Source organism: Pseudoxanthomonas sp. LARHCG66 (assembly GCF_052871755.1).
Map to the genome: position 1 here is coordinate 1 of NZ_JBIXJW010000004.1, position 112414 is coordinate 112414.

102 protein-coding genes are annotated in these 112414 nt (G+C 67.4%); 54 read left to right on the forward strand and 48 right to left on the reverse strand.

Features of this window, described 5'->3' with window-relative positions:
* Nucleotides 1–322 precede the first annotated feature (322 nt).
* The gene (gene tyrS, locus ACIPRS_RS12770) at nt 323–1531 is read right to left on the reverse strand and encodes a tyrosine--tRNA ligase (protein WP_446538802.1); all 1209 of its coding nucleotides are present in this window, start codon (nt 1529–1531) and stop codon (nt 323–325) included.
* 184 nt (nt 1532–1715) lie between these two features.
* Here tyrS and ACIPRS_RS12775 point away from each other — a divergent pair, with 184 nt between their 5' ends.
* A complete protein-coding gene (locus ACIPRS_RS12775) occupies nt 1716–3170 on the forward strand; it encodes a peptidoglycan DD-metalloendopeptidase family protein (protein ID WP_446539096.1) in 1455 nt (484 codons plus the stop codon).
* Between the two features lie 76 nt (nt 3171–3246).
* The gene (locus tag ACIPRS_RS12780; protein WP_446538803.1) at nt 3247–4377 is read left to right on the forward strand and encodes an anhydro-N-acetylmuramic acid kinase; all 1131 of its coding nucleotides are present in this window, start codon (nt 3247–3249) and stop codon (nt 4375–4377) included.
* Here ACIPRS_RS12780 and ACIPRS_RS12785 read toward each other — a convergent pair.
* Genes ACIPRS_RS12785 through ACIPRS_RS12795 form a run of 3 tightly spaced genes read right to left on the reverse strand, consistent with a single transcriptional unit; the run spans nt 4374 to nt 6752 of the window.
* On the reverse strand, nt 4374–4601 hold the full coding sequence (locus ACIPRS_RS12785) for a hypothetical protein (protein ID WP_142123160.1): 228 nt from the start codon (nt 4599–4601) through the stop codon (nt 4374–4376). The genes ACIPRS_RS12780 and ACIPRS_RS12785 overlap by 4 nt on opposite strands.
* A gap of 46 nt (nt 4602–4647) precedes the next feature.
* Nucleotides 4648–5982: an AmpG family muropeptide MFS transporter gene (locus tag ACIPRS_RS12790; protein ID WP_446538804.1), complete on the reverse strand. Its 1335-nt coding sequence runs from the start codon at nt 5980–5982 to the stop codon at nt 4648–4650.
* Nucleotides 5982–6752, reverse strand: coding sequence for an exodeoxyribonuclease III (locus tag ACIPRS_RS12795; protein WP_446538805.1), 771 nt, complete (start codon nt 6750–6752; stop codon nt 5982–5984). Before ACIPRS_RS12795 ends, ACIPRS_RS12790 begins: the two co-directional genes overlap by 1 nt.
* A gap of 115 nt (nt 6753–6867) precedes the next feature.
* Here ACIPRS_RS12795 and pyrE point away from each other — a divergent pair, with 115 nt between their 5' ends.
* Both pyrE and ACIPRS_RS12805 read left to right on the forward strand, forming a co-directional pair.
* On the forward strand, nt 6868–7539 hold the full coding sequence (pyrE, locus tag ACIPRS_RS12800) for an orotate phosphoribosyltransferase (protein ID WP_446539097.1): 672 nt from the start codon (nt 6868–6870) through the stop codon (nt 7537–7539).
* A 17-nt stretch (nt 7540–7556) separates the two neighbouring features.
* A complete protein-coding gene (locus ACIPRS_RS12805) occupies nt 7557–8258 on the forward strand; it encodes a hypothetical protein (RefSeq protein ID WP_337732321.1) in 702 nt (233 codons plus the stop codon).
* 88 nt (nt 8259–8346) lie between these two features.
* Here the strand turns inward: ACIPRS_RS12805 and ACIPRS_RS12810 are convergent, their stop codons facing one another.
* From ACIPRS_RS12810 to coaBC, 3 genes are read right to left on the reverse strand one after another with little or no spacing between them, the layout of a single operon-like run.
* A complete protein-coding gene (locus ACIPRS_RS12810; RefSeq protein ID WP_446538806.1) occupies nt 8347–10674 on the reverse strand; it encodes a phosphomannomutase/phosphoglucomutase in 2328 nt (775 codons plus the stop codon).
* Nucleotides 10675–10688: 14 nt separating this feature from the next.
* Nucleotides 10689–11153: a dUTP diphosphatase gene (gene dut, locus ACIPRS_RS12815; protein WP_277728466.1), complete on the reverse strand. Its 465-nt coding sequence runs from the start codon at nt 11151–11153 to the stop codon at nt 10689–10691.
* Nucleotides 11150–12361 carry a bifunctional phosphopantothenoylcysteine decarboxylase/phosphopantothenate--cysteine ligase CoaBC gene (gene coaBC / locus ACIPRS_RS12820; protein WP_446539098.1) on the reverse strand — a complete coding sequence of 404 codons (1212 nt, stop codon included), beginning with the start codon at nt 12359–12361 and terminating at the stop codon, nt 11150–11152. The genes dut and coaBC overlap by 4 nt, the downstream gene beginning before the upstream one ends.
* Nucleotides 12362–12475: 114 nt before the next feature.
* On the opposite strand from coaBC, the gene radC reads away from it, so the two are divergent.
* The 5 genes from radC (at nt 12476) to ACIPRS_RS12845 (ending at nt 16923) form a co-directional block, all read left to right on the forward strand.
* Nucleotides 12476–13150: a RadC family protein gene (radC, locus tag ACIPRS_RS12825; RefSeq protein ID WP_192199877.1), complete on the forward strand. Its 675-nt coding sequence runs from the start codon at nt 12476–12478 to the stop codon at nt 13148–13150.
* 87 nt (nt 13151–13237) lie between these two features.
* The gene (argS, locus tag ACIPRS_RS12830) at nt 13238–14926 is read left to right on the forward strand and encodes an arginine--tRNA ligase (protein WP_446538807.1); all 1689 of its coding nucleotides are present in this window, start codon (nt 13238–13240) and stop codon (nt 14924–14926) included.
* 14 nt (nt 14927–14940) lie between these two features.
* Nucleotides 14941–15732, forward strand: coding sequence for an SPOR domain-containing protein (locus ACIPRS_RS12835; protein ID WP_337732326.1), 792 nt, complete (start codon nt 14941–14943; stop codon nt 15730–15732).
* Nucleotides 15729–16139 (forward strand): hypothetical protein, encoded by a 411-nt coding sequence (locus ACIPRS_RS12840; protein WP_446538808.1) that lies wholly within the window; start codon nt 15729–15731, stop codon nt 16137–16139. The genes ACIPRS_RS12835 and ACIPRS_RS12840 overlap by 4 nt, the downstream gene beginning before the upstream one ends.
* A 34-nt stretch (nt 16140–16173) precedes the next feature.
* Nucleotides 16174–16923 (forward strand): SDR family NAD(P)-dependent oxidoreductase, encoded by a 750-nt coding sequence (locus ACIPRS_RS12845; protein ID WP_446538809.1) that lies wholly within the window; start codon nt 16174–16176, stop codon nt 16921–16923.
* Nucleotides 16924–17002: 79 nt separating this feature from the next.
* Here the strand turns inward: ACIPRS_RS12845 and speA are convergent, their stop codons facing one another.
* Complete coding sequence (speA, locus tag ACIPRS_RS12850; RefSeq protein ID WP_446538810.1) at nt 17003–18892, reverse strand: arginine decarboxylase; 1890 nt, start codon at nt 18890–18892, stop codon at nt 17003–17005.
* 127 nt (nt 18893–19019) lie between these two features.
* Here speA and speE point away from each other — a divergent pair, with 127 nt between their 5' ends.
* Nucleotides 19020–19877, forward strand: coding sequence for a polyamine aminopropyltransferase (gene speE, locus ACIPRS_RS12855; RefSeq protein ID WP_446538811.1), 858 nt, complete (start codon nt 19020–19022; stop codon nt 19875–19877).
* Between the two features lie 58 nt (nt 19878–19935).
* Here speE and ACIPRS_RS12860 read toward each other — a convergent pair whose 3' ends face one another.
* Nucleotides 19936–20298, reverse strand: coding sequence for a DUF6404 family protein (locus ACIPRS_RS12860; RefSeq protein ID WP_446538812.1), 363 nt, complete (start codon nt 20296–20298; stop codon nt 19936–19938).
* Between the two features lie 12 nt (nt 20299–20310).
* Complete coding sequence (locus ACIPRS_RS12865; protein WP_337732333.1) at nt 20311–20649, reverse strand: P-II family nitrogen regulator; 339 nt, start codon at nt 20647–20649, stop codon at nt 20311–20313.
* 187 nt (nt 20650–20836) lie between these two features.
* On the opposite strand from ACIPRS_RS12865, the gene ubiK reads away from it, so the two are divergent.
* From ubiK to ACIPRS_RS12880, 3 genes are all read left to right on the forward strand, one after another.
* Entirely contained in the window at nt 20837–21100 is a 264-nt protein-coding gene (gene ubiK / locus ACIPRS_RS12870) for a ubiquinone biosynthesis accessory factor UbiK (RefSeq protein WP_446538813.1), read from the forward strand.
* 10 nt (nt 21101–21110) lie between these two features.
* Nucleotides 21111–22616 (forward strand): YifB family Mg chelatase-like AAA ATPase, encoded by a 1506-nt coding sequence (locus ACIPRS_RS12875; protein WP_446538814.1) that lies wholly within the window; start codon nt 21111–21113, stop codon nt 22614–22616.
* A 106-nt stretch (nt 22617–22722) separates the two neighbouring features.
* Nucleotides 22723–24783 (forward strand): S9 family peptidase, encoded by a 2061-nt coding sequence (locus ACIPRS_RS12880; RefSeq protein WP_446538815.1) that lies wholly within the window; start codon nt 22723–22725, stop codon nt 24781–24783.
* Between the two features lie 84 nt (nt 24784–24867).
* Here ACIPRS_RS12880 and aceA read toward each other — a convergent pair whose 3' ends face one another.
* On the reverse strand, nt 24868–26202 hold the full coding sequence (gene aceA, locus ACIPRS_RS12885) for an isocitrate lyase (protein WP_446538816.1): 1335 nt from the start codon (nt 26200–26202) through the stop codon (nt 24868–24870).
* A 45-nt stretch (nt 26203–26247) separates the two neighbouring features.
* Nucleotides 26248–27879: a malate synthase A gene (aceB, locus tag ACIPRS_RS12890; RefSeq protein ID WP_446538817.1), complete on the reverse strand. Its 1632-nt coding sequence runs from the start codon at nt 27877–27879 to the stop codon at nt 26248–26250.
* Nucleotides 27880–27989: 110 nt separating this feature from the next.
* Between aceB and ACIPRS_RS12895 the strand changes: the two genes are divergently transcribed.
* The 3 genes from ACIPRS_RS12895 to ACIPRS_RS12905 all read left to right on the forward strand — a co-directional run bounded on the left by ACIPRS_RS12895 (nt 27990) and on the right by ACIPRS_RS12905 (nt 30105).
* Nucleotides 27990–28958 carry a LysR substrate-binding domain-containing protein gene (locus ACIPRS_RS12895; protein WP_192199863.1) on the forward strand — a complete coding sequence of 323 codons (969 nt, stop codon included), beginning with the start codon at nt 27990–27992 and terminating at the stop codon, nt 28956–28958.
* A 12-nt stretch (nt 28959–28970) separates the two neighbouring features.
* The gene (locus ACIPRS_RS12900; RefSeq protein WP_337732338.1) at nt 28971–29684 is read left to right on the forward strand and encodes a helix-turn-helix transcriptional regulator; all 714 of its coding nucleotides are present in this window, start codon (nt 28971–28973) and stop codon (nt 29682–29684) included.
* Nucleotides 29685–29754: 70 nt separating this feature from the next.
* Complete coding sequence (locus tag ACIPRS_RS12905; protein ID WP_446538818.1) at nt 29755–30105, forward strand: VOC family protein; 351 nt, start codon at nt 29755–29757, stop codon at nt 30103–30105.
* A 1-nt stretch (nt 30106) separates the two neighbouring features.
* On the opposite strand, the gene ACIPRS_RS12910 is transcribed toward ACIPRS_RS12905, so the two are convergent.
* Nucleotides 30107–31099, reverse strand: a complete 993-nt coding sequence (locus ACIPRS_RS12910) for an alpha/beta hydrolase family protein (RefSeq protein ID WP_446538819.1) — start codon at nt 31097–31099, stop codon at nt 30107–30109.
* 89 nt (nt 31100–31188) lie between these two features.
* Nucleotides 31189–31473: a hypothetical protein gene (locus ACIPRS_RS12915; protein WP_446538820.1), complete on the reverse strand. Its 285-nt coding sequence runs from the start codon at nt 31471–31473 to the stop codon at nt 31189–31191.
* Nucleotides 31474–31628: 155 nt separating this feature from the next.
* Here ACIPRS_RS12915 and ACIPRS_RS12920 point away from each other — a divergent pair, with 155 nt between their 5' ends.
* Both ACIPRS_RS12920 and ACIPRS_RS12925 read left to right on the forward strand, forming a co-directional pair.
* Entirely contained in the window at nt 31629–32450 is an 822-nt protein-coding gene (locus ACIPRS_RS12920) for a CHAD domain-containing protein (RefSeq protein ID WP_446538821.1), read from the forward strand.
* 236 nt (nt 32451–32686) lie between these two features.
* On the forward strand, nt 32687–35383 hold the full coding sequence (locus tag ACIPRS_RS12925) for an EAL domain-containing protein (RefSeq protein ID WP_446538822.1): 2697 nt from the start codon (nt 32687–32689) through the stop codon (nt 35381–35383).
* Nucleotides 35384–35545: 162 nt separating this feature from the next.
* Here ACIPRS_RS12925 and ACIPRS_RS12930 read toward each other — a convergent pair whose 3' ends face one another.
* Complete coding sequence (locus tag ACIPRS_RS12930) at nt 35546–36667, reverse strand: alpha/beta hydrolase (RefSeq protein ID WP_446538823.1); 1122 nt, start codon at nt 36665–36667, stop codon at nt 35546–35548.
* Nucleotides 36668–36855: 188 nt separating this feature from the next.
* Between ACIPRS_RS12930 and ACIPRS_RS12935 the strand changes: the two genes are divergently transcribed.
* The gene (locus tag ACIPRS_RS12935; RefSeq protein ID WP_446538824.1) at nt 36856–38436 is read left to right on the forward strand and encodes a hypothetical protein; all 1581 of its coding nucleotides are present in this window, start codon (nt 36856–36858) and stop codon (nt 38434–38436) included.
* A 27-nt stretch (nt 38437–38463) separates the two neighbouring features.
* On the opposite strand, the gene ACIPRS_RS12940 is transcribed toward ACIPRS_RS12935, so the two are convergent.
* Entirely contained in the window at nt 38464–38853 is a 390-nt protein-coding gene (locus ACIPRS_RS12940; protein WP_446538825.1) for a DUF1801 domain-containing protein, read from the reverse strand.
* 190 nt (nt 38854–39043) lie between these two features.
* Between ACIPRS_RS12940 and adhP the strand changes: the two genes are divergently transcribed.
* Nucleotides 39044–40072 (forward strand): alcohol dehydrogenase AdhP, encoded by a 1029-nt coding sequence (gene adhP, locus ACIPRS_RS12945; RefSeq protein WP_446538826.1) that lies wholly within the window; start codon nt 39044–39046, stop codon nt 40070–40072.
* 12 nt (nt 40073–40084) lie between these two features.
* Here the strand turns inward: adhP and ACIPRS_RS12950 are convergent, their stop codons facing one another.
* Entirely contained in the window at nt 40085–40489 is a 405-nt protein-coding gene (locus ACIPRS_RS12950) for a hypothetical protein (protein WP_446538827.1), read from the reverse strand.
* A 205-nt stretch (nt 40490–40694) separates the two neighbouring features.
* On the opposite strand from ACIPRS_RS12950, the gene ACIPRS_RS12955 reads away from it, so the two are divergent.
* Entirely contained in the window at nt 40695–41801 is a 1107-nt protein-coding gene (locus ACIPRS_RS12955; RefSeq protein WP_337732351.1) for a sensor histidine kinase, read from the forward strand.
* Complete coding sequence (locus tag ACIPRS_RS12960) at nt 41798–42577, forward strand: LytR/AlgR family response regulator transcription factor (RefSeq protein ID WP_337732353.1); 780 nt, start codon at nt 41798–41800, stop codon at nt 42575–42577. The genes ACIPRS_RS12955 and ACIPRS_RS12960 overlap by 4 nt, the downstream gene beginning before the upstream one ends.
* Here ACIPRS_RS12960 and ACIPRS_RS12965 read toward each other — a convergent pair.
* The 3 genes from ACIPRS_RS12965 to ACIPRS_RS12975 form a co-directional block, all read right to left on the reverse strand.
* Entirely contained in the window at nt 42555–42806 is a 252-nt protein-coding gene (locus tag ACIPRS_RS12965) for a hypothetical protein (protein ID WP_446538828.1), read from the reverse strand. The genes ACIPRS_RS12960 and ACIPRS_RS12965 overlap by 23 nt on opposite strands.
* A gap of 101 nt (nt 42807–42907) precedes the next feature.
* Nucleotides 42908–43876 carry a polysaccharide deacetylase family protein gene (locus ACIPRS_RS12970; protein WP_446538829.1) on the reverse strand — a complete coding sequence of 323 codons (969 nt, stop codon included), beginning with the start codon at nt 43874–43876 and terminating at the stop codon, nt 42908–42910.
* Nucleotides 43877–43942: 66 nt separating this feature from the next.
* Complete coding sequence (locus tag ACIPRS_RS12975; RefSeq protein ID WP_446538830.1) at nt 43943–44782, reverse strand: arylamine N-acetyltransferase family protein; 840 nt, start codon at nt 44780–44782, stop codon at nt 43943–43945.
* Nucleotides 44783–44974: 192 nt separating this feature from the next.
* On the opposite strand from ACIPRS_RS12975, the gene ACIPRS_RS12980 reads away from it, so the two are divergent.
* Together ACIPRS_RS12980 and ACIPRS_RS12985 are read left to right on the forward strand one after the other, a co-directional pair.
* On the forward strand, nt 44975–46000 hold the full coding sequence (locus ACIPRS_RS12980; RefSeq protein WP_446538831.1) for a DUF2272 domain-containing protein: 1026 nt from the start codon (nt 44975–44977) through the stop codon (nt 45998–46000).
* The gene (locus ACIPRS_RS12985; RefSeq protein WP_446538832.1) at nt 45997–46380 is read left to right on the forward strand and encodes a hypothetical protein; all 384 of its coding nucleotides are present in this window, start codon (nt 45997–45999) and stop codon (nt 46378–46380) included. The genes ACIPRS_RS12980 and ACIPRS_RS12985 overlap by 4 nt, the downstream gene beginning before the upstream one ends.
* Here ACIPRS_RS12985 and mddA read toward each other — a convergent pair whose 3' ends face one another.
* A complete protein-coding gene (gene mddA / locus ACIPRS_RS12990; RefSeq protein ID WP_446538833.1) occupies nt 46381–47115 on the reverse strand; it encodes a methanethiol S-methyltransferase in 735 nt (244 codons plus the stop codon).
* Between the two features lie 188 nt (nt 47116–47303).
* Here mddA and ACIPRS_RS12995 point away from each other — a divergent pair, with 188 nt between their 5' ends.
* Nucleotides 47304–48356, forward strand: a complete 1053-nt coding sequence (locus tag ACIPRS_RS12995) for an alpha/beta fold hydrolase (RefSeq protein WP_446538834.1) — start codon at nt 47304–47306, stop codon at nt 48354–48356.
* Between the two features lie 16 nt (nt 48357–48372).
* Here ACIPRS_RS12995 and ACIPRS_RS13000 read toward each other — a convergent pair whose 3' ends face one another.
* Together ACIPRS_RS13000 and ACIPRS_RS13005 are read right to left on the reverse strand one after the other, a co-directional pair.
* Nucleotides 48373–49326, reverse strand: a complete 954-nt coding sequence (locus ACIPRS_RS13000) for an HPP family protein (protein ID WP_446538835.1) — start codon at nt 49324–49326, stop codon at nt 48373–48375.
* A gap of 102 nt (nt 49327–49428) precedes the next feature.
* On the reverse strand, nt 49429–49746 hold the full coding sequence (locus ACIPRS_RS13005) for a DUF3817 domain-containing protein (protein ID WP_446538836.1): 318 nt from the start codon (nt 49744–49746) through the stop codon (nt 49429–49431).
* A 220-nt stretch (nt 49747–49966) separates the two neighbouring features.
* Here ACIPRS_RS13005 and ACIPRS_RS13010 point away from each other — a divergent pair, with 220 nt between their 5' ends.
* On the forward strand, nt 49967–52651 hold the full coding sequence (locus ACIPRS_RS13010) for a TrlF family AAA-like ATPase (protein WP_446538837.1): 2685 nt from the start codon (nt 49967–49969) through the stop codon (nt 52649–52651).
* 50 nt (nt 52652–52701) lie between these two features.
* On the opposite strand, the gene ACIPRS_RS13015 is transcribed toward ACIPRS_RS13010, so the two are convergent.
* From ACIPRS_RS13015 to aceE, 4 genes are all read right to left on the reverse strand, one after another.
* Complete coding sequence (locus ACIPRS_RS13015) at nt 52702–53796, reverse strand: DNA glycosylase AlkZ-like family protein (RefSeq protein WP_446538838.1); 1095 nt, start codon at nt 53794–53796, stop codon at nt 52702–52704.
* A gap of 39 nt (nt 53797–53835) precedes the next feature.
* Nucleotides 53836–54048, reverse strand: a complete 213-nt coding sequence (locus ACIPRS_RS13020) for a type II toxin-antitoxin system HicB family antitoxin (protein ID WP_446538839.1) — start codon at nt 54046–54048, stop codon at nt 53836–53838.
* Nucleotides 54049–54053: 5 nt separating this feature from the next.
* Entirely contained in the window at nt 54054–54248 is a 195-nt protein-coding gene (locus ACIPRS_RS13025; RefSeq protein ID WP_446538840.1) for a type II toxin-antitoxin system HicA family toxin, read from the reverse strand.
* An 89-nt stretch (nt 54249–54337) separates the two neighbouring features.
* Nucleotides 54338–57031, reverse strand: a complete 2694-nt coding sequence (aceE, locus tag ACIPRS_RS13030) for a pyruvate dehydrogenase (acetyl-transferring), homodimeric type (RefSeq protein ID WP_446538841.1) — start codon at nt 57029–57031, stop codon at nt 54338–54340.
* A 235-nt stretch (nt 57032–57266) separates the two neighbouring features.
* Between aceE and ACIPRS_RS13035 the strand changes: the two genes are divergently transcribed.
* From ACIPRS_RS13035 to ACIPRS_RS13050, 4 genes are all read left to right on the forward strand, one after another.
* A complete protein-coding gene (locus ACIPRS_RS13035; RefSeq protein WP_446538842.1) occupies nt 57267–59294 on the forward strand; it encodes a SpoIIE family protein phosphatase in 2028 nt (675 codons plus the stop codon).
* Entirely contained in the window at nt 59266–59703 is a 438-nt protein-coding gene (locus ACIPRS_RS13040) for an ATP-binding protein (RefSeq protein ID WP_192199829.1), read from the forward strand. Before ACIPRS_RS13035 ends, ACIPRS_RS13040 begins: the two co-directional genes overlap by 29 nt.
* The gene (locus tag ACIPRS_RS13045) at nt 59700–60089 is read left to right on the forward strand and encodes an STAS domain-containing protein (RefSeq protein ID WP_337732368.1); all 390 of its coding nucleotides are present in this window, start codon (nt 59700–59702) and stop codon (nt 60087–60089) included. The genes ACIPRS_RS13040 and ACIPRS_RS13045 overlap by 4 nt, the downstream gene beginning before the upstream one ends.
* Nucleotides 60090–60200: 111 nt before the next feature.
* A complete protein-coding gene (locus tag ACIPRS_RS13050; protein WP_337732369.1) occupies nt 60201–60584 on the forward strand; it encodes an STAS domain-containing protein in 384 nt (127 codons plus the stop codon).
* A gap of 178 nt (nt 60585–60762) precedes the next feature.
* On the opposite strand, the gene ACIPRS_RS13055 is transcribed toward ACIPRS_RS13050, so the two are convergent.
* The 4 genes from ACIPRS_RS13055 to ACIPRS_RS13070 all read right to left on the reverse strand — a co-directional run bounded on the left by ACIPRS_RS13055 (nt 60763) and on the right by ACIPRS_RS13070 (nt 68974).
* On the reverse strand, nt 60763–63060 hold the full coding sequence (locus ACIPRS_RS13055; RefSeq protein WP_337732370.1) for an NADP-dependent malic enzyme: 2298 nt from the start codon (nt 63058–63060) through the stop codon (nt 60763–60765).
* A 115-nt stretch (nt 63061–63175) separates the two neighbouring features.
* A complete protein-coding gene (locus ACIPRS_RS13060) occupies nt 63176–64474 on the reverse strand; it encodes a hypothetical protein (RefSeq protein ID WP_446538843.1) in 1299 nt (432 codons plus the stop codon).
* 13 nt (nt 64475–64487) lie between these two features.
* A complete protein-coding gene (locus tag ACIPRS_RS13065) occupies nt 64488–67538 on the reverse strand; it encodes a TonB-dependent receptor domain-containing protein (protein WP_446538844.1) in 3051 nt (1016 codons plus the stop codon).
* 80 nt (nt 67539–67618) lie between these two features.
* On the reverse strand, nt 67619–68974 hold the full coding sequence (locus ACIPRS_RS13070; RefSeq protein ID WP_446538845.1) for a dicarboxylate/amino acid:cation symporter: 1356 nt from the start codon (nt 68972–68974) through the stop codon (nt 67619–67621).
* Nucleotides 68975–69110: 136 nt separating this feature from the next.
* On the opposite strand from ACIPRS_RS13070, the gene ACIPRS_RS13075 reads away from it, so the two are divergent.
* Together ACIPRS_RS13075 and ACIPRS_RS13080 are read left to right on the forward strand one after the other, a co-directional pair.
* On the forward strand, nt 69111–71753 hold the full coding sequence (locus ACIPRS_RS13075) for a hybrid sensor histidine kinase/response regulator (RefSeq protein WP_446539099.1): 2643 nt from the start codon (nt 69111–69113) through the stop codon (nt 71751–71753).
* Nucleotides 71754–71775: 22 nt separating this feature from the next.
* Nucleotides 71776–72690: an AEC family transporter gene (locus ACIPRS_RS13080; protein ID WP_446538846.1), complete on the forward strand. Its 915-nt coding sequence runs from the start codon at nt 71776–71778 to the stop codon at nt 72688–72690.
* A 3-nt stretch (nt 72691–72693) separates the two neighbouring features.
* Here the strand turns inward: ACIPRS_RS13080 and ACIPRS_RS13085 are convergent, their stop codons facing one another.
* Together ACIPRS_RS13085 and ACIPRS_RS13090 are read right to left on the reverse strand one after the other, a co-directional pair.
* Complete coding sequence (locus tag ACIPRS_RS13085) at nt 72694–73338, reverse strand: response regulator transcription factor (RefSeq protein WP_337732377.1); 645 nt, start codon at nt 73336–73338, stop codon at nt 72694–72696.
* 48 nt (nt 73339–73386) lie between these two features.
* Entirely contained in the window at nt 73387–74625 is a 1239-nt protein-coding gene (locus ACIPRS_RS13090; protein ID WP_337732534.1) for a flavohemoglobin expression-modulating QEGLA motif protein, read from the reverse strand.
* Nucleotides 74626–74726: 101 nt separating this feature from the next.
* Here ACIPRS_RS13090 and gltS point away from each other — a divergent pair, with 101 nt between their 5' ends.
* Nucleotides 74727–75929 (forward strand): sodium/glutamate symporter, encoded by a 1203-nt coding sequence (gltS, locus tag ACIPRS_RS13095; RefSeq protein WP_337732378.1) that lies wholly within the window; start codon nt 74727–74729, stop codon nt 75927–75929.
* A gap of 167 nt (nt 75930–76096) precedes the next feature.
* Here the strand turns inward: gltS and rsgA are convergent, their stop codons facing one another.
* Entirely contained in the window at nt 76097–77221 is a 1125-nt protein-coding gene (gene rsgA / locus ACIPRS_RS13100) for a ribosome small subunit-dependent GTPase A (protein ID WP_337732379.1), read from the reverse strand.
* A 103-nt stretch (nt 77222–77324) separates the two neighbouring features.
* On the opposite strand from rsgA, the gene ACIPRS_RS13105 reads away from it, so the two are divergent.
* Both ACIPRS_RS13105 and ACIPRS_RS13110 read left to right on the forward strand, forming a co-directional pair.
* Nucleotides 77325–78605 (forward strand): pyridoxal phosphate-dependent aminotransferase, encoded by a 1281-nt coding sequence (locus tag ACIPRS_RS13105; RefSeq protein ID WP_337732380.1) that lies wholly within the window; start codon nt 77325–77327, stop codon nt 78603–78605.
* Between the two features lie 200 nt (nt 78606–78805).
* Nucleotides 78806–79453, forward strand: a complete 648-nt coding sequence (locus ACIPRS_RS13110) for an SGNH/GDSL hydrolase family protein (protein WP_446538847.1) — start codon at nt 78806–78808, stop codon at nt 79451–79453.
* Nucleotides 79454–79567: 114 nt separating this feature from the next.
* On the opposite strand, the gene ACIPRS_RS13115 is transcribed toward ACIPRS_RS13110, so the two are convergent.
* Complete coding sequence (locus tag ACIPRS_RS13115) at nt 79568–80380, reverse strand: polysaccharide deacetylase family protein (protein ID WP_337732382.1); 813 nt, start codon at nt 80378–80380, stop codon at nt 79568–79570.
* Between the two features lie 65 nt (nt 80381–80445).
* Between ACIPRS_RS13115 and grxD the strand changes: the two genes are divergently transcribed.
* On the forward strand, nt 80446–81375 hold the full coding sequence (gene grxD, locus ACIPRS_RS13120) for a Grx4 family monothiol glutaredoxin (protein WP_446538848.1): 930 nt from the start codon (nt 80446–80448) through the stop codon (nt 81373–81375).
* A gap of 171 nt (nt 81376–81546) precedes the next feature.
* On the opposite strand, the gene ACIPRS_RS13125 is transcribed toward grxD, so the two are convergent.
* The gene (locus ACIPRS_RS13125; RefSeq protein ID WP_446538849.1) at nt 81547–82095 is read right to left on the reverse strand and encodes a DUF924 family protein; all 549 of its coding nucleotides are present in this window, start codon (nt 82093–82095) and stop codon (nt 81547–81549) included.
* Complete coding sequence (locus tag ACIPRS_RS13130; RefSeq protein WP_446538850.1) at nt 82092–82622, reverse strand: hypothetical protein; 531 nt, start codon at nt 82620–82622, stop codon at nt 82092–82094. Before ACIPRS_RS13130 ends, ACIPRS_RS13125 begins: the two co-directional genes overlap by 4 nt.
* A gap of 115 nt (nt 82623–82737) precedes the next feature.
* Between ACIPRS_RS13130 and ACIPRS_RS13135 the strand changes: the two genes are divergently transcribed.
* Nucleotides 82738–83712, forward strand: coding sequence for a hypothetical protein (locus tag ACIPRS_RS13135; RefSeq protein ID WP_446538851.1), 975 nt, complete (start codon nt 82738–82740; stop codon nt 83710–83712).
* A gap of 12 nt (nt 83713–83724) precedes the next feature.
* On the opposite strand, the gene ACIPRS_RS13140 is transcribed toward ACIPRS_RS13135, so the two are convergent.
* A complete protein-coding gene (locus ACIPRS_RS13140) occupies nt 83725–84501 on the reverse strand; it encodes an AMP nucleosidase (protein ID WP_055937943.1) in 777 nt (258 codons plus the stop codon).
* 113 nt (nt 84502–84614) lie between these two features.
* Here ACIPRS_RS13140 and ACIPRS_RS13145 point away from each other — a divergent pair, with 113 nt between their 5' ends.
* Together ACIPRS_RS13145 and ACIPRS_RS13150 are read left to right on the forward strand one after the other, a co-directional pair.
* Nucleotides 84615–86036, forward strand: coding sequence for an amidohydrolase (locus tag ACIPRS_RS13145; protein ID WP_446538852.1), 1422 nt, complete (start codon nt 84615–84617; stop codon nt 86034–86036).
* Between the two features lie 146 nt (nt 86037–86182).
* Nucleotides 86183–87424, forward strand: coding sequence for an amidohydrolase family protein (locus tag ACIPRS_RS13150; protein ID WP_446538853.1), 1242 nt, complete (start codon nt 86183–86185; stop codon nt 87422–87424).
* Nucleotides 87425–87440: 16 nt separating this feature from the next.
* Here ACIPRS_RS13150 and ACIPRS_RS13155 read toward each other — a convergent pair whose 3' ends face one another.
* Nucleotides 87441–89123 (reverse strand): sensor domain-containing diguanylate cyclase, encoded by a 1683-nt coding sequence (locus tag ACIPRS_RS13155; RefSeq protein WP_446538854.1) that lies wholly within the window; start codon nt 89121–89123, stop codon nt 87441–87443.
* Nucleotides 89124–89388: 265 nt separating this feature from the next.
* Here ACIPRS_RS13155 and ACIPRS_RS13160 point away from each other — a divergent pair, with 265 nt between their 5' ends.
* The 3 genes from ACIPRS_RS13160 to ACIPRS_RS13170 are packed head-to-tail and all read left to right on the forward strand — an operon-like array spanning nt 89389 to nt 91462.
* Nucleotides 89389–90336, forward strand: coding sequence for a DegV family protein (locus ACIPRS_RS13160; protein ID WP_337732389.1), 948 nt, complete (start codon nt 89389–89391; stop codon nt 90334–90336).
* 55 nt (nt 90337–90391) lie between these two features.
* Entirely contained in the window at nt 90392–90736 is a 345-nt protein-coding gene (locus ACIPRS_RS13165; RefSeq protein WP_446538855.1) for a hypothetical protein, read from the forward strand.
* 30 nt (nt 90737–90766) lie between these two features.
* Nucleotides 90767–91462, forward strand: coding sequence for a Dph6-related ATP pyrophosphatase (locus tag ACIPRS_RS13170; protein ID WP_446538856.1), 696 nt, complete (start codon nt 90767–90769; stop codon nt 91460–91462).
* A 139-nt stretch (nt 91463–91601) separates the two neighbouring features.
* Here ACIPRS_RS13170 and ACIPRS_RS13175 read toward each other — a convergent pair whose 3' ends face one another.
* The 5 genes from ACIPRS_RS13175 to arsH all read right to left on the reverse strand — a co-directional run bounded on the left by ACIPRS_RS13175 (nt 91602) and on the right by arsH (nt 95211).
* The gene (locus ACIPRS_RS13175; RefSeq protein WP_446538857.1) at nt 91602–91937 is read right to left on the reverse strand and encodes a putative quinol monooxygenase; all 336 of its coding nucleotides are present in this window, start codon (nt 91935–91937) and stop codon (nt 91602–91604) included.
* Nucleotides 91934–92770: an S-formylglutathione hydrolase gene (gene fghA / locus ACIPRS_RS13180; RefSeq protein WP_446538858.1), complete on the reverse strand. Its 837-nt coding sequence runs from the start codon at nt 92768–92770 to the stop codon at nt 91934–91936. The genes ACIPRS_RS13175 and fghA overlap by 4 nt, the downstream gene beginning before the upstream one ends.
* Before the next feature lie 147 nt (nt 92771–92917).
* On the reverse strand, nt 92918–94027 hold the full coding sequence (locus ACIPRS_RS13185; protein ID WP_446538859.1) for an S-(hydroxymethyl)glutathione dehydrogenase/class III alcohol dehydrogenase: 1110 nt from the start codon (nt 94025–94027) through the stop codon (nt 92918–92920).
* A gap of 14 nt (nt 94028–94041) precedes the next feature.
* On the reverse strand, nt 94042–94317 hold the full coding sequence (gene frmR, locus ACIPRS_RS13190) for a formaldehyde-responsive transcriptional repressor FrmR (protein WP_337732394.1): 276 nt from the start codon (nt 94315–94317) through the stop codon (nt 94042–94044).
* A gap of 78 nt (nt 94318–94395) precedes the next feature.
* A complete protein-coding gene (gene arsH, locus ACIPRS_RS13195) occupies nt 94396–95211 on the reverse strand; it encodes an arsenical resistance protein ArsH (RefSeq protein ID WP_446538860.1) in 816 nt (271 codons plus the stop codon).
* A 41-nt stretch (nt 95212–95252) separates the two neighbouring features.
* Between arsH and ACIPRS_RS13200 the strand changes: the two genes are divergently transcribed.
* The 6 genes from ACIPRS_RS13200 to arsN2 all read left to right on the forward strand — a co-directional run bounded on the left by ACIPRS_RS13200 (nt 95253) and on the right by arsN2 (nt 99970).
* Nucleotides 95253–95588 (forward strand): ArsR/SmtB family transcription factor, encoded by a 336-nt coding sequence (locus ACIPRS_RS13200; RefSeq protein ID WP_185894848.1) that lies wholly within the window; start codon nt 95253–95255, stop codon nt 95586–95588.
* A gap of 32 nt (nt 95589–95620) precedes the next feature.
* Nucleotides 95621–96646 carry an ACR3 family arsenite efflux transporter gene (gene arsB, locus ACIPRS_RS13205; RefSeq protein ID WP_446539100.1) on the forward strand — a complete coding sequence of 342 codons (1026 nt, stop codon included), beginning with the start codon at nt 95621–95623 and terminating at the stop codon, nt 96644–96646.
* Between the two features lie 42 nt (nt 96647–96688).
* Entirely contained in the window at nt 96689–97183 is a 495-nt protein-coding gene (locus tag ACIPRS_RS13210; RefSeq protein WP_446538861.1) for an arsenate reductase ArsC, read from the forward strand.
* 44 nt (nt 97184–97227) lie between these two features.
* Entirely contained in the window at nt 97228–98232 is a 1005-nt protein-coding gene (locus ACIPRS_RS13215) for an ArsJ-associated glyceraldehyde-3-phosphate dehydrogenase (protein WP_446538862.1), read from the forward strand.
* A gap of 5 nt (nt 98233–98237) precedes the next feature.
* A complete protein-coding gene (gene arsJ / locus ACIPRS_RS13220) occupies nt 98238–99458 on the forward strand; it encodes an organoarsenical effux MFS transporter ArsJ (RefSeq protein ID WP_446538863.1) in 1221 nt (406 codons plus the stop codon).
* A gap of 80 nt (nt 99459–99538) precedes the next feature.
* Entirely contained in the window at nt 99539–99970 is a 432-nt protein-coding gene (gene arsN2 / locus ACIPRS_RS13225) for an arsenic resistance N-acetyltransferase ArsN2 (RefSeq protein WP_446538864.1), read from the forward strand.
* A 38-nt stretch (nt 99971–100008) separates the two neighbouring features.
* On the opposite strand, the gene ACIPRS_RS13230 is transcribed toward arsN2, so the two are convergent.
* Nucleotides 100009–101373 carry a glutamate--cysteine ligase gene (locus tag ACIPRS_RS13230; RefSeq protein ID WP_446538865.1) on the reverse strand — a complete coding sequence of 455 codons (1365 nt, stop codon included), beginning with the start codon at nt 101371–101373 and terminating at the stop codon, nt 100009–100011.
* 169 nt (nt 101374–101542) lie between these two features.
* Between ACIPRS_RS13230 and ACIPRS_RS13235 the strand changes: the two genes are divergently transcribed.
* Nucleotides 101543–102259 (forward strand): VIT1/CCC1 transporter family protein, encoded by a 717-nt coding sequence (locus ACIPRS_RS13235; RefSeq protein ID WP_337732401.1) that lies wholly within the window; start codon nt 101543–101545, stop codon nt 102257–102259.
* 3 nt (nt 102260–102262) lie between these two features.
* Here the strand turns inward: ACIPRS_RS13235 and yihA are convergent, their stop codons facing one another.
* Entirely contained in the window at nt 102263–102862 is a 600-nt protein-coding gene (gene yihA / locus ACIPRS_RS13240; RefSeq protein ID WP_337732402.1) for a ribosome biogenesis GTP-binding protein YihA/YsxC, read from the reverse strand.
* Between the two features lie 141 nt (nt 102863–103003).
* Between yihA and ACIPRS_RS13245 the strand changes: the two genes are divergently transcribed.
* The 4 genes from ACIPRS_RS13245 (at nt 103004) to ACIPRS_RS13260 (ending at nt 106274) form a co-directional block, all read left to right on the forward strand.
* On the forward strand, nt 103004–103774 hold the full coding sequence (locus ACIPRS_RS13245) for a c-type cytochrome (protein ID WP_446538866.1): 771 nt from the start codon (nt 103004–103006) through the stop codon (nt 103772–103774).
* Nucleotides 103775–103905: 131 nt separating this feature from the next.
* On the forward strand, nt 103906–104556 hold the full coding sequence (locus ACIPRS_RS13250) for a thiol:disulfide interchange protein DsbA/DsbL (protein WP_337732404.1): 651 nt from the start codon (nt 103906–103908) through the stop codon (nt 104554–104556).
* 96 nt (nt 104557–104652) lie between these two features.
* Nucleotides 104653–105480 carry a thiol:disulfide interchange protein DsbA/DsbL gene (locus tag ACIPRS_RS13255; RefSeq protein WP_446538867.1) on the forward strand — a complete coding sequence of 276 codons (828 nt, stop codon included), beginning with the start codon at nt 104653–104655 and terminating at the stop codon, nt 105478–105480.
* Between the two features lie 23 nt (nt 105481–105503).
* A complete protein-coding gene (locus tag ACIPRS_RS13260) occupies nt 105504–106274 on the forward strand; it encodes an endonuclease/exonuclease/phosphatase family protein (protein ID WP_337732406.1) in 771 nt (256 codons plus the stop codon).
* 104 nt (nt 106275–106378) lie between these two features.
* Here ACIPRS_RS13260 and ACIPRS_RS13265 read toward each other — a convergent pair whose 3' ends face one another.
* Nucleotides 106379–109219, reverse strand: a complete 2841-nt coding sequence (locus tag ACIPRS_RS13265) for a TonB-dependent receptor plug domain-containing protein (protein WP_337732407.1) — start codon at nt 109217–109219, stop codon at nt 106379–106381.
* A 214-nt stretch (nt 109220–109433) separates the two neighbouring features.
* Nucleotides 109434–110231 carry a sulfite exporter TauE/SafE family protein gene (locus ACIPRS_RS13270; protein ID WP_446538868.1) on the reverse strand — a complete coding sequence of 266 codons (798 nt, stop codon included), beginning with the start codon at nt 110229–110231 and terminating at the stop codon, nt 109434–109436.
* 61 nt (nt 110232–110292) lie between these two features.
* Between ACIPRS_RS13270 and ACIPRS_RS13275 the strand changes: the two genes are divergently transcribed.
* Entirely contained in the window at nt 110293–112254 is a 1962-nt protein-coding gene (locus ACIPRS_RS13275; protein ID WP_446538869.1) for a transglycosylase SLT domain-containing protein, read from the forward strand.
* Nucleotides 112255–112414 lie beyond the last annotated feature (160 nt).

Genomic DNA, 112414 nt, shown 5'->3' on the forward strand with positions numbered 1-112414 from the left:
TCCTTCCTGCAGGCGCCCACACAAGTCACCTGCGCACACTTTCAAAGAACTCGAAGTCGGCCTCAGCGCCTTCCTTCGTAACCCCGTCGTTTCCGTCGAGGTGAGCCGCCTATTATGGCGGGTTTTTCCGTTCCGTCAACATCTTTTTTCGAAGTTGTTGGCGATCCGTTTCCCTTCGTTTTGGTGCCCTGCTGGTCCGGCAAGGCCCCGTGCGTCGGGGGAGGGAAAGTATGGCGGGTTCAACTGCCTTTGGGAAGGGGGTGCGCAGAAATTTTCACGCCCCGTGTACCTCTCTTCCATCAGAGCATCCTGACCGGCCGGCTTAGCCCACCACCAGGCGGATCCGAGCGAAGTTGCGCTTGCCCACCTGCAATACGCCTTCGAAGCCGGGCGCCAGCTGCAGCGCAGCATCCTCGACGACTTCGCCTTCCACTTTGACCGCCCGCTCCTTGAGCTTGCGGTTGGCCTCCGAATTGCTGGGCGTGATGCCGGCAGCGGTAAGCAGCGCGGCGATGCGGATGCCTTCTACCGGCACCACGACATCCTTGAGCTCCAGCAATGACGTATCGCCCTGGCCGGTGACGACGGCATGCCAGCCCGCAATCGCCTTTTCGGCTTCGCCGGCATCGTGGAAGCGGGTGGCCAGCTCGCGTGCAAGGCGCAGCTTAACGTCGCGCGGGTTGAGCTCGCCGCCAGCAACGGAATTCTTCAATGCGAGCGCTTCGGCCACGCCCATCTCGAAGCTCAGCAGCTCGATCCAACGCCACATCAGGTCGTCGCCGATCTTCATAGTCTTGGTGACGATGTCGATGGCCGGCTCGCTGACGCCGATGTAGTTGCCCAGCGACTTGGACATCTTGTTGACGCCGTCCAGACCTTCCAGTAGCGGCATGGTCAGCACGATCTGGGGCACCTGACCGTGATGCTCCTGAAGCCCACGCCCCATCAGCAGGTTGAACTTCTGGTCGGTGCCCCCGAGCTCGACATCCGCCTGCAGGGCTACCGAGTCGTAGCCCTGGACCAACGGATACAGGAATTCATGGATGGCGATGGACTGCTGGGCGGCGTAGCGCTTGGCGAAATCGTCGCGCTCCAGCATGCGGGCCACGGTGTGCTGGCCCGCCAGGCGGATCATGTCGGCCGCGCCCATCTTGCCGAACCACTCGGAATTGAAGCGGACCTCGGTCCTCTCCCGGTCCAGCACCTTGAACACCTGGTCCTCGTAAGTGCGCGCGTTGGCGAGCACGTCCTCGCGGCTGAGGGGCTTGCGGGTGATGTTCTTGCCGGACGGGTCGCCGATCATCCCGGTGAAGTCACCGATCAGGAAGATCACCTGGTGCCCCAGGTCCTGGAACTGGCGCATCTTGTTCAGCAGGACGGTGTGGCCGAGGTGCAGGTCGGGCGCCGTGGGGTCGAAACCCGCCTTCACGCGCAGGGGCCGCCCCAGCTTCAGGCGGGCTTCCAGGTCTTCGGGCTTGAGGATTTCGTCGGCGCCACGGCCGATCACGGCAAGAGCTTCTGCAAGAGACACGGGGAACAGTTCCAGTAGGGGTGGCCGCGTGAAGGCCAAGTCAGTGAGGTGAAGTTACCGTTAAATGAAAGTAAACAGTGATACCTATCAAAAAAGCCAATTGACTCAATGGTTTGACGCGAAGTCTTCGCGTGTCTATGGTACGCCGATTGGGGCTTTGCCTTGGCCCCGGGATGCAACCTTGATGCAAACTCATGGGGGCGGCAACGGCCGCAAGCAACAGTTCCGGGAGCGCCTGGGGGTGCTTCGCGACACTGCACTTCATCATCAGGTGAAGCGCCATCTGCCGGAAGGGCGATGGACGCGCCGCCACTGGATCCATGCCAGCCTCTTCACCACCATCGGCGTGCTGATGGCGACCATCGTGCCGGGCTTCTCCAGCGCCATCCAGGCGCCGGTATCGGAGCCGCGCAGCACGTTGCTGCTCGATCTGCCCGAATTGTCGGCGGCGCGCATGGCCGGTACGGCCGGTGACAGCTGGCAGGTGGTCCGGGTGAAGCCTGGGCAGACCCTGGGGGCGATTTTCGAGGAGCTGGGCATTCCCGCTGCCACCCTGCACCGCATCCTCGAGAATGCCGACGCCAAGAAGGCGCTCACCCGACTGAAACCGGGCACCGAGATCGCCTTCGACCTGCCGGTCAACGGCGGACTGCGCACGCTGCGCTACGACCGCGACCCGAGCCATCGCGTGGAACTGCTGATCGGCGCGGACAAGGTCACCGAGCGCGTGATCGCCCGCGAGACGACCACCCGAACGGTGGTACTGAGCGGCAAGGTCGGGCGCTCGCTGAACCGTTCCGCGCGCAAGGCAGGCCTGACCTCCGCCAACGTGAACTCGCTGACGGACGAAATCTTCAAGTACGACATCGACTTCAATTCCGATCTGGGCGCAGAGGACCGTTTCAGCGTGGTGGTCGAACAGACCTGGCGCGAAGGCGAGCTGATCAGCACCGGGCCGGTGCAGGCCGCCACGTTCACGGTGGACGGCAAACTGCATTCGGGCTTCCGCTTCACCCGCCCCGGCGGCAAGCCGGAGTACTTCACCGCCGCCGGCCGGCCGTTGAAGAAGAACTTCATCCGCATGCCGATCCCCTACGCGCGCATGAGCTCCAAGTTCGGCGCGCGTCGCCACCCGGTCCTGGGCACGATGCGGATGCACAAGGGCGTGGATTACGCCGCCTCCAGCGGCACGCCGATCATGGCGGCCGGCGATGGCCGCGTGCAGTTCGCGGGCTGGCAGGGCGGTTATGGACGCACCGTGATCCTCGACCATGGCCGTGGCCACACCACGCTGTACGCGCACATGTCGCGGATGGGCAAGATCAAGCAGGGCCAACGCGTCGCGCAGGGCACGGTGATCGGCTATGTCGGCACCACGGGGCTGTCGACCGGCCCACACCTGCACTACGAATTCCGCATCAACGGCGTGCACCGCAATCCGCTGTCGGTGACGATGCCGCCGCCGGAACCGCTGGGCGGCGCGCAGCTGGCGGCATTCCGCACGTACACGGCCAATGCGCTGACACGCATTCGGACCGTGGAAGACGTCATCTACGCCGACGTTGGCCCGGCCGAAGGAGCGACCAAGCCCGCCACCGTCGCGGCGGCCAAGCCTGCCGGCAAGGGCGGCAAGGGCTGATCCTTCACCCACGCATGGCGGCAATCCGGAAAAGGCGGGACACTGTCCCGCCTTTTTCTTTGCCTGTCGATTCCGCATGACGACTCCCGCTTCCACCGAGCTTTACCTGGGCCTGATCTCCGGCACCAGCGCCGATGGCATCGATGCCGCACTTGTCCGGTTCGAAGACTCCCCGACGGGGTTGGGTTGCGAGCTGGTCCATGGCCGCACATTCGCCTGGGATCCGGCGTTGCGTGCGCAGTGGGTAACCCTGGGCCAGGGCGCGGACAACGTGTCGCTGGACGGACTCGGTTCGCTGGACGGCCTTGCCGCGCGCGCATTCGCCGATGCCGCATCCGCACTGCTGGAAGAGGCAGGCGTGCCTCGCGGACGCGTGCGCGCGCTCGGCTCGCATGGCCAGACCATCCGCCATCGCCCGCACGCGGACCCGCCGTTCACCTGGCAGCTCGGGGATGGCAATGTCATCGCCGAGCGCAGCGGGATCGACACCGTGGCCGACTTCCGCCGGCGGGACGTGGCGGCGGGCGGGCACGGCGCACCGCTGATGCCGGCGTTCCATGCCGCCCTGCTCGGTTCGCTGCAGGAAGACCGGGCCGTACTCAACCTCGGCGGCATCGGCAACTTCACCCTGCTGCCGAGGGTGGGCGACGTGCGCGGTTTCGATACCGGGCCGGCGAATGCGCTCATGGACGCCTGGTGCGCGCGCCATACCGGGCGCACCTACGACGCGGGCGGCGCCTTCGCGGCGAGCGGACACGTGGACGCCGCTCTGCTGGCTCGCCTGCTGGCGGAACCCTGGTTTGCGCTGGCGCCACCGAAGAGCACGGGGCGGGAACAATTCCACCTGGACTGGCTGCAGGCGCGCATGGGCGAGGTCACTATCTCGCCGGCCGACGTGCAGGCCACCTTGCTGGAACTGACTGCACGCACCGTCGCCGACGCGCTGCAGATCACCCAGCCGGCCACCCGTCGCGTGCTGGTCTGCGGTGGTGGCGTTCACAACGCGGTGCTGATGGCACGGCTGGCCGCCCACCTGCCGCAAGCGGTGGTGGAATCCACCGCCGCACACGGCCTGGATCCGGATTACGTGGAGGCGATGGGCTTTGCCTGGCTGGCACGCGAAACGCTGGCCGGCCGGTCGGGCAATCTGCCGGCAGTCACCGGGGCCGTCGGACGCCGCGTGCTGGGCGTGGTGTACCCGGCCTAGAAACCCTTGCCGGGCGGCACATCCTTCAACGCGCTGATCGCATCGGCGAGCGCGTTGACTTCGCGGTCATCCAGGCCGCCGCGCACTTCGGATTCGCAGACGAAGAGGCCCTGTTCCAACAGGTTGAAGATGGTGTCGTGGATCGGCCATCCTCGCGCCTGCGAGACGCGCCGGATGCGCTCGGCGAGGATCGGGTCCACGTCCTTCAGCACGATGTCGGTCATTGCCCCGTCCCCTGCATACCCCTTGGCCGGACTTTAGCGCACGCGCTCAGTCCGGTGCCCCGCCCGCCGACCGGTCGATGCCACTCGCCGGCTCGTGGTCGCCGCCGAACCGGATGCGCGGGGCCAGCCAGAAGAACAGCGCGACCGCCGGGATCGCGACCAGGGCGGTGATCCAGAAATACACTCCATACCCGGTCTGCTCCACGATGCCGCCGGACACCGCGCCCAGCAGTTTTCCCGGCAGCATCACCAGCGACGAGAACAGCGCGTACTGGGTGGCGGTGAAGCGCTGGTTGACCAGCGCGGACAGGAACGCCACCAGCGTGGTGCCCTGGAAGCCCTGCGCGAGGTTCTCGCCGGAAATCACCAGCGTCAGCTTCCACACATCGCCGTCGGCGCCGATCAGCCAGACATACAGCAGGTTGCTGATCGCCCCCAGCACGATGCCCGCCAACAGCGGCCATTTCACGCCCCAGCGCGCGACGGCGATGCCGGCGATGAATACGCCGACCAGGCCCACCCAGACGCCCCAGATCTTCGATACCGCGCCGATCTCGGTCTTGGTGAAACCCTGGCTGAGGTAGAACGGCGCCATGATGCCGCCGCCCAGCGACTGGTCGGAAATCTTCGCCAGCAGGATGAACGCGAACAGGGCGATGGCCAGCGCAATGCCGAAACGACGGAAGAAGTCGACGAAGGGCTCCACGACCCCCTCCTGCAGACCCTCGCTCCACGTCGTCATGCGGATCCGCACCACATCGGGCTCGCGCGACAGCAGGACCGCGACCACCGGTATCAGCATGACGGCCGCCATCGCCTGGTAGACCAGCGGCCACGACACCTGATCGGCCAGCATGAGCGCCAGGGCGCCGGTGATGATCAGCGCGATGCGGTAGCCCAGCGAATACGTGGCCAGCAGCGCACCCTGCGATTCCTGCGGCGCGATCTCGATGCGGTACGCATCCACGGCGATGTCCAGCGTGGCGCCCGCGAACGCCGTCATCAGCGTGACCCAGATGAAGGGCCCCAGCTGGCCGGGCGTCAGGTGCGCCATCGACAACAGGCCGACGATGACCACGGCCAGCGCAAACAACAGCCAACCGCGGCGCTGGCCCAGACGGCCCAGCAGCGGCAGCCGCCAGCGATCCACCAGCGGCGCCCACAGGAACTTCAGGGTGTAGCTCAGGCCGGCGCTCGCGATCAGGGTGATGTTCTTCAGCTCCAGCCCGTTCTCGGTCAGCCAGTACGCCAGCGTGCCGGCCACCAGCAGGAACGGCATGCCCGAGGCAAAGCCGAAGAAGAACATCGTCCATGCCGACGGCTGCGCGAACGCACGCCAGACCGAAGGCTTGCCGGGACGTTCGCTTGCCGTTGTCGTCATCAGGTGTAGTCCACCGTGAAGGGGGCATGGTCGGAGAAATGCTGCTCGCGGTAGATCGAGCAGGCCTTCAGGCGGTCACGCAGCGACGGCGTGACGAACTGGTAGTCGATCCGCCACCCCACGTTGTTGGCGCGCGCCGCACCGCGGTTGCTCCACCAGGTGTAGTCCTGGCCTTCCGGGTGCAGTACACGGTACGCATCCACCCAGCCGCCGTCGTCCGCGCACATGCCGTTCAACCAGTCGCGCTCCGGCGGCAGGCAGCCTGAGTTCTTCTGGTTGCTGGTCCAGTTCCTGATGTCCAGCCGGCTGCGCACGATGTTCCAGTCGCCGCACAGCACATAGTGGCGACCACTGCGGCGCCACTCGTCCAGCACCGGTGCCAGCCAATCCATCACCTTGAACTTGAAGCCCTGGCGCTCGTCGCCGGACGAGCCGGACGGGATGTAGAACGACACCACGCTCAGGTCGCCGAAGCGTGCTTCGATGTAGCGGCCCTCCTCGTCGAAGTCCGGCCAGCCCAGCGCCGTGCGGACCTCGTCCGGCTCGCGCCTGGCGTAGATCGCTACCCCGCTGTAGCCCTTCTTGGTGCTGGCGTCGCGGAACCACGCCTTGTAGCCGGCAGGCAGGAACTCCGGTCCAGCCAGCTGGTGCTCCTGGGCCTTGGTCTCCTGCACGCACAGCACGTCGGCGTGCTGGTCGGCGAACCAGTCGAAGAACCCCTTGGTGGCCGCGGAGCGCAGGCCGTTGGCATTGAAGCTGATGATGCGCATGTGCACTACGTTCGTCGGAAACCGGGCAAGCGTACCCGAACCGGCGCTTCCGTCGCGCGGCATCGACCGCATGGCGGTTATCCTGTCGCCTGCCCTGTTCATCCCGCCACCGCCCATGTCCGATCACGGTTCCCGTTTCCTCCAGCTCGCACTGCACGCACAGGCCCTGCGATTCGGCCAGTTCACGCTGAAATCGGGACGTCAGAGTCCGTACTTCTTCAATGCCGGCCGCTTCGACAGCGGCGGACGCCTGGCCGGACTGGCGGCCTGCTACGCCGATGCGGCAGAAGAAGCTGGCCTGCAGTTCGACCTGCTGTTCGGCCCCGCCTACAAGGGCATCCCGCTGGCGACCGCACTGGCCTGCGAGTACGCCCGTCGTGGCCGCGACCTGCCGGTGGCCTTCAACCGCAAGGAAGCCAAGGACCATGGCGAAGGTGGCCTGCTGATCGGTGCGCCACTGGAGGATCGCCGCGTGCTGATCGTGGATGACGTGATCACCGCGGGCACCGCGATCCGCGAGGCATTGGGCCTGATCCGCGCGGGCGGCGGCACCCCGGCCGGGATCGTGGTCGCCCTCGATCGGCAGGAAGTGCTGGGCGAACCCGGCACAGGCGGCGTGCGCCGCTCCGCCGCGCAGTCGGTGGCCGAGGAGACCGGCGTACCGGTGGTGGCCGTGGCCAACCTGCATGACCTGCTTGCATTTGCCGGCGAAAGCGCCGACCTTGTCCGCCATCGCGACGACCTGCTGGCCTACCGGGCCCGCTACGGCAGCGCGACCCAGGACTGACGCAGCAGGGGGCTGCCATGACCGTCCGCACTTCCCTGGCGTTGTCGGCCGTATTGCTGGCGCTGGCACCCACCGTGCTCGCGCAGGGCAAGAACAATCCGTCCACGCCCGCCAACAAGAAACTCTTCTGCTGGGAAGAGAAAGGCCAGCGCGTCTGCAGTGATGCGCTGCCCGCCGATGTGGTCAACGCGGCACGCGACGAGATCAGCGCGACCAGCGGACTGCGCACCGGGGGCGTCGGCCGCGCGATGAGCGAAGAGGAACGCGCCCAGGCGGCCATCGCGGCCCAACAGAAGATGATCGACGACGCCGCCTCGGAAATGCGGCGACGTACCGATGCCGCCATGCTGATGTCCTACCGCAGCGAGGAAGAGTTGCGGCGCGTCTTCAATGAACGCACCGCCATCGTCGACAACAACGTACGCACCGCGCGCTACAACGCGGTCAGCCTGCGCGAAGGCCTTGTCAGCCTGCTGCAGACCGCAGGCGATCAAGAGCTGGCAGGACGTCCGATCCGTGCGGACATGTCGGCCACCATCCACCAGCGCCATGCCGAGCTGCTGCGCACCCGTCGCCTGCAGCAGAGCTTCGAGGCCCAGCGCGCGCAGCTGGACGTCGAGATCACCGATATCCTGCAGCGCTACCGCAACATGAAGGGCATCACGGCCGAGGCCGCGGAAGAAGCGGCCACCCCCGCCATGGCACCTGCGCGCAACTGACCCGGTAAACCCCTCCGGAAACCTCTGGAACGACGACGCCGGGATAAGCCCGGCGTCGTGGTCATGCCGCTCCGGAGCCCGGCAGGCGTCAGAACGTCATCGTCAGTTCCGGTGCAAGCGCCTGCAGGCGGGTACGGAATTCGGTCTTGATCCGCTCGAGCGCCTCGCGGTTGTCCGCCTCGAAACGCAGCACCAGGATCGGCGTGGTGTTGGACGCACGCACCAGGCCCCAGCCATCGTCCCAGTCGGCACGCAGGCCATCGATGGTGGACAGGCGTGCGCCCTCGAACTCGGCGCCATCGACGAAACGCTCGACGATGGCATGCGGCGTGCCTTCGTCCACCGCCACCTTGATCTCCGGCGTGGACACGCCATCGGGCAGCTCGGCCAGCACTTCCGACGGCGTTTCGGCACGATTGGCCAGGATCTCCAGCAGGCGCGCGGCGGAATACAGCCCGTCATCGAAGCCGTACCAGCGTTCCTGGAAGAAGAAGTGGCCGCTCATCTCGCCGGCCAGCTCGGCACCGGTCTCGCGCATCTTGGCCTTGATCAGCGAATGGCCGGTCTTCCACATCATCGGCGTGCCGCCGTGGCGCAACACCCAGCCCTGCAGCTTTCCGGTGCACTTCACGTCGAAGATGATCAGCGCACCGGGATTGCGCTCCAGCACATCGGCAGCGAACAGCATCAACAGGCGGTCGGGGAAGATGATGGCGCCTTCCTTGGTCACCACGCCCAGGCGGTCGCCGTCACCATCGAACGCCAGACCGATGTCGGCATCGAAGCGCTTCACGGTCTGGATGAGGTCTTCCAGGTTGTGCGGTTCGCTGGGGTCGGGGTGATGGTTGGGGAAGGTGCCGTCCACGTCGCAGTACAGCGGGATGACTTCCGCGCCGATGGCTTCCAGCAGCTGCGGGGCGATGTCGCCAGCCACGCCGTTGCCGGCGTCCACCACGACCTTCAGCGGGCGCTCCAGCTGCACGTCGTCGGCGATGCGCTGGATGTAGTCGGCCGAGACATCGCGCTGCTGCAGGTCGCCGCGCGCGTTGGCCACGAACAGGCGGTTGTCGCGGATGCGTTCGTACAGGTCGGTGATCGCGTCACCGGACAGCGTCTGCCCGCCGACCACGATCTTGAACCCGTTGTAGTCCGGCGGATTGTGGCTGCCGGTGACCGCCACGCTGCTGCCGGTGCGCAGGTGATAGGCCGCGAAATAGGCGACCGGGGTGGGCGCCAGGCCGATGTCGATGACGTTCCGGCCGGCCTTGCGCAGGCCTTCGATCAGACCGCCGACCAGGTCGGGGCCCGAGAGGCGGCCGTCGCGGCCCACCACGATGTCGGTGAGGTCCTCGTCGCGCATCACCGAGCCGATGGCCATGCCGATCAGTTCGGCGACCTCCACGCTCAAGGTCTGCCCGACGATGCCGCGGATGTCGTAGGCGCGGAAGATGCCGGGATCCACCACCACGGCCTTGGCTTCGGCCTGGGTGTACTCATCCTTGGGCGCGGTACGCGTGCCGCCGGCCGGCGGCGGCGGGGGTTCGCGCATCAGCGCCTCGCCCAGTGTGGGCTCATCCGTCTCGCTCACTTCTGCTCCTTTCTTGCCCAGACCACCCATGCGAATTCCGCCGCGCGCGACCAGCACCGACACCACGGTGAGGCCGGCGAGCAGCACCGCCACGATCATGGCCGGAATGGCGCCCAGCCCCAGCGGACCGGGCTCGCTGACGGGGACCGCCGTCGCCACGCGCAGGCCGGTCTTGCCTACCGCGCGCGCCATGCGCTCCGCGCTATCCTCCAGGCCGCTGTTGCCGCGTTGCTTGATGGAGTAGCTGCCCTGCCGCAACGCAAGATAGCCGCCGGGCAACGCCACGCCATCGAAGGCCTGGGTCAGCTGCGTGAGCGGCAGGCGAACGTAGATGACGCCCTGCGGCGTGGATGCCGCCATGCCGAACGCAGTCTGCTTGCCGTCCTTCACCACGCGGGCCGCGATGCCATCGCCCTGCATGCCCTCCTCCAGCAGTGCCAGCTTGCTGAAACCGAAGGTCGCGGCATCCTCGTAGGCCGCCTGCAATGCGCCATCCAGGATCTCGACGTGCTCCACGCCCGCCCAACCGTCCTTCAGGGCGGCCACGGCGGCGGCCGTATCGTTGGTGGCCAGGGCCGCCTTGACCGGCGCGGATGCGAGCCGCTGCTCGAACTGGCGGACCTGCGCCGCATGGCTGGCCTGCACCGCCTCGACCGCACGATCGCGGGCCTGCCCGACCTGTTCCAGCAGGCGCGCTTCGCGCCACTGGCGGACACCGCTCCAGGCCAGCAGCGCTGCGAGCAGCGCCAGCAGCACCGCCAGCTTCGGCAGCGCGCCGCGCAGATCGCCCACGGGAATCCGCTTGCGGCTCTCGTTCGTCGTGTTCATCGCCTTGTCCCCTGTCATCGCACGCCGGTGTGGCCGAAACCACCCGTCCCCCGTGCGCTGTCAGCGAAAGTATCCACCACTTGCAGGTGCACGCGCACGACCGGCAGCACCATCACCTGGGCGATGCGGTCACCGGGCTGGATGGTGAAGGTCTCATGCCCCCGGTTCCACACGCTGATCAGCAGCGGGCCCTGGTAGTCCGCATCGATCAGGCCGGTGCCGTTGCCCAGCACGATGCCGTGGCGATGGCCGAGGCCGGAACGCGGCAGCACCACCGCGCACAGGTGCGGGTCGCCCAAGTGCAGCGCGATGCCGCTGGGCACCAGCGCCGCGTCGCCAGGTTCGAGCACCAGGGGCGCGTCCAGCGCCGCACGCAGGTCCATGCCGGCGCTGGCCTCGGTGGCGTAGGCCGGGAGCGGCCATTCGTCGCCGAACCGCGGGTCCAGCAGCTTCACTTCCACGGCACGGGGTGCACTCATGCGTTCAGTCGCTCCACGATCAGGTCGATCAGTTCATCGGCCAACTGCGTCTTCGGCGCGGAGGCGAAGCTGCGCTCGCCGTCCTTCCAGTACGCCGTCATCGCATTCTGGTCGCTCTCGAAGCCGCCATCGGCAATGCCCACGCGGTTGGCCACGATCAAGTCCAGCCGCTTGGCCTCAAGCTTCCTGCGCGCGTACTCGGCGACATTGTTGGTCTCGGCGGCGAAGCCCACCACCAGCTTCAGGGCCTGCGTCTGCGCGGCGACTTCGGCCAGGATGTCGGGCGTTCGCACCAGGTCCAGCGCCAGCGACTCGCTGGACTTCTTGATCTTGTCGGCGGCCGGCTCGCGCGGGGTGTAGTCGGCCACGGCAGCGGCGCCGATGTAGATGTCGGCCGGCAGGGCGGCGAACACCGCCCGGTGCATCTGCGCGGCCGAACGCACGTCCACGCGCGCGACGCCTGCCGGCGTGGCCAACTGCACGGGCCCGGCGATCAGGGTGACGCTGGCACCACGGCGCGCAGCGCTGGCGGCAACCGCGAACCCCATCTTGCCGCTGCTGCGGTTGCCCAGATAGCGCACGGGATCCAGGTCTTCGTAGGTCGGGCCAGCGCTGACCACCACGTTGAGCCCGGCTAGATCCTGCGGCACCGCGGTGGCGCGGAGGACGGCGCCGGACAGTGCAGCGACGATCTCTTCAGGCTCGGCCAGCCGGCCCGGACCGGACTCGCCCTCGGCGAGCGGACCATCGTTCGGTCCGACCACCTCTACGCCGCGTTCGCGCAGCGTGGCCAGATTGGCCTGCGTGGCGGCGTGCTGCCACATGCGGTGGTTCATCGCCGGCGCGATCATGATCGGCGCAGTGGTGGCCAGGCACAGCGTGGCCACCAGATCGTCGGCCAGCCCATGTGCCAGGCGCGCCATCAGGTCGGCCGTGGCCGGCGCGATGATCACGCGATCAGCCCACCGGGCCAGTTCGATATGGCCCATCGCCTGCTCGGCGGCGCCGTCCCACAGCGTGGTGCGGGTGGGTTGGCCGGACAGCGCCTGGAAGCTCAGGGGCGTCACGAACTGCTGGGCCCCCGCCGTCATCGCGACCTGCACCTCGGCCCCGGCATCGCGCAGCCGACGCACCAGCTCCAGTGCCTTGTAGGCCGCGATTCCGCCGCCCACGCACACCAGGAGGCGCTGTCCCGCCAGATCACGCATCTTGTCCGATCCGCTCACGTCGGCACGTTCCTACGTCCATACAAGCGATTAGCTTACCCGAACGCCCCTCATCACCCGATGCACGCCCGGCGTCCGCCGGCCGATCCTGTCGCCATGCACATCCGCGACTGGCCCCACGACGAACGCCCCCGCGAGAAGCTGCTCGCCCGCGGCCCCACCAGCCTCAGCGACGCCGAACTGCTGGCCATCTTCCTGGGCTCGGGTCTGCGCGGGCGCGATGCCGTCGCCACCGCGCGCGACCTGCTCGCCACCCATGGCCCGCTGCGCGCGCTGCTGGAACGTCCCCCCGCCGAACTGACGGCGCTGCCGGGCCTGGGGCCCGCCCGTGCGTGTGCCCTGGCGGCGGCGCTGGAGCTGGGCACCCGCCTGCTGCACGCCGCCCTCGAACGGGGTGACGCCATCAGCGACCCGGAGGCCGCCGGGCGCTACTTCGCCCAGCGGTTGCGCGGCCGTCGACACGAGGTGTTCGCGGCCCTGTTCCTCGATACCCGCCATCGCGTGCTGGCATTCGAGGAGTTGTTCCAGGGCTCGGTGGACAGCGCCGAGGTCCATCCGCGTGAAGTGGCCCGTCGCGCATTGGCGATGAACGCGACCGCCCTGATCGTCGGCCACAACCATCCTTCTGGATGCGCAGAGCCCTCGGCCGCCGACCGCGCCGTGACGCAGCGCCTGAAGCAGGCGCTCGCACTGGTGGACGTCCGGTTGCTGGACCACTTCGTCATTGGCGATGGGCCACCCCAGTCGATGGCCGCGCGTGGATGGGTGTGAGGACGGCCTTCGCTGAACCATGCCGATCCCACGGGGAGGACCGGAAAACCTAGAATAGGCGGTTCCCACGCACCAAGACGGTTCTCCGTGAAAGCTTCCCTTCGCGCCTTGATCGCCCAGGGCATCGACGCCCTGCGCACCGCCGGCACCCTGCCGGCCGATGCCGCCACACCCGACTTCGTGGTCGAACGTCCCAAGACGCGCGAGCACGGCGATTTCGCCACCAACGCCGCCATGCAGCTGGCCAAGGTGGCGCGCAGCAATCCGCGCGCCATCGCCACCGCCCTGGTGGCGGCGTTGCCGGCCAGCGACGACGTCGTGAAGGTCGAGATCGCCGGCCCCGGCTTCATCAACTTCCACATGAGTCCGGGCGCCTATCAGCGCGAAGTGGCCACCGCGCTGGCGCAGGGCGCCGCCTACGGCCGCAACGACAGCGGTGGCGGGCGCACCGTCGGCGTGGAGTACGTGTCGGCCAATCCGACCGGTCCGCTGCATGTCGGCCATGGTCGTGCAGGTGCGATCGGCGACTGCATCGCACGCGTACTGGCTGCCAACGGCTGGAACGCCAAGCGCGAGTTCTACTACAACGACGCCGGCGTGCAGATCGACAACCTGGCCAAGTCCACCCAGGCGCGTGCGCTGGGCAAGTCGCCGGAGAGCGAAGGCTGGCCGGAAGACGGCTATCGCGGCGACTACATCGCCGACGTGGCGCAGGCCTACCTCGACGGCGATTCGATCGAGGTGGAAGGCCACGTCGTCACCGGGGAAAAGGATCCCCAGGACCTCGACGCCATCCGCCGCTTCGCCGTGGCCTATCTGCGGCGCGAGCAGAACCTGGACCTGGCCGCGTTCGGCGTGTCGTTCGATCGCTACTTCTTGGAAAGCTCGCTGTACTCCGACCGGAAAGTGGAGGAGACCGTGAGCAAGCTGATCGCCTCCGGCCACACCTACGAGGAAGGCGGTGCACTGTGGCTCAAGTCGACCGACTTCGGCGACGACAAGGACCGCGTGATGCGCAAGTCCGACGGCACCTACACCTACTTCGTGCCGGACGTGGCCTACCACCTCAGCAAGTGGCAGCGCGGCTATGAGCGCGCCATCACTGAGCTGGGCGCCGACCACCACGGCTCGCTGGCGCGCGTGAAAGCCGGCCTGCAGGCCCTTGGCGAAGGCATTCCTGCCGGGTATCCCGAATACGTGCTGCACCAGATGGTCACGGTGATGCGCGGTGGCGAGGAAGTGAAACTCTCCAAGCGCGCCGGCAGCTACTTCACCCTGCGTGACCTGATCGAGGAAACCAGCGCGGATGCGACGCGCTGGTTCCTGATCGCGCGCAAGCCGGATTCGCAGCTGACGTTCGATATCGACCTGGCGCGCCAGCAGAGCAACGACAACCCGGTGTTCTACGTGCAGTATGCGCATGCCCGCGTGTGCAGCCTGCTGCGCCAGGCGGGCGAGAAGGGTTACGCCTACGACCAGGCGAACGGGCTGGCGAACCTGGCGCGCCTGGACGACGACACCTCGCTGCAGCTGATGGTGGAACTGTCCCGCTATCCCGAAGTGGTGGAAGCGGCCGGCGAATCGCTCGAACCCCATGGGGTCGCGCAATACCTGCGCGAGTTGGCCTATGCTTTCCATACGTGGTACGCCGGCACGCCCGTGCTGACCGACGATGCGCAGGCACGTGATGCGCGGCTGGCGCTGGCACTGGCGGTACGCCAGGCGCTGGCCAATGGACTGGACCTGTTGGGCGTAAGTGCGCCCGAGAAGATGTGAGCGGAGAGCAGTAGATGGCAGCAAGGCGCGGCAAGAGTCAGGCCACACGCAATTCCAGTCAGGCCACGCCCGCGTGGGTCTGGCTGATCCTCGGCCTGCTCATCGGCCTGGCGGTGTATTTCGTCGTGCCGGGGCTGGGCAAGAAGGACGGTGATGGCTTCTTCCGTCCCACGCCCAACCCTGACGCGCAACCCGCCCCCGTCGACAGCGCCGATGTGGAAGCCGTGGTGCCCGACGCGCCGAGCAACGAGGCACCGGCCACCGCCCCGACGACGGACGATGCCGCCGCGAAGGAAACCCAGTACGACTTCTACACCCTGCTGCCCGGCAAGGAAGTGCAGATGTCCGACGCGGAACTGGCCGCCAGTGCACGCGAGGAAGAAGCACGCAAGGCGCGCGCCGCCCTCAACGGGCAGGCCACGACACCCGTCGCGGCTGCGCCGGCAGCCGCCGCAGCGGCCCAGCCGACACCGATCAACGAAACCGCGCCTGCCCGCCCGGCCGAGACACCGCGCGCCGCAGATGTCCCTCCCGCACCCAAGCCTGCTGCCGCCGTGGCCAGCGCGGACACCGGCGCGCGCTACATCCTGCAGGCCGGCGCCTTCGGCGCATCGGGCGATGCCGAGGCCACCAAGGCCAAGATCGCCATGCTGGGCCTGAGCGCCCGCGTGGAGTCGGCACAGATCAACGGCAAGACCGTCTACCGCGTGCGCATGGGCCCGTATGGCACGGCGAGCGAACTCGCCGAGGCGAAGCAGAAGCTCGCCAGCGGCGGACTGCCTGCGATGGCGGTGAAGGCCCAGTGAGTGCCACGCGGCCGACGCTGCAGCGCCTGATCGTGGCGACGGCCGCGGCGATGGGGTCGCTGCTTGTCGCCTCGTGGCTGGTCGGCCTTGTCCTGCCCGCACACTGGCAGGAGGTGGTGCAGACACGCTGGGGATTCCTGGCACCGGTCAGCTACGTCGTGACCGCCCTCTGCATGGGCCTGGGTGGCGCGCTGGCAGGCCATCGCTTCCTGATCGTCGCCGTTGGCCTGACGCTGGCGGTGTGGATCGCGACGCTGTCGGTGCTGGCCGGCATCGCCGGTGCGGCCTCGGACATGTCCTACCCCCTCGGTTTCCTGCTGCGCACGAACGCGCTCAGCGCGACGCTGTCCGTGGTCGCCGCCGCGTTCGGCACCTGGCTGGGTGCCCTCTGGTATGCGCGCCGCTGACCGCGAACCGTTTTCCCTCCGCGAAGGAACCCCCATGACCCGTACCGCCCTCATCACCGGCGCCACATCCGGCTTCGGTGCCGCCGCCGTCCGCCGCTTCGCCGCTGCCGGCTGGCGCGTGATCGCCACGGGCCGCCGTGCCGAGCGCCTGCAGGCGCTGGTGGATGAAATCGGTGCCGACAAGGTGCATGCCGCCGCGTTCGACATCCGCGACGAAGCCGCGATGGACGCCGCACTGGCTGCAGTGCCAGCAGGGTTCCGCGACATCGACCTGCTGGTCAACAACGCCGGCCTCGCGCAGGGCACCGCACCCGCGCAGCACGCATTGCTGTCCGACTGGCGCACGATGATCGACACCAACATCACCGCGCTGGTCACGCTGACGCACCGCTTGCTGCCGCTGCTGGTCGAACGCAAGGGCGCCATCATCAACATCAGCTCGGTGGCGGGTGTCTATCCGTACCCGGGCGGCAACGCCTATGGCGGCAGCAAGGCGTTCGTCAGCCAGTTCTCGCTGGGCCTGCGCAGCGACCTGCACGGTACCGGCGTACGCGTGACCACCATCGAACCCGGCATGGCCGAAACCGAATTCACCCTGGTACGCACGCATGGCGACCGGCAGGCGTCGGACAAGCTCTACACCGGCGCCGCGCCGATGACGGCCGACGACATCGCCGACACCATCTTCTACGTCGCCACGCTGCCGCCGCACCTCAACATCAACCGGCTGGAGATCATGCCGGTGACGCAGTCGGTGGCGGGCTTCCAGGTCGCGCGCGCGTAGTTGCTTCGCACTCCCGTAGCGTGCGCCACGCGCACGTCACGGGACATCCGGCATCGCGAGGCCGTGCGCAGAGCGCACGCTACGCCAGCGGTTCGTCCGAGAGGTAGGTGTAACCGGTAAGCCCCGCTTCCAGCGCGTCAGACAGCAGTTTCGATTCGTCGGCCGACAGGCCCGCCTCTTCCACGCGCTGGCGGTACACCGCGCGCAGGTCGTCCAGCCGGTAGCCGACGTAGTCGAGCATCACGTCGGTGGTGTCGCCACGGCGCTGCTGGGTGAGCAGGTAGCCGGTGCCGGCATCGGCGCTGACTTCCACCGCGTCGGTGTCGCCGAACAGGTTATGGATGTCGCCCAGGATTTCCTGGTACGCGCCGACCAGGAAAATGCCCAGCCGGTAGCTTTCACCCGGCTTCAGCGCGTGCAGCGGCAGTGAGGAGTCCAGGCCTTCGTTCTCCACGTAGGTATCGATCATGCCGTCGGAGTCGCAGGTCATGTCGGCGATCACGCCGCGGCGGTCGGGTGCCTCGTCCAGACGGTCGATCGGCACGATCGGGAACACCTGGTCGATCGCCCACACGTCGGGAATCGATTCGAACACGCTGAAATTGACGAAGTACTTGTCCACCAGCCGTTCGTTCAACTCGTCCAGCAGGTCGCGATGGCTGCGCTCGTCGCTGCTCAGGCGGCCGCGCACGGCATGCGCGATGGCGTAGAACAGGTCGTCGATGCGGGCGCGGTGCACCAGGTCGATCTGGCCCAACGCATACAGCGACAGGCCCTCGCTGTGGTGGTGTTGCGCCTCATGGAACAGTTCCACCGCCGGCCGCGTGTCCAGCTCGGCATGGATCTCGCGCAGGTGGCGGATCACCGCCGGCTCGTCGTCGTGCGACGGCGGCACGCGGCCTTCCGGCGCCTGCTCGACTTCCGACACGTTCACCACCAGCACCGCGTGATGCGCGGTCATCGCGCGGCCACACTCGGTGACGATGCGCGGCGGAGTGAGTCCGTTCTGCTCGCAGGCCTCGGCCAGTGGCTGCACGATGTTGTTGGCGTACTGGCTGATGCCGTAGTTGATGGAGCAGTAGCTGCGCGAACGCGTGCCCTCGTAGTCGATGCCCAGGCCACCACCGACGTCGACATGGCTGATGGTCGCGCCCAGCTTGGACAGTTCGATGAAATAACGCGTCGCTTCGCGCATGCCGTTGGCGATGTCGCGTACGTTGGAGATCTGCGACCCCATGTGGAAGTGCAGCAGGTTCAGCGTGTCCTGCAGGCCCGCCTCGCGCAGCTGCTTCCACAGGTCCAGCACCTGGCGCGGGGACAGGCCGAACTTGGCCTTGTCGCCGCCGCTGTTCTGCCACTTGCCGGCACCGAGCGTGGCCAGGCGCATGCGCACGCCCAGGCCGGGCTTCACGCCCAGCTTGCGCGACTCTTCGATCACCAGCGCCAGCTCGGACGGCTTCTCGATGACGATGAAGGTCTGCAGGCCCAGCTTGCGGCCGATCAGCGCCAGGCGGATGTACTCGCGGTCCTTGTAGCCGTTGCAGACGATCAGCCCACCCGGGCGCGACAGCGCCAGTACGGCCATCAGTTCGGGCTTGCTGCCGGCTTCCAGGCCGAAGCCCTCGCCTGCGTGCGAGGCCAACGTGCCGGCGACACCGCGATGCTGGTTGACCTTGATCGGATAGACCGCCGTATAGCCGCCCTTGTATTCCCAGTCGGCCTGCGCCTGCGCGAACGCGGCCTGCAGCTTGCCCAGGCGGTCGCCCAGGATGTCGGGGAAGCGCACCAGCAACGGCAGCTGGGCGCCTTGCGCACGCGCGGCGTCCACGACTTCAGGCAGCGGGATCACCGGCCCCTGCGCGCCCTTGGGCGACACCACGATGCGGCCGGCGGCGTCCACGTCGAAATACCCTTCGGCCCAGTGCGGGACGGAGTAGGTCTTGCGGGCGCGGTCGGTGGACCAGGACATGGCGTTTTCCAAGGTGAGGCGAGCGGACGCGCATTCTACAGGCTGCGGTCACATGGGTCCGTTACAATGCGCCCCCGCAGCGGCAGGCCCCGTGGCCGTTGCCATTCCCTTCATGCAGGACAGCCCCATGACCGCCAACGACACCTGGTTCATCGAACACTTCTCGCACACCGGCTCCGCCATCGGTTTCCGCACCACGGGCAAGCTGGACGAGGTGCAGTCGCCGTTCCAGAAGATCGAGATCTACGACAGCACCGACTGGGGCAAGCTGATGGTGATTGACGGCGCGATGATGCTGACCACGCGCGACAACTTCTTCTACCACGAGATGATCAGCCACCCGGTGCTGTTCACCCACGCGGCGCCCAAGCGCGTGGTGATCATCGGTGGAGGCGACTGCGGCACCCTGCGCGAGGTGCTGAAGCACCCGGGCGTGGAGAAGGCCACGCAATGCGACATCGACGAGCAGGTCACGCGCATGGCGGAGAAGTACTTCCCCGAACTGTGCGAATCGAACGACGACCCGCGCGCCGAACTGCTGTTCGACGACGGCGTGGCCTACATGGCCAACTGCGAACCCGGCAGCGTGGACGTGGTCATCGTCGACTCGACCGACCCGGTCGGCCCCGCCGAAGGCTTGTTCAACAAGGCGTTCTTCGAGAGCTGCTTCCGCGCGCTGAAGCCGGATGGCCTGCTGGTGCAGCAGTCCGAATCGCCGCTGGCGCTGCTGGACCTGATCAAGGACATGCGTGCCGAGATGGGCAAGGCCGGCTTCCAGTCGTTCAAGACGCTGCCGTTCCCGCAGCCGTGCTATCCGACCGGCTGGTGGAGCGTCACCGTGGCCAGCAAGCAGGCCGGTTTCGATTTCGCCTTCCGCCAGGCGGACGCGGCGGCCAAGCCGTTCGACACGCTGTACTACACCGCGCACCTGCATACGGGCGTGCTGGTGGCGCCGCCGTTCGTGGCGAAGGCGCTGGGGGAGTAAGCCTCCGCGCGTGCAGCAACAAAAAAGCCCCGCGATGCGGGGCTTTTTCATGTCGTCGTCAGGCGTCGAACTCGCGCCAGTGCGGGATTCCATGCCTGCGCGCCTGATGCCGCAGGTACCAGGCCATGGTGAGGCCGAACAGCAGACCCGCCACCAGCGCCGTGGCGACGCCGACCAGCACGGGCATGCCTTGCCTGCTCCACATCAGCAGCCACATGAAGAGGCCCCAGAACACGCCGAAGAACCCGCCCATCAGCGTCGCGTTGATGGCGAAACCCGCCATGTGCGGGGGTGGCAGCTTCAGGCCCATCTTCCACATCAGCCGGAACAAAGGCGGCGCGTATGTGTTCCTGCCGAGCTTCTTGGACTCCAGCATCGCAAGCGCCCGCTGCAGACGCGTTTCGAAGACACCCATGGTCATCGCAGCCGTCCCCTACAGCGCGTCGGCGTCCAGTTCGCCGGTACGGATCCGCACCACGCGCTCCAGGTCGTATACGAACACCTTGCCATCGCCGATCTTGCCGGTGCCGGCCGCCTTCACGATGGCCTCGACCACCTGTTCGGCCTGATCGTCGGTCACCGCGACCTCCAGCTTCACCTTCGGCAGGAAATCGACCACGTACTCGGCGCCCCGGTAGAGCTCGGTGTGCCCCTTCTGGCGACCGAAGCCTTTCACTTCCGTGACCGTGATGCCGGCGATGCCGGTTTCCGCCAGCGCTTCGCGCACGTCGTCCAGCTTGAACGGCTTGATGATGGCCATGACCATTTTCATGCGGCTTGCTCCCGTGGATGCTGCACGCAGGATAGCGCGGCGCGACGGCGCGCGGTTGCGGCAACCGGTCCTGTCGCGGTTCAATGGCGGCCTCGCCGCCGGACTTTTCCGACAGCGCTGCGCAGCGAACGCCGATGGCCTGCCACCGGCATCGCCCACAAGCTCGGTGCACTGCCGGAGAACTGACATGATCGACCTCAACCACATCGACGACCTCGCCCGCCGCCTCAGCCAGCTGGTGCCGCCCGGCCTGCGTGATTCGCAGGAAGAATTGCAGCAGACCTTCAAGTCCGCGTTGCAGGCCGGCCTGGGGAAGCTGGACCTGGTGACGCGCGAGGAGTTCGACGTGCAGCAGACGGTGCTGCTGCGCACACGCGAGAAGCTGGAAACACTGGAACGCACCGTGGCCGCGCTGGAAACTCAGCTGGCCGACAAGCCCGCGCAGTCCTGACCCCGCCGCCATGAGTCTGGCCCTGGTGAACAGCCGGGCGCGGGCGGGCGTGTCCGCGCCGCCGGTCCGGGTGGAAGTGCACCTGTCGGGCGGCCTGCCGTCCACGCAGATCGTCGGCCTGCCCGAAGCCGCCGTGCGCGAGGCGCGCGACCGCGTACGCGCCGCGATCCTGTGCGCGCAGTTCGAATTCCCGACACGCAGGATCACCGTGAACCTTGCGCCGGCGGACCTGCCCAAGGACGGCGGCCGCTTCGATCTGCCCATCGCACTGGGCATCCTGGCCGCCAGCGGGCAGATCCGCCGCGAGGCGCTGGCGGAATACGAATTCCTCGGTGAGTTGAGCCTGACCGGTGAACTGCGGGCGGTGGACGGCGTGCTTCCGGCAGCGCTCGCCGTGGCTGCGACGGGTCGAACCCTCGTCGTGCCGGAGCCCAGCGGCGCGGAAGCCGCACTCGCGCAACAGGGACGCGCATGCACCGGCCGCACGCTGCTGGAAGTCTGTGCCCTGCTCGAAGGCCGCAAGGTGCTGCCCGCCGCAACGGCGCCACCTCCGCTGCCCAGTTCCATCCCGGACATGACCGATGTGCGCGGACAGGCCCACGCCCGCCGCGCGCTCGAAGTGGCCGCAGCCGGTGGCCACCACCTCCTGCTGATCGGATCACCTGGTTGCGGCAAGACCCTGCTCGCCTCGCGCCTGCCCGGGCTGCTGCCCGTGGCGAGCGATGGCGAGGCCATGGAAAGTGCCGCCATCGCCTCGGTCAGTGGACGCGGGCTGGACCCCGCTCGTTGGCGCCAGCGCCCCTATCGCGCACCGCACCACACCGCGAGCGCGGTCGCACTGGTGGGCGGCGGAGCGCAGCCGCGACCGGGCGAGATATCGCTGGCGCACAATGGCGTCCTCTTCATGGACGAGCTCCCCGAGTGGTCGCGGGCGGCGCTCGAAGTCCTGCGGGAGCCGCTGGAATCCGGCACCGTCACCGTGTCGCGGGCGGCGCGCACGGCGGAGTTCCCCGCCCGTTTCCAACTGGTCGCGGCCATGAATCCCTGCCCATGCGGCTGGGCCGGCGACCCCAGCGGGCGTTGCCGCTGTGGCCCGGACCTCATCCGTCGCTACCGCAGCCGGTTGTCGGGGCCGCTGCTCGATCGCATCGATCTGCATGTCCATGTGCCGCGGCTGCCGCCCCACGAACTGAGGCCGGATGCGCCGGACGGCGAATCCACGGCCTCGGTGCAGGCCCGCGTCGTTGCCGCGCGCGCATGCCAACAGGCGCGCGCCGGTTGCGCGAACGCACGCCTGGGCCAGGCCGACACCATGGCGCACTGCCGACTGTCGGCACGGGACCAGGCGCTGCTGGAGCGCGCCGTCGAGCGCCTGCAACTCTCCGCGCGCAGCCTGCATCGCATCCTGCGGGTGGCGCGCACCATCGCCGACCTGGCGGGCAGCGACTCGATCACCACGCCACACCTGACCGAAGCGCTGGGCTACCGGGGCATGGATCGCGGCAATCCCGCATGACCTCCGGCCAAGGCGGGTGAAGGTGGGGTGTGGTCTACTCGAGTCACACCTCCGGCTGGCGGACGTCATGTCCGCTGTCCCTTCCTTGCCTCCAGGAGTATCGCCCATGCGTCATGCCGCATTCCGTCTCACGTTGCTGGCCTCGACCGTCGCCGTCGCGCTCGCGGCGCAGGCCGCCCCGTCCGCCGCCGACCGCATCGCCGGCACCGAATTGATCGCCCGCGACGCGCTGTTCGGCAATCCCGAGCGCGCCAACGTGCAGATCAGCCCCGATGGCAAGTACCTGAGCTGGGTTGCCGCCGTCGATGGCGTGCTCAACGTGTGGGTAGCCCCGGCGGACAATCCGTCACAGGCCAAGGCCGTCACCCAGGACAAGGCGCGCGGCATCCGCAGCTATTTCTGGTCGTACAACCCCGACACCCTGCTGTATCTGCGTGACAGCGGCGGCGACGAGGACTTCCACCTGTACGCCGTGGACCTGAAGACCGGCCAGGCCAAAGACCTGACACCGTTCCCGAAGACCACCGCCCAGGTATCCGGCGTCAGCCCGAAACATCCTGGCACGATCCTCGTCGGCATGAACGACCGCGATGCGCAGTGGCACGATCTGTACAAGGTCGACCTCGCCACGGGCACACGCACCCTGCTGGAGAAGAACGACGCGCAGATCGCCGGCTACATCGCCGACGCGGACTATGCCCTCAAGTACGCCACGCGCTCGCGCCCGGACGGCGGTGCCGACGTGCTGAAGCGTGATGCCAAGGGCGGCTGGGAGAAGTTCGACGACATCCCGTTCGAGGATGTGCTCACCACCAATCCCGGTGGCCTGACGCTGGACGGCAAGACCCTGTACTTCACCGATTCGCGCGGCCGCAACACCGCCGCGCTGTTCGCCGTGGACGTGGCAAGCGGCAAGCGCACGCTGGTGCTGGAAGATGCACGCGCCGATGTCGGCGGCAGCCTGGCAGACCCGGCGACCGGCAAGGTGCAGGCCGTGTCGGTGGATTACCTGCGCGATGAATGGAAGGTCGTCGACCCATCGATCCGGGCAGACCTGGAGAAGCTGGAAGCGATCGGCCCGGGCGACGTGTCCGTCAACACGCGCACGCTGGACGACAAGACCTGGATCATCGCGTACTCGGCGGCCGAAGCCCCGCTGGTCTACTACCGCTACGACCGTCCGGCAGGCACGCTGACCAAGCTGTTCTCCGCGCGGCCGAAGCTGGAAGGCAAGCCGCTGGTGCCGCAGTGGCCGGTGGAGATCGCCTCGCGCGACAACAAGACGCTGGTCAGCTACCTGACCCTGCCGCGCAGTGCCGATGCGAACAACGACGGCAAGGCCGATGCGCCGGTGCCGCTCGTGCTGCTGGTGCATGGCGGTCCGTGGGCACGCGATTCCTACGGTTACGGCGGCTACAACCAGTGGCTGGCCAACCGCGGCTACGCGGTGCTGTCGGTCAACTTCCGCGGCTCCACCGGCTTCGGCAAGAGCTTCACCAATGCGGGCAACGGCGAGTGGGCCGGCAAGATGCACGACGACCTGATCGACGCCGTGCAATGGGCCGTCAAGCAGGGCGTCACCACGCCGGAGCAGGTCGCGATCATGGGCGGCAGCTACGGTGGCTACGCCACGCTGGCCGGCCTGACCTTCACGCCGGACGCATTCGCCTGCGGCGTGGACATCGTTGGCCCGTCCAACCTCAATACCCTGCTGAGCACCGTGCCGCCGTATTGGGCCAGCTTCTTCGAGCAGCTGGCCAAGCGCATGGGCGACCCGCGCACCGATGCCGGCAAGGCGTGGCTGACCGAGCGCTCGCCGCTGACCCGCGCCGACCAGATCAAGAAGCCTTTGCTGATCGGCCAGGGCGCGAACGACCCGCGCGTGAAGCAGGACGAGAGCGACCAGATCGTCAAGGCGATGACGGCGAAGAACATCCCGGTGACCTACGTGCTGTTCCCCGACGAAGGCCACGGCTTCGCCCGGCCGGAGAACAACAAGGCGTTCAACGCGGTGACCGAAGGCTTCCTCGCCCAGTGTCTGGGGGGTCGTGCCGAGCCCATCGGCAAGGACTTCACCGGTTCGAGCATCAGCGTGCCAACCGGCGCCAATGGCGTGCCGGGCCTGGCCGAGGCGCTGAAGGGGCATACGCAGGAAGTGAAGAAGTAAGCGCGCGCTTTCTTCCCGCAACGCTGAAAGAAGAAACGCCGGCGAAAGCCGGCGTTTCCTTTCGTGCATCCTTGCGGGCAGCGATCAGGCTGCCTTTTCCTTTTCGTAGAACTGCTCTTCCTCGGTCGAGCCCTTCAACGCGGTGACGCTGGAGCTGCCGCCCTGGATGACCGTGGTGACGTCATCGAAGTAGCCCGCGCCCACTTCCTGCTGGTGCGAGACGAAGGTGTAACCCTTTTCGCGCGCGGCGAACTCGCGCTCCTGCACCTGCTCGACGTAGTGCTTCATGCCTTCGCCACGCGCGTAGTCGTGGGCGAACTGGAAGCTGTTGAACCAGTTGATGTGGATGCCCGCCAGCGTGATGAACTGGAACTTGTAGCCCAGCGCCGACAGGTCGTCCTGGAAGCGCGCGATCTGCGCGTCATCCAGGTTCTTCTTCCAGTTGAAGCTGGGCGAGCAGTTGTAGGACAGCAGCTTGCCCGGGTGCTTCGCATGCACGGCCTGCGCGAATTCGCGGGCGAAGCCGATGTCCGGCGTGCCGGTCTCGCACCACACCAGGTCGGCATACGGCGCGTACGCGATGCCGCGGCTGATCGCCTGCTCCAGGCCGTTCTTGACCCGGTAGAAACCTTCCGCAGTGCGCTGGCCGGTGACGAAGGGCTGGTCGTTGGCGTCGAAGTCCGAGGTCAGCAGGTTGGCGGCTTCGGCGTCGGTGCGCGCCAGCACGATGGTCGGCACGCCCAGCACGTCGGCGGCCAGGCGCGCGGCCTGCAGCTTCTGCACGGCTTCCTGCGTGGGCACCAGTACCTTGCCGCCCATGTGGCCGCACTTTTTCACCGCCGCCAGCTGGTCCTCGAAGTGCACGCCCGCGGCACCGGCCACGATCATGTTCTTCATCAGCTCGTAGGCGTTCAGCACGCCGCCGAAGCCGGCCTCGCCGTCGGCGACGATCGGCAGGAAGAAGTCGATGGCGTCGGCGTCATTCGCCTTGCCGTCGCAGATGTTCTTCCACTGGATCTCGTCGGCGCGCTGGAAGGTGTTGTTGATGCGACGGACCATCGTCGGCACCGAGTCGTAGGCGTACAGCGACTGGTCCGGGTACATCGTCTCGGAGGTGTTGCCGTCGGCGGCGACCTGCCAGCCGGACAGGTAGACGGCTTCCAGGCCCGCCTTGGCCTGCTGCATCGCCTGGCCGGCGCTGATCGCGCCGAACGCGTTGACGTAGCCCTTCTTCGCTTCGCCGTTGACGAGCTTCCACAGCTTCTCGGCGCCGCGGCGCGCCAGGGTGTACTCCGGCTGCAGGCTGCCGCGCAGGCGGACGACATCGGCGGCGGCGTAGTCGCGCTTGATGCCGGTCCAGCGCGGGTTGCTGTCCCAGTCCTTCTGGATGGCGTCGATCTGCTGTTGCTTGGTGCTCATGGCGGACTCTCTTTTCGTCGTGGGGCGTCGTGGGTGGGGGCGGGGTCAGTCGATGCGTTCGTACGCGGGCAGGGTCAGGAAGTCGGCCAGGTCGTCGGCACGGCTCAGGGCGTCGAGCAGGGCGATGGCTTCGGAGATGCGCTCGCCACCGGGCAGCCGGCTGTGGTCGCCCAGCTTGGCTGGCAATGCGGCCAGCGTGCGCTGCAGCAGCGCATAGTCGATCTGGGTGCCATCGCACAGGTGCACGTCGGGCATGTGCAACCACTGCCAGATCTGCGTGCGCGAGATCTCGGCGGTGGCGGCGTCTTCCATCAGCCAGTGGATCGGCACGCAGCCGTTGCCGTCCAGCCACGCGGCCAGGTAGCGCACGCAGACTTCCACGTTGCCCTCGAAGCCGGCGCGCGTGATGGTGCCGGTGGACGGACGGATCAGGTCGTCGCGGGTGACCGCGACATCCTCGCGCAGCACACCGCGCTGGTTGGTCTGCGGCATGTGCTCGTCGAAGATCGCCTTCGCCACCGGGATCAGCGCCGGGTGCGCCACCCAGGTGCCGTCGTGGCCGGCGGTGACTTCACGCAGCTTGTCGGCGCGCACGCGGGCCAGCGCCTGCTCGTTGGCGGCTTCGTCGTTGTTGATCGGGATCTGCGCGGCCATGCCGCCCATCGCATGCGCGCCGCGCCGGTGGCAGGTCTGGATCAGCAGCTCCGAATAGGCCTTCAGGAACGGCTGCGTCATCGTCACCTGCCCGCGCTCCGGCAGCACCTTGTCGGCGTGGCGGCGGAACGTCTTCAGGTACGAAAAGATGTAGTCCCAGCGGCCGCAGTTCAGGCCGACGATGCGCTCGCGCAGCGCATGCAGGATCTCGTGCATCTCGAACACGGCCGGCAGCGTCTCGATCAGCACGGTGACCTTCATCTGCCCGTGCGGCAGGCCCAGCGCGGCCTCGATGTGCGACAGCGCGGTCTCCCACAGCGCGGCCTCTTCCATGCTCTGCAGCTTGGGCAGGTAGAAGTACGGACCACGATCGCGGGCCTGCAGCGCGCGGGCGTTGTGCCAGGCGAACACGGCAATGTCGAACAGGCCGCCGGCAATCGGCGCACCGTCGATCAGCACGTGCTTCTCGTCCAGGTGCCAGCCACGCGGGCGCACCAGCAACACCGCTTGTTCGTCATGCGGCTTCAGCGCATAGCGCTTGCCGTTCTCGCTGGTGAACTGCAGGTCGCCGCGCACGGCATCGGTCAGCGCGCGCTGGCCGGTCAGCAGGTTCTGCCAGGTCGGCGAGGTGGAATCCTCGAAGTCCGCCATGAACACCCTGGCGCCCGAGTTCAGCGCGTTGATGACCATCTTCGGGTCCACCGGCCCGGTGATTTCCACCCGACGGTCCTGCAACGCGGTCGGCACCGGAGCGACGGTCCAGTCGCCGTCGCGGATCGTGCGCGTATCGGCGCGGAAATCCGGCAGGCCACCGGCATCGAAGAACGCCTGGCGCTCACGGCGGGCCGCCAGCCGGGCCTGGCGCTCCGGCTCGATCGCACGGTGCAGCGAGACGAGCAGAGCCAGCACGCCGGGGGTCAGCAGCGCGTCCTGGCCCACCACATTGGCGGTCAGGGCGATGCCGGGGGTGGGTCGGTCGGCGCGGGATTCGCGCGGCGGCAGGGCGAAAGCGGTGGCGGACATGGAGGTCTCCTGGCGTCTTGCTGGAACCGCACAGTGCTCCCCCCTCGAATTATTTGACAAAACAGTTTTGTCAATGCATTAAATAAGCACTGCTTATAGTTTGTTAGAACGTGAGCTCTAAAGAAGCGCCAACTCCTCGATTTCCCTACAAATCCGACCGACTGAAGCCCCTGCGGGCCTTCTGCCAGACGGTGCGGCTGGGGTCGGTATCGCGGGCGGCGGAGGCGCTTTTTGTCAGCCAGCCGGCCATCACCCTGCAGTTGCAGGCCCTGGAGCGGGAGCTGGGAGTGACCCTGTTCGAGCGCAGCGGTCGACGGCTGGCACCGAGCCGCGAAGGCCAGCTCCTGTACGAGATGGCCCAACCGCTGGTGGCGGGACTGGACGGCCTGGATGCCAGCTTCCGCGAGAAAGTCAGCGGCCTGGAGGCCGGCGAACTGAACGTGGCGGCCAACAGTTCCACCATCCTCTACCTGCTGCCGAAGATCGTGGAGCACTTCCGCCAGCAGCATCCCGAGGTGAAGCTGACCCTGCACAACGCTGCCAGCGCCGACGGCACCGACCTGCTGCGCTCGGACGCGGTGGACCTGGCGGTGGGCTCGGTGCTCGACGTGCCAGCGGACCTCAGCTACGCCCCGGTCTACCGCTTCGAGCCGATGCTGATCACCCCGCCCGACCATCCGCTGGCGAAGAAGCGCGACCTGCGGCTGGAGGATCTCTCGCCGCACGCCCTGATCCTGCCGCCGAAGCGGCTGGTCACCTACCGGCTGGTGGACCTGGTGTTCCAGCAGGCGCGCGTGCCCTACACCGTGGCGCTGGAAGTCGGCGGCTGGGAGGTGATCAAGCAGTACGTCAGCATGGGCATGGGCATCTCGATCATCGCCTCGATCTGCCTGACCGAGGCGGACCGCGACCGGCTGGCCGCGCGCTCGCTGAGCCAGTGGTTCCCGTCGCGCAGTTACGGCGTGGTGGTGCGCAAGGGCAAGTTCCTGTCGCCGCAGGCACGCGCCTTCATCGAACTGATCCAGCCCCATCTGTTCGAGCGTCGCGATTACGATGAGAGCGGGCATTCCGAACGCTAGCGCGATGCGTCCATGAGCGGCTCCTACCGACAACACGACTACGCGGCAGGCAATGCCCTGCTGTGCCGTTGGGTGTTCGACCAAGGCGCGGACACGGCACCGGTCACCGTGGTGCCGGATGCCTGCGTGGACCTGCTGTGGGATGGCGTGCGGCTGAGCATCGCCGGCCCCGACCGCACGGCGCAGCAGGCCCGTCTCGCCGCCGGCACCCGGCTGCAGGGGTTGCGTTTCGCGCCGGCCGTGGCGTCGCGCTGGCTGGGCATGCCGCTGCAGGCCCTGGCCGACCAACGGGTTGATCTGCGCGACCTCGGCATCCCCCATGTCGCGCGCGTTGCAGACCGGATGGCCGCACATGCGCCCGACGCCGCGATGCGATGGCTGGCGGATCACCTCCTCGCAGGCGAACGGTATCGGGACGACGCGATGCAGTACGTGCACGCGCGCCTGTCGACAACGCAGGCACCGTCCATCCGGCAGTTGGCTGACGATGTCGGCATGACCGAACGCACGCTGCTGCGCAGGTGCGAGGACGCCTTCGGTTATGGACCGAAGCGGCTGGCTCGCATCCTGCGGCTGCAGCGCTTCCTGGGTTGTCGACGACGGCATGGCACGCTGCTGGATGCCGCGCTCGAAGCCGGCTACTACGATGCCGCCCAGTTGTCGGGCGATGTGCGCAAGCTCACCGGGATGACCCCGACCCGACTCGTGGCACAGCTCGCAGACTGACTGTCGGATTTCGCCAAGACAGCGCCATGTCGGTACCGCAGACTGTGGGCCTCTTCCACGGATGCACACCATGAGCAACGCCGAACAGCACCATCGGATCGACTACCTCGAATTCACCGTCGCCTCCATCGCGGCCTCGAAGGCCTTCTACGGCGATGCTTTCGGCTGGACGTTCCAGCACTACGGCCCGGACTACTGCGAGTTCCACGATGGCCGGCTGACGGGCGGCTTCGCACACGGCACGCCACAGCCGGGCGGCGCGCTGGTGGTGCTGTACTCGGCGGCACTGGAAGAAAGCCTGGCGAACGTCGAAGCCACGGGCGGAAAGATCACCAAGCCGATCTTCGCCTTCCCCGGTGGTCGCCGCTTCCAGTTCACCGATCCGGACGGTTACGAGCTCGCCGTCTGGTCGACGACCTGAGTCAGCGCGCGTCGTAGCGCGCAAGCAGTGCGCGGTGGCCGGACTGCCAGCGTGCCAACTCGGCGGTGGATTGGCCGTAAGCCGTATCGATGAACGCCAGCGACAACGCTTCGGTCGCCTGCTTGACCTGCTCGCTGACCTCGCGCGAATCGAAGTAGCGGTGATCGGTGAACACGTTGTGCGTGCCGTGCCGGTAAACGGCCAGCACCTTGTGTGCCCCACCAATGGCGTCGAACACCTTCAGCCGGTCGTCCACGCCGGAACCGAAGCCGGGGATGCGGATGATGTCGTCCGCCGTGGTCACGTGCAGGGTGGGGATGGTGATGCCCGAGAGGATGGGACGGAAATCGTCGTCGCCGTAGAACGGCGGCGCGGAGATCACGATGGCGGCCGTGATGCGCGGGTCGCGCAACTGGATCGCCCTGCCTGCCCGCATCACCCGTGCGCCCGCCGACATCAGGGTGGTGTTGGCACCATAGGAATGGCCGGCGGCAACGATGCGCGCGCGATCGACATGCGCGCCCCATTCGCCGGCCAGCAGCTGGTCGAGGGCGAACCGCTGGTCGCGCACGCGGTCCACGGCCTCGACCTCGCCCGCCGCCTGCTGGAAGCGCGCCACCAGCGTGAAGGGATTGCCCTGCCACAGCGCCCGGTCGCTGCCGACGTGCTGCACATGGATGCTGGCGATGCCATGCCGCGCCCAGTAGCGGCCGAGATACGTGTAGCCGTCGCGCGCGCTGCCGATGCCGTGCGAGAACACCACCAGCGGCACCTTGCCGGTGCGCGCCGCGTCCGGCCAGAACAGCTTCACCGGCACGGCGCGACCGCGCTCGGCATCCGTCCATTCCAGGTCGCGCACGCTGTAGCCCGCCTGCGGCGGCTGCATCGCCGCGCGCACCGGCGCATGCGTCGAGGCCACCAGCACGGGGGCCAGCAGTAGGACGGACAACAGGGCCACCCAGCGGTGGCGGCGGAGGATCGCGGCAACGTTCATCGATGGCACTTCAGACAGGAACGGGAGGACGACACGCCGGCCCGGCGGATGCCGTGGCCAGGGAAACGCGCGCCGCACGGGTGTGGCGCCTACTTCTTCTTCGGACGACCGGCCTTGACCGGCGCCAGCGCATCCAGCGCCTTGGTCAGCGCCTGCGGCGACAACCCGGACAGCGCGCGCAGGCCCGCGCGCAACAGTTCGCTCTTCTTCGCCGGCCGCTGCATCTGCAGCGCGCGTCCCTTCAGTACCGCCACCAGCGCGAAGTCGTCGGCCGGCATGGTGAAGCTGTCGCGCACCAGCTTGGCGGGCGCTCCCGCGCCCCCGGAGAGGTCGTCGACAGCACTGGCGTCGCGCGCCTTGCGGGACTTGGCCATGGCACACCCTTTAATCGTATAAACGATTTATACCTTTTATGCCGCTCGCCGCCAAGTGCAGGCGGACCGACGAACGGTGCACGTTCAGGCGGCGCAAGGGGGATGGCGGGCGGCGACGCGGTCGTAGACTGGCCGTCCCCGTCATGGATGCCCCCATGAGCCCCCGCACCACCACACGCACCGGCGAACGCGCCGCCGCGCTCGCGGCCTACGAAGCGCGGGCACTGGTGGCCGCACTCGCCATCACGCCCGGCGAGCCGGCCGGGGTGCACGAAGCGCGCAAGAGTCTTCGCCGCCTGCGCTCGTTGCTGGCACTGGCGCGCAGCGCGCTCGGCAAGGAAGCGGTGGACCCGGTCGATGGCGAACTCCGTGCGTTGACCAAGAGCCTCTCCGCACTCCGCGACGGGCAGGTGGTGCTCGACACGGCGCAGCGCATGGCGCGCGATGCCAGCACCCCCGATGAAACCGCGAACTGGAAGGCGTTGTTGGCGCTGTTGTCGCGGCAGCAGGAACACCGTCTCGCCGAAGCCCTGCGCGACGATCCCGGCTTCGTGCGCCGGCAGGCGCTGGCACACCGGCAGGCGGAACGGCTGCGGCAGTTGCCGTGGCACCGGCTCCATGGCGGCGACCTGCGCAACGCGCTCGCGCGCTCGGTGCAACGGCAGGAACGCGCGCAGGCGACGGCGCTGGCCAGCGGACGCGTCGATGACCTGCACGCGTGGCGCCGCAGGTCGCGCCGGCTGCGCATGCAACTGGCCGCCTTCCGCAAACTCCGTGTGCGCCGGCAGGTGCACGGGCATCCCCTGGCCGTCGCACCGCGGCACATCGCCGAACTGGTCGATCAACTCGGCCTGCTGCAGGACCTCGCGTTGCTGCAGCAGGCCCTCGTCACGCTGGAACAGGCGCAGGCCCGCGCGATCCCGGTCGCGAAGCGTCGGCGCACGGCCATCCACTCGCCCATTCATCCATTGACGTAATCGGCTTTACTTCCGCTTCCCGTCATCGTCCACGCCCGTCAAGTACGCCCTGCTGGGGCCGATAGTGACCCATACGGTCCCTCCGATCGGCGTATGGGATGCCGGACACGGCCGGAAACCCCGGAGATCCGGCATTTCCCCACGCGGGATGCTTGGCACGAAGCCTGCATTCCTTCCGTCGATCGATCCCGTCGCAGCTGGACCGCCCTCTCATCACGCAGGATCAAGGCCCGCAGGTGGACTCCCTCCACGCAGCACATTCCGGCGACGCCACGGCGGCACCGGGGACGCCCTCCCGCCGCGTCGGCTTGCCGCCGGTGGCATGGGCGTCGGCTGTCCTGGTGGTGGGCCTGCTGTGCACGGTGATCGTCGCCCATCGGGAGTGGCGCGGCCTGCAGGAAAGCGCGGAAGCATCCCGCCGCGCACTGGCCGATGCCGGCACGACACGCCTGCGCGTACCGCTGGAGCAGGCGGCTTCCACCTTGCGCGCCATGCAGACCGTGTTCCTGTCCAACGACCAGATGGACCAGGCACGCTTCAGCCAGTACCACGCGAGCCTGCGCAGCCCGCTGGCACCCGCCTCCTACACATCGGTCGCGTTCGCGCGCCGCTCGCCCGTCGGACAGCCGCTGGCCGACGAAGTGTCGTATCGGTACGAGTTCGTCACCCCCTACGAAGGCAACGCCGCGCTGGTGGGCTTCGACATGGTCACGCAGCGGGCGAACCTGAATGCCCTGCTGCGCGCGCGCGATACCGACACCGTGGTGATCTCCGCGCCATTCGCGCTGCGCCAGACCGTGCCCGCCGGCCAGAATCCTCTCGGCATCACGCTGCGCCTGCCGGTGTATTCCGACGGCCCCACGCCGACATCTCCCAACCAGCGGCGCGCGCGCGAGATCGGCGCGCTCGCCATCGGCATGCGCCTGCAGCCGCTGGTCGAAACCGCACTGGCGGGTTCGGTGCTGGAGGGCTTCCGCGTGCGTGTCTACGACGCGACCGCGCAGGCACATCCGTTCTACGACTCCGGTACGCCGGTCCAAACCGGATTGCCGATGCAGGTGCGGCGACTGGATTTCGGTGGCCGGCAATGGCGCATCGAAATGGAACCCCGCCCGCGCCCGATGGATCTCGGCCGGCTCCAGACCATCCTTGCCGGTGGCGGCGTCATCAGCCTGCTGCTGGCCGCGCTGGTGTGGTCGCTGGCCACCACGCGGCGGCGTGCCATGGCGCTGGGCGAACAGATGAGCCGGCGCTACCGCGAGAGCGAGCTGCGCTTCCGCGCGCTCAACGAACTGCTGCCCGCGCTGGTGCTGCTCGCCGACGCACGCGATGGCCGCATCGTCTACGCCAACCAGGCGGCGCGCCTGCGCCTGGGCGATCCCACCGGCCTGCCGCTGTCGGCCCTGTTCTCCGATCCGCAACTCCAGCACCGCGCGCGCGACGCCGATGCCATCGGCGATGACTGGGGCAACCTGGAAGCGGTGCTGATGAGCCCGGCCGGCGACGCGTTCTGGGCCAGCGCCTCGATCGCGCAGGTGGACATGGACGGCGAGGCGCACCTGCTGATGGTGGCCACCGACATCTCCGAGCAGCGCGAGCTGACCGAACGCCTGAGCTACCAGGCCACGCACGACGCGCTGACGGAACTGTGCAACCGGCGCGAGTTCGAGCGGCGCGTGGAAGAAGCGCTGCACGAACGCAAGGGCCGTGCGACCAGCGATCCCTGCGCGCTGCTCTATATCGACCTGGACCAGTTCAAGCTGATCAACGACATCTCCGGCCACATGGCGGGCGACCAGTTGCTCGCGCAGCTCGCGCTCGCCATGCGCCAGCAACTGCGCGGCGGCGACGTGCTGGCGCGGCTGGGCGGCGACGAATTCGGCCTGATGGCCTTCCACGTGGATGCCGAGGGCGCGCGCGCGCTGGCCGAACGCCTGCGCGAGTGCATCGAAGCGCTGATGTTCGTCTGGCAGGACCGCACCTACACCGTCAGCGCGAGCATCGGCGTGGTGGTGGTGGACCAGCAGGAGCCCACCCTGAAGGACCTGCTGGCGTGGGCGGACACCGCCTGCTACCTGGCCAAGGAAAACGGCCGCAACCGCGTGCACCTGTACCGCGAGGACAACGAGACCACGCGCCGCCATGGCGAAATGGAATGGGCCAGCCGCCTGCGCTGGGCGGTCGAACAGGACCGCCTGTTGCTCGACTACCAGGAGATCGTGCCGCTGGATGGCAGCGACACCGCGACCAGCATCGAACTGCTGCTGCGGCTGCGCGACGAGGACGGCGGCGTGGTGCCGCCCGGCGCCTTCCTGCCCGCCGCCGAACGCTACGGGCTGATGCCCGCGATCGACCGCTGGGTGATCCGCAACGCCCTGGCGCACTTCAGCCTGCTGCACGAATCCGGCATGCGCCTGGGCACCTGCGCGATCAACCTGTCCGGCGCCAGCATCGAGGACGAGGGCCTGGCCGACTTCATCCTCGCCCGCATCACCGAATACGCGGTACCTGCGCACACGCTGTGCTTCGAGATCACCGAAACTGTCGCGGTGCGCAACCTGCTGAAGGTCGTCAGCGTGATCGAACGCCTGCGCCGCGCGGGGTGCCGCATCGCGCTGGACGACTTCGGCGCCGGCATGTCCTCCTTCGGTTACCTCAAGAACCTGCCGGTGGACCTGATCAAGATCGACGGCAGTTTCATCCGCGATCTCGAAACCGATCCGATGAGCCGCACCATCGTCAGCGCGATCGCGCAGATCGGCCACCAGCGCGGCCTCAAGGTGGTCGCCGAATGGGTCAGCAGCCCGCGGATGTGCGAAGCATTGCGTGCACTGGGCGTCGACTACGGCCAGGGCTATGCCCTGCACCGCCCGGAACGCGTGCTGTTCCAGCGCGAAGAGCCGCCGCCGCGCCGGCTGGCCGTGGTGCGCTGACGTCCTGCCCAGGGGAAGCGACACCCGTCGTCGTCATGGGTACCGGTCCATCCGGTTCACGGCGTCACCTCGCGACCCGCATCGCTCCCCCACCGAGGTGGCCCGCACGGGTGACCGCGCGGATGCCGGTGGCGGGACCTGCATCCGCACGCGCGCTCCTCTTCAACGCGGTACAGGGCCGTCATCCACCGCCAGCGGCCGCACATGCTCCAGCAGGCTGACGAGCGTCCTGCCCGGCTCCTCCCACGGGATCATGTGGGCCGACCGCTCGAACCACACGCCCTGCTTGTACGGCGCCCGTACCTTGGCCAACCATGCCGCAGTAGGTTCCGAGGGCGTGGTGTAGTCGTGGCGGCCCATGAACATCACCACCGGGATGGGGAATTCCTTCACGCCGGTGAAGTCCACCCGCAGGAATTCGTCCAGCAACCGCCCCAGCGTGAGCACGCTGCCGGCGTTGATCGCGCATCGGGCGGCATCGTCGTAGTCCGGCGACAGGCGCGGGCCCTGGAAGAAGTACTTCGATTCATCGCGGTAGGCCGTGAGCCCACCGTAGAACTGCGGCCACTTGCGCGCGATGACGATGCGCTCGCGGGTGATCGGCGTGTCGCCGGGATACGGCGCGATGGATTGCATCTCGCGCACGGCGTCGGTGTTGCCCCGCGCGCGTGCGGTGCGCAGGCCATAGTCGAAGCTCACCTGCTCGTTGGTGCGTACGTTGATGACCTGGCCGATGCCGACATAGGCATGGAACAGATCCGGCCGCTGCAGGGCGGCATGCATCGCCACCACTGTGCCCCAGCTGTGCCCCATCAGCACCAGCTTGCGCTTGTGGTAGCGCGTGCGCAGGTGTTCGGCGAGCGCGACGGCATCGTCCACGTAGCGCTGCACGTGCAGGGTGTCGGCGACGGCCTCCTGCGGATTCAGCGCCAGCGTCTTCCCCGCACCACGCTGATCGTAGTTGGCGACGGTGAAGTATTCCTCGAGCGGCCGCTGGAACTGCCACAGCGTGGGAATGACCGGCGACGCCGGACCGCCATGCACGAACAACACCATCGGGTTGTCGCGATCCTGTCCACGCACGTTCACCCACTGGCGGATGCCGCCGATCTCGACCGCGTACGCGTCCTGCACGCCCGTGGGCGCAACGATGCGGCCCAGGTCACCGATGATCTCCCGCGCCGGCGCATACGCCGAGCGATCCGGACAGGTGTCCTGCGCGCGGGAGGCATGCGGAGCGCACAGGGCGGCGACCATCACCAGCACGGACACGGTGTTCCTCATCGGCATTTCTCCAGGCATCACGGGGACACGACCAGTTTCATCGCGCCTGCACGCACCGGCGTGTGTCGTTGGTCCTGCACGGGTGGTGCGCCGTCACGCTTCCTGCGCGGGCGTGGCGTACGCGCCGATTCCGCCGACCGTCCGATTGCGCTCTAATGCCCACGGGAGCAATGGGGGCATGCGTGCGGATGAAGGCGTGGATAGGGGCGGTCTTCCTGGTGGCCGCAAATCATGGCGTGCTGGCGCAATCCGCCACCTCCGCGGCCGCACACGACGCGCATCACCAGCAACCTCCCTCGGCGTCGGCCTTCAGCAAGCACGGCCCGCCGTCGCGCGAGAAGCGCAAGCAGGGCGTGTCGCCCGGTTACGCGCGCCAGTGGCGTGCGGCGCTGGCGATGGGCGACCAGGGCGACGCGGCACAGGCCGACCGCGCGCTGGCGAAGGTGATGGCGGATCGCGAATTCGCCGCACTGACGGCGGGCGAGCAACGCGTGACCTGGTCCCGCGCCGCCTGGATGGCGATCCGCCAGGATGACTTCGAGCGCGCACGCGAACGGGTGACCCGCGCCATCGGCGCCGACCCGAGCGATCCCGACGACCTCTACCTGCTCGCGCAACTCGAAGACCACCAGGGCAACCGGGAAGCTGCCGCACGCCACCTGCGCGACCTGGCGCTCCGCTGGCCACGCATGCTGGACCGCCTGGACACCGGGGCCGTGCTGCGCATCGCGCGCCAGGCACCGGATGCTGCTCCTGTTCGCGTGCAATTGCTGGAAGCGCTGCTGCACGCGGCGTGGGATGGCAACGGCATGGGCGTCGGCGACCTGTGGTACCTGCTGGCCCTCGACTACCAAGCCCGTGGCGATGCCGACGGCGTACGCAGGGCCGTGGCCCTCACCACCTCGCCACAGGCGCTGGTGAAGTTCCGCGCCGACCGTCGCTTCGACGCCTTCCTGGACCGCCGCTATGCGACGCTGGACATCGCCACCGCCGCACGACGACGCGTGGATCACCTGCGCCGGCTCGCCACCGAACGACCGCGAAGCCTCGAAGTCCGCATGGAACTGACCTACGCGCAACTGGCGCTGGGCCGGTACGCGGAGGTGGTGTCGCTGGCGGATGAAACCCTGGCCGCGCTGTCGAACGCGCCCGCGGATGCGCTGCCTTTCGATGATCCGGACCATGCGGTGTGGATACTCAACAACCGTGCCATCGCCCTGCGTGGGCTCGGCAGGTTGAACGATGCGCAGGCGGACCTGGTCCGCGCCTCGGGCATGGACGAAGCCGGCGGTGCGAATGTCGGCCCGATGCTCAACCTGGGGCAGTTCCTGTGCCAGCGCGGCCGTCCGGACGAAGCACGGGCCATGATCGAACGCGTGGGCGACATGAGCGGCTACGGCCGCATGGTGCAAGCATCCATCCAGCACTGCGCGGCGGTCCAGCAGAATGACGCGGTCGTCGCACGGCGCGCGCTCGATTACCTGCGCGACCATCATGAGGACGCCCGCGAGATCTGGATCTGGGCATTGGTGGAAGCGGGCCGCATGGATGACGCCGCGCAGGCGTTGATCGCGGCACTGGATGCACCCGCGTCGCGGGGCGACATGCTGGCCGCGCTGCAGGACTATCTCGAGCCGGCCCCGCTGCCCGCGTTCGAACCCGTGCGGAAACGCTGGCGCGACCTGCTCGCGCGCGAAGACGTGCGGCAGGCCGTCGCGAAGGTGGGACGGATCGAGCACCAGCCGGTCTTCAACGTCGGCGGCATCTGATCCGGTCGCGGTGGCGTCACGGCCGCTTCAGACGTGCGCCATCCATTGCCGCAGCACGGCCTGCAGCGCCGCCGCACGCGTGTCCACGTCCTGGGTGCCGACGAACGCAACCGTTGCGCGGTCGGCGGCCATCCAGCTCAGCAGTCCGTCCGGATCGTGGATGGCGCCATCGGGCATCGCGCGCTTCGCCGCGCCCAGGTGCAGGACCAGCAGCACGCTATCCCGTCGGCGCAGCTGCATCGTGGCGAAATGATGCCCCTCCACGTGGAAGCTCGGCGCGTTCCACTTGATGCCTTCGCCTATGCGCGGATCGGCCGCCTGGATCACGGCCCGCAACCGGCGGATCGCGGCGTCCTGCGGATGCTCCAGTTCCCTCAGGAAGGCGTCCACATCGGTCGATGGCGTGCGTGCAGGCATGCGGAGCCGCCTTGGGATCGTCGGTGCGCGGATGGCGCCCGGAAGACGGTACAGCCTGCCGCAGCGGATGCCCAGCGGAATGTCCCTCCGACGGGCGGCGGCGGATACGCCGGTGGAATTGATCCGGATCAACGTGTCCCTCACGCCACCGGCGTACGGTGAAGCTTCATCGGGTACAGGAGCATCGACAATGGACAGCACCATGAAGGCCGCCGTCGTGCGGGAATTCGGCAAGCCGCTGGTGATCGAGGAAGTGCCCGTGCCGCGCCCTGCGGCAGGCGACATCCTGGTGAAGATCGAGGCCTGCGGCGTTTGCCACACCGACCTGCATGCGGCCGAAGGCGACTGGCCGGTTAAGCCCAACCCGCCCTTCATTCCCGGACACGAAGGCGTGGGCCACGTGGTCGCGGTCGGCGCGGGCGTCAGCCACGTGAAGGAAGGCGACCGCGTCGGCATTCCGTGGCTGTATTCCGCGTGCGGGTATTGCGAACACTGCCTCGGCGGCTGGGAAACGCTGTGCGAGGCGCAACAGAACACCGGCTATTCGATCAACGGCGGCTTCGCCGAATACGCCTTGGCCAACGCCGGCTACGTCGGCCACCTGCCGAAGAACATCGGCTTCGTCGAGATCGCGCCGATCCTGTGCGCCGGCGTCACCGTGTACAAGGGCCTGAAGGTCACCGACACCAAGCCGGGCGACTGGGTGGTGATCTCCGGCATCGGCGGACTCGGCCACATGGCCGTGCAGTATGCGAAGGCGATGGGGCTGAACGTGGCCGCCGTGGATGTGGACGACAGCAAGCTCGACCTCGCGCGCCGGCTCGGCGCGACCGTCACGGTCAACGCGAAGACCACCGATCCGGTCGCGTACCTGAAGAAGGAGATCGGCGGCGCGCACGGCGCCCTGGTCACGGCGGTGTCGCCGAGAGCCTTCGAACAGGCCATCGGCATGGTCCGCCGCGGCGGCACCGTGTCGCTCAACGGCCTGCCGCCGGGACAGTTTCCGCTCGACATCTTCGGCATGGTGCTCAACGGCATCACCGTGCGCGGTTCCATCGTCGGCACCCGGCTGGACCTGCAGGAATCGCTGGACTTCGCCGCGATGGGCAAGGTGGCGGCGACGGTGGCGACCGACCGGCTGGAGAACATCAACGACGTGTTCGCGCGCATGCATGCCGGCACCATCGAGGGCCGCATCGTGCTGGACATGGCCGCCTGAAGCACGCGGCATTCACTCCGCCGGTGGCACCCCGCCGGCGGCCTCCGCCTCGCCTCGCGCGGCGACCGCGGTGCTGGCCTGCCGTGCCGCCGGCAAGGGCTGGATGCGCAGGCCGCGATGGCGGCACAGGTCAACCGCTGGATACAGCGCGCGCCGGCCGTTGGCGAACTCCACCCGCACGTCGTGCAGGCACTGGTCGCCGGCCACTTGCACCGTCACCGCGCCACCGCCGCCGGCGAGAGGCTCGCCCTGCAGCAGTTCTTCCCAGGCCGTGCCCCCGGCCGGCGTGGCCGAGACCGATACCAGCCGGTCGTGCGCGCGGTTGATGAGGTCCAGATAGTGCGTGCGTTCGCCTGCGAAGGCGGACGTGGCGGAACAGGCGGCGATGACGAGGACGATGACGGACGAGCGGCGCATGGCGTGATCTCCGAGGGGATGGGCGCCGCCGGACATGCGGGTCTCGCGCGCCGGGGCCACGCCATCACGCGCCGCGTCGGCCAGCGCGGCAACGGATCCGGGACGAATCGTCGTGCCGGCGGGGCGAATCGTAGTCCGTGACGTTCGCGCCTTCCCGGCCGTGACGGCGGGGCCTACGATGCCGGCACCTTCCGGGAACACGTGCATGAAGATCCGACTCGGCAGCATGGAGGTGCGACTGTCCCGCTACCTGGGCCTGTGGGCGGTCGTGGTCGTCGTGTTCGCTGCGCAGGGCTGCGTCAACGACGCCGTCAACGGCCACCTGTGGTCGCCCGGCGACTACCTGCGCTGGTGGTCGATCCAGTGGCTGACCTGGGCGGGACTCGCGCCGCTGGTGTTCCGCCTGGGCGAACGCCACCCCATTCCGTTCCCGCCACGACTGAGCGCGCTGGCGCGGCACGTGGGCTACAGCCTGGCCGTGACCCTGCTGGCGGTGGTCATCGGCGCCCTGGTATCGACGCTGTTCGAACCCAGCAGCTTCGGCCAGCAACTCATACAGTTCATCAGCAAGCACTACGCGATCGGCCTGCTCGCCTACTGGACCCTGCTGGCCGTGCAGCAGCTGCTGCATTTCCAGGCCGAGAAATCGCGGCGCGAGATCGAGGCCACGCGCCTGGCCACCGAGCTGGCGCAGTCGCGACTGCAGGTGCTGAAGACCCAGCTGCAGCCGCACTTCCTCTTCAATACACTGCACGCCATCATCACCCTGCTCGACGAGGACACGCTGTCGGCGGAAGACATGCTGCTGCGGCTGAGCGAACTGCTGCGCGCATTCCTCGAGGACTACGACGGCCAGGAAATCCCGCTGCGGCGCGAACTGGAACTGCTCGAGCTGTATCTCGGCATCCAGCGGCGACGCTTCAAGGACCGACTGACCACGCGCATCCATGTCGCGCCCGACGTACTGGATGCGGCCGTCCCCAGCCTGGTGCTGCAGCCGATCGTGGAGAACGCGATCCGCTACGGCATCGGCCAGCACGTCGGCGATGACTGCGTCGAGATCGACTGCCGGCGCGAGGGCGACGCGCTGTGCATCGACGTGCGCAACTACAACAGCACGCTGGACGAAGGCGGCCATGCCGGCGGCCACGGCATCGGCCTGTCCAATACGCGGCTGCGCATGCGCGAACTCTACGGCGATGCCGCCAGCCTGCGCCTGGACCTGATCGTGCCGCGCGGCGTGGCCTGCCGCCTGCGCGTGCCCTTCCACGAGATGGAAGAGGATCCGTTGCCGGAGCACGTGCCCGCATGAGCCTGACCGCCCTGGTGATCGACGACGAACCCATCGCGCGGCACGCGGTGGTGCGACTGCTGCGCGAAGACCCGGACATCGAGGTGGCGGGCGAATGCGGGGACGGTGTGTCCGCGGTGGCGGCGATCCGCGACCTGTCGCCGGACCTGGTGTTCCTGGACATCCAGATGCCGGCGATCACCGGCCTGGACGTGGTCGCCACCATCGGTGCGTCGCGCATGCCGGCGACGGTGTTCGTGACGGCGTACGAGCAGTTCGCGGTGCGCGCCTTCGAAGCGAATGCGGTGGATTACCTGGTGAAGCCGTTCAGCCGCGACCGCTTCGCCGACACGCTGCGCCGCGCGAAGCAGCGGCTGGCCACCGCGCGCGGTGCCGATGCCGACGCCACCGCGCGCATCATGCAGGCGCTGGCGTCGCTGCAGCAGCGCGATGCTTACCTGGAGCGGGTGCCCGTGCGCGAGGACGAGCGCGTGGTGCTGGTCGACGTGGACGACATCGTCTGGATCAAGGCCAGCGGCAACACCGTGCGCCTGCACCTGGCCGACCGCGTGCACGAACTCCGCGAGACCATGGCCGCGCTGGCCGCGCGACTGGACCCGCGCCGCTTCGCGCGCGTGCATCGCTCGGCCATCATCAACATCCGCCGGGTGAAGGACATCCATCCGTGGTTCAACGGCTACCACGTCGTCACCATGGACACCGGCCAGCAGTTGCGCATGAGCCGCTACCAGCACGACGCCTTCCTGAAACTGGCTACCCTGCGCCGCGAGGACTGACCGGCGCATCGCCGTCGATCATGCGTGCTGCCTGCGCCTTCCCCGCGGCCAGCGCGTCATGGCAGGTGAAGTAGCTGCGGCTGGCGTCCACCCAGGCATCGCTCCACGCACTGCCCTGCACGGCGCGCACACGCACCGCCAGCGACCACGGCTGGCGGTCGTCCGGCCGCTCGATCACCACTTCCACCAGATGCCCCTGGCGGGTCGACAGGTCCACCTTCTTCTGCATGCGCGTGTTCCCGGCAAAGTGAATTTCCGCCCTGCCTGGCCTGCGCTCCGGTCCACCCTGGTCCATCGGGACCAACGCGGAAACCCGGCGTCGTGGGCCAGCTATTCCGATGCCACGCCTGCCAGCGCCAGCACCCATCCGGGCACCACCGGCTCGCCGGCATAGAAGTCCCTGGGCTTCTTCTCGGCCATCGCCCAGCGGTGCAGCCAGCTGGGACCGAAGCGGCCGTCGTAGCCGTCCTCGCCGCGGGCATACGCGGGGTCGCGCAGCGCTTCTTCCAGCGTCACCACCCGGTAGCCGCGCCGCTGCACGCCGGCCACGAGTTCGGCGTAGGCCACCGCGTTGAGCTCGTTGGCATGCAGCAGCCACACCTGCGGCAGCGCGTGGCCCAGCAGCGCCTGCGATTGCCGCTCGTAGTAGTCGACCTTGTTGAGCATGTAGGGGATGTAGCCGCGCCGCAGGCGCTCCAGCGTGGCGGCGCGCTCCGGCGTATCCGGCTGGCCGTCCAGCACGTTCGCATAGGCAAAGGCCCAGACCCATTCGCCGTTGTCCACCGTCACCGGCGCGATGCGGTAGCCGTGTTCGCCGAGGAACGCCGACAGCGTGGCGCGATCCTCCGGCGTGCGCCCCGCGCGAAGATAGGGATGACGGAACCAGCGCGGCACCTGTCCGCGTTCCGCCAGCAGCGGACGCAGTACGCGCTCGCCGTCCAGGATGTCCTGCTGGAACGCAGGCAGACCGACCGCATGCAGGTCGAGGTGGCCATGGGTGTGGTTGCCCAGTTCGAAGCCCGCCTCCAGCCAGTCGCGAAGCATCGCCACGCGTGCGGGCTGCACCTGGCCATCGATCTCCAGCTTGCCTTCGTTGACGAACCCCACCACCGGCACGCCGGCCTGCTCCAGCTGCGCCATCAACTGCGCGTGCCGCGCCGGCAATTCGGCTTCCGGCGTCTTGCCCATGCGCTGCCATGGCAGGTCGTCGATGGTGATGGCGATGCGGCGGTCGGGGCCGGCGGCATGCGCGCTCAACGCAAGCGCCGACAACAGCAGTACACGCAGGAGGAAGGGCACGCGCGATCCAGGGCAGCCGGCGGAGCGGCGAGCTTACCGTCCGCCACGGCCCTGCCGCCAGACGGATCAGGACGTGCTGCTGGATTCCGCCCGCAGTCGCGCATCGATGGCGGCACGCAGGCCGGGATGGTCCGGCGCGCGGATGTCGAATTCATCCCGCAGTACCGCGATCACGGCATCGGCATCCGGCAGGCTGCGCCGTTCGCTCGCATGGCCGAGGCGATGGACGGCGAAGCTGCCGTTGTTGAGCGTCCTGCGCCAGCCCGGCCCGGTGCGTGCGGCGCGCAGCTGGCCCAGGAACGGCGAGTCCGGATGCGTGCTGACGTACCAGTTGCCGACGATGTAGTCGATCTCGGCCTGGGGTTGCAGGTCGAACACGTACATCGCCCGCCACTCGCCGGCCACCAGGGCGCGCAGGGTATGCAGGCCGTCATGCCGGGTGATGCGGTACGGCTCGTGCGGCGTGGCTTGCACGTCCTCGGTGTCCAGCCGTAGCGGTGCGGTGGGCACCATGCCGCCGAAGCCGACATCGGCGATATGGCGCTGGCCGTCCACGGTGACCAGCACCAGCAGATGGGTGCGCGCGGTCAGTTCGTCCTCCGGCCCTCCCATCACCACGCGCGCCGTCAGGCCGCGTGCATCGAACCCCAGGTGTTGCAGCAACGCCAGGAAAACGCGGTTGAGTTCGTAGCAGTAGCCGCCGCGACCTTCGTGCAGCAACTTGTGCTGGATGGCCGGCAGGTCCAGCGGCACGGGCAGGTGCAGCAGGGTGGACAGGGTTTCGAACGGGAACGTGGCGGTATGCCGCTGCTGCAGCGCGCGCAGGGTTTCCAGTGTGGGCGGTGGCGCCCGGTCATGACCCAGGCGGTGCAGGTACAGCGCGATGTCGGTAAGGGCGGTGGCCATGGCGGACTCCTTGATCGGCAGGCGGCCACTGTGCGACCTCAAGCGCGATTGAGGTCAAGGCGGTGCGCCATCCGCATCATCGATGGAAGCGGTCCGCTGACCATTTCCATACCTTCAGTCCGCGTGACGGCAGCGTGTCCTGCGGATGCGGCATGATGCGTAAGAGGATCACGGACCCCGAAGGATGTGCTGATGCGTGCTTGGTTGTTGCTGCCGTTCCTGTTGTTGTCTTCCGGTGCCGCGTTCGCGGCCGACGCCTGCCCGCAGTTGTCGCAGCAGACGCCGTCCGACGTCGCCACCCGCATCGCCGCGGTCGCTTGCCGCGAGCACCTGATGTGGTACCGCCCCTTCATCGACCGCAACGGCCGGATGGCGAACGCGCCGATGATGGAAGCCGAGTCGTCGCTGTTGTCGATCGGCGATGACCGCGCCTGGCAACGCGTCGCGCGCTACTGGCGCGACAGCGGCCTGCTTGGCGCCATCGGCCACCGCCGCGGTGCGACCGAGTGCCTGTACGCCTCCGCCACCGGTCCGCAGGCCGAAGCCTGCCGCGGCTTCGTGGTGGATACGCCGTGGTCGGCCGCCTTCATCTCGTGGGTGATGCGCGAAGCCCGGGTGCCCGGCTTCCGCGGTTCCAGCCGCCACTTCACCTATGTGCAGGCGGCGTTGCAGAACCCGTCGACCAACGCCTTCGACGTCATCGATGTGGCGAAGGCCAAGCCGGTGGTGGGCGACCTGATCTGCTACGTGCGCCAGTCCGGCCGCCTGTTCGGCCACGAGGGCTTGCTGCCGGTGCTGCGCAGTGGCGGGCCGCTGGACATGCATTGCGACATCGTGGTGGCGGTGAACCCGAACAACGACAGCACGGCGTACGCGATCGGCGGCAACGTGCAGCAGGCCGTGACCATGCGGATGCTGCCGCTGAACCGCAGTGGCGAGTTCTGGGGCGGGCTGCCACTGCGCATTGGCGACGGCACGCTGTGCGCGCCGGACAACGAGGCGGCGTGCAGCATGAACCGCCAGGACTGGGCGGCGATCCTGCGGCTCAAGCCGCCGGCGGAACTGGCGAAGCTGCCGAGTGCGCTGCCGCCGGTGCAGGACGCACCGGGCAGTGGATCACCCGAGAAGGCGGACTGCTGCATTCACTGCGTCGTCGGGTCGGGTGTGCCAAGGTGCCCGGCGGAAGCGACCCCGCCCGCCACCACGGACACCCCATGAAAACCCTGCCCCGCCTCCCCGCCGCACGTCGTCTCGCCACCCTCGCCGCGACCGTGCTGCTGGCCGCCTGCACCACCACGCCACCTGCCACCAGCGCCACGCTCGCTGCCGGTCAGCAGGCCACCGTCGACGGCAGCATCGTCAGCGTGGACACCACGCCGTGGACCTATGACGGCAGCGCGGTGGTCAGGATCGCAGGTGCGAATGGCGAGGTGGAGGTGCACCTGCCCGCACGCTGGAACCTGTGCAAGGCCCCGCCCCCGGAGGACGTGCAAGCGCTGAAGTCCGGCGACCGCGTGCAGGCCACCGGCACCGTCAGCGAAGACGGCGCACTGGTGGTCTGCGAACGTGCCGAGCATGGGTTGCGCAGGGCGCGCTGATCAGCCGCCCACCCTCCGGCTTCCGGGCACAAGCATCGGCACGCGCCGGCGGTAGTCCGCGTACTCCGGCAGTGCGGCGACCAGATCGCGCTCCTCCCAGCGGATCGCGAGCAGGATGTAGACCGTCGTCATCACCGCGAACAGCAGGTGCGTCATGGTCATGGTCGGCGTGGCCCAGAAGGTCAGCAGCCACGCCACATACAGCGGGTGGCGTACCCAGCGGTACACGGTCGGCGTGCGGAATGGCAGCGGGGTATAGGGCCGTCCGCGGAACTGCAGCCAGACCTGGCGCAGGCCGAACAGGTCGAAGTGATTTAGCAGGAACGTCGTGTACAGCAGCAGCATCCAGCCGGCTGCGAAGAGCGTGTACAGGGCAGTGCGCGCGGCGGGGTGCTGCACGTCCCAGACCGTGCCGCCCAGTGGACTCCACAACCAGAACAGCAGGATCAGCGCGACGCTCGACAGCAGGGTATAGGTGCTGCGTTCCGCCGATTCCGGTATCAGCCGCGTCCATGCCCGCTTGAAGGCGGGGCGCGCCATCACGCTGTGCTGCACTGCGAACAGGGCGAGCAGGCCGAGGTCGATCAGCAGCGCGGTGACGAATGGCGCGGTGGGCGGGGAATCCATGCCCTTCGGCACCCAGAGGTTGCCGATGAAGCCGATGGCATACAGGAACGTGGCGAAGAACACGGCGTAGCAGGCCACGCCGTAGAGCAGGATCAGGGTGCGTTTCATCATGGCCTCGTGGTGGGCGCGGCGCAGCCGGGGGCCGCTGCGGGCGCGCGGGATGGGTTGGGGCAGCGTGGCCGGTCCATGCCGTCTGCGGCAGAGGAACAATGTCCCGACGCACGGCATCGTCCGCGCCAGGCGGGGGAACAATGTCCCGGCTACACTGCGGACCGGTTTCCTTCCGGGATGGCCGCATGCAGCAGGCGATCCGCTACCTGACCACCGGCGATGGCGCGCGGCTGGCATGGGCGTCGATGGGCAGCGGGCCCGTGCTGGTCAAGGCGGCGAACTGGCTCAGCCATCTGGAATACGACCTGCAGAGCCCCATCTGGCGGCACTGGTACCGGTTCTTCGGCGAGCACTACCGCCTGCTGCGCTATGACGAACGCGGCTGCGGCATGAGCGGCGGCGATGCGCGGCATCTGACCCTGGATCACTGGCTGGGCGACCTGGAATCGATGGTGGACGCGGCGGGCCTGCGCGAGCCCTTTGCGCTGATGGGCATCTCGCAGGGAGCGGCGGCCTGCGTGGCATATGCGGTGAAGCATCCGCAGCGCGTGTCCCGGCTGCTGCTGTACGGGGCGTACGCGCGCGGGCCCTACGAGCGTGGGGACGAGGACGCGGCGCGGCTGTACCACGCCATCATCGACATCGCGCGGGTCGGCTGGGCCGACCAGAACCCGGTGTTCCGGCAGGTGTTCACGTCGCGCTTCATTCCCGATGCCACGGAAGCCCAGGTGCACTGGTTCAACGAGCTGGTGCGGACCACGACCACGGCGGAAGCCGCCGCCGCGCTGCTGGAGGCGCGCGCGCGCATCAATGTCACCGCGCTGCTCGACCAGGTCCGCGTCCCCACGCTGGTGCTGCATGCGCGCCAGGACGGTGTGGTGCCGCTGGAAGAAGGGCGGCTGCTGGCGGCCGGCATCCCGGGCGCGCGCTTCGTCGAACTGGAATCGCGCAACCACGTGCTGCTGGATTACGAGCCGGCCTGGCAGCGCTTCCGACAGGAGGTGTTGGCGTTCCTCGGTGGCGCGCCACAGGGTGAGGAACGCCTGGCGGAGCTGACGCCGCGTGAGCGCGAGATCGTGGCGGGGCTGGTCGCGGGCAGGACCAATGCGCAGATCGCGGCCACGCTGTTCATCAGCGACAAGACCGTGCGCAACGCGCTCACCCGTATCTACGAAAAGCTGGGCGTGCAGTCGCGGACGCAGGCGATGGCGTTGTTGCAAGGGTCACCGGCGGACTGAGCAGGCATGACGAACGCTAGTCCGCGATCACCCACCGCCCATTGTCCTGCAGCACCACCTCGAAGCGCGCCCACTGTCGGCATTCGTCGGGACTTGCCGTCCCCACGCTACCCGTCTGCTCGCCCGCGACGACGCGGTACTGCAGCGCCGGGCCCTCGCTTTCGATTACGTGCCGCACGCTCCACAATCGGCCGAGTTTGCCGTTGCTGTAGAAGCGCCCGCGGACGATCGCATCCGGATGGGTGATGTTGCGCTCGGCGTGCTGCTTGGCCAGTTCCAGCAGTTCGGTGAGGTTCTCGGTGGTGATGTCGACGTAGGAGTTGAGTTGCTCCATCGCGGCGGAGAAGTCTTCCTGGGTCAGTTCGAACTGGCGCTGCGCGGGCTGGGTGATGCGCGAGGCCTGGCGACGGCGATGCAGGTGGGCCGGGTAGCGGCGCCACGGAAACAGGGCGTTGAAGGCGATGGCCATGGAGAGGATCGCAACGACATTGATCAGGATCGGCATCAGCACGTAGTGGTAGCCGAGCGCGTGTACGTCCGGGCCGCCGATCACCGCGGCCAGGGCGGTGGCGCCACCGGGCGGGTGGATGCAGCGCAGGTAGTACATGCCCAGCACGGCGAGGCCGACCGCAAGGGCAGCGGTCCAAGCGTGGCCGGGGAACAGTTTCTGGCAGCTCACGCCGATGACGGCGGACAGCAGGTGGCCGCCCACCACGGCCCACGGCTGCGACAGCGCGCCCTGCGGCACGGCGAACAGCAGCACGGCGGATGCGCCCATCGAGGTGACCATCAGGGCGCCGCCCACGGCCGACGCGGCTTCGGTCGGGAACGTCCAGCGGGTCAGCCCGTACACCGCGAGGATGCCGAGCAGCGCGCCGATGCCCGATATCCATTTCTCGCCATGGCGTGTGGTGTTGCGCTCGATACCCAGCAGCAGGCGCAACTCGGTCAGGCGGGAATGGGAACTCATGGGCGGCAGTGGTAAGGATCGGCGGCGCAGTCTATGCGAAGGAGACGCTTCAATCCGCCACGTCCTTAGGTAGGGCGGGCCCCGGCCCGCCGCTCAGGAACATCACGCTCGCCCGCTAAGCAATCCGATCCGGCGGAACCACATCTCCAGCGGCACGGTCACCAGCGGCGGCACGGCTGCGATCAACGCCAGCAGCGTGGCCCACCACGGCCAGCGCAGGCGCAGCGCGGACAGCACGGTGGCGACGACGTAGAACAGGAAGGCGCCGCCATGCAGCGGCCCGAAGATCTTCACACCCAGTTCGTTAGCCACCGGCCCGTACTTGAGCCACATGCCGATCAGCAGACCGGCCCAGGTGAAGCCTTCGATGAAGGCGGCGACAGCGAACAGGCGCCCGGCGGGCGCGAGGGGATGGGACATGCAGGACTCCAGTGAGGGATTGCCGGATGCGATGGCGGCTGCGGCGCTCGCTGGCGGTGGGATTCTAACCGCCCGTCACACTGGCCGTAGCTGTGGCCAGATCTGCCCGAGGGCCACGATTCAATACTTTCGAATCGAATCATCTAGCCGGCAGGTCCAGGATGAACAAGCCCGTCAACCGAGTATATTCGGGCCATCGTGCAACCTCGGAGCACAAGGAATGAGCTGGAATTGGCCCGGATCCAGATGGTGGAAGCTTGACCTCCATAGTCACTCGCCTGCCTCCTACGACTTTGGCGGACCAACGGACAGGTCGGAAAGAAACTGGACTCGCTGGGTAGAGTCGGCTCAAAGCGCCGACCTAGATGGGATCGCAATCACTGACCACAACTCATCGGGAGCAATCGACGGCCTGCAAACCGCAGCAACAAGCATCCCAAACAGCCCTGTAATATTTCCTGGAGTTGAAATCACCGCAAGCTGTGGTACTCACCTCCTCGTAATCTTTGATCCATCCTGCAACTCACAGCATGTTGATGACCTTCTCTCTAGAGCGAACATCTCCGTCGATTCCAGGGGAACAGATCTCGCAAGATCTAACTTAAGCGTCGAACAGATCCTGAGACTAGATCTTGGCAACGCGCTAGTTATTGGTGCTCATATAAATGGCCCGAAGGGAATTCTTGAGCTAGATGGCCAGCAAAGGTTATCCATACTCAAGAACGATAAAATTTCTGGGGTAGAAATTAACCCGGATCTACCTTTAGATCAGTCATACATTGACGGTAGCAGGCCTGAGATTGCTCGATCCTTCTCAAGAATATGGTGCTCTGATGCTCACTCTTTTGAGGACTTAGGGCGGCGTTTCACTTGGGTGAAAATGTCCCGTCCAGACATCGAGGGTCTAACCCTAGCTCTTTACGATGGAGAAGACTCTCTCCTACCACAAGCGTCTACCGATCTTTTCAGAAAGAATGTCCACGCGGACAACACTATTGAAGAGATCCAGGTTTCATTAGCCAAGTTCATGGGCCGAGTGAACCCAATAAGACTTAGCTTCAATCCTTGGCTAAATTCACTTGTTGGCGGGCGGGGCACTGGAAAATCGAGCATTGTTGACTTTGCACGTGCGGCTCTAGGAAGAAGGGACGAACTCAGTGGCGCTTTATCGTCGTCCTACTCGCACCGGATGCGGGTTCCTCCCAGCAGAAATGACGAAGGCCTTCTTACCTCAGAGACCCGAGTAGAAGTTGTCTATCAGAAAGATGGAGATCGATTCAGATTAGTGTGGAGCCCATCGCTTTCCTCGCCACAGATCTACCGAATCATTGATGGCGCGGATGTAGCGGAAGAGGGTGATGTCACTGAGCGCTTCCCGGTACGAATCTATAGTCAGAAGCAGCTCTTTGAGCTAGCCAGAACTCCAAACGCGCTTCTACAAGTCGTCGACGATAGCCCTGACGTAAGAGGCAACGAGCTGGCGAGGCAGAGGAACGAGCATGAAACAACGTATTTATCGCATCTCGCCACAGCAAGGTCGTATGAAGCACAAGCGATGGGCCTCGCCTCTCGAAGAGCTGTCTTGTCGGATGTTCGACGGAAAATTCAACTTCTAGAACAGGGAACCCATTCAGCGGTACTGAACCAGTACAGAGCCACGATCCAAGCGAATGACGCTTGGATAGGTTATAGCCAGCAAGTCGAAGATTGGATATCCGAAGTGGAGACATTAGTCGGCCAGTTCCCAACCCTCGATGCGGATGGACTTCCAACTGACGACGGCGCCGCGACACTTAGGAGCGTGCTGAATTCGCAACGCCAAGCCATATCCAGCTTCAAGTCATCGATCGAAGCCTCCACTTCCACCGTTAGGCGCGAGATTTCTGAGAGCATAAACAGCAACGACGGGGCCGCCTGGCGGCTTTCGGTGCAGCAGATCAGCGACGCTTATGCTGCAGTGGTCGTCGAGCTGACAGCTGCAGGCATCGCGAATCCTCAGGAGTATGGGGACCTCGTAACCAGAGCAGGTCAGATCGAGGAGGAGATTGCAGATCTAACTGCCCACCAAACCTCCGCAGCAGCTGCGAGCGAGAATGCACGGACACGACTTGAGTCGTACCGCGCGGCGCGACAAGAGCTATCAGCCAGAAGAGGCGCCTTCGCGCAAGCCACATCAAACGACCTTGTACGCCTTCGTGTTGAAGATGGCGTCGAGCGAGGGCTACTCACAGACTTCCTCAGGGGCGCTCTCGGGATAGACCGATTTGACGATGACTATGAGCATCTAGCTCGCCGAATCTCACCTGAAGCAGGATCGCCATGGACGTATGCACGACTTGATGCCGTCGTGTCAGAGTTGCGCAATTTCCTGTCCGACGAGAACGCAGCTCTAGACGTCAGAGACCGGCGTTTCGCAACCGCCATCCGTCGCGTTGCACCGGAGCGAGTTGATCGAATCGCCCTGTACTTACCGGAGGACCGTCTCAGCGTTTCTTTTCGTGACTCGCGTGACCCGAGTAGCACTTGGAAAGAGTTGTCCATGGGCTCTCCAGGCCAGCAGACCGCAGCACTTCTTGCATTCGTTCTTGGCTATGGCTCCGAACCCATGATCTTGGACCAACCGGAAGATGATCTGGATAGCACTTTGATCTATGAGCTTGTAGTCAAACGACTTAGAGAGACGAAGCAAAAGCGACAACTCATTGTCGTGACTCACAACCCGAACATTGTTGTTCATGGGGACGCTGAGCTTGTGATTTCACTCAGCGTTAGGGCAGGCCAAACGGCAATCGAGTGCTTCGGGGGACTTCAAGAGATGGGTGTTAGGAATGAGATTTGCCGTGTACTGGAGGGCGGTCCAGAGGCATTCAAAGCTAGATATCGACGAATCATGCATAGCGGCTAGACGCTGTCTGATAGCGACATCCGCTGCAGGGAATCAACAAGAAAGCCTTGTTACTCGCCGAGGAACAAGAAAGTGCGTGCTTGTTGTAGTTCTGTCTTAAGTGCAGCTATGAACGTTGTATCTCGCGGCCCACGCCCATCCACATACCCAAACGTCGACCGCAACTCCCCATCGACCACATTGAGATTCCCCCACCCAATCACCCCATCACCCCACAGCATCGGTAGCGCGTAATACCCCAGCTTCCGCTTCGGCGCTGGCGTGTATGCCTCGAAGCGATACGTCCACCCCCAGAACAACTCGAACCGCCGCCGGTCCCACACCACAGGATCAAACGGCGTCAGCAACCGCACCTGGTCATCCGGCTTCCAGCGCCGCGAGCGCGGATCCTCGTCCGCCGGCCAGTACCAGTCCACCCCATCCACCCGCGCCGTGCCCAGCCGCTGGCGTGCCCGCTTCAACGCCCCCGCACGCAAGCCTTCCCACTGCGGCACCCCGCGACGCAGATAGCCAAGCAACTGGCCCAGGCTGGCCGCCGGCAACGGCGCGTACTTGCGCACGATGATGTCGAGCAACGCATCCAGCCGCGCCTCCGCATCAGACATCGCGACAGGTGTCGCATCACCGATGCGCGGCGCATAGACCCGCGTACCGCCCTCGCGGCGCGCGACCCGCAACAGGCCGCGGTAATGCATGCCGTCCAGCAACTGCGTGCTCGCGTTCGACGAGCCGCCGAACCAGTTGATCGTCTTGCCATGCCCGAAATGCGCATCCACCTCGCGCGGATGAGCCGTGCCGCGCTCTCTGACGAAAGCCAGCACCGCCTGCGCCTGCTTCCGGCGCGCGGCCGTCCACGCCTCGCGTGCCGTGCGCGGATGCATCAGCTGGTGATGCTCGCGTGGCAGGAAGCCGTAGTTGACGAAGAAGTCTTCTTCCAGCGGCAGGCGTGGATACCGCCGTTCCAGGTCACCTGCGCGATAGTCGGTGACACGATGGCGCAGGGTCAGGTCCTGCGCGCGTGCCGGCGCCCGGATCGGGTCCGCCTGCACGAATCCCAGTCGCTGGATCGCCTGCGGAAGGGTCGTCGGCTTGAACAGGCTGCGCGCGATGGCATAGCGGCGCAGATGGTCGAGGGTCAGCATCATGCGGCGCGGCCCATCACCGCATCATCCCTCGCCACGCACTCACGCCGCGACGTCGATGTACTCCACCTGGCTCGAAGGCAACGGGATCGCCGCACCATCCTCGCGCAATCCGGCGAGATGCAGTGCAATGGCGTCGTGGATCAACGCTTCCACCTCGGCCTTGGTCGCGCCGGTGGCCACGCAACCGGGCAGGTCCGGCACATAGGCGGAATAGTTGCCGCCCGCTTGCTCGATGACGATGGCATAGCGCATGGAAGTCACCTCTTGATCCCGGCCTGTTTCAGGATACTGCCCAGCGTGCCGGGCGCCACATCATCACCCGGCTTGCCGGCGACTGTCACCCGACCCGGAAGCGTCGGATGCTTGAACTGGCGGTGGCTGCCCGTCTGACCAATCTGCTGCCAGCCCGCGTCCTTGAGGTGCTGCAATACGTCACGAATCTTCGGGGGCATGCTCGCATTCCTTGCGATATGTCGTTGTTCCCTAACCGGATTACCTTACCCGGCCCCTCTCCCGAAAGCGGGAGAGGGTACATCAGCCATCAAACCCCAACCGGGTTCGCCTTCTCCACATCGATCTTGTACTGCTTGATCGCGCGGGATACGTCCTTGGCGGTCATCTTGCCTTCCTTCGCCAGAGCGGCGATGGCAGCGTGGGCGATGTAGTAGCGGTCCACTTCGAAGTGGCGGCGCAGGTTGGCGCGGGTGTCGCTGCGGCCGAAGCCGTCCGTGCCCAGCACCGTGTACGCCGCCGGCACGAACGCGCGGATCTGGTCCGCGTACGCACGCACATAGTCGGTCGCCGCGATCACCGGACCCTGGCGACCTTCCAGCAACTCCGTTACGTACGCCTTGCGCGGCGTCTTCGCTTCCGGGTTCAGGCGGTTCCAGCGCTCGGCGTCGAAACCGTCACGACGCAGCTCGTTGAAGCTCGGGCACGACCAGATGTCGGCGGTCACGCCGAAATCCTTGTCCAGCAGCTCGGCCGCCGCGATCGCCTCGCGCAGGATGGTGCCGCTGCCCAGCAGCTGCACGCGCAGCTCGCCCTTCTTCGGCTTGCCGGCATCGGTGAGCAGGTACATGCCCTTGATGATCCCCGCCGCAGCGCCTTCCGGCATCTCCGGGTGGGTGTAGTTCTCGTTCATCAGGGTGACGTAGTAGTACTCGTCCACCTGCTCCTGCAGCATCTTCTGCATGCCGTGCTGCAGCACCACCGCCACCTCGAAACCGAAGGTCGGATCGTAGCTGCGCACGTTCGGAATGCCGCCGGCCACCACATGGCTGAAGCCGTCCTCGTGCTGCAGGCCTTCACCATTCAGCGTGGTGCGGCCCGCGGTGCCGCCCAGCAGGAAGCCGCGCGTGCGCATGTCCGCCGCCTGCCAGGCGATGTCGCCGATGCGCTGGAAGCCGAACATCGAGTAGTAGATGTAGAACGGCAGCATCGGCACGTTGCTGACCGAATAGCTGGTGCCCGCCGCCATCCACGACGACATCGCACCCGGCTCGCTGATGCCCTGCTGCAGCACCTGGCCGGACTGGTCCTCGCGGTAGTACATCAGCTGGTCGGCATCGACCGGCTTGTACTTCTGGCCGAACGGCGCATAGATGCCGATCTGGCGGAACATGCCTTCCATGCCGAACGTGCGTGCTTCGTCGGCGACGATCGGCACCAGGCGCGGGCCGACCTGCTTGTCGCGCAGTGCGATGTTCAGGCCCTGCACGAACGCCATGGTGGTGGAGATCTCGCGGTCGCCGGTGCTCTTCAGCAGGCGGTCGAAGGCTTCCAGCTTCGGCGTCTCGAACGACTCGCTGGCCTTGCGGCGGCGCTGCGGCAGGTAGCCGCCCAACGCGGCGCGGCGCGCCTTGAGGTACTGGATTTCCGGCGAGTCCTCGCCCGGGTGGTAGAACGGCACCTGCGCCGATTCTTCCAGCTGCTTGTCGGTGACCGGGATGTTGAAGCGGTCGCGGAACGTGCGGATGGCTTCGTCGTCCAGCTTCTTGGTCTGGTGGGTCGGGTTGAGCGATTCGCCCGCCGAGCCCATGCCGTAGCCCTTCACCGTCTTGGCCAGGATCACCGTGGGCATGCCCTTGGTGTTCACCGCCTCGTGGTAGGCCGCGTAGACCTTGTGCGGATCGTGGCCGCCGCGGTTGAGGCGCCAGATGTCGTCGTCGGACAGGTTGGCGACCATCGCCGCCGTCTCCGGATACTTGCCGAAGAAGTTGTCGCGCGTGTACTTGCCGCCGAACGCCTTGCAGTTCTGGTACTCGCCGTCGACGGTTTCCATCATCAGCTTCTTCAGCACACCGTCGGTGTCGCGCGCGATGAGCGGATCCCAGTAGCTGCCCCACAGCAGCTTGATGACGTTCCAGCCACCGCCGCGGAACACGCCTTCCAGCTCCTGGATGATCTTGCCGTTGCCGCGCACCGGGCCGTCCAGGCGCTGCAGGTTGCAGTTGACCACGAAGATCAGGTTGTCGAGGCCTTCACGGCCGGCCAGCGCGATGGCGCCCAGGGTTTCCGGCTCGTCGCTCTCGCCGTCGCCGATGAAGCACCACACCTTGCGGTCGGACTTCTCGATCAGACCGCGGTGCTCCAGGTACTTCATGAACTGCGCCTGGTAGATCGCCGCCAGCGGGCCCAGGCCCATCGAGACGGTCGGGGTCTGCCAGTAGTCGGGCATCAGCCACGGATGCGGGTAGGACGAGATGCCCTGGCCGTCGACTTCCATGCGGAAGTTGTCCAGCTGCTGTTCGCTGATGCGGCCTTCCAGGAACGAACGCGCGTAGATGCCCGGCGCGCTGTGGCCCTGGATGAACAGCAGGTCGCCCGGGTGGTTGTCCGACGGCGCGCGCCAGAAGTGGTTGAAGCCCACGTCATACAGCGTGGCGCCGGAGGCGAAGCTGGCGATATGGCCGCCCAGGTCGCCGGGCTTGCGGTTGGCGCGCACCACGGTGGCCATCGCGTTCCAGCGGATGATCGAACGGATACGCCATTCCAGCGCGGCATCGCCCGGGCTCTTGGCCTCGTTCTGCGGCGCGATGGTGTTGACGTATTCGGTGGTGGGCGAGAACGGCAGGTAGGCGCCGGCGCGGCGGGTCACTTCGACCATGCCTTCCAGCAACTGGTGAGCACGCAGGGCGCCGTTCTTCTCGATCACCGCCTGCATGGAATCGATCCACTCGCGGGATTCCTGCGGATCCGGATCGCTCTGCAACATCTCGTTCAACCAGTTCATTCCCGCTCCTGTTGCGCCGCGCGTGGGGCACGGCATTGCCGATACTTTTAGAGCCTTGAAGTGTAACGCACGCACCCGCCGCGGGACCTGGCTACGCAGGCGTATGGAGCGGATGCAGCGTATCTGTCCCGGGACAATGACCACACCAAAATCAGACCTTTGCCGTATTGCAATGCAGCAAGCAAAAGTGAGCTTATGATCCGCTTCCGGGGGGAACGCGACGATCAGGGTCGGCATGCGCAACGCAGTGCCCAGCAGTGTCGTGCCAGATGAGGTCGCCGGTGCCGCGCACTGGCGCAGCAGCCTGCGCACGCGCATTGCATTGTGGGCCGGCCTGGTCAACGTGGTGCTGTTGTTGCTGCTGGTGCTGGCGACGGCGTGGTTCGCGCGCCGGCTGATCCTGGACGACGCGCGCCGCGACACGCACGCCACCGCGCAGGAAGCCGCGCAACGACTGGACAACGCGCTGCACGTGGTGACGATCACCACCCACGGCATCTCGGACCTGGTGGGCAACGCCCAGCTGTCACCGGACGAACTGACCACCACCCTGCGCGCGATGGTGAACGCCACGCCCGGCTGCGTGGGCGGCCTGCTGATCCTGGAGCCCCGCACGCGCAACGACGCGCCGTTCGCACGCTACGTGGCCGGCAATGGCGGCGACCGCGATTTCGTCGCCGACGGGTATCGCTTTCGCGACCAGGGCTGGTACCAGCGCACCGTGGCATCGCCCGGCGGCTGGTGGTCCGAGCCCTACCTCAACCAGACCGCGGGCGGCGTGTGGATGGTCACCTACAACATGCCGCTGCGCGAACCCGGGCGCGGCGCGCGCACCCGCGGCATGGTCAGCCTGGACCTGCCGCTGGCCAACCTGACCGACCTGGTGGATGCGCTGGCGCACCTGCCGGGATGGCGGGTGACACTGGTGGCACCCGCCGGCACGCTGGCGCTGAATCCGGAGGTGGGCGTCGAGCGGTTGGAGACCCTGGACGACTACATCCTGCGCGCCGGTCGCGCCGACCTGCGCGAAGCCGCGCAGGCGGTGCGCGTTCGCCAGCCCCTGCAGTACGCGCACGTGGATGCCGTCAGTGGCGAGCGGCGCTACACCGTGGTGGAGCCGGTCGGCAGCAGCGGTTGGACCCTGCTGGTCGCGCAGTCCTACGAGCTGATCATGGCCCGCCTGACCGAGGCGCTGTGGATGCTGGCGGCGGTGGGCGCGCTGCTCGCGCTGCTGTGCATGCTGGTGGTGCGCAAGCTGGCGCGCCACATCAGCCAGCCGGTGGAAGGGCTTTCGTCGTCGGCGGCGCGGCTGGCGCAGGGCGACTACAGCATGCCGGTGCCCTTCGTGCGCAGGCGGGACGAAGTCGGCCAGATGGCACGCACGCTGGAACACGCGCGCGGCTCGATCCAGCTGCAGCTTCGCGAGATCGAGGACATGACCGCGGCCCGGCAGAAGCTGGAGAGCGAGCTGTCGATCGCGCGCGAGATCCAGCAGGCCATGCTGCCGCCGGGCCGCGTGATCGACCGCGAACACGCACACCTCGAGGCCTACGCGCGACTGGAGCCGGCCAAGGCCGTGGGCGGCGACTTCTACTGCTTCATCGAAACCGACGCCGACGGCCTGTGGTTCGCCATCGGCGACGTGTCCGACAAGGGCGTGCCGGCGGCGCTGTTCATGGCCCGCACCGTGACCGTGCTGGAAGTGGCCGCCAGCACGCATGCTTCGCCGGAACGCGTGCTCGCCGAGGCGTCGCGCCGGCTGGTGCAGGGCAACGATGCGTGCATGTTCGCCACCGTGCTGTGCGGGCGCGTGGACGTGCGCAGCGGCGCCTGCGTGCTCGCCAGCGCGGGCCACGACGCGCCCCTGCTGCTGCATGCGGATGGACGCCACGAAGAACTGCCGCTGCAGCCGGGGCCGCCGCTGGGCTTCGAAGTGGGCGACACCTTCCCGCTCTGGTCAGGGCAGTTGCCGGCGGGCGCCACCCTGCTGGCGTGGACCGACGGCATCACCGAAGCCTTCGACGACGGGAACCAGGCCTTCGGTGCGGAACGCATCCCCGGTGCGCTGCTGCCGGGCGCGACCGCGCGCGACCAGTGCGAAGGGCTGATCGCGCAGGTTCACGCATTTACGGGCGCCGCCCCGCAATCGGACGACATCACCGTGCTGGCCATCCGTCGCCGGCTGGACACCACCACCGCTTCGGCCGAAGCTCCGCCATCACAGGAGACCCCGCATGCAGATGCGATTGTTCATCCCACGTGAGCACGCCCGCGTGGACGACCTCAACGCGTCGCTGGAGGCCGTGCTGGCCAACAACGGCGTCAGCCGCGCGATCCAGTGCGACGTGCGCCTGATCGTGGAGGAACTGGCCAGCAATGCCATCGAGCATGGCGACCCGACCCGCGTGGGAGCCGAGGAGCACGAACTGTGCGTGGACATCGGCATCCGCGAGCACCTGCTGACGCTCGAGTTCCGCGAGAGCGGCGCCGCGTTCAATCCGCTCGACCAGCCGCCCCCGGATCTCGATGCCGACATCCTCGACCGGCCCACCGGCGGTCTCGGCCTGCACCTGGTGCGCCAGGTGGCGGAAGAAGCCGCCTACCAGCGGATCGGCAACTACAACGTGCTGCGCCTGACCCTGCGCATCCCAACCGAGGAGAGCGACGCATGAGCCTCAGCATCGACATCCACCCGACAGGCAAGGGCAGCCAGCGCGTCACCCTCGCTGGCCGGCTGGACACGCACACCTACGAAGACCTGGACGAAGCCCTCGCACCGCTGATGACCCGCCAGCTGCATTCGCTGGTGCTGGACCTGTCCGGGCTGGAGTACATCAGCAGCGCCGGCATCCGTTCGATCTTCAAGGCCCGCAAGGCGCTCGCCCCGCACGGCGGCAAGGTGCTGCTGGTCAATCCGCAGCCGCAGATCCAGAAGGTGCTGGACATGGTCAAGGCCGTGCCGTTGAACGAGATCTTCTCGTCCACCGCCGAAGCCGATGCCTACCTGGACGTGATGCAGCGCAAGGTGCTGCGTGCCGGCGAAGAGGACGACGATTGAGCGAGCACGCGCCCGGGCCATACGCCCGCCGCGCGATTGATTTACGATCCAGCGTCCCTCCCCCCCTCCCGGGCTCCCCCACCCGGCATATCCGGATTACCGAGATGCCCGATGACGCTGGAGATTGAGATCTACCCGCCGGTCAACGGCAACCAGTACGTGCTGCTCAGCGGCCGCCTGGACACCGCCAGCCACGCACAGCTCGACGAACAGCTGGCGCCGATGCTGGCTGCACGCCCGCAGGCACTGGTGCTGGACCTGGCCCACCTGGACTACATCAGCAGCGCCGGCGTGCGCAGCATCCTGAAGGCGCGCAAGGCCCTGGCCCCGCATGAAGGCCGCCTGCTGGTGGTGCACCCGCAGGAACAGATCCGCAAGGTCATCGAGATCGTGCAGGCCGTGCCGATGGACGAGATCTTCGAGTCCACCGCCGATGCCGATGCCTACCTGGATGCGCTGCAGCGGCGGATCCTGGATGGCGAGGATGAGGGTTGATCGTTTTTATGTAGGAGCGACGTGAGTCGCGACCGGATGCCATCAGACACCCTGGACACATGATTCATGCGGTCGCGACTCACCGGTGCCGGGCATGCCACCACCACTCCTACAGGGATCCCCAACAGAAAAACGCCCCGCATGCGGGGCGTTTTCTTTTCCGGGCACCGCGGGCCGATCAACCCGGCCCGTTGCGCTCGGCTTCGCGCTGCTGGCGGATCTGCGCGTCCACGGCGGCGATGGCGGTCATGTTGATGACGCGGCGCGGCGTGGCGCTGGTGGTCAGGATGTGCACCGGCTTGGAGATGCCCATCAGGATCGGGCCGATGGCCACGCCGTCGGTCACCACGCGCACCATGTTGTAGGTGATGTTGGCCGCGTCCAGGTTGGGCAGCACGAACAGGTTGGCGCGTCCGGTCAGCGTGCTGCCCGGCATGATGCGGTTGCGCAGCACTTCGTCCCAGGCGGTGTCGCCCTGCATCTCGCCGTCCACGTTGAGATCGGGCTTGCGCTTGAGCAGCAGCTCGCGCACGTGCCGCATCTTCACTGCGCTGGCGGTCTCGTGGCTGCCGAAGTTGGCGTGCGACAGCAGGGCGATGCGCGGCTCGATGCCGAACAGCTTCAGCCGGTACGCCGCCTGCAGCGTGGCCTCGGCGATCTGCTCGGCGGTCGGGTTGTCCTGCACGTGCGTATCCAGGAAGAAGTACGCGCCCTGGTTGTTGATCACGCCGGTCATCGCCGAGGTCGACTGCACGCCCGGGTCCAGCGGGATCACGCTGCGCACGTAGCCGAGCTTCTTGTGGAAGCGGCCGACGATGCCGCTGACCAGCGCATCGGCCTCGCCACGCGCCACCATCACCGCGGCGATCAGGGTCGGGCGCGAGCGCATCAGGTTCTTCGCCGCCGCCGGCGTCACGCCGCGGCGCGCGGTCAGCGCGTGGTAATGCTGCCAGTAGTCGTTGAAGCGCGGATCGTCGTCCTGGTTGGTCAGCTCGAAATCCACGCCCGCGCGCATGCGCAGGCCCAGGCGCTCGATGCGCGCGTCGATCACGTCCGGACGGCCGATCAGGATCGGGAACGCCAGGCCTTCGTCGATCACCGTCTGCACGGCGCGCAGCACGGTCTCTTCCTCGCCTTCGGCATAGACCACGCGCTTCTTGTCGGCGCGCGCGCGGTCGTAGACCGGCTTCATCATCAGGCTGGTGCGGTAGACGAACTGGCCCAGCTTCTCGCGATACGCCCACATGTCCGGGATCGGGCGCAGCGCCACGCCGGAATCCATCGCGGCCTGCGCCACCGCCGCAGCCACTTCCACCAGCAGGCGCGGGTCGAACGGACGCGGGATCAGGTACTCGGGGCCGAAGCACGGCACGTCGTCGCCGTACGCGCTGCCCAGGTCGGAGGCTTCGCGCCGCGCCAGGTTGGCGATGGCGTGCACGCAGGCGACCTTCATCGCTTCGTTGATCACCGTCGCGCCGACATCCAGCGCGCCGCGGAAGATGTACGGGAAGCAGAGCGCGTTGTTGACCTGGTTCGGGTAATCGCTGCGGCCGGTGCCGATGATCACGTCCGGGCGCACGGCCCTGGCATCGGCCGGCGAGATCTCGGGATTCGGATTGGCCAGCGCGAGGATGACCGGCTTGTCGGCCATCGTGGCGACCATGTCCGGCTTGAGGATGCCGCCGGCCGACAGGCCCAGGAAGATGTCCGCGCCGTCGACGATCTCGGCCAGTGTGCGCTTGTCGGTCGGGCGCGCATAACGCGCCTTGTCCGGGTCCAGGTTGGGACGGCCGGTGTAGATGACGCCGTCGCGGTCGAAGGCCAGGATGTTCTCCGGCTTGAGGCCCAGCGCGACCAGCATGTCCAGGCAGGCGATGCCGGCGGCGCCTGCGCCGCTGGTGGCCAGCTTCACGTCGCCGATCTTCTTGCCGATCACTTCCAGCGCGTTGACCACCGCCGCGCCGACGATGATCGCGGTGCCGTGCTGGTCGTCATGGAACACCGGGATGCTCATCCGCTCGCGCAGCTTGCGCTCGACGATGAAGCATTCCGGCGCCTTGATGTCTTCCAGGTTGATGCCGCCGAACGTCGGCTCGAGCGAGGCGATGATGTCGACCAGCTTGTCCGGATCGGTCTCGTTGATCTCGATGTCGAACACGTCGATGCCGGCGAACTTCTGGAACAGCACGCCCTTGCCTTCCATCACCGGCTTGCCGGCCAGCGGACCGATGTTGCCGAGTCCGAGCACGGCGGTGCCGTTGGTGACCACGGCCACCAGATTGCCGCGCGCGGTGAGCTCGCTGGCGGTGTTGGGATCCTCGACGATGGCCTCGCAGGCATAGGCCACGCCCGGCGAATACGCCAGCGCCAGGTCACGCTGGGTGAGCATCGGCTTGGTCGGTGCGACCTTGATCTTGCCGGGCGGGGACAGCCGGTGGTATTCCAGCGCGGCCTGTTTGAAATCGTCGTTCGTCATTGCGGAAACGGTGCCTGTGGTGAAGGCGGGGGAGCGGCAATTCTACCCCTTCCCCGTGATGGCCGGACCCGGCCGATTGCGGCGCTGCGTCACGCGGGGCGCGTGCAGGCGCGCCTCAGGGCGCGATGAAGCGGCAGCCGTCGCGCGCCTGCGACAGGCGGCCGCAGGTCTCGCGGAACGCATCGGCCGGTGGTCGCACGCCGCTGTCGAGCCAGCGTTCGAGCACCTGCAATGCGGTGGCATACGTCGCATCCTGCAGGCGGCTGTGGTCGTGTTCGTCCGTGAGCGCCTGCAGGAGCAGATGGCCGCGACCGGCCGACTCCACGGTGGCCGCATAGGCGGCTTCTGCTTCGTAGGACACCGTGGGATCGTGGCGCGCGTGCACGGTGACGGTGGGCAGCACGATCAATCCGGAGAGGTCAGCGTCGTAGGCCAATGCGGCGACGGCGGCGGGATCGGCGGCGAAACGCTGAATGCCGGCATTCAGTGCCGTGTCGTCGTGCGAGCCGCGATAGACCGTCTTCGCGTTGTCGAACGGATTGCGTCCGCCGAGGCGCTTCTGCACCACGTCCTGGAAGTGGAACGTGCCCCACGCCAGGTGGGAGACGAGTTGCTTCGCGTCGACGCCGGTGACTGCGAGGATGTCGCGCAGCCGTGCCGCCTGGTCCGGCGAGCGCTTCGCAGGGGCGAGATCGATACCAGTGCAGGCGTTGACGCGCGCGCGAAGATCGTCGCGGGTCATGCGCGCATCCGCAGGCAGCCCCCGCCACAGCGGATACTGTGGCTCGTCCTGTGCCGGATGGTTGCGGCAGTAGTACTGGTACACCGCGCGCAGGTCCGCGCGGAAGCCGTACCCGCGCGTGCCGCCGAACAGCATGCCGTTGGTGGCCAGCACGCCGTCGTAGTTGGCGCGACCGTCGATGTCGAGCGCGTACAGCTCGGCCGCCTTCGCCGCCACGTTGCCGCCCCACGACTGGCCATGCAGCAGGGTGCGCTCCGGGCGGCCCCAGCGCGCCCGGAACGCACGGCGGCTGACGTCCACGTCGGCCGCCGCCATGCGCACGCCATAGCCGCCGCGACGGTAGGTGCTGCCGATCCACGCATAGCCGGCGCGCACCATCACCGCGAAGCGATCCAGGTCCTCGCCGGAATCCCCCGCTTCCGGTGCGCCGAGCCGCGGACCGCCGTGCGCATGCACGATCAGCCTGCGGTTCCAGGTACGCGGCATCGCCACGAGCAGCCAGGCCCCGTTCGCATCCTGCGCCTCATGGCAGTCGACCTGCGGGCCGACCGAGGCAGGACAGGCGACAGGCGCGAACGCTGCCTCCGCATCGGCCGCCGCTGCGCCACCTGACAGCGCGGTGGCGGCCAGCACGGCGAACGCGGCGGTGATCCAGTGACGGCTCAGGTGCATCGCAACGGCTTCCTCAGAACGATCGACTGATATTGACGTACCAGTAGCGACCCCACGGATTGTGCAGCGAACCCCGGTAGCCGCCGTCGGCCAGCGCCGGCCCCTCGTCGGTCAGGTCGCGCACGCCCAGGCGCACCGCCGTGCCATCGATGAACCGGTATTGGCCGTAGAGATTGTGCGTCAGCCGGTCTTCGACGACCCACGGATCGCCGGAGATGCCGAGCAGCTGCGGTTGTTCGAACGAGCTCATGTACTGCGCCGAATAGCCCACGCGCCATGCCGCCTTGTTCCACGTCAGCGAACTGCTCGCACGCCACTCCGGCCGGCCGTTCTGCCCGATCAGCCGGGTGGAATCGGGCAGTGGCGTGAGCGGATCGATCGTGCCGGCCACACGCGCCGCGTACAGCGCGTTGACGATGTCGCCGGGATCGCGGGTGAATTCCAGCAGGCGGGTCGCGTTGAGGTTGACGGAGAACGAGCCGAAGCGCGTGCGCCGCAATGACCAGTCCACGCCGAAGTCGAGTCCGCCCGCAGTCTGTGGCTGCAGGTTGATGAAGCGGTCGTTGATGGCGATGACCTGGCCGACCGGATCGATGCCGGTGCCGGCGAAGAAGTCGATGTCCTCCTGCGTGGGCGCGTCACGCACCACCAGCGGGTTGCTGCCGCCTTCCACGCGGTTGAGGTAGTCCACCGTCAGCGCCGTCTGCGCGCCGAGCAGGCCGACGATCTGCTCCTGCTTGATCTTCCAGCGGTCGACGGTGAAGGTGAAGCTGCCGAACCGCTCGGGAATGAACGTGGGCTGGAACACCACGCCGAACGAGGTGTTGGTGCTTTCCTCCGGCTCCAGGTCCGGGTTGCCGGCCACCAGCAGCGACGCACCGGCGGTGTTCTGCCCGCATGCACTGAACGAGGCGATGCGGCCGGCGCGCAGGTCGGCTTCGCAGCGGATGTGGTCCACGCCGCTGGCCAGGCGCGCGTACTGGGTGGCGTTGGTCTGCTCCAGGTTGGGCGCACGGAAGCCCTCGGAATACGAGCCGCGCAGGCGCAGGCCTTCCACCAGGTCCCAGGCCAGCGCGACCTTGGGCTTGGCCACGGAGCCGAAGTCGGAGTAGTGCTCGTAGCGGCCGGCCAGCTGCATGTCCAGGCGATGCACCAGCGGGATGCCCATGTCCTCGGACACCAGCGGCACGGCGAACTCGACGTAGGCCGAACCCACGTTGCGCGAGCCGCGCGTGTCGGGGTTCGGACTGACGGCTGCCACGTTGCTGGGGTTGGTCTCGCCGGTCACCATGTCGGTGAAGGTATGGGTGCCGTCGAGGTTGGCGTCGCGATCGTCGCGCTGCGTCTCGCGGCGCGCCTCCGCACCGAAGGCGATGCCGACGTTGCCGGCCGGCAACGCGAACAGGTCGCCGCGGCTCATCTTGAAATCGGCCATGGTCAGCGTGGTGCGCGACTCGCGCACCAGGTCGAACACGATGCCGTCGATGGCCGCCTGCGAACTCGGCGAACAGTCGCCGTAGGTCGGCGTGGCCACGCAGCCGCCACTGAACGGGTTGTAGGCATCCGGCGTGGACAGCGCCAGCTGCCGCTGCAGCGCCGTCATGTTGATGTTGGGCGACCGGTCTTCGGCCTCGGCCTCGGAATACAGCAGCGCGGTTTCCCAGTTCCAGCCGCTCCACTCGCCGCGCAGGCCGGCGAGGAAGCGCGCCTGGTAGTTCTCCACGCGCACGCGCTGGAAGCCCGTGTCCACGTAGCGGTAGTTGCTCATCTGCACGGGCAGGCCGGCGGCGGGCACGTTGGTCAGGCCGGGCAGGCGGTTCGGATTCGGCGTGCCGTCGGGCAGCGTGGCGGCGCCGAAGGGATTCCAGTAGTTGCTGGCGGGGATCCAGAGGCTGTTGAGGTTCACCACCGGTGGCTGCGTCGCTTCGCTGACCGCGTGGTAGAAGCCGATTTCACCGAAGGCCTCCACGCTGTCGCTGAGCTCGTGATGCCCGGTGAGGAACAGGTTGATGCGCTCCACCGACGGCCGCACCGTGGTGCCATGGCGCGTGTCGTAGCGCATCTCGCGGTTGGTGGTGTTGAAGTTGTGGTTGCCGCTGGACAGGCACAGGTCGTTACCGAGGCTGACGCCGCAGCCGAAGTCCGACGGCTGGATGCGGAACGCGCCTGCGGTATTCGTCACCGCTGTCCCGTTGGAGCGGATCACCGCACGCGGGCCGACGCTCAGGCGCGCCCACGGTGTGTGCGAGGAGCGCCCATCGAGCACCGCCAGGCCGGCGAAATCCGGATAGTCCTCGAACAGCCCGCGCAGATCGTCGGTCTCGGTGAAATCCTGGTCGGCCGCCATCAGTTCCGAGCGGTCGGTGTAGTTGAGGAACGCCGACACGTTGCCGCGGTCGTAGTTGTGGCCCGCGAACAGGTTGACCTCGAACTCGTGCATGCCGGTGCCTTCGGCACTGCCATAGCGCGTGCTGGCGCTGACGTCGTCGAAGTCGGTCTGCAGTACGGTGTTCACCACGCCCGCCACCGCATCGGCGCCGTAGATCGCGGCCGCGCCATCCAGCAGGATCTCCATGCGGTCCAGGCCCGAGACCGGGATCGCGTTGGAGTTGAAACTCTGCACGGGCACGGTGCCCGTGTCCGAGGTGCCCTGGCTGGTCGGGTGCTGCGCCAGCCGCCGGCCGTTGAGCAGCACCAGCGTGTTGCCCACGCCGAGCGAGCGCAGGTTCACCGAATTCACGTCGCCGCGCGCCGCGTTGCTGGTCTGGGGATTGTTGGACGCATCGAACAGCACGTCGCCCATCTGCGGGATCGTGCGCATCAGTTCGTCGCCGGAAATCGCACCGGCGGCGTCGATCTGTTCCGCGCCGACCACCATCACCGGCAGCGCATCGGTGGTCGATGCGCCCTGGATGTGCGAACCCACCACGACCACCTTGTCCAGATTGGTCGCATCGTCGCCCACTGCAGGCGCGGCGGCGGCCTGCGGCGCCGGATCGGCCGCCTGCGACGGCGTCTCCTGGGCCGCGACCGCGTGGATCACGGCCAACAGGGCCAGGGTCAAACTGCTCCGCAACGGGGCGGAGCGTCGGTTGAAATCGTGCATCTTTCAGTCCCTCCTCTGAAGACGTGGTGTGGCCGGCGTCAGTCGGCCGTGAGTCGTGTCGGGTCGCCCGGGCCCGCGGCCGGATCCGGCGCGGCGGCAATCGGGGCGGATGGCCCGCCCAGCGCGCGCGCCAGCGCGTCGCGGTCGAGCGCGTTCTCCCAGCGCGCGACCACCAGCGTGGCGACGGCATTCCCGGTGAAATTGGTCAGCGAGCGGCACTCGCTCATGAAGCGGTCGATGCCGAGGATCAGCGCCATGCCGGCGACCGGCACTTCCGGCACCACCGCCAGCGTGGCGGCCAGCGTGATGAAACCGGCGCCGGTGACGCCCGCGGCGCCCTTCGAGCTCAGCATCGCGACCAGCAGCAGCATGATCTGGTGGCCCAGGCTCAGTTCGGTATTGGTGGCCTGCGCGATGAACAGCGCGGCCAGCGTCATGTAGATGTTGGTGCCGTCCAGGTTGAACGAGTAACCCGTCGGCACGACCAGCCCGACCACCGACTTCGACGCGCCGGCACGCTCCATCTTCTCCATCAGCGACGGCAGTGCGGATTCGGACGAGGACGTACCCAGCACCAGCAGCAGTTCCGCCTTCAGGTAGCGGATCAGGCGGAAGATCGAGAACCCGCACCACCACGACACCAGGCCGAGGATGACGATCACGAACAGCAGCGAGGTCAGGTAGAACGAGCCGACCAGCCACGCCAGGTTGACCAGCATGCCCACACCGTACTTGCCGATGGTGAAGGCGATGGCACCGAACGCACCGATCGGCGCGGCGCGCATCAGGATGTGCACCAGGCGGAACACCGGGGTGGTCAGCGCCTCCAGCAGGTTCAGCACCGGCCGGCCCTTCTCGCCCACCAGCGCCAGCGACAGGCCGAACAGCACCGCCACGAACAGCACCTGCAGGATGTTGTCGCCCACCAGCGGGCTGACCAGCGTCTTCGGGATGATGTCCATCAGGAAGCCGACCAGCGACAGCTCGTGCGACTTCTGCACGTAGTCCTGCACAGCGGACTGGTCCAGGTCGGCCGGATTGATGTTCATGCCGGCGCCGGGCTGCACCACGTGCGCCACGATCATGCCGATCACCAGCGCCAGCGTGGAGAAGAACAGGAAGTACGCCATCGCCTTGGCGAACACACGGCCCACCGTGCGCAGTTGGGTCATGCCGGCGATGCCGGTGACGATGGTCAGGAAGATCACCGGCGCAATGATCATCTTCACCAGCTTGATGAAGGCATCGCCCAGCGGCTTCATCGATTCGGCGAACGCCGGCTCGAAGTGCCCCAGCAGCGCGCCCAGCACGATGGCCACGATCACCTGGAAGTACAGCTGCCTGTACAGCGGCTGGCGCGGCAGCGGCGTGCAGGGCGTATCGGCCAGGTGCATGGGTCAACTCCGAACGGATGGCGACGCCACCCGGATCGGTGGCCGGCATGTTGTACCCCCGCTTCGCCGCCGCACCGATAACCTATTGGTACTAGCCCGCGCTCCGGCGGCGGCGCACCCGTAGACTTGCCCCATGCTGCGCGCCCGCCGCCACCGCCGGATCCTGCTTGTATTGCTGTCGATCCTCGGCGGCGCGCTGCTGGTCATGGCGCTGGCCTACCACTGGGCCGGCACGCGCGCGCAGCGGGCGGAGACCGCGCAGCTCGACCGCCAGCTCGACCTGCATGCGCAGGCACTGCAGCAGCGCATCGACCGCTACCGCACGCTGCCGCAGGTGCTGGCGCAGGATCCGGATCTCCGCGATGCGCTCGCCGGGCCGGTGGACGATGCCCGCCGGAACGCGTTGAACCAGCGCCTGGAAGACGCCAACAGCGTCACCCGTTCGTCCACGCTCACGCTGATCGACCGTCGCGGCATCGCGGTGGCCGCGAGCAACTGGCGCGAGCCCACCAGCAACGTGGGCGAGGACTACAGCTTCCGGCCCTACGTGAAGCAGGCGCTGCGCACCGGGCGGGGCCAGTTCTACGGCATCGGACTGACCACGGGCGAGCCGGGCTACTTCCTGTCGCAGGCGATCAGCGGTCCGGATGGCAAGGTCGCCGGCCTGGTGGTGATCAAGATCGAACTGGACGCGCTGGAGCAGGAGTGGCTGCAGACGCCGGACATCGTGCTGGTCAGCGACGCGCACGGCGTGATCTTCCTCGCCAGCCGCGACGGATGGCGCTATCGCACGTTGAACGCGCTGAGCGATGCCGACCGTCGCGAACTGGCTGCCACCCGCCAGTATGCGCGGCAGAGGCTCACGCCCCTGCAGTCGCAGGACCTGTCCACGACGGATGCCGGCGCGCGGCGCGTGCAGTTCACCGACCCGGCGCTGGCCGGTGCGGTGCTGTGGCAATCGATGGCGCTGCCGGAGGAAGGCTGGCACCTGCACCTGCTGCACGATGCTTCGGCGATCACCGCCGCAGGCCGCACCGCCGCACTCGCGGCCGGCGGAGGCTGGCTGGCGCTGGCGTTCCTGGCGTTGTTCATGCAGCAGCGCCGACGCACCGCGCTGCTGCAGCAACGCAGCCGCGACGAGCTGGAAGCCGTGCTGCAGCAGCATGCGCAGGAACTGCGCACCGCGCAGGACGGCATCGTCGAGGCCGCGCGCCAGGCCGATGCCGGCCTCAGCCGCAGCCTGGAGCACCTGCCACAGGGCGTGGTGATCATTGATGCCGACCTGCGGCTGGTCGCATGGAACTCCCGCTACATGGAGCTGTTCCGCTTCCCGCCCGACCTGATCCATGTCGGCCGTCCGATCGAGGACGTGTTCCGCCACAACGCACGCCGCGGCCTGCTCGGGCCGGGACCGGTCGAAGAGGCGATCCAGCGCCGGCTGGACCATCTGCGCAGCGGCAAGCCGCACATGCGCGAGAGCGAGAAGGACGATGGCGTGGTGCTGGAGATCCGCGGCAACCCGTTGCCGGACGGCGGCTTCGTCACCAGCTACGCCGACATCACCAGCTACAAGAATGCCGCCCGCGAACTGCGCTCGCTGGCCGATGCGCTGGAACGCCGCGTCGAGGAGCGTACGCGCGCGCTCGCCGCCGCCACGCAGGCGGCGGAGAACGCCAACCGCTACAAGACGCGCTTCGTCGCCTCGGCGGTACACGACCTGCTGCAGCCGCTGAACGCCGCGCGCATGTTCGTGTCGGCACTGCGCGGGCGGCTGCACGACGACGAAGCCCGCCGCATCGCCGACCACGTGGACAATGCGCTGACCGCGCAGGACGCCATCCTCAACAGCCTGCTGGACATCGCCCGGCTGGAATCGGGCACGCTGCCGGCGCGCGTGCGCGATTTCCCCCTGGCGCCGCTGCTGGAAACGCTGGCGCGTGAGTTCGGCATGGTCGCCGGCGAACGCGGCCTGACGCTTGCGTGCATTCCGACCAGCAGCATCGTGCGCAGCGATGAAGCCCTGCTGCGCCGCATCCTGCAGAACTTCCTGTCCAACGCGATCCGCTACACGCCGCGCGGGCGCGTGCTGCTCGGTGTACGTCGGCGCGGCGGACAGGTGCGTATCGAAGTGCACGACCAGGGGCCCGGCATCCCGGAAAGCCTGCAGGCGGAGATCTTCGAAGAGTTCCGCCGCCTCAACGACGGGGTGGTGAACGATCGCGGCGCCGGCCTCGGGCTGGCCATCGTGGAACGCATCGGCCGCGTGCTCGGCCACCGCATCGGCCTGCGGTCGCAGTTGGGGCGGGGCAGCGTGTTCTGGGTGGAACTGCCGCGCGGCGTGGCCAACGCCACGACAGCGCAAGCGTTGCCAATGCTCGATGACATCGACGATGGCTCGCCGTTGCGCGGTCGCCGCGTATGGTGCGTGGACGACGACCCGCGTGTCTGCGAAGCCACGCGCGCGCTGCTGCTGCGCTGGGAGTGCGAAGTGGACCTTGCGTCCGGTCCCGACGACGCGATGGCAGCGGCCGTGGCGGACCAGGCACCCGATCTCCTGCTGCTCGACGTGCGACTGGGCGACACCGACGGGCCGACGCTGTACGCGCGCCTGTGCGAACGCTGGGGCAGCGCGCCGCCGGTGATCCTGGTGACCGCCGAGCGCGACGAGGCACTGCGGGCGCTGGCGCTGGAGCGCGGTTGGGGCTTCCTCGCCAAGCCGGTGAAACCCGCGGCGCTACGCGCACTGATGACCCAACTCCACGTGCGCCGCGCGCGCTGAGGGACCCTCGCATGCCGTGCCGATGCTGACCTACGTCATTCCCGTCCTCGCCATCGTGCTGCTCGGCGCCGCGCTGCGACGGATGCGCCGAGTGCCCTCGGGCCTGTTCCCGGCGATGGAGTGGTTCTCCTTCTACGTCGCCTTCCCCGCGCTGCTGTTCGTTGGCACGGCGCGGCTGGCGCTGTCCGCCACCGACGCGCTCGACCTGTCGCTGGCCGCGCTGCTGCCCACGCTGCTGCTGACCGGCCTCGTGCTGCTCGCGCTGCGGTTCGCCAAGCGCCTGCCCGATCCCAGCCGCTCCTCGGTGGTGCAGGGCGCGGTGCGGCCGAGCAGCTACTTCGGGCTGGCGGTCGCGGCATTGCTGTTCCCGCCGGAGACCACCGCGATGGTGATGCTCGCGCTGGCGATCTGCCTGCCGGTGGTCAACGTGATTGCGGTCGTCGCGCTGGCCGCCTGGGGCCATGGCGATGCCAGCGCACGCGGCATCTCCCGGGCGCTGGCGCGCAATCCGATCATCCTGGCGACGCTGGCCGGCCTGCTGTTCAACCTCGGCGGCCTGCCGTTGCCGGTACCGCTGGCGGCGGCGCTCGACATCCTCGCCGACGCGGCGCTGGCGCTGGGCCTGCTGTGCGTGGGCGGTGGCCTGCAGTTCCGTCGCGACGATGTACGTCCGTGGCTGCTGGGCGCCACCTCCGCGCTGAAGCTGCTCGTGCTGCCGCTGCTGGCCGTGCTGGTATGCCGGTGGCTGGATGCCAGTGCGGCGGTGACCGTGGCGGCCTGTTTCTACGCCGCGCTGCCCACCGCGTCCAACGCGTACATCATGGCCCGGCAGATGGGCGGCGATGCGCCGCTGATGGCCTCGCTGGTGACCTGGCAGACCCTGTTGGCCGCCGCGACCGTCCCGCTGGCGATGCAGCTGCCTGCCTGGCTGGCCTGAGCCTCACTCGACCGGCGGCCCTTCCGGCTCCAGCGATTTCACCAGCACCGCCGCCTGCGTGCGGCTGTGGCATTCCAGCTTCTTGAGGATCGCGGTGACGTGCACCTTCACGGTGTTTTCCGCCAGGCCCAGCTCGTGCGCGATCTGCTTGTTGAGCAGGCCGTCGGCCAGGCACAGCAGCACGCGGAACTGCTGCGGGGTGATCTGCGCCAGCCGTGCGGCCAGCGCCGCATCCTGTTCCGAACGCTCCACCGTCAGCGGCGGGAACCAGGCGCCCCCATCCAGCACGGCGATCACCGCCTCGCCGATGGTCTCGGCCGGCGACGACTTGGGAATGAAACCGGCCGCGCCGAACTGCTGCGCGCGGCGGATCACGCGCGGGTGTTCGTTCGACGAGATCACCACCACCGGCACCTCGGGATGCTCGCCGCGCACATGCAGCAACGCCGAGAAGCCGTGTGCACCGGGCATGCTCAGGTCCAGCAGCACCAGGTCGGTATCCGGCCGCGCGTCCAGCGCCTGGCCCAGGCTGGCGGCGCTGGCGGCCTCGGACACCATCGCACCGGGCAACGCCTCGCGCAGTGCATGGATCACCGCATTGCGGAACAGCGGGTGGTCGTCGGCAACGAGGATGGCAGGCGAACTCATGCCGCCAGTGTGCCATCGCCGACCGCCGGCGCGGTTAGCACTTTGTGGCTAGGTGTCGTCCGACAACCGGTCCAGCCGGATGCGGTTGGCGAACAGCGAGAACGCCAGCATGCCGGCCAGGCCGTTGGCGCGGCTGACCCAGCGTGGCAGCCAGCGCGGCGGTGCCAGCACGCCGTCTTCGAACAGCGGCTCGAACGTGGCCACGTCCTGCAGCGTCATCTTGCCGGCGAACAGGCGACGGCACAGGCGCAGGCGGTCCTGCTGCAGCGAGTGGCGGAAGAAGGTGTGCACGCCGATCAGGCCACGCAGGTACACCGTGTCCTTGGTGAACGCCGCGCCGCCGGAGGTGGGCACGCCGCGGAACACGCGTTGCGCGGACGAGAAACTCTCCGCCGGGTTCTGTCCCGCGTCGGTGAAGTAGCGGAACACCTCGATGAAGTCCGCGCCGGCCAGCGCCATCGCTACCGCCTCGATGCGCAGACTGATGCGCTTCATCCGCTCGATGTCGATGCTGCCGGTGATCTGCTCGGCGAACGTGGCCAACCCTTCCTGCGTGGCGGTGACGCGCGGCGAGGCCAGCGCCAGGCTGGGCAGCACCGCCTGCTCGCGACCGTTCAACGCGGTCAGCGAATGCACCAGCGCTTCGTGCTGCAGCAGCTGGCGGCGGTCGTAGTCGCTGAAGGCCGCGCCGTGGCGCAGGCGAATGCGGGTGGCGCCCGCAGCGGCCTTGGCGATCAGGTTGCGGTCCAGCTCCACGGTGATGACGCGGCCATCGAAGAAGTCGTCCAGGTCCGCCTGCAACTGCAACTGCAACGCCGTTGCCGACACCGGGATCTGTTCCTCCGGCGCGAGCAGTTCGTGGTCCAGTTCGTTGGCGATGGCGATGAAGTGGCCGGCGGCGTCGCGCGTGGTCGGCCCGTCGCCGGGCAGGCATTCCTCCGGCGTACCGAACAGCGCGACCGAATGCGTGGTCACCGCAGGCGTCCCCAGCGACTCCAGCAACTGCGCGGCGATGTCCCAGCTGTGAACCGACTCGCGCAGGTAGCATCCCAGCGGATGCGCGGCGTCGGCCGCCGCCGCGATCGCGGCCAGTTCGCGGCGCGCATCGCCGAAATCGAGCCGCGGGTAGGCGATCACCGGCAGCTGCGGCTGGCCGCGCGCCACGCCGTCGAGGAATGGCGCCTGCACGTCGGCCGGCCAGCTGGCCAGGCTCAGCAGCTTGATGCCGCGCACGGCCTTGACCAGGCGCGCGTCCAGCGCGGCGTGATGGGCGATGTCAGGCTGCATGTGGTCCTCCCGGCCGCCACTGTAGCCCAGCCTGCGCGACAGCCGGCACAACCACGGCTGCTCGACTATGCTCGGCATTCTTCCAACGGTGCGGGGGCAGCGTGCTGGAACTCGATGCGGTGCAGACGCTGGCCTTCGCGGGCCTGGCGCTTTTCCTCGGCTATGCGCTCTGCCGCGTGGTCCCGCTGTTCTCCCGCTACAACCTGCCCCCACCCGTGATCGGCGGCCTGGTGGTGGCGGTGGCGGTGCTGTTCGCGCGCAGCCGCGACGTCACCCTGTTCACGCTGGACACCAGCCTGCAGACGCCGTTGATGATCGCCTTCTTCACCACCATCGGCGTCAACGCCAGCGTGGCGCTGCTGAAGATCAGCGGCCGGCAGGTCGTGGTGTTCCTGCTGCTCGCCACCGCGTTCGCCATCGCGCAGAACCTGCTGGGCGTGGCCGTGGCGATGGGCTTCGGCCTGCACCCGCTGTTCGGCGTGCTGGCCGGTTCCACCACGTTGACCGGCGGTCCGGCGACGGGGCTCGCGTTCGCGCCGCTGTTCGAACAGGCGGGCGTGGCCGGCGCGGAATCCATCGCGGTCGCGGCGGCGATGGCGGGCATCCTGTGCGGTGGCCTGATCGGTGGCCCGGTGGCCACCGTGCTGATCCGCCGCCACAAGCTGTACGGCGGCGTGCGCCTGGGCGCGCCGGACGAATCCGCGGCAGAGCCCGCGGGCGCGCGCGATACGCCCGACTTCGCCACGCGCGAGCATGCCGCCCTGAAGAGCATCGTGGTGATCCTGGTGGCGATGTGGCTGGGTGCCGGGGTCAGCAACGGCCTGGAGGCCATCGGCATGACCCTGCCGGCCACCGTCGGCGCGATGATGGTCGGCGCGATGATCCGCTACATCGACGACCGCACTCGCTGGATCGGCCTGCCGGTGGCGACCACCGACCTGGTCGGCAACGTCTGCCTCTCGCTGTTCCTGGCGGTGGCGCTGATGAACCTCAAGCTGTGGGAACTGGCGGGACTGGCCGCGCCACTGCTGGTCAACCTGGCGCTGCAGGTGGCGCTGGTGGCGTTGTTCTGCGGCGTGGTGTTCCGGGTGATGGGCCGTGACTACGATGCCGCCGTGATGGGCGGCGGTTTCATCGGCTTCATGCTCGGCACCACAGCGAATGCCATGGCGGTGATGCGCACGCTGGTGGAGCGCTACGGCATGGCGCCGCGCGCGTTCCTGGTGGCGCCGCTGGTGGGCGCGTTCTTCATCGACTTCACCAACGCGCTGATCATCACCGGCTTCATCAATTTCTGGGATTGAGGCAATCGGCTGCTGGGCGGCGTGAAGCGATCGCAGCCCCTTGACGAGCCCCCTTGGTAAGGGGGCGATTCGCGCCAGCGGCGTAAATGGGGGATCGGCAGCGTCAGCTGGGGCCCACGTTTTGCAACGCAAAGCGTGGGAGGTATTTCGCGCGACGCGCGAAGAACCTAGCGCTTGCCGTATTTGTCGGTCAGCCGCTTGTTCAACGCCTTGTTCTGCACTTTGGCATTTGCCTTGTCGGCCAGGCGACTGGCGAGCTTGTCGGCGGCGGCGGCCACTTCGTCGCGCAGCTTGAGGTAGTTGAGGAAGCGGCCTTCGTCCAGTTCTTCACGCTCGATCGCCGCACGCACCGCGCAGCCGGGCTCGCGGTCGTGCGAGCAGTCGCGGAACTTGCACTGCGCCGCCAGCGCCTCGATGTCGGCGAAACCGCCATCGGCCAGGTCTTCCTCGCCGGTGGGCTTCAGTTCGCGCATGCCGGGCGTGTCAATCAGACAGGCACCCGCCGGCAGCGGGATGAGGGCGCGGAAGGTGGTGGTGTGACGCCCGCGCGAATCGTTCTCGCGTACTTCGCCGGTCTTCATCCGTTCGTCGCCGAGCAGCGTGTTGGTCAGCGTGGACTTGCCCGCGCCCGAGGAGCCGACAAGCACGACGGTGTGGCCGGGCTCCAGCCACGGCACCAGCTGCGCCACGCTCTCGGGGTCCTTCGCGTTGACGGTGAACACCGGCACGCCCTGCGCGGTCAGATCGGCCAGCACCTCGACCGCGTCGTCGGCGTACTCGGTGCGGTCGGCCTTGGTCAGCACCACCACCGGTTGCGCACCGCCGCCACCGACCAGCAGCAGGTAGCGTTCGATGCGGCGCGGATTGAAGTCCGCATCCAGGCCGCAGACGATGAACACCGTGTCGATGTTCGCCGCGATCACCTGCTGGTGGTAATGCTCGCCGGCCGCGCCGCGCTTGATGCCCGTGTGGCGCGGCAGCAGGGCGACGATGCGCGGGCGCTTGCCCGCCGCATCCTCCAGCAGCACCCAGTCGCCGACGGCGGGCCGTTCGTGCGCCGGAAAACGGGGACGCTGCCACTCCGGCAGCGACTCGGCCTTGACGCCCATGCCGGGCGCATCGGCGACCACGTACCCGGAACGGTGCTGCTCGATCACCCGCGCCGGGGTGGCCTGGGGATGTGCGTCCATCGCGGCCCGCCACGCATCGTCGTCCGGGGCGCCCGCATACGGCCATCCGATCGACCGCAGAAGGGTGACGTCGGACACATTCGGAGCGGGGGTTTCGGGCATGGGGCGGATTCTAGACGGGCACTGGAGCGGAAGGGCCGGAGAGGCTAAATATCCGTTAAGCTTGGCCTTTCTTCCCTTCTTTCACCAGCCCCGCGGTCCCGCCATGTCCACCCCGCCCGTCAAACCGCTCGCCACGCGCGAACGCCTTTCCGAAGTCCGCTACGAGATCCGGGGCGAACTGGCACGGCGAGCCCGGGAGCTGGAGGCGCAGGGGCAGAAGCTGATCAAGCTCAACATCGGCAACCCGGGCGCGTTCGGTTTCCGTGCGCCGGAGCATCTGCAGCGCGCGATCGCCGACGACATGGGCCGTACCGATCCCTACACGCACCAGCAGGGCCTGCCCTCGGCGCGCGAGGCCATCGCCGCGGCGTACGCCAAGCGCGGCACGCCGGATGCGCACCCGGACCGCGTGTTCGTCGGCAACGGCGTGTCGGAGCTGATCGATCTTTCGCTGCGCGCACTGTTGAATCCCGGCGATGAAGTGCTGGTGCCGTCGCCCGATTACCCGCTGTGGTCGGCCGCCACCATCCTCAACGATGGCCGCCCGGTGTACTACCGCTGCGATCCGGAGAACGACTTCCTGCCCGATCCGAACGAGATCGAGCAGCTGGTCAGCTCGCGCACGCGCGCCATCGTGCTGATCAACCCGAACAACCCGACCGGTGCGACCTATCCGCGCGAGCTGCTGGAGCGCATCGTCGCCATCGCCGCGAAGCACCGCCTGCTGCTGATGGTCGACGAGATCTACGACCAGGTGCTGTACGACGGCGCCACCTTCGTGCCGGTCGCGCCGCTCGCGGGCGACGTGCCGTGCATCACCTTCAGCGGCCTGAGCAAGGTGCACCGCGCCTGCGGCTGGCGCGTGGGCTGGGGCGTGGTGTCCGGCCACGGCGACGTGGTGCGCGACTTCCTGCATGCGATGGACCTGCTCAGCGCGCTGCGCCTGTGCGCCAATGTGCCCGGCCAGTACGCCATCGATGCTGCTGTGAACGGCCCGGACACCATCAGCGCGCTGTGCGCCCCCGGCGGTCGCCTATACGAGACCCGTCGCGCCGTGATCGAAGCCTGCGACGCCAGCGCGCATCTGGAGCTGGTGAACCCGGCCGGTGCGCTGTACGCGTTCCCGGCGGTGGTCGGCGATGCCGCCAAGGGCTTCGACGACCATGCGTTCGCACTCGAGCTGATGGAAATCGAAGGCGTGCTGGTCGTGCCGGGCTCCAGCTTCAACGTGCCCTACCGCCACCATTTCCGCGTCACCCTGCTGCCGGAAGCGGCGACGATGCGCGAAGTCTTCGCCCGCATCGACCGCGCCCTGTCGCGCCGCGCCGAGGCTGCCACCAAGGTGGTGCCGATCAAGGGCAAGTCGCGGCCGGCGGCGGCGTAAAACAACGCCACTGACCCGCTGTAGGAGCGACGTAAGTCGCGACCGCACGCCACGATGCAACCGATGACGCCCAATCGAGCGACGAACGGTGTCAACCGCGGCGTTGTATTCCGGATAACCGATCTTTCGCTCGCGACCCGGATTCACGGTCGCGACTCACGTCGCTCCTACAGGGGATCCGAAGAGCGCATCATTCACCCATGACAACGATCTCCGCCCCGCACACCACCGCCCTCACCACCGAGCTGCGCTATCTCGCGCTCGGCGACTCCTACACCATCGGCGAAGCGGTGGACGAAGCGGGCCGCTGGCCGATGCAGCTGGCGCGCCTGCTGCGGATGGAGGGTGTGCTGGTCGGCGACCCGCGCATCATCGCCACCACCGGCTGGACGACCGACGAACTGGACGCCGCGATCACCGCCGCCGAACCCCTGGGCGAGCATGACTTCGTCACCCTGCTGATCGGCGTCAACAACCAGTACCGCGGCCGCGACGTGGAGGAGTACCGCACGCAGTTCGCCGCGCTGCTGTGGCGCGCCATCGGCTTCGCCCGCAACCGGCCGGGTCGCGTACTCGTGCTGTCGATTCCCGACTGGGGCGTTACCCCGTTCGCCGCGCAGTCCGGCCGCGACGCCAGGCAGATCGCACAGGAACTGGACGCCTACAACGCCGCCGCGCGTGAGGTCTGCACGCAACGCGGCGTGGCCTTCGTCGACATCACCGCCGTGAGTCGCGCGCGTGGCACGGAACCGGCGATGCTCGCCGGCGACGGCCTGCACCCTTCCGCCGCGATGTATACCGAATGGACGCGACTGGCATTCCCCGTCGCACATCACCTGCTGGCATAAGCCCCTCTCCCTTCGGGAGACGGGTTGGCGTGCAGGTCGGAGCATCGGGCAGTTTCCTGCATCGCCGATCCTCATCCGGCGATGCGCGCCACCTTCTCCCGGAGGGAGAAGGATTCAAGCGGTGATGCCCAACGCATCATGTGCGGCCTCTGCTTCCGGCAGCACCGTGCGGTAGCCCTGCGCGTCCAGCCACGCCAACAACTGCGCCAGGATCGCCACGTTGTGTCCATGCGCCGCGCCTTCATGCAGCAACACGATGGCGCCCGGCGCGATGTCGCGGGTGATGCGCGCCAGCACCTGCTCCGGCTTGCAATCGACGCCATCGAAGCCGCGCGCATTCCACGCCACGCGCGCCAGTCCGTGACGCTTCAGCGACAGGCCGACGAAGGGATTGGTCATGCCCACCACGCTGCGGAACCAGCGCGGCGTCTGCCCGGTGATGGCCGTGAGCAGCGACTGGCTGCGGCTGATCTCGTCTTCCAGCGCGCCCGGGCCCAGCCGCCAGAAGCGCGTGTCCGGATGGCTGGCGCTGTGGTTGCCGATGCCGTGCCCCCGGTCGCGGATCGCCTGCACCCGATGCGGCTGCGCCAGCGCGCGCTCGCCGACCAAGAAGAACGTGGCCTTCGCGCCATGCCGGTCCAGCAGGTCCAGCATGGCGGGGGTGTCCCCGGACGGGCCATCGTCGATGGTCAGCCACACCACGCGCTCGTCGGTGGGCAGGCGCGACAGGGCCGGGCAGAACAGGGTGGCACGCGGGTACAGCGTGGCCCACACCACCAGCAGGTGCGTCGCCAGCATCGCCGGCACACCGATGCGCCACCCGTAGGTCCACCACAGCCACGCCACACCCACTTGCGACAGCGCCAGCAGGCCCAATATCAGACCGGGACGGCGTGGCGGACGATGCAGTGTTCCCGGCGTGGTCATGCCCCATGATGCCACGGGGCGTAAAATCCGATTCCCCACGCCCTTCACGCATTCCGGTAACTGCCATGTCCCTTGATCCCGCCCTGCGCTCGCGCATCGAATCCCTCCTGCAATCCAACCGCGTGGTGCTCTTCATGAAGGGCCAGCCGACCATGCCGCAGTGCGGTTTCTCGGCCAAGGCGGTGGGCGCGCTGTCCGCGCTGGGCGTGGACTACGCCCACGTCAACGTGCTGGCCGACCAGGACATCCGCGAGGGCATCAAGGTCTACGGCGACTGGCCGACCATCCCGCAGCTGTACATCGACGGTGAACTGGTCGGCGGCAGCGACATCATCGAACAGATGACCAACTCCGGCGAACTGGCCACGCTGCTGGGCCTGGAAGCCCCCGACCGCACCCCGCCGGCGATCACCATCACCGCCTCGGCCGCCGAGATGCTGCAGAACGCCGTGGCCGACGCCGGGCCGGGCGCGGCGCTGGCGCTGTCGATCAACGCGCAGTTCCAGCCCAACTTCCAGCTGGCGCAGTTCGACGCCAACGCCATCGCCAGCGAATCCAACGGCGTGCGCGTGCAGTTCGACCTGGCCAGCGCGCGCCGCGCCGACGGCATCACCATCGACTGGGTCGACGACATCCGTGGCAAGGGCCTGGCCATCGACAACCCCAATGCACCCAAGCCGGTGCAGGCGCTGTCGCCGATGGACGCCGATGCGAAGGTTCGCGCCAGCGAAGTGCTGCTGGTCGACGTGCGCCCGGCCGACGAGCGCGCCATCGCCTCGGTGAAGCTGCCCTTCAAGACCTTCGACGGCAACGGCCGCGCCGAGCTGGAAGCGTTGCCGAAGGACACGGCGCTTGCCTTCCTGTGCCGCAGTGGCGGCCGCAGCCAGCAGGCGGCGGAAGAGTTCCTCGCACTCGGCTTCACGAACGTCTACAACATCACCGGCGGCATCAACGCCTGGGCCGACGATGTGGACGGCACGATCAGCAAGTACTGAGTCGCGTCTTCGCAGACACCGAAAAGGCGGGCTTCGGCCCGCCTTTTTCGTGGCAAATGTAGAGGAGCGACCCTGTAGGGTGGGCCCGGCCCACCACCACGGAAGGTCAAGACCTTGGCGGGGTCATGCTGTCACGCTGCGTCGCGACGGTGGGCCGGGGCCCACCCTACGTCACCCGGCGAACCCGCCCGCCGCCAGGTAGTCACGCTCTTCCTGCGTCGATGTGCGCCCCATCGCCTCGTTGCGGTGCGGGAAGCGGCCGAAGCGGGCGATCAGGTCGTAGTGCAGCTGCGCGTACTTCATGTACTCGTCGTTGCCGTGGGCGCGGAACAGGTCGAGCGAGCGCTGCTGGTCATCGAGCGATTCGGAATGCTCGAACGGCATGTAGAAGAAGATCTTCAGCACGGGATCGACCTGGGTGTCGAAGCCGGCCCCGACGGCACGATCAGCGTAGTGCCGCGCCAGGCCGTCGGTGGCGTAGGAGTGCGCGCTCTCGCGGAAGCAGTTGCGCGGAAACTGGTCCAGCAGCAACACCAGCGCCAACGCGCCCTCGGCATCGCCCATCCAGCCTTCCAGTTCGCGCCGCGCCGCACGGAAATGCAGCCCGCGGAAGTGCTGGTCGAAGTCGGCATCGAAGGCGTCGTCGCGCGAGAACCACTTCTCGTAGCCGGCGCTCTTCCAGAAAGTGATGACGTTCTGTGACTGCATGTCGTGGGTCATTTCGCTTTGCTCCCGTGTTCCAGGGCCTGCAGTGTCGCAAAGAACTCCGCGTGCTGGCGGTAGTCGTAGGCACCTTCCTCGGTGGCCGCTGCGATACGCGCACACACCGCCTGGGTCACCCCACCGTCGGGAAACATCTCCAGCAGCGCTTTGCGCGCCGCACCGGTGAACTCCGCCTTGCGTGCATCGGCGAACGCCTTGCCCTCCGCCTCTCCCCCAGCCGCCGTGACGGCGTCCGTCAGCATGAGCACGCGCTGCAGCGAGGGCTCCAGATAGCGGTGATTGCGCTGCTGCCAGCCTTGCAATGCCGCACGCGCCTGCTGCCCGATTTCGCCCTCGTAGGTGCCGCACTGCTGGCCCAGTGCCTCCAGCAGCGTGAGGCTGGTGGTGATGGCGAACCCGGCGGCCGCATTGCGGGCTTCGGTGTCAACCGCGCTCTCGGCTACCGCAGGTCCAGCATTGAACACCATCATCACGACCGCGATCACCGTCGCCCCACAACGATTCAGACCACTTGAACTGCCCATTGACTCTCTCTCCTTGTCATGTGAGCGCGAGCTTGCTGAGGCCAACGTTCAGCAGAGGCGATGGCTCCGGGATCGCGTAGGTAAACTCGCCTCTGAACCCTTGATCGAGTCCTCTATGGCCACTGTCGATCACGCTTCATTCTTGATCAATGCCTCCAACCTCAAACATCCTCGCGCTCTTCAAAGAAAGGACATCGATCAACGGCTAAGAATCCTGTGCGAGTGGTTCTTTGATACGGGTCTAGCCGACAGGAAGTTTCAGGCAGAGATACGGAATTGCAACGAACACAACTATAAACAACATCTCTCGGAGATGCTCCTGGCAAAGTCTCTAGCCACATCCGGATGGGGCGTCTCTCGACTCACGAGCAACAGAGGACCCGACTTCGTCGCCCGGCGAGGAAAAGAGATCCTGCAAATTGAGGTGAGCGCACCCGATCCATTGCCTGCTGTCGCAGCATACGTTAACAGGACTAGAGGCTCCGGTCCGTATCGAACTCCGAGAACTGATTTTCTACTCTGCTGGACCAAAGGAATAGACGCAAAGATCCAGCAGGCAATCGGCTATCGCGACATGCGGAAGGGGTGGGTCGAAAAGGGCAGTATCGATCCCTTAATCCCCTTCGTCATCGCGATCAATGGAATCAACTTCCAGGGAGACTTCGAGGAAGAGGGCTTCCGGGACATAAGCAATTTTCCCGTCGCAATTCAGGCAGTTTATGGAGCAAGTGACCTCATGCTCTACATCGATATTGACCGCAAGCGGCCGGATAGATCGGGTTATGAGGCTAGAGATTCGATCCAAAGACCGGCAAAGGAAGCGATTCCAAGCAACGCGCTTCTTGACCGAAAGAATGCACTGGTAAGCGCTGTGTGGGTACTCGCACAGGACGAGTACGATCTTCTTTTTGACGAGCCAGCACTCATCGAAAGGCAGGACTGGCGATCAGCAGTCCTGCATAACCCTTACGCCCAACAACCTATCCCGCCGGCACTTCTGCCCTCTTTCGAGGACATTGTCTGCACCCTCTCGGAGAAGGAGAGGGTGCTTACACGTGTGCACTGCGTTATTCCCACGAATAAGCGTTGATTTCAGCGCCGATCACTCATCAAACCGCAAATGCCGCACCGACTTCCCGTTCCGCCGGATCAGCTTCAGCGCCTCGATCCCCACGGTGATGTGGTTCTCGACGAATGACGAGCTGACCTTGGCGTCGCTGGCTTCGGTCTTCACGCCCTCCGGGATCATCGGCTGGTCGCTGACCAGCAGCAAGGCGCCAACAGGGATGCGGTTGGCGAAGCCGGCGGCGAAGACGGTGGCCGTTTCCATGTCGATGGCCATGCAGCGCATCGCGCGCAGGCGCTCCTTGAACGCGACGTCGTGTTCCCACACCCGGCGGTTGGTCGTGTAGACCGTGCCGGTCCAGTAGTCGTGGCCGAGGTCGCGGATCATCGTGGAGACCGCGCGCTGCAGTGCGAATGCGGGTAGCGCCGGCACTTCCGGCAGCAGGTAGTCGTTGCTGGTGCCTTCGCCGCGGATCGCCGCGATGGGCAGTACCAGGTCGCCCAACTGGTTCTTCCGCTTCAGCCCGCCGCACTTGCCAAGGAACAGCACTGCCTTGGGCATGATGGCCGACAGCAGATCCATCATGGTGGCGGCGTTGGGGCTGCCCATGCCGAAGTTGATCATGGTGATGCCATCGGCGGTGGCACTGGCCATCGGCCGGTCCAGGCCCACGATGGGCGCGCCGGTGAGCTGCGAGAACACGTTGAGGTAGCCGCCGAAATTGGTCAGCAGCACGTGCTCGCCGAACTGGTCCAGCGGCACGCCGGTGTAGCGCGGCAGCCAGTTGTCGACGATTTCGCTCTTGTCTTTCATGGGATTCCTCTTCTTTTTGTTGTTTGCGACGATTCTGGCACGACTGCGACGCGCGCACTTGGCAGAGTGCGCCCGGGCCGGTTAGGTTTCGCTTCTCTTCCAGGGAATACACCATGCGAATGACCTTGTTGGCCGGGCTGGTCCTGGCTGCGTCGGGGAGTGGCGCCCATGCCGCCACGCCCGCCTCCCGCTTCACCCAGGACCCGTACCCCAGCACCTACCGGGCGCTCGGTTCCGGGCCCGTGCTGCTGGCCAACGCGACCGTGCTGACCGGCACCGGCGAGCGCCTGGACGGTGCGGACGTGCTGCTCGCCGACGGCAAGGTGGCGGCGGTCGGCCGCGGCCTGTCCGCACCGGAAGGCGCCACGCGCGTCGACGCGACGGGCAAGTGGGTCACGCCCGGCCTGATCGACGTGCATTCGCACCTGGGCGTGTATCCCAGCCCGGGCGTGAAGGCGCACAGCGACGGCAACGAAATGACGGCGCCCGTGACGGCGAACGTGTGGGCCGAGCATTCGATCTGGGCGCAGGACCCGGGCTTCCACACAGCGCTCGCCGGCGGCGTGACGTCGATGCAGATCCTGCCCGGTTCGGCCAACCTGGTCGGCGGCCGCGGCGTGACGCTGAAGAACGTGCCGTCCACCAGCTACCAGGGCATGAAGTTCCCGGGTGCGCCATGGGGCCTGAAGATGGCCTGCGGCGAGAACCCCAAGCGCGTGTACGGCGGCAAGGCCGGCCCGGCCACACGCATGGGCAACGTGGCCGGCTACCGCGCGGCCTTCATCGATGCCAGCGAATACCTGAAGAAGAACGCACCCAAGCCGCAGCAGCCGAAACGGAAGCGCTGGTGGGAGCGCGCCAGTGGCGGCGAAGGTACCGACAGCGGTGGCGATGCCGGCGGCAAGCGCGATCTGAAGCTGGACACGCTGGCGGGTGCGATTAACGGCGAGATCCTGGTGCACATCCACTGCTACCGCGCCGATGAGATGACCACGATGCTCGACCTGGCGAAGGAGTTCGGCTTCAAGGTGGCCGCGTTCCACCATGGCGTGGAGGCCTACAAGCTGGCCGACCGCCTGGCGCAGGAGAACGTCTGCGGCGCGCTGTGGGCCGACTGGTGGGGCTTCAAGATGGAGGCCTTCGATGGCATCCAGGAAAACATCGCGCTGGTGGACCGGCCCGCCAACAGCTGCGCCATCGTGCATTCGGACTCGGACGAAGGCATCCAGCGCCTCAACCAGGAAGCCGCCAAGGTGATGGCGAACGCGCGCCGCGCCGGCATGGGCGACATCGCGCCGGAGCGCGCGATCCGCTGGGTGACCAGCAACGCAGCGAAGTCGCTGGGCATCGCCGAGCACACCGGCACGCTGGAGGCCGGCAAGATGGCCGACGTGGTGCTGTGGAACCAGAACCCCTTCAGCGTGTACGCCAAGGCCGAGCAGGTCTACATCGACGGCGCGCGCATCTACGACCGCAACGACCGCAGCAGGCAACCGGTGTCGGACTTCATGCTGGGCCAGGAGGTGATGCCGTGAGCCCTGTCCGTCGTAGTTCCCTGCCGCCATTCCAGCGCATGCGGGTATCCCTGTGGCTCTTGCCCTTCGGGTCGAAGGAGAGAGCAGCAACAAGAGCAAAAGCAAAATGGATCCCAGCATGTGCTGGGAGGACGGCGAGGGCGGCGGTGCTGACGGCTGCACTGGCGTCCACATCCTTGGCAGCACTTGCCCAGGATGTGCTGATCCGCAACGCCACCGTGCACACCGCCGGGGCACAGGGCACGCTGAAGAATGCCGATGTACTGGTGCGCAACGGCGTGGTGCAGTCGGTCGGCAATGGCATCGCGGCGCCCGCCGGTGCGACGGTGGTGGATGCCAACGGCCGTCCGCTGACGCCGGCGTTCTTCGGTGGCATCACCGAGATCGGCGTGGAGGAAGTATCGGGCGAAGCGTCCACGGTCGATGCGGCCGTGACGTTGACCGATCAGCCCATGCGGCCGGAGTTCGACGTGACGCTGGCGTACAACCCGGCATCGGTGGTGATCCCGGTGACGCGCGTGGAGGGCATCGGCTTTACCCTGCTGGCGGCGTCGACGGGCGGCTCCTTCATCGCCGGACAAGGGGGCGTGGTGCGGCTGGACGGCAGCGCCGACCCGGTAGGCCCGCGTGCGCTGTTCGTACGGTTGGGTGCTGGTGCGTCCGACCTGAGCGGCAAGTCGCGCGCGGCGCAATGGATGCTGCTGGACCAGATGGTGGCCGAGGCGCGCGGTCGCGTGCCGGTGGATTCGCCGCATGCGTTGTTGACACCTGCAGGCCGCGCCACGCTGGCGCGCTATCTCGCCGGCAACGGCCGCATCGTCGTGCAGGTGAACCGTGCGGCGGACATCCGCCAGCTGCTGCGCTGGGCGCAGCGCGAGAACGTACGCATCGCCATCGCCGGGGGTGCGGAGGCGTGGAAGCTGGCGCCCCAGCTCGCGCAGGCGAAGGTGCCGGTTTTCGTGGATGCACTCGCGGACCTGCCGGCCGACTTCGACCAGATCGGCGCCACGCTGGAGAATGCGGCGCGGCTGGATGCGGCGGGCGTGGGCGTCAGTTTCTCGCAGGCCGGCGATGCCTCGCACAACGCGCGCAAGATCCGCCAGCTGGCGGGCAACGCGGTGGCCAACGGTTTGCCGTGGGAAGACGGCCTGGCCGGGCTGACCCGGGTGCCGGCGGAGGCATTCGGCGTGGGCGACCGGGTGGGCACGATCGCACCGGGCAAGCTGGCCGACCTGGTGCTGTGGAGCGGCGATCCGCTCGACGTGGCCAACACCGCCGAGCACGTGTGGCTGGGTGGGCGCGCGATCCCGATGCGCTCGCGCCAGACCGAACTGCGCGACCGCTACCTGCAGCAGGCCGGTCCGTTGCCGCGGGCGTATTCGAAGTAAGCGATGCCGCGCGGCATCAGTCCACGGGGGCACCTTCGGGCGCCCTCGTGCTGTGCGACGGCACGGATAGCGCGTCCTCGCCCACCACGCGGTCGCCGCCCGCCCGCTTGGCCGCGTACATGGCATGGTCCGCCCGCGCGATCAGCGAGGTCACCGTATCGCCATCGCGCGCCTGTGCGGCACCGATGCTGGCGGTCACGCCCACGGGGACGCCTTCCACGCTCGCGCAGTCATGGCGGATGCGTTCGCTGACTTCTTCGCCGAACCGGATCGCGGCCGGCAGTTCCACGCCGGCCAGCACCAGGACGAACTCTTCGCCGCCCAGCCGTCCCAACTGGTCGCCGTACTGGAAGCGCTGGCTGACCACGCGCGTCACCGCGCGCAGGCAGGCATCGCCCAGGGCATGCCCGTGGCGGTCGTTGACCTGCTTGAAGTGATCCAGGTCGATGAACAGCAGCGAGACCGGGATGCGTTCGCGCTGCCGCTCGATCAGGGCCCAGTCGAGGCGGTGTTCGATGCCGCCCCGGTTGAGCACGCCCGTCAGCCCGTCGCGCTCGGCGTGCGCCTTGGCCCGGTCACGTTCTCGGCGGAAGGTCAGCATGCGGTCGGCCAGGCCCAGCGCCAGCACCACGGCGGTGAAGGCGAGCACCCAGGGCAGGCCGTATTCCAGCCACGGCTCGGCTCGCTCACCGGCACTGAAGCGCAGCGCACGCGTCATGGTGAACACCAGCAGCGGCACCCACGCGATCAGCACGTAGGCCGCATGCCGCTGGCCACGACGCCAGGCCACCACCAGCGTGACCAGCGCGATGGCATTGGTGAGCAGGAAGAGTGCGTTGGCGATGTCGGGGAACCAGGCCTTGTCGGCGGGCCACGGCAACAGCAACAGCAGCAGGGTCAGGCCACATCCGTAGGCGCCCACGACGCGCACCAGCCACGCCAGCCGCGGCGCGACCCGGCGCAGGCCAGCGTAGTCCAGCCACAGGTAGACCAGCAGGATGGTGGCGAGCGTGCCCGTGCCCCAGATCCCCTGCGCGCCAAAGTGCGCCAGCAGGGACAACCCCGGCCATGCGTAGGCTTCACCGTACGAGCACAGCGCGTACAGCAACTGGAACAGCATGGCGCCGGCGTACAGCAGGTAGACGCGCTCGCGCAGCACGGCCCAGAACAGCAGCACCGCCAGCGAGACGCCCAGCACCACGCCGATCGCCGGCAGCACCAGCCGCACGTGCCACAGGTCCGCGACAGCGTAGGACGGGCCGGACTCCACGGACACATGCAGCGGATAGCGCGCGCCCTCCACCTTCACGTACACCGGGCCATCGCCCTGCAAGGGGAACACCAGGGCACGCCGGCTGTACTGCGGATCGAGGTCGGCGCTGAAGATGTCCCGCCGGCGCGGCGTGCCTTCCGCCTGGTCGAGCACGGTCACGCGGGCGGTATAGGGGTGATAGAACACCAGCAGCGGCTCCCGCACGCCCGGCGTGGGTTCCACGCGCCATTCCCCGTTGCCGATCACGCGCACGGTCACGCCCCCGTCGTCGAAGCGGCGTTCCGAGAACAATCCGGCGCGCTGTCCGGCCTGCTGCTCCAGCGCCAGTGGCTGGATGCGATCAATGCGCGCGATGTTCTCCCCTCGCACATCCATCGTTGGCAGCAGGGCCAGAAGCAGCAGTAGAGACCACCACCCCTGTTTCATGTTGCCCCATCGCGTTCGAGGCGAGTGTCGGGCCGGGCCCCTCCACCGGCAAGCCGGAATCTGGCAATTATGTGATGTAAGTCACATAAACTATGGGCACATACCTCAACCGGTGTCGGACGCAGCCCACGTTTTCCTCCCTGCCGCATGCGGATAAAAGGTGATACAACTCACACTTCACGCGTTTACGCAACGACTTGCCGGCGGATGTCCGCTAGTTTTGCGGAGATAAGAGCAAATGCGATGGATGCCGGGAGGGGCTGAGATGCGCATTGGAATAGTCGTCGATTCGGCGTGCGATCTGCCGCTGGAGTATCTGCAACAACACAACATCGTCATCCTGCCGATCACGGTACGCATCGGCGAAGCCGTGCTTGCCGATCATCGCGACGAGCAGGCCACGCTGAGCTTCCTGCATGCGCACGTGGCCGAGCGCGGGCACGAGGCCGAGACCACGCCGTTCACCGTCAACCAGATCCGGGACCTGTTCCTGGGCCAGCTGGTGATCGACTACGACCACGTCTTCTGCATGACGATCACCAAGACGCGCAGCCCGATCCACGAGAACGCGATGCAGGCCAGCTTCGCGATCCTCAACGACTACAAGCCGGTACGCCAGGCCGCGGGGCACAACTCGCCTTTCGCGTTGCGGGTGATCGATACGCAGAACCTGTTCGCCGCGCAAGGCATCACCGCGGTGGAAGCGGTGCGCATGCGCGATGCCGGCGCGAACGTGCAGCAGATCCGCGTGCGGCTGGAAGAACTGGCCAACAACACGCATGGCTACATGATCCCGCGCGACCTGTATTACCTGCGCAACCGCGCGCGCACCAAGGGCGACCGCAGCGTGGGCCTGCTCAGCGCGGCGCTGGGCAGCGCGCTGGACATCAAGCCGGTGCTGTACGGTCATGCCGGCAACACCGAGCCGGTGGCGAAGATCAAGGGTTTCGACAATGCGGTCGAACAGATGTTCAAGTTCACCGGCAACCGGGTGATGGCCGGCCTGATGACGCCGACCGTCTGCCTGAGCTACGGCGGCGAACTCTCGGAACTGCGTGCGCTGCCGGGCTACCAGCGCCTGCGCGACATCTGCGAGAACAACAAGGTCGAAGTGTTCGAGAGCGTGATGAGCCTGACCGGCATGGTCAACGTGGGCAAGGGGGCCGTGGTGGCCGCCTTCGCGGCGCCGCCGGCCCCGTTCAAAGCGGCATAACGGCGACCTAACGCGACGGGGATACGCTATGCCCCTGGTTTGAACCGGGGGTGCCATGGCGGTCCGTTACTACATCAGCCTGCCGGATCCCGGCCGCGCGCGCGGCGGCGATCCGGCCTTCAGTTTCGATGCACATGGTGCGGATGAATTCGCCGCGCAACTCCAGCATGCGCTGCGCACGAGCAGCCTGTTCGACCGCTGGCGCGCGCGCCAGGAAGAACCGGACGAAGTGGACCCCGGATTGGGCGTGGTCGATGACGACGCCATGGTCCGTGGACAGCAGGACGATCTCAGCATCCTGCTGGTGGCGACCTCGTCCATCCCCGGTCAGGTCCTCAAGCACCGCCTGCGGCTGCTGGCGGGCCATGCGTGGGAACTGCGCGACGTCTCGGCCGCGTAGCGCGCGGCCTTCGCGCGGAGCCACCCCCTCATGACGGCGTGTCGCACGCCTGCACTGCTGGCCTGGAGTGGTGGCAAGGATGCGGCGTGGACGCTGCACGTCCTGCACCGGCGCGATGATGTCGAGGTGGTTGGTCTGCTGACCACGGTGACCGAGGATTACGGCCGCGTATCGATGCAGGGCATCCGTCGCAGCGTGCTGCATGCACAGGCACAGGCCACTGGCCTGCCTTTGATCGAAGCGATGATTCCAGCACGCTGCACCAACGATGATTACGAACGGGCGATGACCGCCGCGTTGGCGCGGGCGACGCAACGCTGGCCCGGCCTGCGCACGATGGCGTTCGGTGACCTGTTCCTGGAGGACATCCGCGCGTACCGCGTGCAGAACCTGGCGAGGATCGGCTGGGACGTACTGACGCCGCTGTTCGGCAGCGATACGGCGACGCTTGCGCGCGAGATGATCGAGAGCGGCCTGCGCGCGCACCTGTGCTGCGTGGACACGCAGCAACTCGATGCTTCCTTCGCCGGGCATGCATTCGATACCGGGCTGCTCGATGCACTGCCGGCGGGCGTGGACCCGTGCGGCGAGAACGGCGAGTTCCACACCTGCGTCTCGGCCGGCCCGATGTTCGACGCACCACTCGCCCTGGCGCAGGGCGACACCGAACTGCGCGACGGCCGCTTCGCGTTCACCGACTACGCACTCGCCGACGTGCCCACGTAGGGTGGGCCTTGGCCCACCATCGCGGTGAGCCGATGGTCGCGGGACGGCGGGCTTGAGCCCGCCCTGCGCCTTCGATGCATCGCGTCTCCGCCGACACGATGTTCGATGTCACCGATTACGCACTGCCGACCCAGTCCGGTTACGGCCAGCTGGCCAACGGCACGAGTACCTGCGGTTCGCGCGGCCCCTGCAGCAACTCGGGCAACCGCGCCTCGTAGTCGCGACGGTAGGGTTTGTCCTGTCGCTCGAGGAAGGTGGCCACGTCGGGTTCGGCCCAGCGTTCATAGAGGGTGAACGACGTCGGGTCGTGGGCGTCTCGATGCAGTGCACACGACAGGAACGTGTCCTCCTTCGACATCGCATCGACGATATCGTGCACCGCACGCAACCATTCGTCGACGCGCTCCGGCTTCACGCGCAGACGGACGTAGAACACCAGCGGTACGGACGGGGTTGCAGCGTGATCGAGGCTCATCGGTGCAGGGCCTTGGCGTGGTACGCGATGTGGTCGCCGATGAAACTGGCGATGAAGTAGTAGCTGTGGTCGTAGCCGGGCTGCAGGCGCAGCGTCAGCGGGTGGCCGGCAGCCTCGGCTGCGGCCTGCAGCAGTTCCGGCTTCAGCTGCGTGCGCAGGAACTCGTCCGCATCGCCCTGGTCGACCAGCAGCGGCAGCCGTTCCTGCGCGGCCGCGACAAGTGCGACGGTGTCATGCGCCTTCCAAGCCGCACGGTCCTCACCAAGATAGGCGGTGAACGCCTTCTCGCCCCACGGCACCTGCGAGGGCGCGACGATCGGCGAGAACGCCGAGACGCTGCGGTAGCGGCCGGGATTCTTCAACGCGATCGTCAACGCGCCATGCCCGCCCATCGAATGCCCGCTGATCGCACGCCGGTCGCTCGCCGCCGGATCGGCTTCGACCCAGGCCGGGAGTTCGTCGACGATGTAGTCGTACATCCGGTAGTGCGAGGCCCAGGGCGCCTGAGTCGCATTGACGTAGAAGCCCGCGCCCTTGCCCAGGTCGTAGCCCTCGGCGTCCGCCACGTCTTCGCCGCGCGGACTGGTGTCCGGCGCGACGAGGATCAGGCCGTGTTCGGCCGCATAACGCTGCGCACCGGCCTTGGTGATGAAGTTCTGCTCGGTGCAGGTCAGGCCGCTCAGCCAGTAAAGCACCGGGCACGGTCCCCGTTCGACCTGCGGCGGAAAGTAGACGCCCACCGTCATGTCGCAGCCGAGTACGGCTGAGCGATGGCGGTAGACGTCCTGCCAGCCGCCGAAGCAGGCGCGGTGTTCGATGCGTTCGAGTGTCATCACAAGATCCTGCTGTAGCCCCTCTCCCGCCGGGAGAGGGGTTGGGGTGAGGGTACGGCGGAGGCATTGAGGCCTGAGGCATGCGGACTTCGCCGCACCCTCATCCGCCCTGCGGGCACCTTCTCCCGGAGGGAGAAGGGAACCCCATCAGTAATGCACCACGCTGCGGATCGACTTGCCTTCATGCATCAGGTCGAAGGCTTCGTTGATGTCGTCCAGCGGCATCGTATGCGTGACGAACGGCGCGAGTTCGATGTCGCCCTTCATCGCATCCTCTACCATGCCCGGCAGTTGCGAACGGCCCTTCACGCCGCCGAACGCCGTGCCCATCCACTTGCGGCCGGTCACCAGCTGGAACGGACGCGTGCTGATCTCCTGCCCCGCACCGGCCACGCCGATGATCACGCTCTGGCCCCAGCCACGGTGCGCGCATTCAAGCGCCGCGCGCATGACGTTGACGTTGCCGATGCATTCGAACGAATGGTCCACGCCCCAGCCCGTCATCTCGACGATCACCTGCTGGATCGGCTTGTCGAAGTCCTTGGGATTGACGCAGTCGGTGGCGCCGAACTGCTTGGCCATGTCGAACTTGGACGGATTGGTGTCGATGGCGATGATGCGACCGGCCTTCGCCTGCCGCGCACCCTGGATCACCGCCAGGCCGATACCGCCCAGGCCGAACACCGCGACCGAATCGCCCGCCTGCACCTTGGCGGTGTTGTGAACGGCGCCGATGCCGGTGGTCACGCCGCAGCCGAGCAGGCAGACGTGTTCCGGATTCGCGTCGGGGTTGATCTTCGCCAGCGAGACTTCGGCCACGACGGTGTATTCGCTGAAGGTCGAGCAGCCCATGTAGTGGTACAGCGGCTGGCCTTCGTAGGAGAAACGCGAGGTGCCATCCGGCATCACGCCCTTGCCCTGGGTGGCGCGCACCGAGGTGCACAGGTTGGTCTTGCCGCTCTTGCAGAACAGGCACTCGCCGCATTCGGCGGTGTAGAGCGGAATGACATGGTCGCCCGGCTTCACGCTGGTGACGCCTTCGCCCACCTCGACCACGATGCCGGCGCCTTCATGGCCCAGTACGACCGGGAACAGGCCTTCCGGATCATCGCCGGACAGCGTGAACGCGTCGGTGTGGCACACGCCGGTATGGGTGATCTTCACCAGCACTTCGCCCTTCTGCGGCGGGGCGACATCGATCTCGACGATCTTCAGCGGTTCGCCTGCGGCGAAGGCGACAGCGGCACGGGATTTCATGGCGGTACTCCTGCTTACTTCAAATAGGAACGGACCAGCGCGACGGCGGCATCGATGCCGGCCTCGCGTTGTTTGGGGGTGGCGGCCGGCTGCGCGAATTCTTCGCGCAGATGGCTTTCCAGGATCTCCGACATCAGCCCATTGACCGCGCCGCGCACCGCAGCGAGTTGCTGCAGCACGGGCGCGCAATCCGCACCCTCCTCCAGCGCGCGCTCAAGCGCATCCAACTGGCCACGGATGCGACGCACACGGGTGAGCGCCTTCTTCTTGTCGGCGGGGGAATGGGGCATGTCGGCCAGCGCCTTTATAGTGGGGGGGAGTATAAGCGACCCGCCCCAGCGCATGAAGCCCCGCTTGTCCGGATACCGCTACGTGGCTGCGCAGCAGGCAGGCCCACAACAGGACTTCACGGGCGCGGCGGCATCGTCCTGCCGTGAGACGGCAAGCGAGGTCGCAACAGGCGTGGCCCGCTCGACCACCCCGGACGCATCCGTCGCGGCGCGCGATGCCAGATCGCCCTTGCGTTCGCTGTAACGGCTGGTCAGGTAGTCGCTGCGGTCGCGCACCAACAGGGTGAACTTCACCAGTTCCTCCATCACGTCCACCACGCGGTCGTAGTACGGCGAGGGCTTCATGCGGCCTTCGTCATCGAATTCCTGCCAGGCCTTCGGCACGGACGACTGGTTGGGGATGGTGACCATGCGCATCCAGCGGCCCAGCACGCGCAACGCATTGACCACATTGAACGATTGCGAACCGCCGCACACCTGCATGACCGCGAGCGTGCGGCCCTGCGTGGGACGCACGCTGCCCTCGGACAGCGGCAGCCAGTCGATCTGGTTCTTGAACACCGCGCTGAGCGTGCCATGGCGTTCCGGGCTGACCCAGACCTGGCCTTCGGACCACTGCGACCACGCACGCAGCCGCTGCACCTCGGCGTGGTCCGCGCCCACGCTGTCCAGGATCGGCAGGTCGTGCGGATGGAACACGCGCGTCTCCGCACCGAATTGCTGCAGAAGCCTCTCCGCCTCCAGGGCCAGCTTTCGACTGAAGGATGACGGGCGCAGCGAGCCGTACAGGATCAGGATGCGCGGCGGGTGCGGAGAACCGCCGATGGCGAGCTTGCCGGCGTCCGGCATGTCGAAGGCGTCGGGCGCGAGCTGCGGCAGCAATGGAACTGTCATGTCGGCTTGTTAGGCTGTGATTGTTCGATTATTCTAGAATTATGGAAATAACAAACGCAACCGTTGCCCTGGCTGCCCTCGGCCAGACCACCCGCCTGGCGGTCTTCCGCCTGCTGGTCGAAGCCGGCCCGTCCGGCCGCATGGCGGGCGAGATCGCCGAAGCCCTGGGGCTGCCGGGCGCCACGCTGTCCTTCCACCTGAAGGAACTGGTGGCCGCAGGACTGGTGCAGAGCGAGGCGCGCGGGCGGCACGTCTGCTATCGGGCCGATTTCGCGGCGATGAACGGGCTGATCGAATTCCTGACCCGGAACTGCTGCGGTGGCGACACGGCGCAATGCGCGCCTGCCGCGCCGTGCGGCCCTGAAGGTTGTGCATGACGGCAACCGGCACGCCGCCGCTGTCGCGCCGCATGGGCGGTTTCGAGCGCCACCTCACCTGGTGGGTGCTGGGCTGCATCGGCGTGGGCACCGCGCTGGGCTACCTGTTGCCGGGCGCATTCGCCACGCTGGGGTCGGCGGAAGTCGCCAGGGTGAACCTGCCGGTGGCCGTGCTGATCTGGCTGATGATCATCCCGATGCTGCTGAAGATCGACTTCCGCGCGATGGGCGACGTGAAGCGGCACTGGAAAGGCATCGGCGTCACCGTGTTCGTGAACTGGGCGATCAAGCCGTTCTCGATGGCCGTGCTGGCGTGGCTGTTCGTGCGACATGTGTTCGCCGACCATCTGCCTGCCGCGCAGATCGATTCGTACGTGGCCGGACTGATCCTGCTGGCGGCCGCGCCGTGTACCGCCATGGTGTTCGTGTGGAGCCACCTGTGCGATGGCGAGCCGCGCTTCACGCTGAGCCAGGTCGCATTGAACGACGCGATCATGGTGGTGGCCTTCGCGCCCATCGTCGGCCTGCTGTTGGGCATCTCGTCCATCACCGTGCCATGGGCGACGCTGATGCTGTCGGTGGCGCTGTACATCGTGGTGCCGGTCATCGTCGCGGCGCTGCTGCGCCACTGGATACTTGGCCGTGGTGGCGACGCGGCACTGCAGGTGCTGCTCGAGCGGCTGGGGCCGGTGTCGCTGGGCGCGCTGCTGCTCACGCTGGTGCTGCTGTTCGGTTTCCAGGGCCGCCAGATCGTGGACCAGCCGCTGATCATCGCGATGCTCGCGGTCCCCATCGTGATCCAGGTGTATTTCAACGCCGGCGTGTCGTACTGGCTCAACCGCCGGTTGGGCGTGGCGCATTGCGTGGCGGGCCCGTCGGCCCTGATCGGCGCCAGCAATTTCTTCGAGCTTGCCGTGGCCACGGCTGTGGGTGTGTTCGGCGTGCATTCCGGTGCGGCGCTGGCCACGGTGGTCGGCGTGCTGGTGGAAGTGCCGGTCATGTTGTCCGTGGTCCGCATCGTCAATGCGTCGAAGCCCTGGTACGAACGCCGCGCCTGATTTCTTACCTCGCCTCCACCCCTCTTCCTTCAGGACACGCCCATGGACCGCCCCTGCAACCTGTTGTTCCTGTGCACCGGCAATTCCGCCCGCAGCATCATGGCCGAGGCCATGGCCAACCAGCTGGGCAAAGGCCGCTTCCATGCCTACAGCGCAGGGAGCCACCCGCGCGGTGAGGTGCATCCGGTCGCGCTGCAGATCCTGCAGGAGGCCGGCCTGCCGACGGCGTCGTTGCGCAGCAAACCGTGGGACGAATTCGCCACCGCCGATGCGCCACCGATGGACCTGATCATCACCGTCTGCGACAAGGCGGCTGGCGAAGCATGTCCTGTCTGGCCCGGCCATCCGGTCACCGCACATTGGGGCGTCGAAGATCCCGCCGCCGTCGCCGGCTCACCGGAGCAGGTACGCCACGCGTTCGCCCATGCGCTGCACCTGCTGCAGCACCGCATCACGCTGTTGCTTGCGCTCAAGCCCGAGGCGCTGGATCGCCTGGCGCTGGAGACGCGGGTGCGCGAGATCGGCACCTCGTCCTGAACGCCACATCCACCTGTTATTCCTCCTCCATCCAAGAACCATCCATGAGCATTCGCGTTGGCATCAACGGTTTCGGCCGCATGGGCCGCCTCACCTTGCGTGCGGCCTGGGACAATCCCGACCTGCAATTCGTGCAGATCAATGATCCGGCGGGCGACGCTTCGACGTTGGCGCACCTGCTGGAGTTCGACTCGATCCACGGACCGTGGCATCGCGGGATCAGTGCCGATGGCGATGCACTGGTGATCGACGGCGCGCGCATCCCGATGACGCACAACAAGGACCTCGCGGCGACCGACTGGTCGGGCTGCGACGTGGTCATCGAATCCTCCGGCAGGTTCCGCAAACCCGATGTACTGCAGCCCTACCTCGACCAGGGCGTGAAGCGCGTGGTGGTGACCGCGCCGGTCAAGGCACCCGGCGTGCTGGATGTGGTGGTGGGCGTGAACCACCACCGCTTCGATCCCGCTCTGCACCGCATCGTGTCGGCAGCCTCGTGCACGACCAACTGCTTCGCACCGGTGGTGAAGGTGATCCACGAAGGCATCGGCATCCGCCACGGCAGCCTGACCACGATCCACAGCCTGACCAACACGCAGGTGATCGTGGACGCGCCGCACAAGGACCTGCGCCGTGCGCGTGCGTGCGGCAGCAGCCTGATCCCGACCTCGACGGGCTCGGCGACCGCCATCGCCGAAATCTTCCCCGAATTGAAGGGCCGCCTGAACGGCCATGCCGTGCGCGTGCCGCTGACCAATGCCTCGCTGACCGACTGCGTATTCGAAGTGGAGCGCGCGACGACGGTCGAGGAAGTGAATGCGCTGCTGCAAACCGCTGCCGAAGGCGAGCTGGCGGGCATCCTGGGGTACGAGACACGCCCGCTGGTGTCGATCGATTACCAGACGGATCCACGCTCCAGCATCATCGATGCGCTGTCGACGATGGTGATCAACGGCACGCAGGTGAAGCTGTATGCCTGGTACGACAACGAATGGGGCTACGTGAATCGCACGGCGGAACTCGTGCAACTGGTCGGCAAGGCGGGCTGACACCGATGCTCGCGCGCCTGTCGGCCGACGTCCGCCAGTACCTGCTGATCACCGGCAACTACTGGGCTTTCACCCTGACCGATGGCGCGCTGCGCATGCTGGTGGTGCTGCACTTCCATCAGCTGGGCTACAGCCCGCTGCAGATCGCGATGTTGTTCCTGTTCTACGAGATCTTCGGTGTCATCACCAACCTGGTCGGCGGATGGCTGGGGGCCAGGATCGGGCTCAACCGGACGATGAACATCGGGCTGGCGATGCAGGTCATTGCGCTGTCGATGCTGCTGGTGCCAGCGGTCTGGCTGACGGTGCCGTGGGTCATGGCGGCGCAGGCACTGTCCGGCATCGCCAAGGACCTCAACAAGATGAGCGCCAAGAGCAGCATCAAGCTGCTGGTGCCGGGCGACCGGCAAGGCACGCTGTATCGCTGGGTCGCCGCATTGACCGGCTCGAAGAATGCATTGAAGGGAATCGGGTTCTTCCTGGGTGGCGCGCTGCTTGCCACCGTGGGCTTCGCGCCAGCGGTGGCGATGATGGCCGGCGCACTACTGCTTGTGTGGCTGCTGAGCCTGCTGCTGCTCAAGCGCGACCTGGGTAAGGCCAAGGCCAAGCCGAAATTCCGCGACATCTTCTCGAAGAGTCGCGCCATCAACCTGTTGTCGGCCGCGCGGATGTTCCTGTTCGGTGCGCGCGATGTCTGGTTCGTGGTCGCGTTGCCGGTGTTCCTGGCTTCCACGCTGGGCTGGGATTTCTGGCAGGTGGGCGGATTCCTCGCTGCTTGGATCATCGGCTATGGACTGGTGCAGTCGTTCGCACCGCACATTACCGGGCGCGGCACGGGTCGCTTGCCGGATGGGCGCTCGGCCAGCGCATGGGCCGTGCTGCTCGCCATGGTGCCGGCAACGATGGCAGTGCTGCTGGTCTACGGCGTGCCTGCGGCGTGGGTGCTGATCGTCGGGCTGACGGTCTTCGGCGTACTGTTCGCGCTGAATTCGGCGCTGCACAGCTACCTGATCGTGAGCTACGCCAGCGAAGATGGTGTGTCACTGGATGTCGGCTTCTACTACATGGCCAACGCCATGGGACGCCTGATGGGCACGGTGCTGTCGGGCTGGGTCTTCCAGCGCTGGGGACTGGCCGCGTGCCTGGCGATCTCCGCCGCGCTGATCGCGCTGGCAGCGGCGGTGTCGGTGGCGCTTCCCCGATCGGCGGTGCAAGCAAGGGGCTGAGCAGCGAGACGCTTCCGGCCGCCGCATCGGATTCAAGGCATCATCGCGCTTGCACGCAAAACGATACCCCGGGAAACACCATGACCTCGATACGCCCTTCCCGCGCCGACGACATCGCCGCCATCACCACACTGCTGGAAACGCACGCCTTGCCGACGGCCGACCTTTCCGCCTCGCAGGTGGCCTTCTGGGTGGAGGAAGAGGGTGGCCGTATCGCGGCCGTGATCGGCCTGGAGCAACATGGCGTCACCGGCTTGCTGCGCTCGCTGGCGGTGTCGCCCCTGCACCAGGGCAAAGGCCATGGCCAGCGGCTCGTGCAGTCCCTGGAAGCCGAGGCGCGCACGCGCGGCATCACAGGGATCGTGTTGCTGACGCAGACAGCGGATGCCTTTTTCGCGCGCCTGGGCTACGCCGTGGTCGCGCGCGACGCCGTGCCCGATGCCGTGCGCGACAGCGCGGAATTCCGGTCGCTGTGTCCCGCCAGCGCCATCTGCATGCTCAAGCCGCTGTAGTCATCGCGGAACGGCCTGGTGTCCGGGTGCAGGATGGGCTAGTACGCGAACTCGCGGAACACGCGATCGATGTCGCCGTTCCACTCGCCATGGAACAACGCCAGTTTGCGTTCGGCGGGCGTTTCGTCGGCCTCGACGATCTCCACCAGCGCATCGAGGAAGCCGGCCTCGTCCACGCCCTTGCTGTTGAGGCGTGCGCGACGCTTCAAACCGCCGATGGCGATCTTCACTGCTTCGCTGGCCAGGTCGCGCACGGTGCCGCCGCGGAACGGCAGCTTCAATGCATGCTTCGGCACGCCGTCGCGCAGTACATGACGCTCTTCCAGGGTGAAGTCCTTCACCAGGTCCCACGCCGCATCGAGTGCGGCATCGTCGTACAGCAGGCCCACCCAGAACGCCGGTAGCGCGCAGATGCGGTTCCAGGGACCGCTGTCGGCGCCACGCATTTCCAGGAACTTCTTCATCCGCACTTCCGGGAACGCGGTGGTCATGTGGTCGGACCAGTCGCGCAGCGTGGGCAGCGCGCCCGGCAGTACCGGCAGCTTGCCCTGCAGGAAGTCGCGGAAGCTCTGCCCGCTGGCGTCGTGATAGATGCCATCGCGGTAGCTGAAGTACATCGGCACATCGAGCAGGTAGTCGACGTAGCGCTCGTAGCCGAAGCCCTCCTCGAACACGAAGTCGAGCATACCGGTGCGGTCGCCGTCGGTATCGGTCCAGATGTGCGAGCGGTAACTCTGGTAGCCGTTCGGCTTGCCTTCGGTGAACGGCGAATCCGCGAACAGCGCCGTCGCCACCGGCTGCAGCGCCAGCGACACGCGGAACTTCTTGATCATGTCCGCTTCGGTGGCGTAATCCAGGTTGACCTGCACGGTGCAGGTGCGCGTCATCATGTCCAGGCCCAGCTGGCCGACCTTGGGCATGTACGACTTCATGATCTGGTAGCGGCCCTTGGGCATCCACGGCATCTCATCGCGGCGCCACTTGGGCTGGAACCCCATGCCGAGGAAGCCGAGCTGGAGTTCATCGGCGACCTGCTTCACCTCCTTGAGGTGCGTGCCCACTTCCACGCAGGTCTGGTGGATGGTTTCGACTGCCGCGCCGGACAGTTCCAGCTGGCCGGCCGGCTCGAGCGTGACCGACGCGCCGTCCTTCGTCAGGGCGATGACGCGACCCTTCTCTTCGATCGCTTCCCAGCCGAAACGCGTCAGACCCTTCAGCAGGGCCTCGATGCCGCGCTCGCCATCGAAGGTCGGCGGACGCAGGTCGTCCAGGCGGAAGCCGAACTTTTCGTGCTCGGTGCCGATGCGCCAATCCGGCGCGGGCTTCTCACCCGAGGCGATGTATTCGACCAACTGCGCGCGATCGGTGATCAGCGTGTCGGCAACGTGACTGGGGCTGGACAAGGGCAGGCTCGCGCGAAGGGAGAGGCCACGACGTGGAGACGAAGCCCCGCGGTCGCAAGGCCGGCACTATAACGTGACCGGGTGCACGCCAGCATTGCCATCCAGGCGCCGCAGCATCCCATCCTTGGTGCACATCGACGCGTGTCCGGACGTGGACTACGCTGCGTCCATGCCCTCGCATCCCCGCTCGCCCCAGGCCCGCCATCGCGAACGTCATCGCACCGATCGCGTGGGCTGGTTGCGCGCCTCTGTGCTGGGCATCAACGACGGCATCGTGTCGGTCGCCGGCCTGGTGGTAGGCGTGGCCGCGAGTGGCGCAGCGCCTTCGACGATCCTGCTGACCGGCGTGGCCGGCACGGTGGCGGGCGCCATGTCGATGGCTGCAGGCGAATACGTCTCCGTGCAGTCGCAGGCCGATACCGAGGCAGCCGATCTCGCGGTGGAGACACGCGAGCTGCGGGATACGCCGGAGAGCGAGTTGCTGGAGCTGGCCCAGATCTACGTGCAGCGCGGCCTGTCGCCCGCGCTTGCGCGCCAGGTGGCGGAACAGCTGACCGCGCACGATGCGCTGGAAGCCCATGCACGCGACGAGCTGGGCATCACCGAGGCCCTGCGTGCCCGTCCGGTGCAGGCGGCGCTCGCGTCGGCGGGTGCGTTCACGGTGGGCGCACTGCTGCCCATCGCGACCACGCTGTTGGCGCCCGCCGGCCAGGTCGGCATGGTGACGACCGTGGCGACCTTGGTGGGGCTGGTGCTGTCGGGGGCGCTGGCGGCCCGGGTCGGCGGCGCACCGATCCTGCGCGGCGCGCTGCGGGTCGGCTTCTGGGGTGCCATGGCGATGGGCGCTGCGGCGCTGGTGGGCCGCCTGTTCCACGTCGCCGTGTGATCCCTAAAGCGCCAGCCAGTTCCCCACGATCATCCGTGCCTCGTCCACGCCCTGCTTGGACTCGGCCGAAAAGGTCTGCACGCTGACGGTGTCGCCGAAGGCGGAGAACAGCTCCTTCTTCACCGCCTGCAGTGCGTTGCCCTGCTGGCCACGGCCCAGCTTGTCGGCCTTGGTCAGCAACGCATGGGCCGGCAGCCCGCGCTGGACGGCGTACCCCAGCATCTGGCGGTCGTAGTCCTTCAGCGGATGGCGGATGTCCATCACCACCACCAACCCCTTGAGCGCTTCGCGGGTGCGGAAGTAGCGGTCGATGAAGGCCTGCCAGTGCGCCTGGAGATCCTGCGGCACCTTGGCGTAGCCGTAGCCGGGAAGATCCACCAGATAGCGTTCCGGCTGGACCTGGAAGAACACCAGCTGCTGGGTGCGGCCGGGGGTCTTGGATACCCGCGCCAGGCGGTTGTGGTTGACCAGCGCATTGAGGGCACTGGACTTGCCGGCATTGGAGCGGCCGGCGAAGGCCACCTCGAATCCACCATCTTCCGGCAGCTGGCGCGGGGTGTGGGCGGAAAGCAGGTAGGTGGCGGAATTCAGGGGGTTCGACATGGCACTAGCATGGCATGTGCCGGCCCCGGGGACATGCCGGAAGCCTGTTGAATTGACCGGACAGCCCCGGCGCAGGGATAATTCAACGGTTTCGCGGCTGCATTCTGCGCCGCGTATCGTCTAGGGTTTCGGAGCTTTAGCATGCGCCACGCTCGCGTTATGGGACTTGCCGGACTGGCCGTATTGGCCGTGGGCGCAGTCGCTTTTGCACAGACCACCGTGGTTCCGGTGCCGGACAATGCACCGGTCGAGACCGCGCCGCTGGACATCAACCTCGCCAAGACCACCTGGGGTGATGCCAAGGCCGGCCAGACCAAGGCGGCCGCCTGTGCGGCCTGCCACGGCGCCGACGGCAACCCCAGCGATCCGCAGTACCCGCGCATCGCCGGCCAGAGCGAGCGCTATATCGCGCACCAGCTCGCGCTGTTCGCCTCGGGCGAGCGCAACACCGGCATGGCGGCCGTGATGGCCCCGTTCGCCCAGACCCTCAATGCGCAGGACATGCGCGACGTCGGTGCGTACTTCGCCACCCAGAAGTCGGGTGCCGGCCTGGCCGACGACAGCATCGTCGCCGAGGGCCCCTACAAGGACATGAAGTTCTACGAAGTGGGCCAGCAGCTGTACCGCAACGGCGACGCCGCGCGCGGCGTGCCGGCCTGCATGGCGTGCCATGGCCCCACCGGCGCCGGCAACCCCGGCCCGGCCTACCCGCACATCGGCGGGCAGATGCAGGACTACACCGTGCGTCGCCTGCAGGAATACAAGGCCGGCACCACCACGCTGAAGGACCCGGCCCTGCACAACATCATGGCGCAGGTCGCCGCGCCGCTGACCGAGCAGGAAATCCAGGCGCTGGCCAGCTACCTGCAGGGCCTGCATGCCCGCGCCGACGACGTGGCCGCCGCCAAGTAATCCCGCACCCGGCCGCGTCGCGCGGCCGAAAGTGCAAGCTCCTGTTCATCGCGCCGGCCCCACCATGGCCGGCGTTTCTTTTTCCGCGACGCCCCGGAGCGGGACGTCCCGTTCCAGTCTGGAGAATCCCGATGGCCTCGCGTCTGCTGCCCGTGCTGATCACCCTGCTTGCCTTGCTGCCGGTCGCCACCCTTGCCGCACCGCCCGCATCGCCCCCGCTGGTCGAGGGGCAGGACTATGAAGTGATTCCGGACGGCAAGCCGTTCGCGCCCGCCAAGGGCAAGATCGAGGTCGTGGAGGTGTTCGGCTACACCTGCATCCACTGCGCGCACCTGGAACCCACGCTCGCCGCCTGGAAGAAGAAGCTGCCGCGCGACGTGCAGCTGACGCCGGTCCCGGCGGCATTCGGCGGCTACTGGATTCCCTATGCACGCGCCTTCTACGCCGCGCAGCAGCTGGGCGTGCAGGAGCGCACCCACCAGGCGGTGTTCGACGCCCTGCACAAGACCGGCAACCTGCCCATCCAGAATGCATCCGCCGAGGAAATCGCCGGGTTCTATGCCAGCCAGGGCGTGGACCGCGCGAAGTTCCTGGCCGCCCTGCGCGGCCCGGAGGTCGATGCACAGCTGGCCAGGGCGCGCGACTGGGTCACCGCCGCCGGCGTGGAAGGCACGCCGACGATCATCGTCAACGGCAAGTACCGCGTCACCGGCGGCGGCAACTACAGCGACAGGCTGAAGATCGCGGACCGGCTCGTCGCCCGCGAACGCGGCCGCAAGTGACGATCCCGTCATGGCGGCCATTGCGGGCGCCATGCAGAATGTGATGTCCCCGGCCCGGCCGGCACCTTTTTCCTCTGAACCATTGGAGCTCGCGCGATGAAATCCCGTCACGTCCTGATGCTGTCCCTGCTGCTGCCCGTGCTGGCGGCCTGTGGTCCGAAGCCGGCCACCGACACCACGCCTGCCGCCGAAGCGCCCGCCGCACCGGCGACCACGACCGATGCCACCACCGCGCCCGCCGCCGACGCGCCGGCAGCTTCCGCCGAAGCCGCGACCGCAGCGCCGGCCGACGGTGCCGACAGCACGGCAACCGCCAACACCAACCCGGTCCTGCCGCCGCAGGGTCCGCCGCCGGTCGCCGGCACGGACTACGTCGAGATCCCCAATGGCCAGCCGTACGCGCCGCTCAACGGCCAGATCGAAGTCGTCGAGGTATTCGGCTATGTCTGCCCGGCCTGCGCCCGCTTCGCCCCCGAAGTCTCGGCCTGGAAGAAGAAACAGCCTGCCGACGTGCGCGTGACCTACGTGCCGGTGGTCTTCGGTCCCGTGTGGGCGCCCTACGGCAAGGCGTTCTACGCGGCCCAGGCCAAGGGCCTGGTCGACAAGACCCATGACGCGGTGTTCAGCGCCATCCACCTGCAGCGCTCGCTGCCGGGCGAAGGCAAGCCGCCGGCGGATCCGGCGCAGATCGCGCAGTGGTATGCCCAGTACGGCGTGGACGCGAAGGAGTTCGTGTCGCTGATGAACAGTTTCGGCACCAACTCGCAGGTCGCCCGCGGCATGCAGTTCGCCAAGAACGCCGGAGCGGAAAGCACCCCCACCATCATCGTCAACGGCAAGTACCGCGTCACCGGCGGCCAGACCTACGCCGACGTGCTGCGCATCGCCGACCACCTGGTCGCGATGGAACGCGCACGCCGCTGAACGCCACGGAAGCCCCCACTTCCATGATCGACTCTCCGGCCACGCGGCGGCTGCGGCTGCTCAGCGCCAACATCCAGGCCGGCTCCAGCACCCGCCGCTACAGCGACTATGTGACCCGCAGCTGGTCGCATGCGCTGCCGGCGGGCAACAAGCGCGGCAGCCTGGACCTGATCGCGCAGCTGGCCGGGGAGCACGACATCGTCGGCCTGCAGGAGGCCGATCCCGGCAGCCTGCGTTCGGGCTTCACCAACCAGACGCATTACCTGGCCGAGCGCGCGGGCTTCGATTACTGGACGCACCAGCCCAACCGCAATGTCGCGCGGGTCGCCGGCAGTGCCAACGGCCTGCTCAGCAAACTTGAACCGGTGGAGGTCACCGACCACAGCCTGCCCGGCCGCATCAGCGGTCGCGGCGTGCTGATGGCGCGCTTCGGCGAGGGTGACGAAGGGCTCACGGTCGCCGTGGCGCACCTGTCGCTGGGCGCCAACTCGCGCCGCTCGCAACTGGCCTTCATCGGCGAACTGCTGTCGGATCATCCGCATGCGGTGCTGATGGGCGACTTCAACTGCGTGCCCGACACGCCGGAAATGCAACTGCTCTACAAGCGCACCCGTCTGCGTCCTCCGGCATTCTGCGTGCCCACGTTCCCCAGTTGGCGCCCGCAGCGCGCCATCGACCACATCCTGGTCAGCGAAGGCCTGCGCACCGACAACGCACGCGCCATGCCCGCCGCGAATTCGGACCATCTTGCGCTGGCGATGGACATCGACGTGCCGGACATCGCGTTGCGCTGACACCTCGCCGTATGCCAGGGCCAAGGATCGCGGCGCCGTCACGGCACGCCACATGAAGAAGCCGGCAGACGCCGGCTTCTTCGTACTGCAGGCAATGCGATGTCTCAGAACCGCAGGTTCGCACGCACGTAGAAGAAACGACCGCCGGGAATGTCGTAGGTCGAGGCTTCGTAGCCGTTGAGCGAGCACGATGTGCACACCGGCGGATCCTCGTCGAACACGTTGTTGACGCCACCGGTCAGCTGCAGCCCCTTGAACCATTCGAACTCATAGCCCAGTTGCAGGTCGTGGTAAGTCGTGGCGGCCAGCGTATTGCGGGTCGGCGTGTCGCAGAATTCGGACGGATCCGCCGCCAGGCAGGCCTCCTCCATCTCGGACAGGTGACGGATACTCCACGCGGCATTCCAGTTGCCCAGCTTCCAGTCCAGCGTCGCGGTCGAGGTCCACTCGGGGATCGCGGTGTCGTTGACGACGATGCCCGGGGCCTGCGGCTGCAACTGGCCACCCGCACCGCGGGCTTCGTAACGGGTCACGATGGTGTTCTGCCAACTCAACTTGAAGCGGCCGATCGAGCTCTCCGGCAGCGTCCAGAACACGTCCGCATCCCAGCCATCCGTCTTGATCGAGCCGAGATTGATCAGGAAGTTGGCGAAGGTATCGATCTCGCCCGATGCCAGGCGGTTGATGCCGGTGCAGTACTGCGGATCCTGCGTGGTCGCACACAGATCCAGCTGTGTCTGCGCGTCGATGGCCTGGATGGCGCCTTCCAGGTTGTGCCGGTAGTACGTCACTTCAAAGTCCAGCTTGTCCGACCATGCCACGTCTTCCGCGAACGAAGGACTGAACACCAGTCCGGCACTGAAGCTGCGCGCGGTTTCCGGCTGCAGTTCCGGGTTGCCGCCGGTCAGCACCGGTATCTGCGGATCATTCTGCCGTGCGCCCACCGGCACGCCGGGGCATGCGACCGGCGCGACGGACCCGGCCGGTGCGCTTGGCGGTACCAGGCAAGGATCGACCAGCAAGGCATCGAAGCGGCTCTGCGAGCCGTACAGTTCACCGATCGACGGTGCGCGGAAGCCTTCCGCATACGTCGCGCGCAGCACCAGGTCCTCGGCCACCTGCCAGCGCAGGCCATACTTCGGCGTGAACTCGCCACCGAAGGTCGAGTAGTCCGAATAGCGGCCAGCCAGGCTCAGGTCGAGCTTGCCCGCGCCATCCTGTTGCGCGTACAGCGGCACGTTCAATTCCACGTACGCTTCATTGACGTCGTACTCGCCGGATGTCGGCAGCGACGGCACGCCGTTGTACTCGCCGGCCACCGTCTGCGGATCCGGGTTGTAGCTGCCTTCGTACTTGCGGTACTCGACGCCTGCTGCGAACTCCACGTCACCCGCCCACGCCGGGAACAGCGCGCCGCTCAGATTGGCGGTGACCTGGGTCAGCTTCTGTTCGCTGCGGTCGCGGAACAGAGGGCTGATGTAGGCAAGCATCGCGGGCGTGATGGTGTCGAAGCCGAAGATATCCAGCGGCGTGCACCCGTTCGTGGCCGCGCAGACCGCAGGATCGCCCAAGGCCGTGGCGATGTTGCGCGCGTTGTAGCTGCCGCGGTTGGTCTGGTCCGCTTCGTTCTTGCTGAAGGCCGCGTTGACGTCCCAGAAGAACTGTCGCTCGCCACCGAAGGAACCTTCGAGCCCGGCCGCGATGTACTGCGTATCGACCTCCTGCTCGAAAATGCGGGGACCGCCTTCCAGGGGGCGGCGGCGGATGGTGCCGATGTTGCCGCCGGGCCCACCCACCAGATCGAAGCCGAACGGGTTGTAGGGATGGTTGGCCGGTATGACCAGGTCGGCCGTGTAGCTGGTGCCCGCGCCGGGCCCGAGGTCGATTGGCTCCGGCGCGGCCTGGTTGGTGGATTCGCGGCGGTTGTACAGCGCCTTCGCATAGAAGTTCAGCTGCTCGGTGATGGAGAAGCGATACTGGCCGAACACGCCCATGCGCTTGGAAGGGGTGATGAGCAGGTTGTACGGCGCATAGTTGAAGGCATCGCGCCCGAAGTCGAAGCATTGGAATCCGTCCGTGCGCGCAACACCCGAATCGCAGTCCGGCAGGTTGGGCGTGTAGACCGGGTTGGTCTGTCCGGGCTTCACCGACAGGTCGTATTCGTTGCCGTTCGGATCCGTGAAGGCGTAGCGGCCACCGAGGATGCGCGAACTGCCGCCCTGGATCGGGATCGAAGAGATGTAGCGGTCCGCCGAGCTGACTTCCTTCTGTTCGGTGTAGCTCAGGCTCAGGAACAGGTTGCTGCGCTCGGTATCGAAGCCCCACGCGAAGTCGGCACCGGTGATCTCGCCGTCACCCTTGTCGTACTGGCCGTAGTTGAGCGTGACCTGCCCGCCATCGAAGTTGCGACGGGTGATGATGTTGACCACGCCGGCGATGGCATCGGAACCGTACAGCGACGACGCGCCGTCTTCGAGCACTTCGATGCGCTCCACCAGCGCCAGTGGAATGGTGTTGAGATCGACCGCCGCGGAAACACCGGAAGCGGAAGACTCGTTGACCCAGCGCATCCCGTCCACCAGCACCAGCACGCGCTTCGGGCCCAGATTGCGCAGGTCCACCTGTGCCGAGCCGGCGCCCACGCCATCGCCATTGGGCGAGAAGCCGAAGTTGCCGGAGGAATTGAACTTGGTGTTGAGGGCAGAACCGGAACCGGTGAGTTCCTGCAGGATGTCGCCGATGGAGGTCAGGCCGGAGCGCTCGATGTCTTCGCGTGACAGCGTCTGCACCGGTACGCGGCCCTCCATCTCGGCACGCTTGATGCGGCTGCCGGTCACAGTGATCGTGTCCAGCGTGGTGGCCTCCTGGGCCAGGACGGTGGCAGGCAACGCGAGAAGCACTGCGAGTTGTATGGCCGAAGCCAGTTTGTGGCGGCGTGCGTTCATGGATTCTCTCTCCGGAAGGGATTGGGCCGCACGGCCGATGCCTAAAGCGGCTTGCCCATCGTTGTAAAGAATCGGTAAAACACCCACAACGGAAACAAGTCACCGTTTTGAAAAAGGTAACGGTGATTATCTGGACATAAACAGGTTTACCGCGAGTTTCTACACACAGCCGTCACGATGGTTAACAAGTAAATGTGTGTAGCGCGCGCTGCGATCAGCCACTGGCGATGATCGCGATGCCCATCACCACCATGAAGACGGCGAACACACGCTTCAGCGCCTTGCCGCCAATGCGGTGCGCCAGTCGCGTGCCGTAGGGTGCGGCAAGGACGGAGGCGACCGCCACGCCGATGGCGGCCGGAAGATAGATGTAACCCACCGCGTGCGCCGGCAACGCCCCCGGCGGTGCGTGCAGCGCATAACCCGCGGCACTTGCGAGCCCGATGGCCACGCCGCAGGCACTGGACGTGCCGACCGCGCGCACCGGCTGCACACCGCGCCACACCAGCAGCGGCACCGTCATGCTGCCGCCCCCGATACCGACCACCGCCGACACTGCACCGATCACGGTGCCCGCCATACTCATGCCGGCACCGCGCGGGGCGGGTACGCCACGACCTTCGGGGTGTGCGTTGCCTCCGAACAGCATCTGCGCACCTGCGATGAAGCAGTAACCGGCCACGATCCAGCGCAGCACGTCGTCATCCAGGTACACCGCCAGACCGCTGCCGACCCAACCACCCAGCAGCAGGCCCGGCACCATCCACGCCACCGTGGGCCACAACACGCTGCCGCGACGATGGTGCGCATACGCGGACGACGTGGCCGTCAGCACGATGCTCGCCAGTGAACTGGCGAGCGCGGCATGCATTGCCGCTTCTTTTGGAATGCCATGCAGCGGGAGTATCCACGCGAGTGCGGCCACCAGCACCAGGCCGCCTCCGATGCCGAGCAGGCCCGCGAGGATGCCGGCCAGCACGCCCAGTACAGGGAAAATCCAAACACCATCCAAGCATCACCTCGTCATCGCCTGTCTACAGGGAGGTTCAGCCGGCTTGGGTATAGTCCCCGGCATGATCCGCATCCCCCCTGTCATCGTACTCGCTGCCCTCGCGGGCCTGTGCATTGCGCCGGTATCGCGCGCGCAATCGCTCGACACCCAACGTCCAGTCGTCCGCGACGCGCTCGCCGCGGCGGAAGCCGGCCGCCTCGATGGCGCCACGTCATCCGCCCTCGTCCGCCACCCGCTGTACGGCTGGGTCGAGTTTGCCTCGCTGCGTCGCCAGATCGATGCAGTATCGACACCGCAGGCGCAGGCCTTCCTGAAACGTCACGAAGGCCAGGCCGTGGCCGAACAATTCCGTTCCCTGTGGCTGGCGGCGCTGGCGCGGCGCCAGGAGTGGCCCACCTTCCTCGCCGCGTGGAAGCCCACTGAAAACCTCTCCCTGCAATGCGCGCACCTGCAGGCACGCCAGGCCACCGGCCGCACCGATGCCGCGTGGACACAGCAGGCGCAGGCGATCTGGCGCAAGGGCGCGAAGTCGCTGCCCGATGGTTGCGAGCCGGTCTTCAACGTGCTCGCGAGCCAGGGTGGACTCACTCCCGCGCTGCGCTGGGAACGCATCGAGGCAGCGGCCGCGGAACGCCAGACCGGCGTGATGCGCTCGGCTGCCCGGGGGCTGCCCGCCGAGGAGGGCGCGCTGGCCGCCGACTACGCCGCCTTCATCGACGCCATCCATCCGCGCGCATTGAACTGGCCCAAGACCGAACGCAGCCGGCGGATGGCCGCGCATGGACTGGCCAGACTGGCCCAGAACGACCCCGACACCGCCGAGCGCCTGTTGCCCCAGTACGCCGATGCGTTGGGGATGGGCGAATCCGAACGCGGACAGGTGCTGTACCAGGTCGCGTTGTGGACGGTCGCCTCCTACGGTCCGGATTCCGCGCGCCGGCTGGGCAACGTGCCCGAGTCCGCCTACGACGAACGCCTGCATGAATGGCGCGTGCGCGAGGCCCTGTCGCGTGGCGATTGGCCGGCCGCGCTGGCGGCATTGAAGAAGATGCCGCCTGCACAGCGCGCGGATTCGCGCTGGCGTTATTTCGAAGCGCGCATGTCCGAGAAGACGGGTGACCGCGCCAGCGCGCAACGCCTGTTCCGGGAAACCGCCGCCAGCCCCACGTTCCATGGCTTCCTGGCGGCCGACCGCCTGGAGCAGCCCTACGCACTGTGCGCCTGGATCCCGAATGACCCCGCCCCCGCAAAGCAGATGGTCGCGCGCGATCCGGCCATCGTCCGCGCGATGGAGCTGTGGCAACTGGAGCGGCCCGGCTGGGCGACCGCCGAGTGGAACGAGGCGCTGTCGCGCTTCGACGATACCCAGCGCCGCATCGCGGTGGAGGTGGCGCGCGACAACGGCTGGTTCGACCGTGCCGTGTTCTCGCTCGGCAGGCAGCCGGACGAGCAGCGCCTGTATACGCTTCGCTTCCCGTTGCACCACGACGACACCATCAAGCGCGAAGCAGCGAAGCACAACATCGATCCGGCCTGGGTCGCGGCCGAGATCCGCGCCGAGAGCATCTTCAACCCGAAGGCGCGCTCCGGTGCCAACGCCATGGGGCTGATGCAGGTACTGCCCGGCACGGGCGCCGGCGTTGCCAAGCGATGGAGCATTCCGTATGCGGGCGCGGCGAGCCTGTACGACGCCGACACCAACATCGCCATCGGCACCGCGTACCTGCGCGAGATGGAAGACAAGTACGGCGTGCCCTATGTCGCCATCGCCGCGTACAACGCCGGACCGGCGCCGACCGCGCGCTGGCAGGCGCAGCGACCGGGCTTCGACCCCGACGTCTGGATCGAAACCATCAGCTACAAGGAAACCCGCGAGTACGTGGCGCGCGTGCTCGCCTTCAGCGTGATCTACGACTGGCGCCTCAACGGTACCGCCCTGCCGGTGACCGACCGCATGATGGGGCGCGTGCAGGCCAAGCGGAAAGCCTTCACCTGCCCGACGGCGCAGATGCCGAAGAGCTGACGGCGGATGCGCTCCTTGCAGGAGCGACGTCAATCGCGACCTCGCCCCTCTGCATCCAGAGGTATGCGGATGCTCCGCTGCGAGTCAGGAGCAGTCGCTCCATCAGGCGTCACATCGTTCCGCTTTTCCGGTCGCGGCTCACGTCGCTCCTGCAGAGGTC

What these genes read in the sequence shown, in the direction of transcription:
- ACIPRS_RS12790 (WP_446538804.1), bottom strand. Translation starts at nt 5,982, where the DNA reads ATGACGACAACGGCAAGCGAACGTCCCGGCAAGCCTTCGGTCTGGCGT.
- ACIPRS_RS12955 (WP_337732351.1), top strand. Translation starts at nt 40,695, where the DNA reads ATGAAGATCCGACTCGGCAGCATGGAGGTGCGACTGTCCCGCTACCTG.
- ACIPRS_RS13045 (WP_337732368.1), top strand. Translation starts at nt 59,700, where the DNA reads ATGAGCCTCAGCATCGACATCCACCCGACAGGCAAGGGCAGCCAGCGC.
- ACIPRS_RS13175 (WP_446538857.1), bottom strand. Translation starts at nt 91,937, where the DNA reads ATGAGCCTCGATCACGCTGCAACCCCGTCCGTACCGCTGGTGTTCTAC.
- ACIPRS_RS13025 (WP_446538840.1), bottom strand. Translation starts at nt 54,248, where the DNA reads ATGCCCCCGAAGATTCGTGACGTATTGCAGCACCTCAAGGACGCGGGC.
- pyrE (WP_446539097.1), top strand. Translation starts at nt 6,868, where the DNA reads ATGTCCGATCACGGTTCCCGTTTCCTCCAGCTCGCACTGCACGCACAG.
- ACIPRS_RS13000 (WP_446538835.1), bottom strand. Translation starts at nt 49,326, where the DNA reads ATGAGTTCCCATTCCCGCCTGACCGAGTTGCGCCTGCTGCTGGGTATC.
- ACIPRS_RS12950 (WP_446538827.1), bottom strand. Translation starts at nt 40,489, where the DNA reads ATGCGCCGCTCGTCCGTCATCGTCCTCGTCATCGCCGCCTGTTCCGCC.
- coaBC (WP_446539098.1), bottom strand. Translation starts at nt 12,361, where the DNA reads ATGCGTGATCTGGCGGGACAGCGCCTCCTGGTGTGCGTGGGCGGCGGA.
- ACIPRS_RS13210 (WP_446538861.1), top strand. Translation starts at nt 96,689, where the DNA reads ATGGACCGCCCCTGCAACCTGTTGTTCCTGTGCACCGGCAATTCCGCC.
- rsgA (WP_337732379.1), bottom strand. Translation starts at nt 77,221, where the DNA reads ATGCCCGAAACCCCCGCTCCGAATGTGTCCGACGTCACCCTTCTGCGG.
- ACIPRS_RS13235 (WP_337732401.1), top strand. Translation starts at nt 101,543, where the DNA reads ATGCCCTCGCATCCCCGCTCGCCCCAGGCCCGCCATCGCGAACGTCAT.
- ACIPRS_RS13080 (WP_446538846.1), top strand. Translation starts at nt 71,776, where the DNA reads ATGCTGACCTACGTCATTCCCGTCCTCGCCATCGTGCTGCTCGGCGCC.
- ACIPRS_RS13010 (WP_446538837.1), top strand. Translation starts at nt 49,967, where the DNA reads ATGAGCTGGAATTGGCCCGGATCCAGATGGTGGAAGCTTGACCTCCAT.
- ACIPRS_RS12910 (WP_446538819.1), bottom strand. Translation starts at nt 31,099, where the DNA reads ATGAACGTTGCCGCGATCCTCCGCCGCCACCGCTGGGTGGCCCTGTTG.
- ACIPRS_RS13070 (WP_446538845.1), bottom strand. Translation starts at nt 68,974, where the DNA reads ATGCACCTGGCCGATACGCCCTGCACGCCGCTGCCGCGCCAGCCGCTG.
- ACIPRS_RS13215 (WP_446538862.1), top strand. Translation starts at nt 97,228, where the DNA reads ATGAGCATTCGCGTTGGCATCAACGGTTTCGGCCGCATGGGCCGCCTC.
- ACIPRS_RS12985 (WP_446538832.1), top strand. Translation starts at nt 45,997, where the DNA reads ATGAAAACCCTGCCCCGCCTCCCCGCCGCACGTCGTCTCGCCACCCTC.
- ACIPRS_RS13020 (WP_446538839.1), bottom strand. Translation starts at nt 54,048, where the DNA reads ATGCGCTATGCCATCGTCATCGAGCAAGCGGGCGGCAACTATTCCGCC.
- ACIPRS_RS13255 (WP_446538867.1), top strand. Translation starts at nt 104,653, where the DNA reads ATGAAATCCCGTCACGTCCTGATGCTGTCCCTGCTGCTGCCCGTGCTG.
- ACIPRS_RS13165 (WP_446538855.1), top strand. Translation starts at nt 90,392, where the DNA reads ATGGCGGTCCGTTACTACATCAGCCTGCCGGATCCCGGCCGCGCGCGC.
- adhP (WP_446538826.1), top strand. Translation starts at nt 39,044, where the DNA reads ATGGACAGCACCATGAAGGCCGCCGTCGTGCGGGAATTCGGCAAGCCG.
- ACIPRS_RS12835 (WP_337732326.1), top strand. Translation starts at nt 14,941, where the DNA reads ATGGCAGCAAGGCGCGGCAAGAGTCAGGCCACACGCAATTCCAGTCAG.
- ACIPRS_RS13015 (WP_446538838.1), bottom strand. Translation starts at nt 53,796, where the DNA reads ATGATGCTGACCCTCGACCATCTGCGCCGCTATGCCATCGCGCGCAGC.
- ACIPRS_RS12900 (WP_337732338.1), top strand. Translation starts at nt 28,971, where the DNA reads ATGAGCGGCTCCTACCGACAACACGACTACGCGGCAGGCAATGCCCTG.
- ACIPRS_RS12775 (WP_446539096.1), top strand. Translation starts at nt 1,716, where the DNA reads ATGCAAACTCATGGGGGCGGCAACGGCCGCAAGCAACAGTTCCGGGAG.
- speA (WP_446538810.1), bottom strand. Translation starts at nt 18,892, where the DNA reads ATGTCCTGGTCCACCGACCGCGCCCGCAAGACCTACTCCGTCCCGCAC.
- ACIPRS_RS12960 (WP_337732353.1), top strand. Translation starts at nt 41,798, where the DNA reads ATGAGCCTGACCGCCCTGGTGATCGACGACGAACCCATCGCGCGGCAC.
- ACIPRS_RS12940 (WP_446538825.1), bottom strand. Translation starts at nt 38,853, where the DNA reads ATGCCTGCACGCACGCCATCGACCGATGTGGACGCCTTCCTGAGGGAA.
- radC (WP_192199877.1), top strand. Translation starts at nt 12,476, where the DNA reads ATGCACATCCGCGACTGGCCCCACGACGAACGCCCCCGCGAGAAGCTG.
- ACIPRS_RS12880 (WP_446538815.1), top strand. Translation starts at nt 22,723, where the DNA reads ATGCGTCATGCCGCATTCCGTCTCACGTTGCTGGCCTCGACCGTCGCC.
- ACIPRS_RS13055 (WP_337732370.1), bottom strand. Translation starts at nt 63,060, where the DNA reads ATGACGAACGACGATTTCAAACAGGCCGCGCTGGAATACCACCGGCTG.
- ACIPRS_RS13155 (WP_446538854.1), bottom strand. Translation starts at nt 89,123, where the DNA reads ATGAAACAGGGGTGGTGGTCTCTACTGCTGCTTCTGGCCCTGCTGCCA.
- ACIPRS_RS13050 (WP_337732369.1), top strand. Translation starts at nt 60,201, where the DNA reads ATGACGCTGGAGATTGAGATCTACCCGCCGGTCAACGGCAACCAGTAC.
- ACIPRS_RS12980 (WP_446538831.1), top strand. Translation starts at nt 44,975, where the DNA reads ATGCGTGCTTGGTTGTTGCTGCCGTTCCTGTTGTTGTCTTCCGGTGCC.
- ubiK (WP_446538813.1), top strand. Translation starts at nt 20,837, where the DNA reads ATGATCGACCTCAACCACATCGACGACCTCGCCCGCCGCCTCAGCCAG.
- fghA (WP_446538858.1), bottom strand. Translation starts at nt 92,770, where the DNA reads ATGACACTCGAACGCATCGAACACCGCGCCTGCTTCGGCGGCTGGCAG.
- ACIPRS_RS12865 (WP_337732333.1), bottom strand. Translation starts at nt 20,649, where the DNA reads ATGAAAATGGTCATGGCCATCATCAAGCCGTTCAAGCTGGACGACGTG.
- grxD (WP_446538848.1), top strand. Translation starts at nt 80,446, where the DNA reads ATGTCCCTTGATCCCGCCCTGCGCTCGCGCATCGAATCCCTCCTGCAA.
- ACIPRS_RS13085 (WP_337732377.1), bottom strand. Translation starts at nt 73,338, where the DNA reads ATGAGTTCGCCTGCCATCCTCGTTGCCGACGACCACCCGCTGTTCCGC.
- speE (WP_446538811.1), top strand. Translation starts at nt 19,020, where the DNA reads ATGACCGCCAACGACACCTGGTTCATCGAACACTTCTCGCACACCGGC.
- ACIPRS_RS13115 (WP_337732382.1), bottom strand. Translation starts at nt 80,380, where the DNA reads ATGACCACGCCGGGAACACTGCATCGTCCGCCACGCCGTCCCGGTCTG.
- ACIPRS_RS13110 (WP_446538847.1), top strand. Translation starts at nt 78,806, where the DNA reads ATGACAACGATCTCCGCCCCGCACACCACCGCCCTCACCACCGAGCTG.
- arsN2 (WP_446538864.1), top strand. Translation starts at nt 99,539, where the DNA reads ATGACCTCGATACGCCCTTCCCGCGCCGACGACATCGCCGCCATCACC.
- ACIPRS_RS12785 (WP_142123160.1), bottom strand. Translation starts at nt 4,601, where the DNA reads ATGACCGACATCGTGCTGAAGGACGTGGACCCGATCCTCGCCGAGCGC.
- ACIPRS_RS12795 (WP_446538805.1), bottom strand. Translation starts at nt 6,752, where the DNA reads ATGCGCATCATCAGCTTCAATGCCAACGGCCTGCGCTCCGCGGCCACC.
- ACIPRS_RS12875 (WP_446538814.1), top strand. Translation starts at nt 21,111, where the DNA reads ATGAGTCTGGCCCTGGTGAACAGCCGGGCGCGGGCGGGCGTGTCCGCG.
- ACIPRS_RS13035 (WP_446538842.1), top strand. Translation starts at nt 57,267, where the DNA reads ATGCGCAACGCAGTGCCCAGCAGTGTCGTGCCAGATGAGGTCGCCGGT.
- ACIPRS_RS13170 (WP_446538856.1), top strand. Translation starts at nt 90,767, where the DNA reads ATGACGGCGTGTCGCACGCCTGCACTGCTGGCCTGGAGTGGTGGCAAG.
- ACIPRS_RS13040 (WP_192199829.1), top strand. Translation starts at nt 59,266, where the DNA reads ATGCAGATGCGATTGTTCATCCCACGTGAGCACGCCCGCGTGGACGAC.
- ACIPRS_RS13185 (WP_446538859.1), bottom strand. Translation starts at nt 94,027, where the DNA reads ATGAAATCCCGTGCCGCTGTCGCCTTCGCCGCAGGCGAACCGCTGAAG.
- mddA (WP_446538833.1), bottom strand. Translation starts at nt 47,115, where the DNA reads ATGAAACGCACCCTGATCCTGCTCTACGGCGTGGCCTGCTACGCCGTG.
- ACIPRS_RS13250 (WP_337732404.1), top strand. Translation starts at nt 103,906, where the DNA reads ATGGCCTCGCGTCTGCTGCCCGTGCTGATCACCCTGCTTGCCTTGCTG.
- yihA (WP_337732402.1), bottom strand. Translation starts at nt 102,862, where the DNA reads ATGTCGAACCCCCTGAATTCCGCCACCTACCTGCTTTCCGCCCACACC.
- ACIPRS_RS12975 (WP_446538830.1), bottom strand. Translation starts at nt 44,782, where the DNA reads ATGGCCACCGCCCTTACCGACATCGCGCTGTACCTGCACCGCCTGGGT.
- ACIPRS_RS13060 (WP_446538843.1), bottom strand. Translation starts at nt 64,474, where the DNA reads ATGCACCTGAGCCGTCACTGGATCACCGCCGCGTTCGCCGTGCTGGCC.
- ACIPRS_RS13135 (WP_446538851.1), top strand. Translation starts at nt 82,738, where the DNA reads ATGGCCACTGTCGATCACGCTTCATTCTTGATCAATGCCTCCAACCTC.
- ACIPRS_RS13125 (WP_446538849.1), bottom strand. Translation starts at nt 82,095, where the DNA reads ATGACCCACGACATGCAGTCACAGAACGTCATCACTTTCTGGAAGAGC.
- ACIPRS_RS12845 (WP_446538809.1), top strand. Translation starts at nt 16,174, where the DNA reads ATGACCCGTACCGCCCTCATCACCGGCGCCACATCCGGCTTCGGTGCC.
- ACIPRS_RS12915 (WP_446538820.1), bottom strand. Translation starts at nt 31,473, where the DNA reads ATGGCCAAGTCCCGCAAGGCGCGCGACGCCAGTGCTGTCGACGACCTC.
- ACIPRS_RS13140 (WP_055937943.1), bottom strand. Translation starts at nt 84,501, where the DNA reads ATGAAAGACAAGAGCGAAATCGTCGACAACTGGCTGCCGCGCTACACC.
- aceE (WP_446538841.1), bottom strand. Translation starts at nt 57,031, where the DNA reads ATGAACTGGTTGAACGAGATGTTGCAGAGCGATCCGGATCCGCAGGAA.
- ACIPRS_RS12780 (WP_446538803.1), top strand. Translation starts at nt 3,247, where the DNA reads ATGACGACTCCCGCTTCCACCGAGCTTTACCTGGGCCTGATCTCCGGC.
- arsJ (WP_446538863.1), top strand. Translation starts at nt 98,238, where the DNA reads ATGCTCGCGCGCCTGTCGGCCGACGTCCGCCAGTACCTGCTGATCACC.
- ACIPRS_RS13130 (WP_446538850.1), bottom strand. Translation starts at nt 82,622, where the DNA reads ATGGGCAGTTCAAGTGGTCTGAATCGTTGTGGGGCGACGGTGATCGCG.
- ACIPRS_RS12810 (WP_446538806.1), bottom strand. Translation starts at nt 10,674, where the DNA reads ATGAACACGACGAACGAGAGCCGCAAGCGGATTCCCGTGGGCGATCTG.
- frmR (WP_337732394.1), bottom strand. Translation starts at nt 94,317, where the DNA reads ATGCCCCATTCCCCCGCCGACAAGAAGAAGGCGCTCACCCGTGTGCGT.
- ACIPRS_RS12935 (WP_446538824.1), top strand. Translation starts at nt 36,856, where the DNA reads ATGAAGGCGTGGATAGGGGCGGTCTTCCTGGTGGCCGCAAATCATGGC.
- dut (WP_277728466.1), bottom strand. Translation starts at nt 11,153, where the DNA reads ATGAGTGCACCCCGTGCCGTGGAAGTGAAGCTGCTGGACCCGCGGTTC.
- ACIPRS_RS13260 (WP_337732406.1), top strand. Translation starts at nt 105,504, where the DNA reads ATGATCGACTCTCCGGCCACGCGGCGGCTGCGGCTGCTCAGCGCCAAC.
- ACIPRS_RS13105 (WP_337732380.1), top strand. Translation starts at nt 77,325, where the DNA reads ATGTCCACCCCGCCCGTCAAACCGCTCGCCACGCGCGAACGCCTTTCC.
- ACIPRS_RS12805 (WP_337732321.1), top strand. Translation starts at nt 7,557, where the DNA reads ATGACCGTCCGCACTTCCCTGGCGTTGTCGGCCGTATTGCTGGCGCTG.
- ACIPRS_RS13275 (WP_446538869.1), top strand. Translation starts at nt 110,293, where the DNA reads ATGATCCGCATCCCCCCTGTCATCGTACTCGCTGCCCTCGCGGGCCTG.
- ACIPRS_RS13245 (WP_446538866.1), top strand. Translation starts at nt 103,004, where the DNA reads ATGCGCCACGCTCGCGTTATGGGACTTGCCGGACTGGCCGTATTGGCC.
- ACIPRS_RS13090 (WP_337732534.1), bottom strand. Translation starts at nt 74,625, where the DNA reads ATGCAGCCTGACATCGCCCATCACGCCGCGCTGGACGCGCGCCTGGTC.
- arsH (WP_446538860.1), bottom strand. Translation starts at nt 95,211, where the DNA reads ATGACAGTTCCATTGCTGCCGCAGCTCGCGCCCGACGCCTTCGACATG.
- ACIPRS_RS13160 (WP_337732389.1), top strand. Translation starts at nt 89,389, where the DNA reads ATGCGCATTGGAATAGTCGTCGATTCGGCGTGCGATCTGCCGCTGGAG.
- aceA (WP_446538816.1), bottom strand. Translation starts at nt 26,202, where the DNA reads ATGAGCACCAAGCAACAGCAGATCGACGCCATCCAGAAGGACTGGGAC.
- ACIPRS_RS12905 (WP_446538818.1), top strand. Translation starts at nt 29,755, where the DNA reads ATGAGCAACGCCGAACAGCACCATCGGATCGACTACCTCGAATTCACC.
- ACIPRS_RS13145 (WP_446538852.1), top strand. Translation starts at nt 84,615, where the DNA reads ATGCGAATGACCTTGTTGGCCGGGCTGGTCCTGGCTGCGTCGGGGAGT.
- ACIPRS_RS12965 (WP_446538828.1), bottom strand. Translation starts at nt 42,806, where the DNA reads ATGCAGAAGAAGGTGGACCTGTCGACCCGCCAGGGGCATCTGGTGGAA.
- ACIPRS_RS12995 (WP_446538834.1), top strand. Translation starts at nt 47,304, where the DNA reads ATGCAGCAGGCGATCCGCTACCTGACCACCGGCGATGGCGCGCGGCTG.
- ACIPRS_RS13200 (WP_185894848.1), top strand. Translation starts at nt 95,253, where the DNA reads ATGGAAATAACAAACGCAACCGTTGCCCTGGCTGCCCTCGGCCAGACC.
- ACIPRS_RS12860 (WP_446538812.1), bottom strand. Translation starts at nt 20,298, where the DNA reads ATGACCATGGGTGTCTTCGAAACGCGTCTGCAGCGGGCGCTTGCGATG.
- ACIPRS_RS13005 (WP_446538836.1), bottom strand. Translation starts at nt 49,746, where the DNA reads ATGTCCCATCCCCTCGCGCCCGCCGGGCGCCTGTTCGCTGTCGCCGCC.
- aceB (WP_446538817.1), bottom strand. Translation starts at nt 27,879, where the DNA reads ATGTCCGCCACCGCTTTCGCCCTGCCGCCGCGCGAATCCCGCGCCGAC.
- arsB (WP_446539100.1), top strand. Translation starts at nt 95,621, where the DNA reads ATGGGCGGTTTCGAGCGCCACCTCACCTGGTGGGTGCTGGGCTGCATC.
- ACIPRS_RS12920 (WP_446538821.1), top strand. Translation starts at nt 31,629, where the DNA reads ATGAGCCCCCGCACCACCACACGCACCGGCGAACGCGCCGCCGCGCTC.
- ACIPRS_RS13265 (WP_337732407.1), bottom strand. Translation starts at nt 109,219, where the DNA reads ATGAACGCACGCCGCCACAAACTGGCTTCGGCCATACAACTCGCAGTG.
- ACIPRS_RS12930 (WP_446538823.1), bottom strand. Translation starts at nt 36,667, where the DNA reads ATGAGGAACACCGTGTCCGTGCTGGTGATGGTCGCCGCCCTGTGCGCT.